This window comes from Bradyrhizobium sp. USDA 4452 (assembly GCF_054063575.1).
The window spans coordinates 5,367,801-5,478,769 of sequence record NZ_JBSSGK010000001.1 but is presented as its reverse complement, the minus strand read 5'-3'; the positions used below and the strand labels follow the sequence as shown (position 1 = coordinate 5,478,769).

109 protein-coding genes, 2 pseudogenes and 1 riboswitch (1 of these 112 only partly in view) are annotated in these 110,969 nt (G+C 65.0%); of the genes and pseudogenes, 43 read left to right on the top strand and 68 right to left on the bottom strand.

Translation table 11 applies throughout. The features are described 5' to 3' along the window. Positions 1–122 precede the first annotated feature (122 nt). On the top strand, positions 123–1,667 hold the full coding sequence (locus ACVISU_RS26170) for a cation:proton antiporter (protein WP_456708789.1): 1,545 nt from the start codon (positions 123–125) through the stop codon (positions 1,665–1,667). A 12-nt stretch (positions 1,668–1,679) separates the two neighbouring features. Here ACVISU_RS26170 and ACVISU_RS26165 read toward each other — a convergent pair whose 3' ends face one another. From ACVISU_RS26165 to ACVISU_RS26150, 4 genes are all read right to left on the bottom strand, one after another. Further along, complete coding sequence (locus tag ACVISU_RS26165; RefSeq protein WP_050405548.1) at positions 1,680–2,486, bottom strand: SDR family NAD(P)-dependent oxidoreductase; 807 nt, start codon at positions 2,484–2,486, stop codon at positions 1,680–1,682. 96 nt (positions 2,487–2,582) lie between these two features. Then, positions 2,583–2,960 carry a DUF1850 domain-containing protein gene (locus tag ACVISU_RS26160; protein ID WP_050405549.1) on the bottom strand — a complete coding sequence of 126 codons (378 nt, stop codon included), beginning with the start codon at positions 2,958–2,960 and terminating at the stop codon, positions 2,583–2,585. Next, the gene (locus ACVISU_RS26155) at positions 2,957–5,065 is read right to left on the bottom strand and encodes a TRAP transporter permease (RefSeq protein WP_456708788.1); all 2,109 of its coding nucleotides are present in this window, start codon (positions 5,063–5,065) and stop codon (positions 2,957–2,959) included. Before ACVISU_RS26155 ends, ACVISU_RS26160 begins: the two co-directional genes overlap by 4 nt. Before the next feature lie 177 nt (positions 5,066–5,242). Next, positions 5,243–6,190 (bottom strand): TAXI family TRAP transporter solute-binding subunit, encoded by a 948-nt coding sequence (locus tag ACVISU_RS26150; protein WP_050405572.1) that lies wholly within the window; start codon positions 6,188–6,190, stop codon positions 5,243–5,245. A gap of 687 nt (positions 6,191–6,877) precedes the next feature. Here ACVISU_RS26150 and ACVISU_RS26145 point away from each other — a divergent pair. Then, the gene (locus ACVISU_RS26145) at positions 6,878–8,092 is read left to right on the top strand and encodes an EAL domain-containing response regulator (RefSeq protein ID WP_456708787.1); all 1,215 of its coding nucleotides are present in this window, start codon (positions 6,878–6,880) and stop codon (positions 8,090–8,092) included. 64 nt (positions 8,093–8,156) lie between these two features. Here the strand turns inward: ACVISU_RS26145 and ACVISU_RS26140 are convergent, their stop codons facing one another. Next, entirely contained in the window at positions 8,157–8,636 is a 480-nt protein-coding gene (locus tag ACVISU_RS26140; RefSeq protein ID WP_050405552.1) for a hypothetical protein, read from the bottom strand. 209 nt (positions 8,637–8,845) lie between these two features. On the opposite strand from ACVISU_RS26140, the gene ACVISU_RS26135 reads away from it, so the two are divergent. Continuing rightward, positions 8,846–9,145 (top strand): hypothetical protein, encoded by a 300-nt coding sequence (locus tag ACVISU_RS26135; protein ID WP_050405553.1) that lies wholly within the window; start codon positions 8,846–8,848, stop codon positions 9,143–9,145. 15 nt (positions 9,146–9,160) lie between these two features. On the opposite strand, the gene ACVISU_RS26130 is transcribed toward ACVISU_RS26135, so the two are convergent. Beyond that, complete coding sequence (locus tag ACVISU_RS26130; RefSeq protein ID WP_456708786.1) at positions 9,161–10,357, bottom strand: hypothetical protein; 1,197 nt, start codon at positions 10,355–10,357, stop codon at positions 9,161–9,163. A gap of 41 nt (positions 10,358–10,398) precedes the next feature. Between ACVISU_RS26130 and ACVISU_RS26125 the strand changes: the two genes are divergently transcribed. Next, the gene (locus ACVISU_RS26125) at positions 10,399–10,725 is read left to right on the top strand and encodes a hypothetical protein (RefSeq protein ID WP_456708785.1); all 327 of its coding nucleotides are present in this window, start codon (positions 10,399–10,401) and stop codon (positions 10,723–10,725) included. Between the two features lie 15 nt (positions 10,726–10,740). On the opposite strand, the pseudogene ACVISU_RS26120 reads toward ACVISU_RS26125, so the two are convergent. Beyond that, positions 10,741–11,372: pseudogene (locus tag ACVISU_RS26120) on the bottom strand (NUDIX hydrolase). A gap of 92 nt (positions 11,373–11,464) precedes the next feature. Between ACVISU_RS26120 and ACVISU_RS26115 the strand changes: the two are divergent. From ACVISU_RS26115 to ACVISU_RS26105, 3 genes are all read left to right on the top strand, one after another. After that, positions 11,465–11,890 carry a PaaI family thioesterase gene (locus ACVISU_RS26115; protein WP_456708784.1) on the top strand — a complete coding sequence of 142 codons (426 nt, stop codon included), beginning with the start codon at positions 11,465–11,467 and terminating at the stop codon, positions 11,888–11,890. A 124-nt stretch (positions 11,891–12,014) separates the two neighbouring features. After that, on the top strand, positions 12,015–13,025 hold the full coding sequence (locus tag ACVISU_RS26110; protein WP_050405557.1) for an aldo/keto reductase: 1,011 nt from the start codon (positions 12,015–12,017) through the stop codon (positions 13,023–13,025). Between the two features lie 227 nt (positions 13,026–13,252). Then, complete coding sequence (locus ACVISU_RS26105; RefSeq protein ID WP_050405558.1) at positions 13,253–13,453, top strand: hypothetical protein; 201 nt, start codon at positions 13,253–13,255, stop codon at positions 13,451–13,453. A gap of 99 nt (positions 13,454–13,552) precedes the next feature. Here the strand turns inward: ACVISU_RS26105 and katG are convergent, their stop codons facing one another. Beyond that, positions 13,553–15,718: a catalase/peroxidase HPI gene (gene katG, locus ACVISU_RS26100; protein WP_456708783.1), complete on the bottom strand. Its 2,166-nt coding sequence runs from the start codon at positions 15,716–15,718 to the stop codon at positions 13,553–13,555. Between the two features lie 118 nt (positions 15,719–15,836). Between katG and ACVISU_RS26095 the strand changes: the two genes are divergently transcribed. After that, complete coding sequence (locus tag ACVISU_RS26095) at positions 15,837–16,790, top strand: LysR substrate-binding domain-containing protein (protein WP_456708782.1); 954 nt, start codon at positions 15,837–15,839, stop codon at positions 16,788–16,790. Between the two features lie 178 nt (positions 16,791–16,968). On the opposite strand, the gene galU is transcribed toward ACVISU_RS26095, so the two are convergent. Continuing rightward, positions 16,969–17,844: a UTP--glucose-1-phosphate uridylyltransferase GalU gene (gene galU, locus ACVISU_RS26090; RefSeq protein WP_063695278.1), complete on the bottom strand. Its 876-nt coding sequence runs from the start codon at positions 17,842–17,844 to the stop codon at positions 16,969–16,971. Positions 17,845–17,981: 137 nt separating this feature from the next. Continuing rightward, positions 17,982–19,280 (bottom strand): NADH:flavin oxidoreductase/NADH oxidase family protein, encoded by a 1,299-nt coding sequence (locus ACVISU_RS26085; protein WP_456708781.1) that lies wholly within the window; start codon positions 19,278–19,280, stop codon positions 17,982–17,984. A gap of 90 nt (positions 19,281–19,370) precedes the next feature. Between ACVISU_RS26085 and ACVISU_RS26080 the strand changes: the two genes are divergently transcribed. From ACVISU_RS26080 to ACVISU_RS26070, 3 genes are all read left to right on the top strand, one after another. After that, positions 19,371–19,790, top strand: coding sequence for a MerR family transcriptional regulator (locus tag ACVISU_RS26080; RefSeq protein ID WP_050405415.1), 420 nt, complete (start codon positions 19,371–19,373; stop codon positions 19,788–19,790). 179 nt (positions 19,791–19,969) lie between these two features. Continuing rightward, the gene (locus ACVISU_RS26075; protein ID WP_456708780.1) at positions 19,970–21,304 is read left to right on the top strand and encodes a lytic murein transglycosylase; all 1,335 of its coding nucleotides are present in this window, start codon (positions 19,970–19,972) and stop codon (positions 21,302–21,304) included. A 226-nt stretch (positions 21,305–21,530) separates the two neighbouring features. Next, on the top strand, positions 21,531–23,276 hold the full coding sequence (locus tag ACVISU_RS26070) for an SGNH/GDSL hydrolase family protein (RefSeq protein WP_456708779.1): 1,746 nt from the start codon (positions 21,531–21,533) through the stop codon (positions 23,274–23,276). Positions 23,277–23,422: 146 nt separating this feature from the next. Here ACVISU_RS26070 and ACVISU_RS26065 read toward each other — a convergent pair whose 3' ends face one another. Together ACVISU_RS26065 and ACVISU_RS26060 are read right to left on the bottom strand one after the other, a co-directional pair. Continuing rightward, complete coding sequence (locus ACVISU_RS26065; RefSeq protein WP_050405417.1) at positions 23,423–23,797, bottom strand: CsbD family protein; 375 nt, start codon at positions 23,795–23,797, stop codon at positions 23,423–23,425. A 55-nt stretch (positions 23,798–23,852) separates the two neighbouring features. Then, complete coding sequence (locus ACVISU_RS26060) at positions 23,853–24,587, bottom strand: SDR family NAD(P)-dependent oxidoreductase (protein ID WP_456708778.1); 735 nt, start codon at positions 24,585–24,587, stop codon at positions 23,853–23,855. A gap of 180 nt (positions 24,588–24,767) precedes the next feature. Between ACVISU_RS26060 and ACVISU_RS26055 the strand changes: the two genes are divergently transcribed. After that, the gene (locus ACVISU_RS26055; RefSeq protein ID WP_456708777.1) at positions 24,768–25,547 is read left to right on the top strand and encodes an SDR family NAD(P)-dependent oxidoreductase; all 780 of its coding nucleotides are present in this window, start codon (positions 24,768–24,770) and stop codon (positions 25,545–25,547) included. 101 nt (positions 25,548–25,648) lie between these two features. Then, positions 25,649–26,536: a TauD/TfdA dioxygenase family protein gene (locus tag ACVISU_RS26050; protein ID WP_050405376.1), complete on the top strand. Its 888-nt coding sequence runs from the start codon at positions 25,649–25,651 to the stop codon at positions 26,534–26,536. Between the two features lie 79 nt (positions 26,537–26,615). On the opposite strand, the gene ACVISU_RS26045 is transcribed toward ACVISU_RS26050, so the two are convergent. After that, entirely contained in the window at positions 26,616–27,275 is a 660-nt protein-coding gene (locus ACVISU_RS26045; RefSeq protein WP_456708776.1) for a YqgE/AlgH family protein, read from the bottom strand. A 136-nt stretch (positions 27,276–27,411) separates the two neighbouring features. Between ACVISU_RS26045 and ACVISU_RS26040 the strand changes: the two genes are divergently transcribed. Both ACVISU_RS26040 and ACVISU_RS26035 read left to right on the top strand, forming a co-directional pair. Beyond that, entirely contained in the window at positions 27,412–28,248 is an 837-nt protein-coding gene (locus ACVISU_RS26040) for a protein-disulfide reductase DsbD domain-containing protein (RefSeq protein ID WP_050405378.1), read from the top strand. Between the two features lie 238 nt (positions 28,249–28,486). After that, on the top strand, positions 28,487–29,869 hold the full coding sequence (locus ACVISU_RS26035; RefSeq protein WP_456710897.1) for a lipopolysaccharide biosynthesis protein: 1,383 nt from the start codon (positions 28,487–28,489) through the stop codon (positions 29,867–29,869). 114 nt (positions 29,870–29,983) lie between these two features. On the opposite strand, the gene ACVISU_RS26030 is transcribed toward ACVISU_RS26035, so the two are convergent. From ACVISU_RS26030 to cysG, 12 genes are all read right to left on the bottom strand, one after another. Continuing rightward, the gene (locus tag ACVISU_RS26030; RefSeq protein ID WP_021076374.1) at positions 29,984–30,772 is read right to left on the bottom strand and encodes a 3-hydroxybutyrate dehydrogenase; all 789 of its coding nucleotides are present in this window, start codon (positions 30,770–30,772) and stop codon (positions 29,984–29,986) included. A gap of 12 nt (positions 30,773–30,784) precedes the next feature. Then, a complete protein-coding gene (locus ACVISU_RS26025; RefSeq protein ID WP_050405381.1) occupies positions 30,785–31,954 on the bottom strand; it encodes a DUF3734 domain-containing protein in 1,170 nt (389 codons plus the stop codon). 106 nt (positions 31,955–32,060) lie between these two features. Continuing rightward, positions 32,061–32,558, bottom strand: coding sequence for a CAP domain-containing protein (locus ACVISU_RS26020; protein ID WP_050405382.1), 498 nt, complete (start codon positions 32,556–32,558; stop codon positions 32,061–32,063). A 146-nt stretch (positions 32,559–32,704) separates the two neighbouring features. Continuing rightward, positions 32,705–33,754 (bottom strand): sulfate/molybdate ABC transporter ATP-binding protein, encoded by a 1,050-nt coding sequence (locus tag ACVISU_RS26015; RefSeq protein WP_050405383.1) that lies wholly within the window; start codon positions 33,752–33,754, stop codon positions 32,705–32,707. Then, on the bottom strand, positions 33,744–34,706 hold the full coding sequence (gene cysW, locus ACVISU_RS26010; RefSeq protein WP_456708775.1) for a sulfate ABC transporter permease subunit CysW: 963 nt from the start codon (positions 34,704–34,706) through the stop codon (positions 33,744–33,746). The genes ACVISU_RS26015 and cysW overlap by 11 nt, the downstream gene beginning before the upstream one ends. 11 nt (positions 34,707–34,717) lie before the next feature. Then, complete coding sequence (gene cysT / locus ACVISU_RS26005; RefSeq protein ID WP_456710896.1) at positions 34,718–35,524, bottom strand: sulfate ABC transporter permease subunit CysT; 807 nt, start codon at positions 35,522–35,524, stop codon at positions 34,718–34,720. Between the two features lie 63 nt (positions 35,525–35,587). Beyond that, positions 35,588–36,577, bottom strand: coding sequence for a sulfate ABC transporter substrate-binding protein (locus tag ACVISU_RS26000; RefSeq protein ID WP_050405418.1), 990 nt, complete (start codon positions 36,575–36,577; stop codon positions 35,588–35,590). Positions 36,578–36,780: 203 nt separating this feature from the next. Further along, a complete protein-coding gene (locus tag ACVISU_RS25995; RefSeq protein WP_456708774.1) occupies positions 36,781–37,509 on the bottom strand; it encodes a phosphoadenylyl-sulfate reductase in 729 nt (242 codons plus the stop codon). After that, the gene (locus ACVISU_RS25990) at positions 37,506–38,021 is read right to left on the bottom strand and encodes a DUF934 domain-containing protein (protein WP_456708773.1); all 516 of its coding nucleotides are present in this window, start codon (positions 38,019–38,021) and stop codon (positions 37,506–37,508) included. The genes ACVISU_RS25995 and ACVISU_RS25990 overlap by 4 nt, the downstream gene beginning before the upstream one ends. After that, a complete protein-coding gene (locus tag ACVISU_RS25985) occupies positions 38,008–39,663 on the bottom strand; it encodes a nitrite/sulfite reductase (protein WP_050405388.1) in 1,656 nt (551 codons plus the stop codon). Before ACVISU_RS25985 ends, ACVISU_RS25990 begins: the two co-directional genes overlap by 14 nt. Positions 39,664–39,690: 27 nt before the next feature. Then, positions 39,691–40,008: a DUF2849 domain-containing protein gene (locus tag ACVISU_RS25980; protein WP_050405389.1), complete on the bottom strand. Its 318-nt coding sequence runs from the start codon at positions 40,006–40,008 to the stop codon at positions 39,691–39,693. After that, positions 40,005–41,456 carry a siroheme synthase CysG gene (gene cysG, locus ACVISU_RS25975; protein ID WP_456708772.1) on the bottom strand — a complete coding sequence of 484 codons (1,452 nt, stop codon included), beginning with the start codon at positions 41,454–41,456 and terminating at the stop codon, positions 40,005–40,007. Before cysG ends, ACVISU_RS25980 begins: the two co-directional genes overlap by 4 nt. A 247-nt stretch (positions 41,457–41,703) precedes the next feature. On the opposite strand from cysG, the gene cysD reads away from it, so the two are divergent. Together cysD and cysC are read left to right on the top strand one after the other, a co-directional pair. Then, a complete protein-coding gene (gene cysD, locus ACVISU_RS25970) occupies positions 41,704–42,498 on the top strand; it encodes a sulfate adenylyltransferase subunit CysD (protein WP_050405391.1) in 795 nt (264 codons plus the stop codon). Between the two features lie 24 nt (positions 42,499–42,522). Further along, a complete protein-coding gene (gene cysC / locus ACVISU_RS25965) occupies positions 42,523–44,442 on the top strand; it encodes an adenylyl-sulfate kinase (protein WP_456708771.1) in 1,920 nt (639 codons plus the stop codon). Positions 44,443–44,585: 143 nt separating this feature from the next. On the opposite strand, the gene ACVISU_RS25960 is transcribed toward cysC, so the two are convergent. Beyond that, the gene (locus ACVISU_RS25960; protein WP_456708770.1) at positions 44,586–45,587 is read right to left on the bottom strand and encodes an AraC family transcriptional regulator; all 1,002 of its coding nucleotides are present in this window, start codon (positions 45,585–45,587) and stop codon (positions 44,586–44,588) included. 80 nt (positions 45,588–45,667) lie between these two features. Between ACVISU_RS25960 and ACVISU_RS25955 the strand changes: the two genes are divergently transcribed. Together ACVISU_RS25955 and ACVISU_RS25950 are read left to right on the top strand one after the other, a co-directional pair. Next, positions 45,668–46,897, top strand: a complete 1,230-nt coding sequence (locus tag ACVISU_RS25955; RefSeq protein WP_456708769.1) for an MFS transporter — start codon at positions 45,668–45,670, stop codon at positions 46,895–46,897. 140 nt (positions 46,898–47,037) lie between these two features. After that, positions 47,038–49,200 carry a malate synthase G gene (locus ACVISU_RS25950; RefSeq protein WP_456708768.1) on the top strand — a complete coding sequence of 721 codons (2,163 nt, stop codon included), beginning with the start codon at positions 47,038–47,040 and terminating at the stop codon, positions 49,198–49,200. 419 nt (positions 49,201–49,619) lie between these two features. On the opposite strand, the gene ACVISU_RS25945 is transcribed toward ACVISU_RS25950, so the two are convergent. The 3 genes from ACVISU_RS25945 to ACVISU_RS25935 form a co-directional block, all read right to left on the bottom strand. Beyond that, the gene (locus tag ACVISU_RS25945; protein WP_021076357.1) at positions 49,620–49,775 is read right to left on the bottom strand and encodes a Thivi_2564 family membrane protein; all 156 of its coding nucleotides are present in this window, start codon (positions 49,773–49,775) and stop codon (positions 49,620–49,622) included. A 114-nt stretch (positions 49,776–49,889) separates the two neighbouring features. Then, entirely contained in the window at positions 49,890–50,519 is a 630-nt protein-coding gene (locus tag ACVISU_RS25940; RefSeq protein WP_456708767.1) for a DUF2865 domain-containing protein, read from the bottom strand. Between the two features lie 25 nt (positions 50,520–50,544). Next, positions 50,545–51,375 carry a L,D-transpeptidase gene (locus tag ACVISU_RS25935; protein ID WP_456708766.1) on the bottom strand — a complete coding sequence of 277 codons (831 nt, stop codon included), beginning with the start codon at positions 51,373–51,375 and terminating at the stop codon, positions 50,545–50,547. 209 nt (positions 51,376–51,584) lie between these two features. Here ACVISU_RS25935 and ACVISU_RS25930 point away from each other — a divergent pair, with 209 nt between their 5' ends. From ACVISU_RS25930 to ACVISU_RS25920, 3 genes are all read left to right on the top strand, one after another. After that, positions 51,585–52,697, top strand: coding sequence for an AI-2E family transporter (locus tag ACVISU_RS25930; RefSeq protein WP_456708765.1), 1,113 nt, complete (start codon positions 51,585–51,587; stop codon positions 52,695–52,697). A gap of 136 nt (positions 52,698–52,833) precedes the next feature. Continuing rightward, entirely contained in the window at positions 52,834–53,205 is a 372-nt protein-coding gene (locus ACVISU_RS25925; protein ID WP_050405397.1) for a DUF883 family protein, read from the top strand. 118 nt (positions 53,206–53,323) lie between these two features. After that, complete coding sequence (locus ACVISU_RS25920; protein ID WP_456708764.1) at positions 53,324–53,776, top strand: hypothetical protein; 453 nt, start codon at positions 53,324–53,326, stop codon at positions 53,774–53,776. 94 nt (positions 53,777–53,870) lie between these two features. Here the strand turns inward: ACVISU_RS25920 and ACVISU_RS25915 are convergent, their stop codons facing one another. The 6 genes from ACVISU_RS25915 to ACVISU_RS25890 all read right to left on the bottom strand — a co-directional run bounded on the left by ACVISU_RS25915 (position 53,871) and on the right by ACVISU_RS25890 (position 57,101). Then, entirely contained in the window at positions 53,871–54,263 is a 393-nt protein-coding gene (locus tag ACVISU_RS25915; protein WP_050405399.1) for a hypothetical protein, read from the bottom strand. Between the two features lie 316 nt (positions 54,264–54,579). Beyond that, positions 54,580–54,753: a hypothetical protein gene (locus ACVISU_RS25910; RefSeq protein WP_172803513.1), complete on the bottom strand. Its 174-nt coding sequence runs from the start codon at positions 54,751–54,753 to the stop codon at positions 54,580–54,582. 139 nt (positions 54,754–54,892) lie between these two features. Continuing rightward, positions 54,893–55,069 (bottom strand): hypothetical protein, encoded by a 177-nt coding sequence (locus ACVISU_RS25905; protein ID WP_456708763.1) that lies wholly within the window; start codon positions 55,067–55,069, stop codon positions 54,893–54,895. A gap of 81 nt (positions 55,070–55,150) precedes the next feature. Beyond that, positions 55,151–56,077, bottom strand: a complete 927-nt coding sequence (locus ACVISU_RS25900) for a DMT family transporter (RefSeq protein WP_456708762.1) — start codon at positions 56,075–56,077, stop codon at positions 55,151–55,153. A gap of 39 nt (positions 56,078–56,116) precedes the next feature. Continuing rightward, positions 56,117–56,797: a transglutaminase-like domain-containing protein gene (locus ACVISU_RS25895; protein WP_050405401.1), complete on the bottom strand. Its 681-nt coding sequence runs from the start codon at positions 56,795–56,797 to the stop codon at positions 56,117–56,119. An 82-nt stretch (positions 56,798–56,879) separates the two neighbouring features. Beyond that, a complete protein-coding gene (locus tag ACVISU_RS25890; RefSeq protein ID WP_050405402.1) occupies positions 56,880–57,101 on the bottom strand; it encodes a hypothetical protein in 222 nt (73 codons plus the stop codon). A 167-nt stretch (positions 57,102–57,268) separates the two neighbouring features. Here ACVISU_RS25890 and ACVISU_RS25885 point away from each other — a divergent pair, with 167 nt between their 5' ends. Then, complete coding sequence (locus tag ACVISU_RS25885) at positions 57,269–57,523, top strand: hypothetical protein (protein ID WP_456708761.1); 255 nt, start codon at positions 57,269–57,271, stop codon at positions 57,521–57,523. Positions 57,524–57,746: 223 nt separating this feature from the next. Next, positions 57,747–57,807: riboswitch (Fluoride riboswitch) on the bottom strand. 68 nt (positions 57,808–57,875) lie between these two features. On the opposite strand, the gene ACVISU_RS25880 is transcribed toward ACVISU_RS25885, so the two are convergent. Continuing rightward, the gene (locus ACVISU_RS25880; RefSeq protein WP_050405404.1) at positions 57,876–58,070 is read right to left on the bottom strand and encodes a hypothetical protein; all 195 of its coding nucleotides are present in this window, start codon (positions 58,068–58,070) and stop codon (positions 57,876–57,878) included. A 320-nt stretch (positions 58,071–58,390) separates the two neighbouring features. On the opposite strand from ACVISU_RS25880, the gene ACVISU_RS25875 reads away from it, so the two are divergent. Beyond that, entirely contained in the window at positions 58,391–58,630 is a 240-nt protein-coding gene (locus tag ACVISU_RS25875; RefSeq protein WP_050405405.1) for a hypothetical protein, read from the top strand. A gap of 25 nt (positions 58,631–58,655) precedes the next feature. Here the strand turns inward: ACVISU_RS25875 and ACVISU_RS25870 are convergent, their stop codons facing one another. The 3 genes from ACVISU_RS25870 to ACVISU_RS25860 form a co-directional block, all read right to left on the bottom strand. Beyond that, complete coding sequence (locus ACVISU_RS25870) at positions 58,656–58,796, bottom strand: hypothetical protein (protein ID WP_157113291.1); 141 nt, start codon at positions 58,794–58,796, stop codon at positions 58,656–58,658. Positions 58,797–58,856: 60 nt separating this feature from the next. Next, positions 58,857–59,738 carry a DMT family transporter gene (locus ACVISU_RS25865; RefSeq protein WP_050405406.1) on the bottom strand — a complete coding sequence of 294 codons (882 nt, stop codon included), beginning with the start codon at positions 59,736–59,738 and terminating at the stop codon, positions 58,857–58,859. Between the two features lie 63 nt (positions 59,739–59,801). Beyond that, the gene (locus ACVISU_RS25860; protein ID WP_050405407.1) at positions 59,802–60,527 is read right to left on the bottom strand and encodes a TetR/AcrR family transcriptional regulator; all 726 of its coding nucleotides are present in this window, start codon (positions 60,525–60,527) and stop codon (positions 59,802–59,804) included. Between the two features lie 126 nt (positions 60,528–60,653). Between ACVISU_RS25860 and ACVISU_RS25855 the strand changes: the two genes are divergently transcribed. Next, on the top strand, positions 60,654–61,865 hold the full coding sequence (locus tag ACVISU_RS25855; RefSeq protein WP_456708760.1) for a cytochrome P450: 1,212 nt from the start codon (positions 60,654–60,656) through the stop codon (positions 61,863–61,865). Between the two features lie 24 nt (positions 61,866–61,889). On the opposite strand, the gene ACVISU_RS25850 is transcribed toward ACVISU_RS25855, so the two are convergent. Both ACVISU_RS25850 and ACVISU_RS25845 read right to left on the bottom strand, forming a co-directional pair. After that, positions 61,890–65,987: an ATP-binding protein gene (locus tag ACVISU_RS25850; RefSeq protein ID WP_456708759.1), complete on the bottom strand. Its 4,098-nt coding sequence runs from the start codon at positions 65,985–65,987 to the stop codon at positions 61,890–61,892. A 171-nt stretch (positions 65,988–66,158) separates the two neighbouring features. After that, complete coding sequence (locus tag ACVISU_RS25845; protein WP_050405410.1) at positions 66,159–66,971, bottom strand: response regulator; 813 nt, start codon at positions 66,969–66,971, stop codon at positions 66,159–66,161. Between the two features lie 266 nt (positions 66,972–67,237). On the opposite strand from ACVISU_RS25845, the gene ACVISU_RS25840 reads away from it, so the two are divergent. Next, positions 67,238–67,441: a NepR family anti-sigma factor gene (locus tag ACVISU_RS25840; protein WP_018269610.1), complete on the top strand. Its 204-nt coding sequence runs from the start codon at positions 67,238–67,240 to the stop codon at positions 67,439–67,441. Continuing rightward, positions 67,441–67,989 carry a sigma-70 family RNA polymerase sigma factor gene (locus ACVISU_RS25835; protein WP_016847265.1) on the top strand — a complete coding sequence of 183 codons (549 nt, stop codon included), beginning with the start codon at positions 67,441–67,443 and terminating at the stop codon, positions 67,987–67,989. Before ACVISU_RS25840 ends, ACVISU_RS25835 begins: the two co-directional genes overlap by 1 nt. An 82-nt stretch (positions 67,990–68,071) precedes the next feature. Here ACVISU_RS25835 and ACVISU_RS25830 read toward each other — a convergent pair whose 3' ends face one another. Beyond that, positions 68,072–70,981: an EAL domain-containing protein gene (locus ACVISU_RS25830; RefSeq protein ID WP_456708758.1), complete on the bottom strand. Its 2,910-nt coding sequence runs from the start codon at positions 70,979–70,981 to the stop codon at positions 68,072–68,074. 214 nt (positions 70,982–71,195) lie between these two features. Between ACVISU_RS25830 and ACVISU_RS25825 the strand changes: the two genes are divergently transcribed. Continuing rightward, positions 71,196–71,561, top strand: a complete 366-nt coding sequence (locus tag ACVISU_RS25825; RefSeq protein WP_456708757.1) for a methylamine utilization protein — start codon at positions 71,196–71,198, stop codon at positions 71,559–71,561. Positions 71,562–71,581: 20 nt separating this feature from the next. Here the strand turns inward: ACVISU_RS25825 and ACVISU_RS25820 are convergent, their stop codons facing one another. Further along, positions 71,582–72,565 (bottom strand): hypothetical protein, encoded by a 984-nt coding sequence (locus tag ACVISU_RS25820; RefSeq protein WP_050405421.1) that lies wholly within the window; start codon positions 72,563–72,565, stop codon positions 71,582–71,584. 331 nt (positions 72,566–72,896) lie between these two features. Here ACVISU_RS25820 and ACVISU_RS25815 point away from each other — a divergent pair, with 331 nt between their 5' ends. After that, entirely contained in the window at positions 72,897–73,058 is a 162-nt protein-coding gene (locus ACVISU_RS25815) for a hypothetical protein (protein ID WP_456708756.1), read from the top strand. 31 nt (positions 73,059–73,089) lie between these two features. Here the strand turns inward: ACVISU_RS25815 and ACVISU_RS25810 are convergent, their stop codons facing one another. From ACVISU_RS25810 to urtA, 17 genes and pseudogenes are all read right to left on the bottom strand, one after another. Beyond that, entirely contained in the window at positions 73,090–74,118 is a 1,029-nt protein-coding gene (locus tag ACVISU_RS25810; protein WP_456708755.1) for a cytochrome-c peroxidase, read from the bottom strand. 187 nt (positions 74,119–74,305) lie between these two features. Further along, positions 74,306–75,961, bottom strand: coding sequence for a CHASE domain-containing protein (locus ACVISU_RS25805; RefSeq protein WP_050405413.1), 1,656 nt, complete (start codon positions 75,959–75,961; stop codon positions 74,306–74,308). Between the two features lie 308 nt (positions 75,962–76,269). Then, positions 76,270–76,908: an urease accessory protein UreG gene (gene ureG / locus ACVISU_RS25800; RefSeq protein ID WP_456708754.1), complete on the bottom strand. Its 639-nt coding sequence runs from the start codon at positions 76,906–76,908 to the stop codon at positions 76,270–76,272. Between the two features lie 174 nt (positions 76,909–77,082). Continuing rightward, positions 77,083–77,820 carry an urease accessory protein UreF gene (locus tag ACVISU_RS25795; protein WP_063695275.1) on the bottom strand — a complete coding sequence of 246 codons (738 nt, stop codon included), beginning with the start codon at positions 77,818–77,820 and terminating at the stop codon, positions 77,083–77,085. Next, entirely contained in the window at positions 77,801–78,406 is a 606-nt protein-coding gene (ureE, locus tag ACVISU_RS25790) for an urease accessory protein UreE (RefSeq protein ID WP_083991995.1), read from the bottom strand. Before ureE ends, ACVISU_RS25795 begins: the two co-directional genes overlap by 20 nt. Positions 78,407–78,414: 8 nt before the next feature. Next, a complete protein-coding gene (locus tag ACVISU_RS25785; protein ID WP_456708753.1) occupies positions 78,415–78,714 on the bottom strand; it encodes a putative quinol monooxygenase in 300 nt (99 codons plus the stop codon). A gap of 24 nt (positions 78,715–78,738) precedes the next feature. Next, on the bottom strand, positions 78,739–79,038 hold the full coding sequence (locus ACVISU_RS25780; protein ID WP_050405368.1) for a putative quinol monooxygenase: 300 nt from the start codon (positions 79,036–79,038) through the stop codon (positions 78,739–78,741). Positions 79,039–79,087: 49 nt separating this feature from the next. Next, positions 79,088–80,803, bottom strand: a complete 1,716-nt coding sequence (ureC, locus tag ACVISU_RS25775) for an urease subunit alpha (protein ID WP_456708752.1) — start codon at positions 80,801–80,803, stop codon at positions 79,088–79,090. A gap of 1 nt (position 80,804) precedes the next feature. After that, positions 80,805–81,359, bottom strand: a complete 555-nt coding sequence (locus ACVISU_RS25770) for an HD domain-containing protein (RefSeq protein ID WP_456708751.1) — start codon at positions 81,357–81,359, stop codon at positions 80,805–80,807. Between the two features lie 443 nt (positions 81,360–81,802). Continuing rightward, complete coding sequence (locus ACVISU_RS25765) at positions 81,803–82,108, bottom strand: urease subunit beta (protein ID WP_050405365.1); 306 nt, start codon at positions 82,106–82,108, stop codon at positions 81,803–81,805. A 9-nt stretch (positions 82,109–82,117) separates the two neighbouring features. Further along, positions 82,118–82,420 carry an urease subunit gamma gene (locus ACVISU_RS25760; protein WP_456708750.1) on the bottom strand — a complete coding sequence of 101 codons (303 nt, stop codon included), beginning with the start codon at positions 82,418–82,420 and terminating at the stop codon, positions 82,118–82,120. Between the two features lie 46 nt (positions 82,421–82,466). Further along, positions 82,467–83,303 carry an urease accessory protein UreD gene (locus tag ACVISU_RS25755; RefSeq protein WP_456708749.1) on the bottom strand — a complete coding sequence of 279 codons (837 nt, stop codon included), beginning with the start codon at positions 83,301–83,303 and terminating at the stop codon, positions 82,467–82,469. Positions 83,304–83,353: 50 nt separating this feature from the next. Further along, positions 83,354–84,049 (bottom strand): urea ABC transporter ATP-binding subunit UrtE, encoded by a 696-nt coding sequence (gene urtE, locus ACVISU_RS25750; RefSeq protein ID WP_021076835.1) that lies wholly within the window; start codon positions 84,047–84,049, stop codon positions 83,354–83,356. Positions 84,050–84,053: 4 nt separating this feature from the next. Beyond that, a complete protein-coding gene (gene urtD, locus ACVISU_RS25745) occupies positions 84,054–84,815 on the bottom strand; it encodes an urea ABC transporter ATP-binding protein UrtD (RefSeq protein ID WP_050405363.1) in 762 nt (253 codons plus the stop codon). Between the two features lie 4 nt (positions 84,816–84,819). Beyond that, complete coding sequence (gene urtC / locus ACVISU_RS25740; protein ID WP_050405362.1) at positions 84,820–85,989, bottom strand: urea ABC transporter permease subunit UrtC; 1,170 nt, start codon at positions 85,987–85,989, stop codon at positions 84,820–84,822. Further along, a pseudogene (gene urtB, locus ACVISU_RS25735) lies at positions 85,986–87,583 on the bottom strand (urea ABC transporter permease subunit UrtB). Before urtB ends, urtC begins: the two are co-directional and overlap by 4 nt. Before the next feature lie 115 nt (positions 87,584–87,698). Beyond that, positions 87,699–89,027, bottom strand: a complete 1,329-nt coding sequence (urtA, locus tag ACVISU_RS25730; protein WP_050405361.1) for an urea ABC transporter substrate-binding protein — start codon at positions 89,025–89,027, stop codon at positions 87,699–87,701. A 530-nt stretch (positions 89,028–89,557) separates the two neighbouring features. On the opposite strand from urtA, the gene ACVISU_RS25725 reads away from it, so the two are divergent. From ACVISU_RS25725 to ACVISU_RS25715, 3 genes are all read left to right on the top strand, one after another. Beyond that, complete coding sequence (locus ACVISU_RS25725) at positions 89,558–90,988, top strand: DEAD/DEAH box helicase (RefSeq protein ID WP_456708748.1); 1,431 nt, start codon at positions 89,558–89,560, stop codon at positions 90,986–90,988. A gap of 24 nt (positions 90,989–91,012) precedes the next feature. Then, positions 91,013–91,306 carry a translation initiation factor IF-1 gene (gene infA / locus ACVISU_RS25720; RefSeq protein ID WP_016842649.1) on the top strand — a complete coding sequence of 98 codons (294 nt, stop codon included), beginning with the start codon at positions 91,013–91,015 and terminating at the stop codon, positions 91,304–91,306. A gap of 268 nt (positions 91,307–91,574) precedes the next feature. Further along, the gene (locus ACVISU_RS25715; RefSeq protein WP_016842648.1) at positions 91,575–91,787 is read left to right on the top strand and encodes a cold-shock protein; all 213 of its coding nucleotides are present in this window, start codon (positions 91,575–91,577) and stop codon (positions 91,785–91,787) included. A 200-nt stretch (positions 91,788–91,987) separates the two neighbouring features. Here ACVISU_RS25715 and ACVISU_RS25710 read toward each other — a convergent pair whose 3' ends face one another. From ACVISU_RS25710 to ACVISU_RS25690, 5 genes are all read right to left on the bottom strand, one after another. Next, positions 91,988–92,617, bottom strand: coding sequence for a TadE/TadG family type IV pilus assembly protein (locus ACVISU_RS25710; RefSeq protein ID WP_244521940.1), 630 nt, complete (start codon positions 92,615–92,617; stop codon positions 91,988–91,990). Positions 92,618–92,625: 8 nt separating this feature from the next. After that, positions 92,626–93,177 (bottom strand): TadE family protein, encoded by a 552-nt coding sequence (locus ACVISU_RS25705; protein ID WP_456708747.1) that lies wholly within the window; start codon positions 93,175–93,177, stop codon positions 92,626–92,628. 172 nt (positions 93,178–93,349) lie between these two features. Beyond that, positions 93,350–93,853, bottom strand: coding sequence for a pilus assembly protein N-terminal domain-containing protein (locus ACVISU_RS25700; RefSeq protein WP_063270689.1), 504 nt, complete (start codon positions 93,851–93,853; stop codon positions 93,350–93,352). 231 nt (positions 93,854–94,084) lie between these two features. Beyond that, complete coding sequence (locus tag ACVISU_RS25695) at positions 94,085–95,530, bottom strand: hypothetical protein (RefSeq protein ID WP_456708746.1); 1,446 nt, start codon at positions 95,528–95,530, stop codon at positions 94,085–94,087. A 24-nt stretch (positions 95,531–95,554) separates the two neighbouring features. Continuing rightward, positions 95,555–96,385 (bottom strand): sterol desaturase family protein, encoded by an 831-nt coding sequence (locus ACVISU_RS25690; protein WP_050405356.1) that lies wholly within the window; start codon positions 96,383–96,385, stop codon positions 95,555–95,557. A 282-nt stretch (positions 96,386–96,667) separates the two neighbouring features. On the opposite strand from ACVISU_RS25690, the gene ACVISU_RS25685 reads away from it, so the two are divergent. The 9 genes from ACVISU_RS25685 (at position 96,668) to ACVISU_RS25645 (ending at position 105,423) form a co-directional block, all read left to right on the top strand. Further along, entirely contained in the window at positions 96,668–96,832 is a 165-nt protein-coding gene (locus ACVISU_RS25685) for a Flp family type IVb pilin (RefSeq protein ID WP_050405355.1), read from the top strand. Positions 96,833–97,002: 170 nt separating this feature from the next. Next, positions 97,003–97,527: an A24 family peptidase gene (locus ACVISU_RS25680; protein ID WP_050405354.1), complete on the top strand. Its 525-nt coding sequence runs from the start codon at positions 97,003–97,005 to the stop codon at positions 97,525–97,527. Between the two features lie 127 nt (positions 97,528–97,654). After that, positions 97,655–98,449: a Flp pilus assembly protein CpaB gene (gene cpaB / locus ACVISU_RS25675; protein WP_050405353.1), complete on the top strand. Its 795-nt coding sequence runs from the start codon at positions 97,655–97,657 to the stop codon at positions 98,447–98,449. A 2-nt stretch (positions 98,450–98,451) separates the two neighbouring features. After that, the gene (locus ACVISU_RS25670) at positions 98,452–99,936 is read left to right on the top strand and encodes a type II and III secretion system protein family protein (RefSeq protein ID WP_157113289.1); all 1,485 of its coding nucleotides are present in this window, start codon (positions 98,452–98,454) and stop codon (positions 99,934–99,936) included. Between the two features lie 8 nt (positions 99,937–99,944). After that, entirely contained in the window at positions 99,945–100,697 is a 753-nt protein-coding gene (locus ACVISU_RS25665; protein ID WP_050405351.1) for a CpaD family pilus assembly protein, read from the top strand. Next, positions 100,694–101,962, top strand: coding sequence for an AAA family ATPase (locus ACVISU_RS25660; protein ID WP_456708745.1), 1,269 nt, complete (start codon positions 100,694–100,696; stop codon positions 101,960–101,962). Before ACVISU_RS25665 ends, ACVISU_RS25660 begins: the two co-directional genes overlap by 4 nt. Positions 101,963–101,986: 24 nt before the next feature. Continuing rightward, positions 101,987–103,450 (top strand): CpaF family protein, encoded by a 1,464-nt coding sequence (locus ACVISU_RS25655; protein WP_063695273.1) that lies wholly within the window; start codon positions 101,987–101,989, stop codon positions 103,448–103,450. Between the two features lie 11 nt (positions 103,451–103,461). Beyond that, positions 103,462–104,439 (top strand): type II secretion system F family protein, encoded by a 978-nt coding sequence (locus ACVISU_RS25650; protein WP_050402164.1) that lies wholly within the window; start codon positions 103,462–103,464, stop codon positions 104,437–104,439. 9 nt (positions 104,440–104,448) lie between these two features. Beyond that, the gene (locus ACVISU_RS25645) at positions 104,449–105,423 is read left to right on the top strand and encodes a type II secretion system F family protein (protein WP_050402165.1); all 975 of its coding nucleotides are present in this window, start codon (positions 104,449–104,451) and stop codon (positions 105,421–105,423) included. Between the two features lie 229 nt (positions 105,424–105,652). On the opposite strand, the gene ACVISU_RS25640 is transcribed toward ACVISU_RS25645, so the two are convergent. After that, positions 105,653–106,450: a tetratricopeptide repeat protein gene (locus ACVISU_RS25640; RefSeq protein WP_050402166.1), complete on the bottom strand. Its 798-nt coding sequence runs from the start codon at positions 106,448–106,450 to the stop codon at positions 105,653–105,655. Between the two features lie 208 nt (positions 106,451–106,658). On the opposite strand from ACVISU_RS25640, the gene ACVISU_RS25635 reads away from it, so the two are divergent. Together ACVISU_RS25635 and ACVISU_RS25630 are read left to right on the top strand one after the other, a co-directional pair. Continuing rightward, positions 106,659–108,038, top strand: coding sequence for a leucyl aminopeptidase family protein (locus ACVISU_RS25635; protein WP_456708744.1), 1,380 nt, complete (start codon positions 106,659–106,661; stop codon positions 108,036–108,038). Next, positions 108,031–108,873, top strand: a complete 843-nt coding sequence (locus ACVISU_RS25630) for a C40 family peptidase (RefSeq protein ID WP_456708743.1) — start codon at positions 108,031–108,033, stop codon at positions 108,871–108,873. The genes ACVISU_RS25635 and ACVISU_RS25630 overlap by 8 nt, the downstream gene beginning before the upstream one ends. Before the next feature lie 116 nt (positions 108,874–108,989). On the opposite strand, the gene ACVISU_RS25625 is transcribed toward ACVISU_RS25630, so the two are convergent. Continuing rightward, positions 108,990–110,615 carry an ABC transporter ATP-binding protein gene (locus ACVISU_RS25625; RefSeq protein WP_456708742.1) on the bottom strand — a complete coding sequence of 542 codons (1,626 nt, stop codon included), beginning with the start codon at positions 110,613–110,615 and terminating at the stop codon, positions 108,990–108,992. A gap of 3 nt (positions 110,616–110,618) precedes the next feature. After that, positions 110,619–110,969 carry the 3' portion of an ABC transporter permease gene (locus tag ACVISU_RS25620; protein WP_456708741.1) on the bottom strand. The gene runs 834 nt beyond the window's last position, so 351 of the gene's 1,185 nt are visible here — the last part of the coding sequence; its start codon lies off the right edge, out of view; the stop codon is at positions 110,619–110,621.

Sequence of the window (110,969 nt, the reverse complement as noted above, 5' to 3'; positions counted from 1 at the left end):
CACCGGCCTCTGATGCCCGGCAGCGCGCCATTTGCCGCAAAACCACACGCTGGATTATACGTCAATTGCGACGATCGGCTGCACTTTGAGCCGCACGTCGGGCCGCACTTTGGGGGTTCGCGTTGCTGACATTCGAATGGATCATCGGCCTGTTGCTCGCGGCGGTGGCGCTGTCGACGCTGGCGCGGCGGATCAAGGTGCCCTACCCGACCTTTCTTGCGCTCGGCGGCGTGCTGCTGACCCTGCTGCCATGGGCCCCGACCTGGGCGCTGGAACCGAAACTGGCGCTGGCCCTGTTCGTGGCCCCGGTGCTGCTCGATGCCGCCTTCGACACCTCGCTGCGCGACCTCCGCAACAACTGGCTGCCGGTCTCGACACTGGTGGTGGTCGCGGTCGGCGTCACGACAATGGCGGTCGCCGTGGTCGCACGTTGGCTGCGCCCGGACATGCCCTGGGCGGTCGCGATCGCGCTCGGCGCCATCGTGGCGCCGCCCGACGCGGCCGCGGCCACCGCGATCTTGCGCCAGGTCAGTCTGCCCTACCGGATCCAGAAGATCCTCGAAGGCGAGAGCCTGCTCAACGATGCCACGTCGCTGTTGATCTATCGCGTCGCGGTTGGCCTCGCCGCCGCCGAGCACATGAAGATCCGCGAATTCGTGCCGTCGATCGCGGTTGCGCTGGTCGGCAGCCTTGCCGCCGGCTATCTGTTCGCGCAGGTCTGGATGATGATCACCCGCCGCATCACCGAGGCGCCGAGCGCGATCATCACGCAATTCTGCGGCACCTTCATGGTCTGGATCGTCGCCGAGCATCTCGGCCTGTCCGGCATCCTGACCATCATCGCCTATGCGATCACCATCGCCCGCACCGCGCCGGCGCGCACCTCCGCACGGCTGCGCGTGTCATCCTACGCGGTGTGGGAGACCGTCGTGCTGGTGCTCAACGTGCTCGCTTTCATGCTGATCGGCCTGCAACTGCGCCCGATCTGGTCCGAGCTCGACGCCGAGGTGCGCTGGAAATATTGCAGCTTTGCCGCCGCGATCCTCGCCGTGGTGATCCTCGCGCGCATCCTCTGGGTGATGCCATACGGCGCGTTGCTGCGCCTGCTGAAGCAACGCAACCTCCTGCCTGCCCATGTGGTGGATGCGGTGCCGACCTTGAAACGCGGCTTTATCGTATCCTGGTGCGGCATGCGCGGCATCGTCACATTGGCGGCTGCGTTTGCGCTGCCCGAATGGTTTCCGTATCGCGACCTGATCCTGTTGACGGCGTTTGCCGTGGTGTTCGGCACGCTCGTGCTCCAGGGCCTGACATTGCGGCCGCTGATCCTGGCATTGCAATTCGATGACGACGATCCGGTCGGCCGCGAGGCGGCCCGTGCCCGCGGCGTGGTGTTTCGCGCCGCGCTGGAAGAGATCGATGCCGACCCTTCGGAAGAGGCCGAGATCCTCCGGCTGGAATACCGCGCCGCGCTCATGCGCGCGGATAACGACCCCGACGGCGGCCTGACCTCGCGCGAGCTGCCATCGGATCCGCTGCGCCGCCGCGCCATCGCCGCCGCCCGTCAGGCGCTGCTCGATTTGCGCCGTACCGAGACGATCGGCGACGACGCATTCCATCTGGTCGAAGAAGAGCTCGACCGCGCCGAGCTCAGCGTGGAAGCGTAGTTCCTCCTGCAATCACGCGCCCGACTTCGAGGTGATGCCGCCATCGACCACGAGTTCGATGCCGGTGACGTATTTCGATTCGTCCGACGCCAGGAACAGTGCGGCGTTGGCGACGTCCCAGGCGTCGCCCATGTGCCCCATCGGCACCTGCGCGTCGCGCGCGCGCCACATCGCCTCGACATCGCCCTTGGCGTAGCTCTGCGCGAGGCCTGCCGAATGTTCGACCATCGGCGTCTTCATCAATCCCGGCAGGATCGCGTTGACGCGCACGTGCTTGGAGGCGAACTCGACCGCGGTCGAGCGCGTCATTTGGTTCATCGCCGCCTTGCTCGCATTGTAGCTGACATAGGAAATGCCGACATGGCGGATCGAGGCGATCGAGGAGATGTTGATGATCGAGCCGCCGCCCTGCTTGATCATGACCGGAATGACGTGCTTCATCGACAGATAGGCGCTCTTGAGGTTGACCGCGAAGACCCGATCCCACTCGGCTTCCGCAACGTCCACCACGCTGCCGACCTCGGCGATGCCGACATTGTTGTCGAGCACGTCGATGCGGCCATAGGTCTTGAGGCAGGCGGCGACCATCGCCTCGACCTCGTCGGCGCGCGAGACGTCGGCGGTGAATGCGGCCGCCTTGCCGCCCTCGCCGGTGATGATCTTGACCGTCTCCTCGGCCGCGGCGCCGTTGCGATCGACGCAGAACACGCTGGCGCCCTCGCGCGCAAAGGTGACGGCGGTCGCCTTGCCATTGCCCCAGCCGGGCCCGATCGAGCCCGCCCCGACCACCATCGCAACCTTGCCCTTGAGCCGATCCATCGCCTGTTCTCCCGTTTGTTGTTGTCATTGTAGCCCGGATGGAGCGAAGCAAAATCCGGGAACACGGGCCCCGGATTACGCTTCGCTCCATCCAGGCTACGGATCGCGACACACACTCATCGTCGTGACATTAGCACCGATCGGATGCCCGAAAATCTCCGATAGCGTCTGGCAGCGTCGCGCATGGCACAGGTGCCATTCGCCGGCGGCGCCGGAATTGCCGAGCACGACCTCGGACCTGGGCAACGGCGGCGGCGACCATTGAAACCAGCCGCCCGAGAGGCGCGCCTCCGGCGGCGGCTCCATGCCAGCGCCGGTGCCCTTGATGCGCGCCTCTTGCAGCGTGAGTCCGGCCGGCGTGACCTGCCAGTCTTCCTGCCAGGCGGTCTTCTCGATCGAATGCGTCCAGCTGAGCGTAAAGGCCGCAATCGACAGCGCCTTCACGACACCGGCGGACGCGAGACAGAGGCTCAAGTCGCCGCCACCGCGCTACGCGGACGCTGCCGCCATTGCCACAGCACGACCGCGGCGGCGAGCGTGAAGCCGGCCGTATCCGAGAACTGGAAGTCCCCGAGCAGGCAGAGCGCGGCGCCGAACGCGATCACGATCTCGATCAACGTCAGCCGCGTGAACAGGAAGCCGATCGCGACGATGCCGAACAGGGCGATCGCCACCAGCGCCTTGAAGGTCGCCAGCGCCACCGCGCCGTAGAAGCCGAGCTGGGCGGTCATCGGATCATTGCCTTGCAGCATCAACGCCGGCGAATAGACGAAGATGAAAGGAATGACGTAGCCGGCGAGCGCGATCCGCATCGCCTCCCAGCCGATCTTGTCCGGATTCTCCTTGGCGATCGGCGCCGCCGCCAATGCCGCGAGCGCCACCGGCGGCGAGAGGTCGGCCATGATGCCGTAGTAGAACGCGAACATGTGGCTTGCGATCAGCGGCACGCCGAGCTTGGCCAGCGCAGGCGCGGCAAGCGCCGCGGTGATAATGTAGGTCGGGATCGTCGGGATGCCGGTGCCGAGCAGGATCGACAGCAGCATGGTCATGATCAGCGCCAGGAACAGGCTCTTGGCGCCGAGCCCGATGATCCAGCTGCCGAAGATGGTGCCGACGCCGGTCTGCGTCATCATGCCGATGATGGTGCCAACGATGGCACAGGCCATGCCGACGGTCAGGGCCGACTTGGCGCTGTCGGCGAGCGAGTCGCGGCAGGCGCGGAGCGTGGCGCGGCCACCGCGTGTGATCGCAGCGATGACCATCAGACCAACGACGACGCTGGCCACCGGCACGATATCCAGCCCATGGCGCGACACCGCGGCAACCACCAGCGCGAGCCCGATCCAGAAGATGGTGCGCACGACGGTGTTGGAGAAGCCGAGCGTGATGCTGGCGCCGAGGATCAGCGCAACGGTCAGCGCGAGCCCCATGCTGCCGGCATAGAGCGGCGTGAAGCCTTCGAACAGCATGTAGACCAGCGCCGCGAGCGGCAACACCAGGTACCAGCGGGCGACCAGCGCCTTCCAGGCGCTCGGGATCTCCGAACGCTTCATGCCGACGAGGCCATGCTTGCCGGCTTCCAGATGCACCATCCAGAACGCCGAGGCGAAATACAGGATCGCCGGAATCACGGCGGCCTTGACGATCTCCGAATAGGGAACGCCAAGCGTCTCGGCCATGATGAAGGCGACCGCGCCCATCACCGGCGGCATGATCTGGCCGCCCATCGAGGCGGTGGCCTCGACGCCGGCGGCGAACGCGCGGCGATAGCCGAACTTGATCATCAAGGGAATCGTGAACTGGCCGACGGTGACGACGTTGGCGACGCCGGAACCCGAGATCGTGCCCATCATGCCGGAGGCAAACACGGCGACCTTGGCCGGGCCGCCGCGGGTGCGGCCGAACAGGCCGAGTGAGACGTCGGTGAACAGCTGGATCATCCCCGCGCGCTCTAGGAACGAGCCGAACAGGATGAACAGGAAGATGTAGGTCGCAGACACATAGATCGGCACGCCGTAGAAGCCTTCGGTGCCGAACGAGAGATGGGTGACGATCTGGTCGAAATCATAGCCGCGATGGTTGAACGGCGACGGCAGATATTGTCCGAAGAACCAGTAGAGCAGACAGGCGCCGCACATCAGCGGCAGCGCCGCCCCCATCAGCCGCCGCGTGCCCTCGAAAATCAGGATCGCGAGCAGCGTGCCGACCGCAAGGTCCATGTGGGTCGGATCGCCGTCGCGGGCGATCAAATCGGCATAGAAGATCCACTGATAAAGCCCGCAGAGGAAACCGGCCGCGCCGACGATCCAGCTCACCGCGCGGCCGAAATCGGTCTTGGCGGTGAAGTTGCCGATCAGGCCGAAGGTCAAGAGGATCAGGAAGCCGACATGGACGCCGCGCACCACCTGGCTCGGCAAATAATTGAAAGCCGCGACATAGAGCTGGAACACCGCGAAGGCGAGACCGACGGCATAGGCCAGATGCCCCCAGGCGCCCGGGCCGAAGCCCTCCGGAAAGCCATGCTCGAAATTGTCGAATTCAACCTTGATGGGCTGCTCGCCCGCAACCTGCTGCTGCATATGATCAGTCCCCCGCCGTGCCCGCGACGCTTATAGCCACCCGGCTTCTGTCCCGAAACCGGGAAAAAGCCGTGCCGCCGTCACTGCGAGCGAAGCGAAGCAATCCATCTCACAGCTTATTGAGAGATGGATTGCTTCGTCGCTCCGCTCCTCGCAATGACGGTGGTTAGTTCAGCCCTACTTGATCAGGCCCTTTTCCTTGTAATAGCGGATCGCGCCGGGATGCAGCGGCACCGGGCTGCCGGTCGCGGCGGCCTCGAGCTTGATCTCCTTGCCCGCGGCGTGGGCATTGGCGAGTTCCGGCAGCGATTCGTAGACCAGCTTGGTCATCTGATAGGCGAGGTCGTCCGACACCGCACTCGAGGTGACGAGATAGTTCACGACCGCCGCGGTCGGCACGTCCTTGTCCTGGCCGGTATAGGTGTTGGCCGGGATGATCACGGAGACGAAGGGAGGGCCGATCTTGTCGATGGTCTCCTTCGGCACGGCCACCACGGTGATCTCGCTGGAGGTCGAGAGGTCCTTCAGCGAGGCGACGCCGAGGCCGGCGGACTGCAGCGTGGCGGCGAGCTGGCGGTTCTTCATCAGGTCGACCGATTCGGCGAATGGCAGATACTCGACCTTGCCGAGATCCTTGTAGCTCATGCCGGCGGCCGCGAGGATCGCGCGCGAGTTGAGCTCGGTGCCGGACTTCGGCGCACCGACCGACAGGCTTTTGCCCTTGAGGTCGGCGAGCGTCCTGATGCCGCTTTCGGCGGTGGCGACGATCTGGATGTAGTTCGGATAGATCGCGCCGATGGTGCGCAGCTTGTCGAGCTTGTTCTTGAAGCCGGCTTCGGCGTCGCCTTCCCAGGCCGCCTTCAGCGAATCGCCGAGCGTGAAAGCGATCTCGCCTCGGCCCTGCTGCAGCAGCACCAGGTTCTCCACCGAGGCCTTGGTCGCCTGCACCTGGGTCTTCACGTCAGGGATCTTGTCGCCGTAGATCTTCCCGATCGCGACGCCGAGCGGATAGTAGACGCCCGAGGTGCCGCCGGTGAGCACGTTAATGAACTGCTGGGCCTGTGCGACAGGCGCAGACAAAACACCGGCGGCCACGATCGCGGCAGCCATCAATCTTGAATTCATGAGCATTATTCTCCCCTAAGCCGGCCGGAAATTGGCCGGACACCCCCGTCGGGTCAACCCATCCAAATGACGCATGCGCGGTCGAAATCCCTGATGGCAGCATCACCTTACCTGCGCGGGAAACTCTGCTCATGCGGGCAGGAGCCGCCGGTTCTGTGTTCGCACCGGCGATCGCCGGGGTGACCCATCCTGACCGGTGTCGATGCAACTGCGCGGCACCACCGCTGGGGTCGAGCGATCGGCTGCTGCGCGTTGATGCCGGAGATGCGACGAGCGGCATCGTTGACGTCACACACAACTTCATTGGCATCACAGAACCGATGACCCGCGATTCGCCACCAACGACTCGACACAGCGCTCGCGCGACGCGATCTGATGTCCGACAATGGTGCAACTTCACGCCGGCATCCACGCGACAACACAGTTATTAACGTCGTCTCTCGATGACACATCGCGCGCTGCGCTTCTGCTGCGTGCAAGGTCGCGCGCGATCACGCTCATGAACGTCAGATGACGCATTTGTTGCACGAGTAGCGGCGGTGAAACGCTGCGATTCCGGCATAATTTGATTCGAATTGAATCCTTTAAGGTTAGCGAGCCAATCAATGTATGAACCAGAAATTTCCATGATTGCCGCGGCTCAAGGATGTACGAGTCGAGCCGGGGTAATTACGGACAAGGCGGGGCATGAATCACATCAGCCACATCACACAGACACGGGCCGGCTGGTTCGGACATCGCAAGCTGACCCCGCGCGCATGCATTGCGGACAGCAAAAAACACCTTCGGACCTTCCTCGCCGAGGCACTGGACGACCTCGGCTTCATCACCAGTGAATGCGGCCAGGCTCTGGAACTCGACACCGTGCTGGACGCGGAACGGCCCGATCTTCTGGTGCTCGGCGTGTCCGTGGACGGCATCGAAGTCAGTAAAATTCTCGAGACTTTGGTGAGAAAGGACTACGGCGGCAAGGTCCTCGTCATCGGCCAGCCGGACTCGATCATCGTCAAGGCGGTCCGGCAGATCGGCGATGAGTACGGCATCGCCATGCTGCCGGCCCTCTCCACCCCGTTCAGCGCCGGAACCCTTCGTGACAGTCTTGCGTCACTGATGCCGCTCGAGCCGGCACCGAGCCCGGCAGTGGACGTGCCCGAAGCGCTGAAGGCCGGCTGGCTCGAGCTCTGGTATCAGCAGAAGATTCATCTCCGGACATTGGTTCCGAGCGGCGCCGAGGCGCTGATCCGGATGCGCCATCCCGCATGGGGCGTCGTACCGCCGGCCTATTTCATCCCCGACGAAAGCGACCCGCATTTTCATGCGCTGTCCGAGTTCGTGATCGAGCGCGCGATCGAGGACTGGCGCTCTCTCCTCGAACAGATCGGGCCGGTCGATCTCTCGATCAACCTGCCGATCTCGTTTCTCGCCGACGATGCTGCGGTGCGCGAGCTTTGCTACCGGATTCCGGATCATGCCGCATTCGCCGGCCTCTTGATCGAGATCGACAGCGCCGAGGTGATCGACAATCTCGATTTGGCGATCGATGTCGCCCGGCGCGTTCGCCTGCACAATATCGGCATCTCGATCGACAATGTCGGCGCGAACTGGCCATCCCTGCTGGGATTGCCGAACTTTCCGTTCGTCCAGCTCAAGGTCGACCATCAATACGTCACCGGTTGTGCGGATCAGCGCCTGAAGCAGACGGTGTGCCGGCGTATCGTCGAGCTCGCCCACGACGCGGGCGCGCAGGTTATTGCGCAGGGTGTCGAGACGCGCGCCGACTTTCTCGCCGCCCACGAGATGGATTTCGATCAGGTCCAGGGCTACCTGTTCGGCAAGCCGATGGGCGTCAAGAAGTTCGCCCGCTCGCGCATGCACTTCTCCGAGAAAGCGCCGGCCCCCTGAGGCATGCGGCCTCGGCGACACCACGACATCGGGAGCGCCGCACATCACGCGGGACGCACCGCCGTCACTGAAACGTCATGTCGAGGCATTTCGAGATGTCGGAGCCGAGACCGGACGAGATGGTGATGCAGCCGCGGATCTTCTGGGTGTTGGCATCGCTGGCCCAGATCGCATAGCCGCCCGTTCCGAAGAACGAATTGGTGTTCGGCGGCTCGGTCTCGGTGGCGTCGAACGTGTAATTGCCGTCGGTCTCGAAGATGCGCGGCTTCTTGGTGCAGCCGCCGTCGGCCTGCACGTTGATGACCTCCTTGTTGTCCCGCGTCAGCGCCAGCGAGACCTGGCAGCGGAAGTATTCGGAGGTCTTGGCGTTGAACAGATAGGCGTAGGACTTGCAGGTCGAGGTATTGAGCTTGCCGGCCGACAGGCCGCGGCTGCAGGAGATCCGCTGGTTGTTGGAAAGCTTGAACTCGTCCGCCTGCGCGACTGACGCCAGCGCGATGAACGACAGAGCGACACCGATACCGATCTTCATGACGTGGTTCATCGCGATCCCCCCAGGTAGTGTTTCCGCCAATCGAAGCGTTTGTAAACGGTAACGCGAAAATAGTCGCCAAGCTTGATGCGGGAAATCACAAAGTCGCTGGCGTGTGTGAGCGGTCGCGCCGATTGTCGTATTGACGCGCGATTGCTGTTCGTGATTTGTTCAAAAGCGTGGGGACACGCCGTTTTCTTTTTCTCGGCCGGAGGTGGATCATGACGCATTTCTTGACCAAGACCTTTATTGCGACTGCGGCGTTTGCCGCTCTGACGACGTGCGCATTCGCGCAGGAGGCTGCGCCCTGGGAGCTGAAGACCGACATGGGCTACGCCTACGACAAGGACGGCAAGACCTGGGCCTACAAGATGGGGACCAGCAATGCCAACACGTTGTTGAAGGGCGCCAAGAAGGTGCCGAAGGGGACGCTGTTCTTCATCGGCCACAACGGCCAGCTCTACATGCGCTCCGGGCCCTATCTCGAGGGCGACGGCAAGTTCATGTTCGGCTCGAACTAACCGCTTTGGCAAACCTCAGAACGCCGCGGCCAATTCCCTCGCGCCGGGCTTGTTGCTGTTGAAATCCATCCGCTCGTTGGTGATGGCGAGAAGCTTTGCCACGGTGTTGTGACGGATCGCGACCGGGTTGCGCTCATAGCCCGAGCGCTGGAAGAAATTCGTGGTCGGTACCTGCTCGCGCATCGCCTGCGGCATGGTCACCATGTCGAGCCCGGTGCCGTCGCCGGTCAGGTTCATCATCTCGAGCTCGGCCGCGGTCAGCGGCCGTGTGTAGCCCTTGTTGCGCGCGAAGATCACCGAGGTCAGCAGCTTGTGGGTCTGCAGCATCGGCCCGATATCGATATCGAGCACCATGGCGTGACAGGCCCAGCCCTGCGGCGTGTCGGCGAGGCGCTGATGCGCCGACCAGTCGTCGGGCACGGTCCGCGTGAATGCGACCATCTTCTTCAGCACCGCGAGCTTGTGCTCCATGGCCTTGCGCGCCGGCCCCTGCGTCGCCGCAACCCGCGCCGTCAGGTCCCGCACGAATTCATGGCCCTGTTCGGCGAGCAGTTCGACGGTGTTGGTGGTGAGCAACTGGTTGTAGCCCATCGCGGTGGAGATGGCGCGCTTGCCGCCATGCTCGATGCCGGCCTGCACGTCGTAATTGCCGGTGCCGCCGGTTTCGAACGAATAGACCCGCACCGCTTGCTCCGGGGTCAGCCCCGCGGCGCGCGCGTAGCGGGCATAAGCGCGCTTGAACTCGACCTCGCTCGTCGGCCGCTGCGGCGTGAACTGGAATTGTTCGGCCGCCGCCCGGATCAGATCCGACACCACTGGAATTGTCTTGGGCGGACGTGGCGGCTTGCCGCCCTCTTCTTCCGGCGCCGGATTGACCGGCCGCTTCGGGCCCTCGTAGACCGGCGGCTGCTGCAGCACGTAGTCATCCAACGTGATCTGCACGCGGTCGCGGCGCTTGGCGTTGCGGCCGCGCCGCTTGTCGGCGATCGCGCTCCAATAGGCGCCGGCATCCTGCTCGAAGGCGGCGCGCGCCTCCTCGTATTCCTGCAGCTTGCGGCGATACTCCATGATTGCCTGCGGCGAGGCCTGCGCCATCGCATTGGCAACCGCCGGCGGCAGCGCATCGGCCTCGCCGGCCGATACGGACGGCGCGCTGGCGGCAAGCGCGAGCACGACAAATCCAGGAACGAAGCGAATCAATTGCGGGCGCATGGCCTCGTTGTAGCAAGCACGGCTGCGAAGTCAGCCCGGAAATGTCCGATCGCAAGCGGCCGGATGCCGCGATCAAGTCCAGAATTTTCGCCACAATGCGGTGTTCTCCGAAGAAGGCGCTTCTCAGCAATGCCTTGGAGATTGCGATGAGGATGGCACTCTGGCTCGCCGCCGCCGGCGCGTTGACGCTTGCCGCACCTTTACGCGCCGAGCGTCCGGATTGCGGGTCGTTTCCGGATACGCGTTCACGGCTCTCTTGTTACGAGAATGTGTCGCGCGCGCCGCCGGAACCCGCGACCCCGACGCCTCCGCCTGCTGCGCAAGGCGAGGCAATGAAGATGAACGCCCGCAAGCGCCATCACAAATAGCCGCATCGCTAAAGCCTACTTCCACGCGAACACCGGCTGCTCCAGATCGGCGACGCGGGTGTTGCGGCCGGCGAGCACCTCGCGGAACTGATAGATCAGCGCGGCGGTCGGCGCATGAATCTGCTGGCCGCCGAGCCGGAAGCGGATCACGCGCCGCGCGCTCTCCGGGATCGTGACGAAGGTGAAAGCATCGTCGAGCTCGATCGCATCGAGGCCGATGCGATGGACGGAGGCGACCTCGTCCGGGTTCGGAATGATCGCCACATCCGCACCGGCCCAGACCACGACCGGCGTGATCAGATAGCCGGACCGCGTCGGATAGTCATCGAGCATGCCGAGCACGTCGCGCTCGGACAGCGCGAGCCCAAGCTCCTCGTGCAGTTCGCGCAGCGCGGCCTGGGGCTGCGTCTCGCCGGCATCGCAGCGCCCGCCCGGCAGCGCCCATTGCGCGCTGTGGGCGCGCAGGCGCGCGCTACGGCGGGTCAGCAGGAAGGCGGTGCTGCTGTCGTCATCGCCTTCGGTCAGCGCGATCGCGACTGCCGCGCGCTTCAGCGTCGGCGCCGCGTCTGCCGGGGCGCCAGGCGCGCGAATGCTGAGCAGAGCTCTGCGATATTCCGCCGGGTGGCATCGTCAAATGTGCGGGCCATTGAGCTTGACTACAACACAACAGCGTTTGATGAAATGAGCGCGACGACATGCCTCCTGCGATCAATCAGCTGCAAGCAAGGAATCCCTCCCCATGACGGCCAGGGCCGCGGACAAACTCAAATCCGACGGCTGGAAGATCGCCGACACCACGGGTTTCCTGACGCTGATCGGCCCGCTGTGGGAGCGGTTGAAGGACGGCGCGCTCGAGCTCGCGCTGATCACCGAGGACAAGCACCACAATCGCCGCGGCCTGGTGCAGGGCGGCGTCATCATGACCTTCGCCGACCGTGCCTGCGGCATGGCCGCGCGCTTCGTCTCGGGCAAGCCGACGCTTGCGACGGTGCAGCTCGACACCCATTTCGTCGAGGCCGGCAAGATCGGCGAGATCCTGACCACGAGGCCGCGCGTGGTGCGCTCGACCCGCAGCCTGATCTTCATCACGGCCGAGGTGACCGTCGACAAGCGCTGTGTCGCGATGGCCAACGGCGTGTTCAAGATCCTGAAGAACGAGAGTTGAACCTGTCATTCCGGGGCGATGCGCCAGCATTCGAACCCCAACGTGCAATCGCACATTGTGGAATCTCGAGATTCCGGGTTTGGTCTTTCGGACCATCCCGGAATGACATCCAGAGGAGGCCCCGATGCAATATCGCCAGCTCGGCCGCAGCGGCCTGAAGGTCTCGCCGATCTGCCTCGGCACCATGATGTTCGGCGGCCCGACCGACGAGGCGACATCGTCGCGGATCGTGGCGAAGGCGCGCGAGGCCGGCATCAACTTCATCGACAGCGCCGACGCCTATAATAGTGGCAAGTCCGAGGAGGTCGTGGGACGCGCGATCTCCAACAGAAGGTCGAGCTGGGTGCTCGCGACCAAGCTGGCCAACCCGATCGGCGACGATCCCAACCATGGCGGACTGTCGCGGCGCTGGGTGTTGCAGGCCGCCGACGAGAGTTTGAAGCGGCTCGGCACCGACTACATCGACGTCTACTATCTGCACAAGGAAGACCACGCGACGCCGCTCGACGAGACGGTGCGGGCGATGGGCGACCTGATCCGCGCCGGCAAGGTGCGCTATTTCGGCGTCTCCAACTACCGCGCCTGGCGCGTCGCCGAGATCTGCAACATCTGTGACCGGCTCGGCATCGATCGTCCCGTCGCCAGCCAGCCCTATTACAACGCGATGAACCGGATGCCCGAGGTCGAGCATTTCCCGGCCTGCGCCTATTACGGTCTCGGCATCGTGCCCTATAGCCCGCTGGCGCGCGGCGTGCTGACCGGCAAATACGCGCCCGATGCCGCACCGCCCGCGGATACCCGCGCCGGCCGCAACGACAAGCGCATGATGCAGACCGAGTGGCGGCCGGAATCGCTGCAGCTCGCGCAACAGATCAAGCGCCACGCCGAGAGCTGCGGCATCACCGCCGGGCAGTTCGCTGTCGCCTGGGTGCTGAACTCGTCGTTCGTCAGTGCAGTCATCGCGGGCCCGCGCACCGAAGCGCAATGGGACGATTACATCCGCGCGCTCGACTATCGTTTCACGGCAGAGGACGAAGCCCTGATCGACCGCCTCGTCGCGGCCGGCCATCCGTCGACGCCCGGATTCAACGATCCGGCCTATCCGATCGAAGGCCGCCGGGCGCGGACCGGATAGTCCCTCTAGCGCCGTCATTGCGAGGAGCGATAGCGACGAAGCAATCCACCTCTCCGCAAGCGGCGCGATGGATTGCTTCGCTTCGCTCGCAATGACGACAATTTGCGATGGCTTCGTCCGGACATCCCGCTCGGTTTTGCCGAAGTTACGTTTCGTAGCTTCCGAATTGCGCATGCGCTGTGCAGGCTGCAGCATCGGGGCATGGAAATGCTGATGCCGGCGCTGCAATGAAGGCAGCCAATGTACTCGACTGGATCGTTGCTCTCCTGGTGTGCTGGGCCAGCCTCACCGCAATTTTCGAGCCTTCGCGCGGAGCCGCGCAGTGCGATGCGCCGATCGCGGCGAGCAGCGCGCCGCAGTCGCGACCGGCAATCCCGACGCAGGCGGAGTTCGAGGAGATGATCCGCAACATGAAGCTGCACGACTGAGCGAGCCGCAAAACGGCATCGCCCTAGCAATGGCATCCCCGAAATGAAACAGGGCGACGCCAAAGCGCCGCCCTGTCCCTGATTGCCGTTGCCGGCCGCTTACTTCACGAGATCGAAGCGATCGGCGTTCATCACCTTGGCCCAGGCCGCGACGAAGTCGTTCACGAACTGCTCCTTGGCGTCCGACGAGCCGTAGACTTCGGCGAACGCGCGCAGCTGCGAGTGCGAGCCGAAGATCAGGTCGACGCGGGTGCCGGTCCACTTCACCGCCTTGGTCTTGCGGTCGCGTCCTTCGTAGACGCCCTGGCCGGCGTCGCTCCACACCGTGCCCATGTCGAGCAAGTTGAGGAAGAAGTCGTTGGTCAAGGTGCCCGGCTTGTCGGTGAAGACGCCGTGCTTCGACTTCTTGGCATTGGCGCCGAGCACGCGCAGGCCGCCGACCAGGACCGTCATTTCCGGTCCGGTCAGCCGCAGCAGCTGCGCACGGTCGACCAGCGCCTCCTCGGGCTGCATGAACTGATGCTTGCCGCTGATGTAGTTGCGGAAGCCGTCAGCCCGCGGCTCGAGCGGAGCGAACGATTCGACGTCGGTCTGGTCCTGCGTCGCATCGGTGCGGCCCGGCGTGAAGGGGACCTTCACATTGGTGCCGCCGTCCTTCGCCGCCTTCTCGATCGCAGCCGCGCCGCCGAGCACGATCAGATCGGCCAGCGAGACCTTCTTGCCGAAGTCCTTCTGGATGGTCTCGAGCTTGGCCAGCACGGTCTTGAGCTGGGCGGGCTCGTTGACTTCCCAGTCCTTCTGCGGAGCGAGGCGGATGCGCGCGCCGTTGGCGCCTCCGCGCTTGTCGGAGCCGCGGAACGTGGAGGCCGAGGCCCACGCGGTCGACACCAGTTCGGAGACCGAGAGACCCGAGGCGAGGATTTTCGCCTTGAGCGCCTCGATATCCTTGTCGTCGATCACGGCGTGATCGAGCGCCGGCAGCGGGTCCTGCCAGATCAGCGTCTCCTTCGGCACCAGCGGGCCGAGGTAGCGCTGGATCGGGCCCATGTCGCGGTGCGTGAGCTTGAACCAGGCGCGGGCGAAGGCGTCCGCGAACTGATCCGGATGCTCATAGAACCGGCGCGAAATTTTCTCATAGGCCGGGTCGAAGCGCAGCGACAGATCCGTGGTCAGCATGGTCGGAACATGCTTCTTCGACGGGTCGTACGCGTCCGGAATGTCGGCCGCCGCGCCCTTCGCCTTCCACTGCTTCGCACCCGCCGGACTCTTGGTCAGCTCCCATTCGTACTTGAACAGGTTGTCGAAGAAGTGGTTGCTCCACCTGGTCGGGGTCTGGGTCCAGGTGACCTCGGGACCGCCGGTGATCGCGTCCGCGCCGACGCCGGTGCCGAACTTGCTCTTCCAGCCGAGACCCTGATCCTCGATGGCGCCGCCTTCCGGCTCCGGCCCGATCAGCGAGGGATCGCCCGCGCCGTGGGTCTTGCCGAAGGTGTGGCCGCCGGCGATCAGCGCAACGGTCTCCTCGTCGTTCATCGCCATGCGGAAGAACGTCTCGCGGATGTCCTTCGCGGCGGCGACCGGGTCCGGATTGCCGTTCGGGCCTTCCGGATTGACGTAGATCAGGCCCATCTGCACCGCGCCGAGCGGCTCGGAGAGCTGGCGCTCGCCGCTATAGCGCTCGTCGCCGAGCCAGGTGCCTTCCGGACCCCAGTACAGCTCTTCCGGCTCCCACACGTCAGCGCGGCCACCGGCAAAACCGAACGTCTTGAAGCCCATCGATTCGAGCGCGACGTTGCCGGCGAGGACCATCAGGTCGGCCCAGGAGATCTTGCGGCCGTATTTCTGCTTGATCGGCCACAGCAGCCGGCGCGCCTTGTCGAGGTTGGCGTTGTCGGGCCAGCTGTTGAGCGGGGCGAACCGCTGCTGACCGGCACCGGCGCCGCCGCGGCCATCGGTGATGCGATAGGTGCCCGCCGAGTGCCAGGCCATGCGGATCATCAGGCCGCCGTAATGGCCGAAGTCGGCCGGCCACCATTCCTGCGACGTCGTCATCAGGGCCGTGAGGTCCTTGATCACGGCATTGAGATCGAGGCTCTTGAATTCCTTGGCGTAGTCGAAACCCTTGCCCATCGGGTCCGACAGGTTGGAGTTCCGATGCAGCACCTGAACGTCGAGCGTCTCCGGCCACCAGTCACGATTCGTGTGCCCGCGAGGCCCGCCCGTGAATGGGCATTTGCCCGCGCCTTCGTCGGTTTTTGCGTCCATGTTTCTTCTCCGAGGTGATGGATTCTGGAATGTGCTGGAGCTCTTCCAGGAACGATTCTACGCGCCCCAATCCATCAGGTGAAATTGACTTTAGTGATCGCGGCAATAAGATAATCTGATGATAAATGTCACACTCCGGCAACTGAGGTATTTCGATGCGCTGGCCCAGCACGGGCATTTCGGGCGCGCCGCGGATGCCTGCGCGGTGTCGCAGCCGGCACTGTCGATGCAGATCCGCGAGTTGGAACGCGCGGTCGGCGGCGTGCTGATCGAACGCAATGCCCGACAGGTTACCTTGACGACATTCGGCGAGGATGTTCTGCACCGTGTGCGCGACATCCTGCGCTCGGTCGACGAACTTGGCGACTTCGCCCGCGCCTCGCGCGACAAGCTCGCCGGCCGCCTGCGCGTCGGCATGATCCCGACCATTGCGCCATATCTGCTGCCGAGGGTGATCGAGACGCTGGCGCGGCTGCATCCCGAGCTCGACATTCATGTCCGCGAGACGCTGACGCCGAAGCTGATCAAGGAAGTCGCCGAGGGCCGGCTCGACACCGCGATCGTGGCGCTGCCGGTGCATGAACCGTCGCTGACCGAGGTCGCGCTGTTCTCCGAGAATTTCCTGCTGGTGCGACCGGGCGAGGACGCCAAGACGCCGGTGCCGAGCGCCGAGATGCTGCGCGAGATGCGACTTCTGCTGCTCGAGGAAGGCCACTGCTTCCGCGACCAGGCGCTGTCGTTCTGCAACATGCAGTCCTCGCCGCCGCGCGAGGTGCTGGATGCGAGCTCGCTGTCGACCCTGGTGCAGATGGTCGGCGCCGGCATCGGCGTCACCTTGATTCCCGAGATGGCGGTGACGGTGGAGACGCGCTCGGCGCCGGTCACGGTCTCGCGCTTCAAGAATCCGCAGCCCTCGCGCACCATCGGCATGGTCTGGCGCAAGACCTCACCGCTCGCTTCGCAGCTCCAGCAAATCGCCGAAGTGGTGAGCCTTGCCGCGCGGGAATTGCGTGCGCCGAAGGCGGCTGGGGTGAAGGACACGAAGCGCGCGTGGCGGCGGAACGTGGCGTGATTGCTTCGGTGGTGCGGCGGAGACGATGCCGTCCGCGCTTGACGCACTCGCCGCGCTACACTTGCAGCTGTGGTCCCTGCTGTCGCATCCTTCGCAGGGACAGACGACAGCGAATATGATGCACGGTCGTGCATCATCGTCCGGATTCTTGCGGCGAATGACGAGATGTGGCAGCGACCTACTGCCCCAGATACCTCTTCATCTCGGCAATCAATCCGTCGCGCAGCTCGGGGCGCTTGAGGCCGAAGGCGATGTTGGCGCGGAGGAAGCCGGGCTTGGAGCCGCAATCGTGGCGCTCGCCCTCGAACTCGACGCCGTAGAACTTCTGCGTCTTGGCGAGACCGATCATCGCGTCGGTGAGTTGGATCTCGCCGCCGGCGCCGCGCTCCTGCGTGGCCAGGATGTCGAAAATCTCCGGCTGCAGGATGTAGCGGCCGGTGATCGACAGGTTCGACGGCGCGGTGCCCTTCGGCGGCTTCTCGACCATGCCGTCGACCTCGAAGATGTTGCCGGTGCGCTTGCCGACGCCGCAGATGCCGTATTGATGAGTGAGCTCATCGGGCACCGCCTCTACCGCGAGCACGTTTGATTTCTCGCCGAGCTTGTTGGCGGCGTCGATCATCTGCTTCAGGCAGCCCGGCGTGTTCAGCACCAGTTCGTCCGGCAGCACCACCGCGAACGGTTCGTTGCCGACGATGTCGCGCGCGCACCACACCGCATGGCCGAGCCCGAGCGGCGATTGCTGCCGCGTGAAGCTCATCGCGCCGGCCTCCGGCTGGTTCTGCGCCAGGATCTCCTGCTCGGTCTTCTTGCCGCGTTGCGCGAGCGTGGTGTCGAGCTCGAACATGCGGTCGAAGTGATCCTCGATGACGCCCTTGTTGCGACCGGTGACGAACACGAAGTGCTCGATGCCGGCCTCGCGGGCCTCATCGACCACGTACTGGATCAACGGCTTGTCGACGATCGTCAGCATCTCCTTCGGCATCGCCTTGGTGGCGGGCAGCACGCGGGTGCCGAGACCGGCGACGGGAAATACGGCTTTGCGGATCTTCATGGGATTATCGGAAGCCTTGAAAACGGGTGGGACGGCGGCGCGAATTCTAATCGCTTCTTGGTACCCGTTTTGCAGCCGAGAACAAAGGCGGATGTGTGATGCGCACGAATCCGTCTTATTCCACCCATGCGTATGGTTTATCGCGGCATCCCGACGGCCCGCGCATTGGCGCGCAACGACGCCGACGTGCCGACAGACGCAGCCGCCGTGACAGGTGATGCGATCCAGCGGCGATATTTGCGGGTGAGCGACGCCGTGCGCAATTGCCCGAGAACCAACGCCTTCAGCGGCGAAACGTTCGGATTGGCCGTGCGGCCCCGGCTCAACCGCCGCAGCTGGAATTTCACGACTGCCATGGCGGCAAGCGACGCCATCGGCTTGCTCTTCCAGCGGATGGGCGCGACTTCTGGCCGCAGATCTTCGCCGCGGCGCCAGACATCCGGCAGATCCGGCCTGATCGCAAGCGCGGTGGCGATACCCGCAATGGCGACGCCGCTGTCGAGCACCTGCTGCACGACGCCGATGCGGCGAATGCCGCCGGTGACCATCACCGGCATCCTTGCGACCCCCGCGATATCGCGCGCGAAATCGAGGAAATAGGCCTCGCGCGCCAGCGTGCGGCCGTCGCGCGCATCGCCTTGCATCGCCGGCGCCTCATAGCTGCCGCCCGACAGTTCCACCAGATCGACCCGCAGCTCGTTCAGCATCTCGACGACGGTCCTCGCATCAGCTGCATCGAAGCCGCCGCGCTGGAAATCGGCCGAGTTCAGTTTGACCGCGATCGAGAAACCCGGCGACACCGCGGCGCGGACCGCCTTGACGGTCTCGATCAAAAGACGCGCCCGATTTTGCAACGAGCCGCCCCAGCGGTCGGTGCGCCGGTTGCTCAAGGGCGACAGGAACTGGCTGATCAGATAGCCGTGCGCGGCATGGATCTGCACGCCGGAGAAACCGGCCTGCTCGGCGAGTTTCGCTGATGTGACGAAGCGCGCGATCACCTCGTCGATGTCGTGCTCGGTCATCGCTTTGGGCATCGCAAACAGGTTCGAATGCTTGCCGAGATCGAGCGCCACCGCCGACGGCGCCAGGGTCGGCTGGCCCATGTTCTTCATCATCTGGCGGCCCGGATGGCTGAGCTGCAGCCAGATTTGCGCACCCCTGGCCCGGCCGATCTGCGCCCAGTTGCGGAACGCTTCGAGCGGCGTGCCGTCTTCCAGCACGACGCCGCCCGGTCCGGTCATGGCGCGGCGATCGATCATGACATTGCCCGTTATGATGAGGCCGGCGCCGCCGTCTGCCCAGGCCTGATAGAGGCGCAGCAGCTCGGCCGACGGGAGATGCGCGGCGTCAGCCATGTTCTCCTCCATCGCCGCCTTGGCGATGCGGTTGGGAACGCTGGTTCCGTTGGGCAAAGTCAGGGAATCGAACGGCGACATGAACAGGTTCCCTATTGAGTTCCTTGTTGATCCGGGGCGCACCCTAACCTTAAAGTGAACTTCAAGGTCAAGGCGGCAAGGAGCAGCGCAGTGAAGGTCGGGGAACTGGCTCGGGAGTCCGGTCTGGCGCCGTCGCGCATCCGCTTCTATGAGCGAGAGGGCCTGATCGGATCGATCGATCGCGGCCCGAATGGCTACCGGCAGTATTCGCGCGGAACCAGGCAGCTCCTCGAAATCATCGTGATGGCCCAGCAGGCCGGATTTTCGCTCGGCGAGATCCGAAACCTGCTGCCGCCGCACGGCAAGGGGGATTGGAGCAAGGACAAACTGGTGGCCGCGCTCAAGACCAAGGTGATCGAGGTTGCAGCCCTGCAGCGCCGGCTATCTGAAACCCAGGCCGGGCTCGAGGCCGTGATCGCCCGGATCGAAGCCAGGCCACCGGGCGGCGACTGCTTCGAGAACGCCGAAGCTGTTCTGGCCGACCTCAGGGATCAGGTGAAAGCGGGCTGATGCGCCGGACAATTTGTCCCCGTCAAAACCGTCGCGCGCGATTTCGCCACGCCCCAAATGCTGCGCTTTGTTAAGCTATTGGAAACCGTGACGGGGCCTTCTGAGCCGGCACGATTTTGACAGGCACACGACACATGCGCGCGTTGGGAACATCACGGACCAGGTTATTCGGCGCCAGCATGGTCGCGCTGGCCCTGCTGCTGCCGGGCAGCACGCAAGCCCAATCGGCCGGCAACGGCCTGACCAATTTGATCGACAGCATCTTCTCCCCGAACGCCGCGACGCCGCCGCAGGCCGCGACCGGACAGGACGGCGCAGCGCCGCCCTGGAGCGGCGAAGACGGCGCTTCCGGCCATCCCTTGATGACGGCAGCCGCGATCCGCCAGGCCGCATCCGACTTCCCGAACTGCGTCGCAGCGATGTGGCCGGATGCCGCGCGGCGCAACATCACCCAGCAGAATTTCGAGCGCTTCACCGCGGGCCTGCAGCCCGACCTGCGCATCATGGATCTGCTGGATTCGCAGCCGGAATTCACCAAGGCGATCTGGGACTATCTCGACATCCTCGTCAGCGACACCAGGCTCGCCAAGGGCCGCGAGATCCTTGCGAAGTACAAGCCGCAGTTCGACGCGACCGAGAAGGCCTATGGCGTCGATCGCTACATCATCGCGGCGATCTGGGGGATCGAGTCGAACTACTCGACCCAGATGGGTGATCGCAGCGTGGTGCAGTCGACCGCGACGCTCGCCTGCATCGGCCGCCGCCAGGCCTATTTCAAGGACGAATTCCTGTCGGCGCTGGAGATCCTCAACCGGGGCGATTTGCGGCCGGAACAGATGCGCGGCTCCTGGGCCGGCGCCTTCGGCCCGACCCAGTTCATGCCGACCGCGTTCAAGCGCTACGCCGTCGACGGCGATGGCGACGGCCGCCGCGATGTCGTCGACGATCCGAGCGATCTGATCGCCTCGACCGCCAACAATCTGAAGAAGGATGGCTGGCAGACCGGCGCGAGCTGGGGCTACGAGGTGGTGCTGCCGCAGGGCCTGAACTACATGCTGGCCGACCGGGCCAAGGCGATGCCGCTGTCGCAATGGGAGCAACTCGGCGTCAAGCGGCCCAATGGCCAGGCGTTCCCGCGGCCATCCGACAAGGCCTATCTGCTGGCGCCGGCCGGCGCCGAGGGTCCGGGCTTCCTTATGCTGCAGAATTTCCGGGTGATCATGAAGTACAACCCGGCCGAGGCCTACGCGCTCGCGATCGGCCATTTCGCCGATCGCCTGCGCGGCGGCCAGCCCTTCGTGCAGCCCTGGCCGCGCCAGGAACGGGTGCTGTCGCGCGCCGAACGGCTGGAACTGCAGCAGCTGCTCGCCCAGCGCGGCTTCTACAAGGGCACCCCCGACGGCCAGTTCGGCGGCCAGACGCGCGAAGCGCTGCGCGGCTTCCAGGTGTCCATCGGGGCGCCGGCCGATGGTTTTGCCACTGCAGAGGTGCTGGAGCGACTCCGCGGGCGATAGGGCTAAGGCCACAACCCCCGTTCTCCTCTCCCGCAAGCGCGAGAGAGGGTGTAGTTCCGTCGCCGCGACATTCGGGCCCCTCCCCCAAAACTAACCACGAAATCCGATATTTGCCGCTTGCCTTGACGGCGGCGGGAAGCACCCGATTTATGGTGGAAAAGCTGCCCGCTTGCGGCCCGATTCCGCTAATATGCTCACGTACTTCCTGATCATTGCGACGAACTCGATGGCGAAGCCGAGATCCTTTCTGCGCCTATTCACCGAAGCCGGCCCGCTGGTCGCGCTGACGGTGGCGCTCGCGCTGTTGATCGGCATTGCCGAGCCTGCCTCGGCGCAGTTCTTCGGTTTCCCCGGCTTCGGCGGCGGACCACCGCAACCGCAGCGCCGTGCGCCGCCGCAGCATGGCGGTGGTGGCGGCTGGTTCGGCGGCGATTTCTTCGCGCCGTTCCAACAGCAGCCGCAATCATCGCAGCCGCAGCGGCCGCGCGAGGATTTCTCCCGGGCGCCGCCGCCGGCCAAGCGCGAAGCCGCCGCCGAGCGCAACGTGCTGGTGATCGGCGACGCGATGGCCGACTGGCTCGCCTATGGCCTGGAAGATGCCTATTCCGACCAGCCCGACATGGGCGTGATCCGCAAGCACAAGACGGTCTCCGGCCTGATCCGCTATCAGCCCAAGGGCGACCCGGCGGATTGGGCTGCGGCCGCCAAGGGCATTCTCGCCACCGAGAACCCCGACGCCATCGTCGTGATGCTCGGCCTCAATGACCGCACCGCGATCCGCGAACCGGTCGCGGAGAAGAAGGTCGACAAGAAGGACGACAAAAAGGACGCGCGCGGCAAGCCCGACGCAAAGCCGGGCGACAAGCCCGATACCGCCGCCAAGATTGACGGCAAGACGGATGGCAAGACCGATAGCAAGGCCGACAACAAGCCGGCCGATGCCGAGCCGCCGGCCGACGACGCCGACACCGACTCGCAGGCCGCGCCGGAAAAGACCGCGCGCTCGCCCAACGGCCTCTATGATTTCCGCGACGACCGTTGGGTCGAGCTCTATGGCAAGAAAATCGAGGAGCTGATCAACGTGCTGAAGAGCAAGGGCGTACCGGTGCTGTGGGTCGGCCTGCCCGCGATCCGCGGCCAGAAGGGCACGTCGGACATGCTGTTCCTCGACGCGCTCTATCGCGATGGCGCCGGCAAGGCCGGCATCACCTATGTCGACGTCTGGGACGGCTTCGTCGACGAAGCCGGCCGCTTCATGCCGAAGGGCCCGGACTTCGAAGGCCAGCCGCGCAAGCTGCGCTCCGATGACGGCGTGTTCTTCACCAAGGCCGGCGCGCGCAAGCTCGCGCATTATGTCGAGCGCGAGGTGACCCGCCTGCTCGCGGTGCGCTCAGGCCCGATCGCGCTGCCGAGCGAACCGGCAACGCCCGAGACCAGCACCGAGCCCGGCAAGCCCGCGCCACGGCCGCTGGCCGGCCCCGTGCTGCCGCTGGTCGCCTCCACGGTCGGCACCGATCAATTGCTCGGCGGCCCCGGCTCGCGGCCCGCCGCGGTCGACGCGCTCGCCGCACGCACGCTGGTGAAGGGCGAGGCCCTGGCCCCGCCGGCCGGCCGCGCCGATGATTTCGCCTGGCCGCGCCGCGAGATCGGCCGCGAGCAGGCCAAGGGCGACGTGCCGGTTGCCGCGGCCACGCCCGCCGCGCCGGCGGCGGGGAGCCCTGCCAATCCGCCACCTTCGACCACGGCGATCGCGCCCGACGGCTCGATCATCACCGCGCCGAAGCCGCCACGGCGGGTGCTCCGTCCGGCCCAGGCCCAACCGCAGCAGCAACCGCAGACACAGCCCTGGCTGCGTGACTTCTTCGGCTTCGGCGCGCCGCAGCAGCGCCCGCTGGTCACCCCGCCGCGCCCGCCGCGGCCGCCCGGCAATATCGGACAGCGGGCCGCAGGGCCGGGGAATCCCTGGCAGTAGGGATTTCTGCCAAGCTCCGCCGAACGACGAAGCCCGCAGGATCCATCCACGTCATTGCGAGGAGCAAAGCGACGAAGCAATCCACCCATCCACGCGTGCGGGTCGATGGATTGCTTCGCTACGCTCGCAATGACGGTTGGTGAGACTCACCCGTAGTACCGCCAGCGTGACGGCGCGCGGCGCGGCTGGCGCGTCATCAACAGCGCCAGCGCAAAGCCGATGCCACCGGCGATCAAGAGCGATCCGAGCGGATTTTCTTGCACCGTTTGCGCCATTGCCTTCTGTCCGCTGCGAACGGTCTCGCCGCGATGTTCATAAGCATCCTTGGCATAGTTGACCGCGGTGTCGGCTGCGTCGCGCGCGGCATCCTTGGCCTGGCCGTAGAGATCCTGCACGGCGCCCGCGGCCTCGCGCGCGCGGCCCGAGGCTTGCGTCTGTGCATCGCCGGCCGCATCGCCGACGGCGCCTTCGGCCTTGCCTGCAAATTCCTTTGCCGTTCCGAAAATCCGATCCTTGTCCATCATGACTGCTCCCTGAAACTGTCAGGGAGCCAACCGCGGAACCTCGCGCGGGTTCCTAAAGGATCAACCCGCCATCGACGATGATGGTTTGTCCGACGACGTAGGACGCGAGCGGCGAGGCCAGGAAGAGCGCGGCGCCGGCCATGTCGGCGGGCGTGCCGAGACGCTTCAGCGGAATGCGCTCGAGCGCGCCTTCCAGCCGCTTTGGATTCGCCGTCGTCGCTTTGGTCATCTTGGTGTCGACAAGGCCTGGCGCGATGCCGTTGACGCGGATGCCGTTCTCGGCCCAGGCTTCGCCAAGCGTGCGGGTCAAGCCGACCGCGCCGGTCTTCGAAGCGTTGTAGGCCGGATTGCCCATCGTGGAATGATAGGCTGCGGTTGAGCTGACGATGATCAGCGATCCCCTGGCTGCGCTCAGCATCGGGTGGAATTTCGTGGCGCAGGCCATCAGGCTCATCAGATTGACTTCGATCACCCTGCGGAAGCCTTCCATCTGGAATTCCCCGCGGCGGTAAATCACCGCGCCCTGCGCCAGCACCAGCACGTCGAGCCGATCGAACGACGGCGTGAGGTTCTCGATCGCCTGCGGATCAGAGACATCGAGCTGCGCATAGGCAAGGCCGTCGAGATGCGAGCCCTCCGCGGAGGAATAGTCGCTCGCCTGCGCGCGGGTGCCGTACACGGCAACGTGCGCGCCCTTGGCGCGGAAGGCCTGCGCGATGCCGTTGCCGATGCCGCTGGAGCCGCCGACCACCAGGACCTGCTTGCCGCCGAAATCGAGTTCGTTCATCGCGTTCCTCTCTCGTGCTGTTTTCTTGATTGAGCATGATCCTTTTCGAAAAGCCAACGCAGAACTTGTGTTGACGCGCTGCACGCGTGCTGGATACGGATCAACGGTTTGACGTCTCTCTCGATCGGTGCCAGCGTCGTCGGTCTCGCAACACGCAAACAACAATAAGGGAGGTCCATAATGTCCGAATTCAAGCAGCTGAGCCGTTCGGTGAAGGGCCTCACCGTTCTCGTCACGGGAGCAGCCAGCGGCATGGGCCGCGCCACCGCGCGCGTGTTCGCCGATGAGGGCGCCAATGTCGCGGTCACCGACCTGACCGAAGACGGCACGCAGGCGGTGGCCAAGGAGATTTCCGCAAACGGCGGCTCGGCAAAGGCCTGGACGCTCGACGTCAGCGATCGCGACGCCATCACCCGTGTCGTCAACGATGTCGCCGCGCATTTCGGCGGGCTCGACATCATCGTCAACAATGCCGGCATCTCGGTGCGCGTGGCGATCGACGATCCTGGTTACGAGGACGCCTGGGCCAGGGGCATCGCCGTCATGCTGACGGCGCATCCGCGCATCATCCGCGCTGCACTGCCATACCTGCGCAAGTCGCGCTCGCCGCGCATCGTCAACATCGCCTCCACGGAAGCTCTGGGTGCAACAGGCCTGCACAGCCCCTACTCCGCGGCAAAGGGCGGCGTCACCAGCCTGACCCGCTCGCTCGCGGTGGAACTGGGGCGCGAAGGCATTACCGTGAACTGCATCTGCCCGGGCCCGATCCGCACAGGGATCACCGACCGCATCTCCGAGGAGCACAAGACGATCTACGCCAAGCGCCGTACCGCGCTCGGCCGCTATGGTGATCCCGAAGAGGTCGCGCACATGACGCTGAGCCTGTGCCTGCCCGCCGCATCGTTCCTGACCGGCGCCGTGATTCCCGTCGACGGCGGGTTGATGGCGCGGAATGCCTGACCCGCGTCCGGCCTCGAAGCGTTGACAGGCTGCGTCTCCGGAGTAGCCTTCGCGTCAAACGAAGCGGGACAACCGCCCGCGAGATACGGGGAGATACGCCAATGACTGTCCTGATCCGGCAGCTTCACAAGCACTTCGTCGGCGAGGTCTCCGGCGTCGATCTGCGCAAGCCGCTGACGAAGCAGGAAGCCATCGACATCGAGGCCGGCATGGACAAATACGCCGTGCTCGTCTTCCACGGCCAGGACATCACTGACGAGCAGCAGATGGCGTTCGCGCTGAACTTCGGCGAGCGCGAGAACGCGCGCGGCGGCACGGTGACCAAGAAGGAGGACTACCGCCTCTCCTCCGGGCTCAACGATGTCTCCAATCTCGGCAAGGACGGCAAGCCGCTGCCGAAGGATCACCGCACCCACCTGTTCAATCTCGGCAACTGCCTGTGGCACTCCGACAGTTCGTTCCGGCCGATCCCGGCGAAATTCTCGCTGCTGTCGGCACGCGTGGTCAACCCGAAAGGCGGCAACACCGAGTTCGCCGACATGCGCGCCGCCTACGACGCGCTCGACGACGAGACCAAGGCCGAGATCGAGGACATGATCTGCGAGCACTCGCTGATGTATTCGCGCGGCTCGCTCGGCTTCCTCGACTACACCGACGAGGAGAAAGAGATGTTCAAGCCGGTGCTGCAGCGCCTGGTGCGCACCCATCCGGCGCACGGCCGCAAGTCGCTGTACCTGTCCTCGCATGCCGGCGCCATCAGGGGGATGAGCATGCCGGAGGCGCGGCTCTTACTGCGCGATCTCACCGAGCATGCCACGCAGCCGGAATTCGTCTATGTGCACAAATGGACGGTGCATGACCTCGTGATGTGGGACAATCGCCAGACCGTGCACCGCGTCCGCCGCTACGACCAGTCGCAGCCCCGCGACATGCGCCGCGCCACGGTCGCCGGCACCCAGCCGACCGTGGCTCAGGAAGCGGCGGAGTAGCGCGGACACAATAGTAGCTGTCGTCCCGGCGAAGGCCTTGCGAAAGCAGGGACGACGTTTGGGAAGACGGCGTCGCGCGCTACGCGTGGCCGGCGTCGTTGGACAGCATGCCGGCCTCGATGCCGATCTTGCGCAGGGCGCGCGCGTATTTCTCGTCGACATCGGCGCCGAAAATCAGTTCCGGGTCGGCATCGCAATGCAGCCAGCCATTGTGCTGGATCTCGTTCTCGAGCTGGCCCGGCGCCCAGCCGGCATAGCCCAGCGCGAGGATCGCGTGCTTGGGACCGGCGCCCTTGGCGATCGCCTTCAAAATATCGACGGTCGCGGTGAGCGAGATGCCGTCGTCGATGTTCAGCGTCGCATCCTGAATGTAGAAGTCGCTCGAATGCAGCACGAAGCCGCGGCCGGTGTCGACCGGGCCGCCCTTCATCACCTTCATCATCTCGGCGTTTTCCGGCAGCTGGATCTGGTCCGACTTCTGGATGATGTCGAGTTGCACCAGCAGGCCGGGGAAATCGATGCTGCCGGCCGGGCGGTTGACGATGATGCCCATCGCCCCCTCGGAGGAATGCGCGCACATGTAGATCACGGAGCGTTCGAAGCGCGGGTCGTTCATGACAGGCATCGCGATCAGCATCTGGCCATCGAGATAGCCATCTTCGGTGGCATGGGGACCGACGGCCGCGCTTCCGCCGGCGGCGGTCTTGCGAGTCTTGCCTGTTTTGCCTTCAGGGCGCATCCACAAAGGCCTTTCCTGCTGATTTGGCATCCTGATATTGGGTCGCCGTTCTGTCAATCAACCTTCGGCCGCAGTGCGGCGATGCATCACAAGCAATTCAATGGTTTGCAACGAAAGTTGCAGGTAAAGACGTCTCATGACCGTCACAGTTCCCGTGCGTGCCGCATTTGCCGTTGCCGCCATGTTTTCCGTCGCATCCGTGGCAGCGGAGGCCCGCGCCGACGACGCCTCGCCGTGGCAGCAGGACACGCACTCGGCGGTCAGGCTGCTGGCGGGATCGCGCAGCGGCGCGGTGCTGCTCGGCGGCATCGCCTTCCAGTTGCAGGACGGCTGGAAAACCTACTGGCGCACGCCGGGCGATTCCGGTGTGCCGCCACGATTCGATTTCTCCAAGTCGGACAATGTCGATGCGGTCACGGTGATGTGGCCGGCACCGCGCCAGTTCGACGACGGCGCCGGCGGCACCTCGCTCGGCTACAAGCATCAGGTGGTGCTGCCGCTGCGCATCGTCGCCAAGAATCCCGACAAACCGCTGGTGCTGCGCGCCGACATCAACTACGCGGTGTGCGAGAAGCTGTGCGTGCCGGTGGAGGCGAAGGCCGAGCTCGCATTCGCTAGCGTCGCCTCGACCGAGGACGCCGCGCTGTCCGAAGCGCTCAACGCGGTGCCGAAGCCTGCCAATATCGGTGATCCCATCCCGTTCACGATCCGCGACGTCAAGCGCGACGGCAACAACGTGCTGGTCGATGTCACCGCGCCCGAGTCGAAAGACCTCAGCCTGTTCGTCGAGGGACCGACGCCCGACTGGGCGCTGCCCGTGCCGAAGCTCGTCGAGCACGCGCCGCCGGGTGTGAAGCGCTTCTCGTTCGAGCTCGACGGCCTGCCGCCGGGCGCCAAAGCGGACGGCGCCGCGCTGAAACTGACGTTGGTCGGCGGCGACAAAAGCTACGAATTCAACATCAATTTGAACTGACGCTGGCCTCTCCGATCGTCGTGCTGGCGAAAAGCCAGGACCCATACTCCGCGGCGGCTATTTGAGGCAGGCTGGCTAGGGACACAGCGTGCTCCCAAACAGACTTTTGTGGTTATGGGCCCAGGCTTTCGCCAGGACGAAGGGAACATCCGTCACCCAACCCAATCTTAACGTTTCGTTGATAGATCGGGGCCATTGCCGCCTTGCGGCGCTTTAGGAATTTTCCGCCTTGGCTGTGATGGAAACACAACCCGCAACCTCTGCGCCATCGGACCCGGCCGCACGCTTGCGCGACCTTGCCGCGCGCCTGCTCGGCGGCACCAAGGAGGCGTCGGTCACCAAGCGCCTCGCTGGCATGATCTTCGTCATCCGCGTCGTCAGCGCCGCCATCGCCTATCTCGCGCAGATCCTGCTGGCGCGCTGGATGAGCGGCTCGGACTACGGCATCTATGTCTATGTCTGGACCTGGGTATTGCTGCTCGGCAGCACGATGGACTTCGGCATCGCGCCGTCCTCCCAGAAGATCATTCCGGAATATCGTGCGCGCGGCGACCTCGCCGCGCTGCGCGGCTTCCTCTCCGGCGGCCGCTGGGTGGTGCTTGCCGCCTCCAGCACGGTGGCGTTGCTGCTCGCCGGCGTGATCCATTTCGCCTCGCCCTGGATCGATCCCAACGCGGTCGTGCCGCTCTATATCGGCTGCCTGACATTGCCGCCCTTCGTGGTCGCCAACACCCAGGACGGCATCTCGCGCGCGCATGACTGGATGCAGCTCGGCCTGATGCCGCAGTTCATCGTGCGGCAGGGGCTGATCATCGCGCTCACCGCCGGCGCGCTGGCGCTCGGCCTCAATCTCGGGGCGACGGCTGCGATGATCGCGAGTGCCGCAGCCGTGTACATCGCGGCGATCGGCCAGATGATCGTGCTGAACCGCCGCCTCAAGGCCCATCTCGGCGCGGGCGAGAAGACCTACGACGTCAGGGGCTGGTTCGCGATCTCGCTGCCGATCATGCTGGTCGAGAGCTTCTATCTCTTGCTTGGCTACACCGACGTGCTGATGTTGCAGCAATTCCGCTCCTCCGAGGAGGTCGGCATCTATTTCGCCGTGGTGAAGACGCTGGCGCTGGTGTCGTTCGTGCACTACGCGATGTCGGCGACGACGGCGCATCGGTTCGCCGAATACAACGCGCTCGGCGACAAGGAGCGGCTGTCGGCCTATGTCGCACACGCCATCAGCTGGACGTTCTGGCCCTCGCTGCTCGCGACCATCGCCCTGCTCGCATTCGGCAAGCCGCTGCTGTGGCTGTTCGGCCCGAAATTCGTCGACGGCTACGGTATCATGTTCGTTGCCGCGATCGGACTCGTGGTGCGCTCGGCGATCGGGCCGGTGGAGCGGCTGCTGAACATGCTCGGCCATCAGAGCATCTGCGCCACCGCCTATGCGGTGTCGTTTTTCATGAATGTCGGGCTCTGCATCGCGCTGGTGCCACGCTATGGCGGCATGGGCGCAGCCGCCTCGACCTCGCTGTCGCTGACCTTCGAGACCATCCTGCTGTTCGTCGTGGTGCGCTCGCGGCTCGGGCTGCACGTGCTGGCGTTCGGGAAACGGCGGTCGGCGCCGTAGCATTGCCGGGCCGGATGCCTGACCGCCCGCGGCGATCATCAGGTCGAAAGAAAAAGCCGGCCCTGATCCAATCAGGGCCGGCTTGTTCTTGGGCCGACAAATCCCGCCGGAAAACTACTCCGCGGTCCAGCCGCCGTCGATCGAGAGGTTGGCGCCGGTGATCTGCGCGGCATCGTCGCCGCACAGGAACAGCGCGAGGGCTGCGACCTGCTCGGAGGTGACGAACTCCTTGGTGGGTTGGGCGGCGAGCAGCACGTCCTTGATGACCTGCTCCTTGGTCATGTTGCGCGCCTTCATGGTCTCCGGAATCTGGTGCTCGACCAGCGGCGTCCAGACATAGCCAGGCGAGATGCAATTGCAGGTGATCTTGAACTGCGCGAGCTCGAGCGCCGCGGTCTTGGTAAGGCCGGCGATGCCGTGCTTGGCCGAGACATAGGCCGACTTGAACGGCGAGGCGACCAGCGAGTGCGCCGAGGCGGTGTTGATGATGCGGCCCCAGCCGCGCTTCTTCATGCCGGGCACCGCAGCGCGGATGCCGTAGAACGCCGACGACAGGTTGATCGCGATGATCGCTTCCCACTTCTCCGGCGGGAATTCCTCGATCGGCGACACGAACTGGATGCCGGCATTGTTGACGAGGATGTCGACCGAACCGAAGGTCTTCTCGCCGAGCGCGATCATGTCGGCGATCTCGGCCGGCTTGGTCATGTCGGCCGGCGAATGCACGGCCTTGACCTTGAAGTCGGTCTCGATGCCGGAACGCTCCTTCTCGATGTCCGCCGGCACGCCCATGCCGTTGAGCACGATATTGGCGCCGGCGCCGGCGAAGGCGCGCGCATACGCCAATCCGATGCCGCTGGTCGAGCCGGTCACAACGGCGGTCTTGCCTGTCAACGTACCCATTGTTCTTCGCTCCTATTTGCTTGCGGGGGGTGTGGGTTCATCCCCCGTGAGATCGTAAGTCACCATGGTTTCCCCGGACTGCGGGCGTTCTAGCCATTCTTTGTGACGCATCGACAAATGCACGTCGCGAACGCCCGCGCCCCAATGCTCGACCATCGCAACATGGGAGAAGTCGTAGTCCTTCGACGAGGACTCGTAATTCTTGCTCTTGTAGATCAGGTGAACCACCGTGACGGTGTTCTCCTTGGACGCCTTGCGCAGCAGTTCGACCGACGGATCGTTCTTCAGGTAATCGGGCAGCTTGCCGATCAGGTCGCGCACCGCCATGCGGGCGTTGTGGATCTGCCTGTTCTTGTCGGTGTTCATCCGCGTCCGGCTGGAATAGCGGATGTCCTTTTCGCGCTCGGCGGCCTCCAGCAGCGTCTCGGGCAACGGCCCGCGCGCGCTGAACAGGTCGACCTGGAAGATCAGGAGATCGCGGCTGGTCTCCTCATCGAGCACGAAGTCGAGCGGCGTGTTGGAGGCGATGCCGCCGTCCCAGTAATGCTCGCCCTCGATCACGACGGCGGGAAAGCCCGGCGGCAGCGCGCCCGATGCCATGATGTGTTCGGGGCCGATCCTCTTGCCGAGCTTCTTGAACTCGTAATTGTCGAAATAGCGGAAGTTGCCCGAGGTGACGCCGACCGCGCCGACCGACAGCCGCGTCTTCAGATCGTTGATGCGATCGAAGTCGACGAGACGCTCCAGCGTCTTCTTCAGCGGCGCGGTGTCGTAATAGCTCAGCGACTGCGAGCTGCCGGGCGGCCACAGCGGCGCCGGCGGAATCCGCGGCGTGAAAAACCCGGGCACGCCGAAGGTCGCGATGATGGCGGCAGAGGTCTCGTTGAACAGCGAGCGGGCGCGCTCATGTTTGGAGACCGGATTCCACGGCACCGGCGCCGACACCATCTCCCAGAATTCCTTCAGCCGCGGCACGCGCTGGTCCGGCTCGTTGCCGGCGATGATCGCGGCATTGATGGCGCCGATCGAGATGCCGGCGATCCATTCCGGCTCGAAGCCTGCATGGCAGAGCGCCTGGAAGGCGCCGGCCTGATAGGAGCCGAGCGCACCGCCGCCCTGGAGAACCAGCACCCGCTGCGCTTGCGCCGGCGTCGAGCCGGGCGCGGAATCCGAAGTATCCATTCGTAACCGTTCGGTTCAAATGACTTGAGGCCGCACCGTGGCGGCTGTTCGCAGCGGCGTCAATCAACGAGAAGCGGAAGGGAGTTCACGCGGAATTTATCGCGGGTCAGGTTGCCGCCAAAATGAGCGTCCAGAACACCTTGTATTTGGTATTCGGAGCATAGACGGCCGCGATGCCCATTTTTGTGACACCGCTCTTCAGCATATTGGCCTTGTGCGGCGGTGAATCGCGCCAGCCCGAAAAGGCTTCCGCCAGGGTGTGATAGCCGGCCGAGATGTTTTCGACCGCGACGGTTGCCGGGTAGCCCCCGGCCTCCAGCCGCTTGCCGAGCGGGGCCTTCACATCATGGTCCATCTTGTTGCGGGCCGCCATCGCCTGCGATTGCTGCTCGGCGAGCCTGGTCAGATCGGGATCGACCACGACGGTGCCGAGGCCATTGTTCTGGCGGTACTGCGAGAACATGATCGCAGCCGCCTGGCTGTCCAGCACGGCGCCGGGCTGCGCCATGTTGAGATACATGGCCGGTTCTTCCGGGATTTTGGTCTCTGTGCCGCAGCCGGCAAGCACCAGAAGCCCGAACAGGGCGACCGTCGTCCGTTTCACTACTGAAAACCCCCAAAAGTTGGCCCGCCGTTGTTGCATACCAACCGTGGCTGAATGGTGAACAGGGGCTAACTTTTGGCCATCAATAGCCACCGATCCCCAGGCTACGAGACTTTCAGGGGGGTGTTTGAAGCAGCGGTTGGGCGTTACCCCTGGGCGGCAAATATCCGGTAGCGGCGGGGCTGCAGCGAGACGATTTCGCCGGCCTGCAACTCGCGGTCGCGAGGGGCGTCGATCTCGATCACAGTCTTGCCCTCGCTGCCGGCGAGGGCCACCTCGGCGCGCTGGATCGGACCGAACGAGCGGACATGCCGGATGGCGCCTTCCAGGGCCCCGGTTCCCGCCGGACCGACCGCCATGTCGTGGCGGCGGACGAACAGCTTGGCCGCGCCGGACGCGGCGCCCAAGGCGGGAATGTTCAAGGGACGGCCGTCCAGCCGCACCGCGTCGCCGGCCACGTCGACCGGCAGCACGATGGATTCGCCGATGAAGCCGTGCACGAAGGCGGTCGCCGGATTGTCATAGACCTCGCCGGGCGAGCCGATCTGCTCGATCTTTCCCTTGTCCATCACCACGACGCGGTTGGCGACTTCGAGCGCCTCCTCCTGGTCGTGGGTGACGAAGATCGAGGTGACGTGGATCTCGTTGTGCAGCGAGCGCAGCCATTGCCGGAGCTCCTTGCGCACCTTGGCGTCGAGCGCGCCGAACGGCTCGTCGAGCAGCAGGATCCGCGGCTCGATCGCGAGCGCACGCGCCAGCGCGATGCGCTGCCGCTGGCCGCCGGACAATTGGCTGGGATAGCGGTTGGCGAGCCAATCGAGCTGCACCAGATCGAGCAGGTTCTTGACGCGGGCGCGGATCGTCGCCTCGTCCTTGCGGATCGCGCGCGGCTGCACGCGCAGGCCGAAGGCGACGTTCTCGAACACCGTCATGTGGCGGAACAAAGCATAGTGCTGAAACACGAATCCGACCTGGCGCTCGCTGGCGCCGCGCGAGAGCGCGTTCTCGCCGTCGATCGCGACCTCGCCGGCGTCGGGCCAGTCGAGCCCTGCGATGATCCGCAGCAGCGTCGTCTTGCCGGAGCCGGACGGGCCGAGCAGCGCCAACAGCTCGCCATCGGCGACCTTGAGATCGACATTGTCGAGCGCGGCGAAGCTGCCGAACCGCTTTACGATATTCTTGACTTCAATCGCCATCGGGCACCTCTGCCTCGTCGAGCCGCCGCTCGAGAACGGTCTTCGCCACCAGCGTGATCAGCGCCAGCATCGCCAGCAGCGATGCGATCGCGAACGACGCCACGAACTGATATTCGTTGTAGAGAATCTCGACCAGGAGCGGCATCGTGTTGGTCTCGCCGCGGATGTGGCCGGAGACGACGGACACCGCGCCGAACTCGCCCATCGCGCGCGCGTTGCAGAGCAGGACGCCGTAGAGCAGGCCCCATTTGATGTTGGGCAGCGTGACGCGGAAGAAGGTCTGCAGGCCGGAGGCGCCGAGCGAGATCGCCGCCTCCTCCTCCTGGGTGCCCTGCTCCTGCATCAGGGGGATCAGCGCGCGCGCCACGAACGGGAAAGTGACGAAGATCGTCGCCAGCGCGATACCGGGCACCGCGAACAGGATGTGGACGTTGTGCGCCTGCAGCCATGGACCGAAATAGCCCTGCGCGCCGAACAGCAGCACGAACACCAGGCCCGAGATCACCGGCGAGACCGAGAACGGCAGGTCGATCAGCGTGATCAGGAAGGTCTTGCCGGTGAATTCGAATTTCGAGATCGCCCAGGCCGCTACCACGCCGAACACCAGGTTGAGCATGACCGAGATCGCGGCGATCAAGAGCGTCAGCTTGATCGCCGCGAGCGCCTCGGGCTCGGCCAGCGCCGCGAAATAGGCGACGACGCCCTTCGATAACGCCGAGGCAAATACGACGACCAGCGGCAGCACCACGAAGACGCTGAGGAAGGCGATCGCGAGCGCGATGATGATGAGGCGGATCGGACCCGGCTCGGTGCGCGGATTGCGCCGCGCGGTGACCGGCTCGGCACGCGCGATATCGAGCCGCGGCGCAGGCGCTGCGACGCTGACATCGGTCGCGGGCGCGTAGGTCCTCAGCTGTGTGGTCGAGGTCGCCAATCCGGTCTGCATCGACATATCCTGAGACCTCAATGCACGGGGATGCGGGCTTGCGCCCAGCGCTGCAGGCGGTTGATCAGGAAGATGATCAGGAATGAGGCGACCAGCATCACGACTGCGATCGCGGTGGCATCGGCATAGCGGAATTCGGACAGCCGGATCACGATCAGGAGCGGCGCGATCTCGGACACGTTCGGCAGATTGCCGGCGATGAAGATCACGGAGCCGTATTCACCGATGGCGCGGGCGAAGGCGAGCGCAAATCCGGTGAGCAGCGCCGGGATCAGGCTCGGCAGGATGACGCGAAACACGGTGTGCCAGCGATTGGCCCCAAGGCTCGCCGCCGCCTCCTCGATCTCGGGATCGAGATCGATCAGCACCGGCTGCACCGTGCGCACCACGAAGGGAATGCCGATGAAGATCATCGCAATGAAGATGCCGATCGGCGTGAACGCGACCTTGATACCGAGCTCGGCAAGCGGCGCGCCGAGCCAGCCCTTCTGGGCGAACAGCTGCGTCAGCGCGACGCCGGCGACCGCCGTCGGGAGCGCGAACGGAATATCGACGATCGCATCGAACAGCCGCCGGCCCGGAAAGCGGTAGCGCACGAGCGCCCAGACGATGATGGTGCCCATCACCAGATTGACGCAGGCGGCCGCAAACGAAAGCCCAAACGAAATCTTCAGCGCGTTCAGGGTGCGGCGGCTGGTGACGATGCTCCAGAACTGATCGAGACTGAGCTCGAAGGTCTTGAGGAACAGCGCAGCCAGCGGAATCAGGATGATGACGGAGAGCCATGTCAGGGTCAGTCCCATGGTGAGACCGAACCCCGGCAGGGTGCTGCGCCTTGCAACCGCTGTGCTCACATATCCCCCTGTTCGACCCGGGCTAGATCACGCTCAGTTCTTGTAGATCTGATCGAAGATGCCGCCCTCGGCGAAGTGCTCCTTCTGCGCCTTGGTCCAACCACCGAAAACGTCGTCGATCGTGAAAAGTTCAACCTTGGCGAAGGATTTTTCGTACTCCTTGGCGATCTCCGGATCGCGTGGCCGGTAAGAATTGCGCGCGGCGATCTCCTGGCCTTCCTTGGTGTACCAGTATTTCAGATAAGCCTCGGCGACGGCGCGGGTACCCTTTTGATCGGCAACCTTATCGACGACGGCGACCGGCGGTTCGGCGAGGATCGACTGCGGCGGCGCCACGATCTCGAACTTGTCCGCGCCGAATTCGCGCAGCGCCAGGAAAGCTTCGTTCTCCCAGGCGAGCAGCACGTCGCCGACGCCGCGCTCGACGAAGGTCACGGTCGAGCCGCGCGCGCCGGTGTCGAGCACCGGGACGTTCTGGTAGAGGTCGGCGACGAACTTCTTCGCCTTGTCGGTCGAACCGAACTTCTTCTGCGCGTAGCCCCAGGCAGCCAGATAGTTCCAGCGCGCGCCACCCGAGGTCTTCGGGTTCGGCGTGATCACGGCAACGCCGGGCTTGATCAAATCATCCCAATCCTTGATCCCCTTGGGATTGCCCTTCCGGACCAGGAAGACGATGGTCGACGTGTAGGGCGAGGCGTTCAGCGGCAGCCGCTTCTGCCAATCAGCGGCGATCAGGCCCTTGGCTGCAATCGCGTCGATGTCGTAGGCCAGCGCCAGGGTGACGACATCGGCCTGCAAGCCGTCGATCACGCTGCGCGAGGACGCACCCGATCCGTTATGCGACTGTTTGATCTCGACGCTCTTGCCGGTTTCCTTCTGGTAGGCCGCGGCGAACGCCTTGTTGAAGTCGACATAGAGTTCGCGCGTCGGGTCGTAGGACACGTTCAGCAGCGAATAGTCGGCCGCAAAGGCCGAGCTCGCCCACAATAATCCCGCGACCAGCGGCAGCAAACGACGGATCATTTCGGTCTCCATTCAACCTGAGAATGTCAGGGAACAAACAAGACATAACTCACGGCGAAGTGGCTTTAAGTCAACGAAACCGGTTTTCTTTGTTTTCGGCGGCGCAGCGCGCTTGTGCTACGAAGCCGCTGCGCTGCGAAGGCTTTGTCGCGTCGCTCGATTGCGATGGATGATCATCGCGATCGAGCCCCTAGCGTCATGCCCTACGACATCTTCATTGTATGGATGCCGCATTCGGTCTTGGCGCGGCCGCGCCAGCGGCCGTCGCGCGCATCCTCGCCGGCTGCGGACCGGCTCGAGCAAGGCATACACCCGACCGACTGATATCCCGATGCGACAAGTGGATGCGACGGCAGTCCGCCGAGCGCGTAGATCGCCTCGATCTCCTCGCGCGAGACGTTGGCAAACGGATTGAATTTCAGCCTGACGCCGTCGTCCTCGACGACCGGAATATCGGCACGGGCACCGCCCTGGAAGCGCTTGCGGCCGTTGATCCAGCCGGCGAACGGCTTCAACGCGCGCGCCAAGGGCTCCACCTTGCGGATGCGGCAGCAGGCGTCGGGATCGCTGAACCACAGCTCGCGGTCCGGATCGAGACGCGACAGCGCCTCTTCGTCGGGCTTGATCGAGCGCACGTCGGTGAGGCCAAGCGTCTTGATCAGCGTGTCGCGATAGGCCAGCGTCTCCTCGAACAGCCAGCCGGTGTCGAGGAACACCACCGGGATCGCCGGATCGACATCCGCCATCACCTTGAGCAGCGCGGCGGACTCGGTGCCGAATGACGACACCAGCGCCAGCTTGTCGCGGCCGACCGTCTTCAATGCGGCGGCGATTATCTCGGCGGGCGATGCCTTGCGCAGCGCGCGATCGAGCGCATCGGCCGCTGGCAATGCGGCCGGCGCCACTGCGAGCTCTGGTGCAAGTGTGTTCACTGGCCGGCGCTCTCCGAGTGACGCAGCTGCATGCGGCGGTTGAGTGCGGTGACGCGGCCGTCGCCGGTCGGCTGGTAGAACACCGAATAGCGCTTCATGGTCGCGGCGAACGCATCGGCGTCGGCGTCCTTCTTCACCTCGAAGGCGTCGAAGCCGGCGCGCGTCATGAACACGAACTGGTCGCGCAGGATCTGCCCGGTGGCGCGCAGCTCGCCATCATAGCCATGGCGCTCGCGCAGCAGGCGCGTCTGGCTGTAGGCACGGCCGTCGCGGAAGGTCGGGAACACCAGCGCGACCGAGGCCAAACGATCGAGATGCGGCACCAGTTCGTCGAGGCTCCGGTTGTTCGGCCAGATCACGCCGACCTTGCCGGTGCGGCGCAGCAGCGCCTCGGGATCGGCGAGAAAGCGCTCGGCCGTCACCAGCACCGCGCCGTCGCCGGGCAGTTCGGCGCCGTCGGCGACGTGGACGAACAGGTCGGTCGTGATTCTTCCCTGCTTAACGAGTGGCATAGACCCGCTCCCTGATAGGCTCGACGCCCAGACGCTTCACCGTATCGACGAACAATTCCTCGGGACGGTCGCGCAGCGCGAGATAGGCTTCGACAATGTCTTCGATCACGTCGGCGACTTCCGCATAGGGAACGGCCGGGCCGATCAAGGTGCCCAACTGCGCGTTCTCGTCGGCGCGGCCGCCGATCGTGATCTGGTAGAACTCCTCGCCGTTCTTCTCGACGCCGAGAATGCCGATGTGGCCGACATGGTGATGGCCGCAGGCATTGATGCAGCCGGAGATGTTGATGTGCAGCCGACCGATCAGATCGGCGGTGTCGTGGTTGGCGAACCGGCGCGTCAGCTCCTGCGCGATCGGGATCGAGCGCGCATTGGCCAGCGAGCAGTAGTCCAGCCCCGGGCAGGCGATGATGTCGGTGACGAGGTTGACGTTCGGCGTCGCGAGGCCGAGGCGGTCGAGCGCCTTGAACAGGGCCGGCAGGTCGCGCTTGGCGACGTGCGGCAGCGCCAGGTTCTGCTCGTGACCGACGCGGATCTCGCCGAACGAATATTTGTCGGCGAGGTCGGCGACCGCATCCATCTGCTCGGCGGTGGCATCGCCGGGCGGACCGCCGACCGGCTTCAGCGACAGCGTCACGATCGAATAGCCCTGCACCTTGTGCGGCGACACCGAGTTCTTGCGCCAGCGCTCGAACAGCTTGTCATGCGCGGCCTGCTTCAGCTCGTCCGGCATGTGCGGCAGCTTTTCGTAAGCCGGATAGGAGAACCGCGAGCGCACCTCCTCGATGGCGGCGTGATCGAGCGTCAGCCCGACATCGCCCATCGCCTTCCACTCCTCCTCGACCTCCTTGGCGAACTTCTCGATGCCGAGCTCGTGCACCAGGATCTTGATACGTGCCTTGTAGATGTTGTCGCGGCGGCCGTACTGGTTGTAGACGCGCAGAATCGCCTCGATGTAGCTCAGGATATCGCGGCCGGGGACGAACGGCTTGATGGTTTTGGCGATGAACGGGGTGCGGCCGAGGCCGCCGCCGACCAGCACCTCGAAGCCGGTCTCGCCGTCGGCGTTCTTGTGCAGGCGAAGCCCGATGTCGTGGATCTTGATCGCGGCGCGGTCGTGCTCGGCAGCGGTGATCGCGATCTTGAACTTGCGCGGCAGGAACGAGAATTCCGGATGCAGCGTGGTGTGCTGGCGGATCAGCTCCGACCAGATCCGCGGATCCTCGATCTCGCCCGGCGCGACGCCGGCCCACTGGTCCGAGGTGACGTTGCGCATGTTGTTGCCGGAGGTCTGCATCGCGTGAATGCCGACCTCGGCGAGATCGGCCAGCGCATCCGGCAGCTCGGCGAGCTTGATCCAGTTGAACTGAATGTTCTGCCGCGTGGTGAAGTGGCCATAGCCGCGATCGTAGCGGCGCGCGACATGGGCGAGCCGGCGCAGCTGCTTCGACGACAGCGTGCCGTAGGGGATCGCGACGCGGAACATGTAGGCGTGCAGCTGCAAGTACACGCCGTTCTGCAGGCGCAGGATCTTGAATTCGTCCTCGGTGAGCTCGCCGGAGAGGCGGCGCTTCACCTGGTCGCGGAATTCCGAAACACGCTCGTTGATCAGCGTGCGGTCGAGTTCGTCATAAGCATACATGTTCGATAAGCCTTACGCCGGCGCGCCTTACGCGGGAACCTGGAGATCGATGGTGACGCCCTTGGCGCGGATGTGTTCGCGGAGGTTGCCCGGCTTGACCTTGCCGCCATCCTTGAGCTCGACCGGTGCGATATAGGGCCCGACCGCGCCGAGGTCGTCGGCGGTGGCCTCGGCCAAAAGCGCGCGGGCCTCGTCAGACGTCGTCACGATCGCGGAGTCGGAGAGTTCGGTGGACCAGCCGTGCTTGGCGGTTCGGTACACGACGGCACCATCCCAGGTCCGGTTGGCGGTCACCACCGAGGGGCCGGTGATCCTGATTTTCTTCTGTTCGAGCGGAGAGGTCATTCGGCAGCTTTCAGCAGTTCGGAGAACATCTGGTTGGAGAACAATTGGGTGACGTTGGATCGGCTCCACGGCGCGGAATGCGCGACCACGTCGCCGATGATGAGAACGGCGGGACCGCCATCGACCTGTTTGACCAGCTCGGGCAGCCGCGCCAGCGTGCCGACCGCCGCCTTGGCGTCCGGCCGCGTCACGCGCGCGAACACGCCGACCGGCGTCTCCGGCGAGCGGCCCGCGGCCAGCATGCCTTCACGGATCGCGGGCGCCGCCGTCATGCCCATGTAAACGACGACGGTCATCTTCTTGTCTGTCAGCACCGACCAGTCGACGACTTCGGCATCGCGCGCCTTGTGCGCGGTGAGGAAGGTGATGCGCAGGGCCTCGTGCCGGAAGGTCAGCGGCACCTCGAATTGCGCGGCCGCGCCGAGGCCGGCGGAGACGCCGGGAATGATGGAGTAGGCGACGCCGGCGTCGCGCAGCGCCTCGATTTCCTCGCCGCCGCGGCCAAAGATGAAGGGATCGCCGCCCTTCAGCCGCACCGCACGCTGACCCGACTGCGCGGCCTCGATCATCAGGCGGTTGATCGCGTCCTGGCCGATGCCGGGCTTGCCGACACGGCGGCCGACCGGAATCCGCGTCGCATCGCGCCGGATGCGGTCGAGAATTTCAGGTGACACCAATTCGTCATGGAACACGACGTCGGCGTCCTGCAGCGCGCGAAGCGCCTTCACGGTGAGCAGATCCGGGTCGCCGGGACCGGCGCCGACCAAGGTCACATGACCAACGGCCTTGCCTTCACGATCAGCGCCAGCGAATGCGGCGGGATCGCCGATCGCATTCAGGGCCTGCTCGGCCTCGTCCCTGCGGCCGGCCAGCACCAGCGCACCGACGGGGCCGTCGACGATGCGCTCCCAGAAGCGGCGGCGCAGCGGAAACTCTTCGATCCGCGCATGCATCGATTTGCGGAAGCGGCCGATGAAGCCGGCGAGATCGCCGATCCGCGCCGGCAGCACCGCCTCGATCTTCTCGCGGATGCGCCGCGCCACCACCGGCGACGTGCCGCCGGTGCCGACCGCGACCACGACATCGCCGCGATCGACGATCGCGGGCATGATGAAGGTGGAATGTACGAGGTCGTCCATCACGTTGACCGGCAGGCCGATCGCCTTGGCGCGCACCGACATCGCGATACCGATGTCGCCTGCGCCGGCGCAGAGCACGGCGATGACATCAGAGAGATCGGCTGTGAGCGGATCGCCCTCGGCGTGCTCGATGCGCGCGGCGTCCTCCGCCGCGATGCCCGCGAGTTCATGATTGCCGTCGGTGGCGTACCAGCGAACCGCGGCACCGGCAGCTGCGAGCAGCCGCAGCTTGGCGCGCACGAGCTCGCCCGCTCCAACGAGCAGCACCTTGCCGCTTTGCAGATCCAGAAACACCGGCAGATATCGCATCAGACACTCGCTTCCCCAATTTGGGGGTTGACTGAAATTATTTTCTATTTATCTCTCGATCAAGCCCGACAAAGAGAAAATTATTTCTTCTCTATTGCGGCGCAACTTTAGAATTTTCAACTCCACAGGCCAAGGCCAAGAGATGCATCTTCTCGACAACGAATCCGTCGCTGCCGGAACGCGGTCCGCAGCCCTTAGCAGTGCATCTTCCGTGCCGGGGATTCCCGCCCATCAGGCGCCCCCGTCCATGGATCATCTCGATGAGCTGGAGGCCCAGAGCATCTACATTCTGCGCGAGGCGTTCGCCCGGCTGAAGAAGCTCGCGCTGCTGTGGTCGCTCGGCAAAGACTCCAATGTCATGATCTGGCTGGCGCGCAAGGCGTTCTTCGGCCGCGTCCCGTTCCCGGCCATGCATGTCGACACCGGCAAGAAGTTTCCGGAAATGTATGAGTTCCGCGATCGCTTCGGCAAGGAATGGGATCTCGACCTGCGCGTCGAGCCCTGCCCGCCGATCGACAGCGTCGACCCGACCCTGCCGCCGGCGGCGCGCTCCGCGGCGCGCAAGACCGAGGGGCTGAAGCTCGCACTCAACAAGTATGGCTTTGACGGATTGATCGCCGGCATCCGCCGCGACGAGGAGGCGACGCGTGCCAAGGAGCGCGTGTTCTCACCGCGCGGCCTCGAAGGCGAATGGGACGTGCGCGACCAGCCGCCGGAATTCTGGGATCACTTCAACGCCTCGCCGCCGCAAGGCGCGCATCTGCGTATCCATCCGATCCTGCATTGGACCGAGGCCGACATCTGGGCCTACACCAAGCGCGAAGGCATTCCGATCATTCCGCTCTATCTCGCCAAGGACGGCAAGCGCTATCGCTCGCTGGGGGATCAGGACATCACCAATCCGGTGGCGTCGACCGCATCGAGCATCGACGAAATCCTGGCTGAACTCGAGAACACCAGGATTCCGGAGCGCGCCGGCCGCGCGCTCGACCACGAAACCGAGGATGCGTTCGAGCGGCTGCGTGTCGCCGGCTATCTCTGATCCCAGTCTGGCGTGAGTGCTCTGATGAATATGATTCTCCCCACCGCCTCGATCTCGGCAACTCCCAACGGCACCACGCGTCCCCAGGTGCGCATCGTCATCGTCGGCCATGTCGACCACGGCAAGTCCACCTTGGTGGGCCGCCTGCTGCATGAGACCGGCAGTCTGCCGGACGGCAAGCTGGAAATGCTGAAAGCGGTCAGCGCGCGGCGCGGCATGCCGTTCGAATGGTCGTTCCTGCTCGACGCGCTGCAGACCGAGCGCGACCAGGGCATCACCATCGACACCACGCAGATCCGTTTCCGCACCCGCTCGCGCGACGTCGTGCTGATCGACGCGCCCGGCCACGCGGAGTTTTTGCGCAACATGATCACAGGCGCTTCGCAGGCCGACGGCGCGGTGCTGATCATCGACGCGCTCGAAGGCGTCCGCTCGCAGACGCGCCGGCACGGCTACCTCCTGCATCTGCTCGGCGTGAAGCAGGTCGCGGTCGTCGTCAACAAGATGGACCGGGTCGATTTCAGCGCCGACCGTTTCAAGGAGATCAGCGCCGAGATTTCGTCGCATCTGATCGGTCTCGGCGTGACGCCGACCGCCGTGGTCCCGATTTCCGCGCGTGACGGTGACGGCGTTGCCGAACACACGCCGCGGATCGGATGGTACAAGGGACCGACCGTGGTCGAGGCGCTCGACGCGCTCGAGCCGGCAAGGCCGCTGGCGGAACTGCCGCTGCGTCTGCCGGTGCAGGCGATCTACAAGTTCGACGACCGCCGCATCGTGGCGGGCCGCGTCGAGTCCGGCAGCTTGAAGGCCGGCGACGAGATCGTCATCATGCCCACGGGCAAGATCGCCAGGATCAAGACGGTCGAGAGCTGGCCGGTGACACCGGTCGACGGCCCCCAGGGCGCCGGGCGCTCGATCGGCATCACGCTCGACCGCGAGCTGTTCCTCGAGCGCGGCGACATCATCGGACATAGCGGGCAAAGCCCGCGCGACACCCGCCGCATCCGCGCGCGGATCTTCTGGCTGCACGACAAGCCGCTGACCAGGGGCGAGCAGATCCTGATCCGGCTCGGCACCAAGGAAACCCGCGCCACCGTGGTCGCGATCGAAAAGGCGATCGATCCCGGCGCACTGTCCAACGAAGAGAACACCGCGATCGCGCGCAACCATGTCGGCGAGATCGACATCTCGCTGGCACAGCCGGTTGCGACCGATCCCTATACCGATAATCCACGCACTGGGCGCCTCGTGATCGAGGTCAACGGCCGCATCGCCGGCGGCGGCCTCGTGCTGTCGGTCGACGCCGGCCGGCCTGCGGTGCCGATCGACATCGTGCCGGTGGAATCCGCGCTGCGGCCGGACGAGCGCTCGGCGCGCTATCATCACAATGGCGCGGTGGTCTGGCTGACCGGCCTGCCCGGCTCGGGCAAGTCGACCCTGGCGCGGGCGCTGGAGCGGCGGCTGTTCAGCAATGGCGGCTCGCCCATTCTGCTCGACGGCGATACGCTGCGCGCGGGCCTCAACAATGATCTCGGGTTCTCGCCGCAGGATCGCAGCGAAAACATCCGCCGCCTCGCCGAGGTCGCGACCCATCTGGCGCGCAACGGCCATATCGCGATCGTCGCCGCGGTCTCGCCCTCGACCGCCGACCGCGCGGCGGCGCGCCGCATCGCCGACAGCGCGTTCCGCGAAATCTATGTCGCGACGCCTGCCGAGATCTGCGAGACCCGCGATCCCAAGGGTCATTACGCCAAGGCGCGCTCCGGCGGATTGCCGTCCTTCACCGGCATCACCAACGACTACCAGCCGCCGACCGGCAATGAACTGACCATCGACACCTCGAACCGCTCGGTCAGCGACGCCACCGACGAGATCGAGCGGATGCTGGCAGAGACCGGCATCCTGTTCGACGAAGTGTCCGACCTCGCGGCGAATATCTAACCTTGTTCAACTGTCGTCGTCCGGCTCGACCGGACGACCGAGTATTCCATAGACGCCGGTGCTCAAGCGGAAAGGCCGCGGCGCACTGGATGCCCCGCTTGAAGCGGGCATGACGGCGGTGTCAAAGGAATCGGTTCGGTTGCCTATTCCGCCGCGCGGCGGCTCCCGCCCGCGTTCCGCACCATCCCCGGCGATTGCCCGGTGATACGCTTGAACGCGCGGCTGAAGGCCGCCTGCGATGCATAGCCGAGCCGCTGCGCGATCACATCGATCGGCTGGCGCTCATGCTCGATCCATTGCGTCGCTAGGCGCATGCGCAGTTCGGCAAGGTAGCGCAGTGGCGATTGCCCGGTCATCGACTGGAAGCGTTCGGCGAACAGCGAGCGCGAGCAGCCCGCCTCCGCCGCCAGTTCAGCGACAGTCCAGTTGCGGCCGGGCGCGCGGTGCAGCGCGCCGATCGCGCGGCCGAGCCGTGGATCGCGCAAGGCCTCGAACCAGCCCATCGCGGTGTCGCCGCCGCATTCGACCCAGCCACGCACGATCGACGCGGCAAGAACGTCGGCGAGACGCGCCATCACGCCGACCGAGCCGGCCCGCGGCGTGCAGGTCTCGCGTTCCATCGCCTTCAGCATCGGTTCGATTTCCGGCTGGCGCACAAGCAACGTGTCGGCCCGCATCACCTCCGGCATCAGCGCGATCAGCGGGCGCATGCCGCCGAGATCGAAATTCATGCAGGCGCTGAAGACCAGGACCTGATCGTCCTGCGGGCATCCTTCCGGGCAGGCCGACGTCACATCGACATTGCCGCACAGCGTCTTGGTCTCGAAACTCTCGACGTCGCAACTCGGCTCATCCGGCCCCGAGACAAGATCATGCGCGCCGCCGCGTGGCAGGAAGATCGCATCACCGCAACCGAGCGGAAGCAACGTCGCGTCGGCGTAGCGCAGCAGTGCCGTGCCATGGGCAACGAAGTGGAATTGCGCCCGCCCGTACGGGGTTTCGAAGCGAAACCCGAACGGCGCTCGCGTCTCGACCCGACGATAGTGAACGCCCTCAAGCCGCATACCGAGCAGCAATTCGCTGACCAGGTCGATGGCGGCGTCAGTCGTATCGGCGGCGGACGATCTGGACGAACGATCAAACATTCGGGTGTTTATGGCATAGCTTGTCCAAAACCTCCAGCCTATGTCTGCGGCGGTGCAACATAGGATGGAAGTTTCGGTCAATGGATCAAGAAGTGGACCCCGCCCTGGCGCAGGCCGATGCCGTTGCGCTGATGCCGGGCGACGTCGCGCTCGGGGTTGCTGACAAGCCCGCCTGGGGCGCCGTCGTTGCCATGATGCTTGGAGTCACGGCACTGCTGACGGCGGAGTTCCTGCCGTCCGGCGTGCTGACGCCGATGGCGAGGGACCTCGGTGTCAGTCCGGGCCTTGCCGGCCAGGCGGTGACCGCGACCTCGCTCGCCGGTCTGGTCGGCGCGCTGTTCACGCCGAGACTGACGCGCAGCTTCAATCGCAAGCCGGTGCTGCTGAGCTTCTCGATTCTCCTCGTCATCTCCAACCTGCTGGTGGCGCTGGCGCCGAACATCACGTTCCTGCTGGCCGCGCGCATCGTACTCGGCCTCGCCATCGGCGGCTTCTGGGCGATGGCGGCGGCGACAACAATCCGGCTGGTGCCGCCATCGCTGGTTGCACGGGCGTTGTCGATCGTGATGAGCGGCATTCCCGCTGCGATGATCATCGCCGTTCCGCTCGGCAGCTATCTCGGCGAGGTCGCGAGCTGGCGCATCGTGTTCCTGCTCGCGACGGCATTGGGCGCAGCAGTGTTCGTCGTGCAGGCGCTTGCGTTGCCGCGTCTGGCGCCGAAGGGAGAAGCCGGGCTCGACACCCTGGTCGACATCCTGACACGGCCGGGGATCGGTGCCGGCATCCTGGCGGCAACCTTGGTGTTCACTGGACACTTCGGTTACTTCGGCTATATCCGGCCCTTCCTTGAAAGCGTGACCGGACTTGGCGCGGCCGGCGTCGCGGCAACGTTGCTGGCTTTCGGCGTCGCCAACTATGTCGGCTCCTTCGCCAGCGGGCTGATGGCCGAGCGCAATCTCAAGCTCACGCTGATCGCGATGCCGCTGGCGATCAGCGCGCTCGGCCTGCTGCTCTCGGTCTACGGCAAGGACGTCATTCCGGCGCTCGCGCTGGTCGCGCTGTGGGGCTTCGCCTTCAGCGGCGTGCCGGTCGCGACCACGACCTGGATCACCCGCATGGTGCCCGATGAAACCGAAAGCGGCACTGGACTGACCGTGGCCTCGATCTTTCTCGGCATCACCATGGGCGCAGCGGGCGGCGGCCTTGTGCTTGATGTGATGGGCGCGGCCGCCGTGTTCGTGGCGGGTGCCATTCCCTTGGTGCTCGCCGCATTGCTGATCGCCAGCAAGGTGCGGACCAGGGCGCCCTGAGCGGCACTCGGGGAAAGGGGCCTTCTCAGAGCCGTGGCTTTAAGGCTAAAAGGGCCGTGAACGCGGCCCTTTGGCGCGTTTTTTGCTGATTTCGCTCGAAAGCAGCGCCTAAACGCCCCATTTCTTTGAGAAAGCCCATCATGACTCGTGTCGATGCCCATGGATTGAAGATCGCCCCTGTCCTGTTCGATTTCATCGCCAAGGAGGCGACGCCGAAAACCGGGATCGCGCCGGACGCGTTCTGGGCAGGACTCGCCGCCATCATCCAGAAGCTCGGCCCGAAGAACCGCGAGCTGCTCGCGGTCCGCGACACCTTGCAGGCCAAGATCGACGACTGGCATCGCGCCAACAAGGGCAAGGCCTTCGACATCAACGCCTACACCGCGTTCCTCAAGGACATCGGCTACCTGCTGCCCGAGCCCGCGACCCACAAGGTCGAGACCGCCAATGTCGACGAGGAAATCGGCAAGATCTGCGGCCCGCAGCTCGTGGTGCCGCTGACCAACGCCCGCTACGCGCTGAACGCCGCCAACGCGCGCTGGGGTTCGCTGTACGACGCCTTCTACGGCACCGATGCGATCCCGCATGATCCGAGCGAGACTGGCCGTGGCTACAGCAAGGCTCGCGGCGACAAGGTGATCGCGAAGGCCAAGGCGTTCCTCGACGCCGCCGTGCCGCTCGCGACCGGAAGCCACACCGACGTGACCTCCTATGCCGTGATCGCGGGCCAGCTCTCGGTCAAGCTGAAGAGCGGCAATTCGACCGCGCTGAAGAACGCCGCCCAGTTCGCCGGCTATCTGGGCGATGCCGCCCAGCCCACCGCGATCCTGCTCGTCAACAACGGCATGCATGTCGAGGTCAAGATCGACCGCAGCCACGTCATCGGCAAGGACGATCCGGCCGGCGTCGCCGACATGATCCTGGAATCGGCGGTCTCCACCATTCTCGACATGGAGGACTCGGTCGCCGCGGTCGACGCCGAGGACAAGGTGCTGGTCTATCGCAACACGCTCGGCCTGATGAACGGCACGCTGTCGGCCGATTTCGAGAAGGGCGGCAAGACGCTGACCCGTTCGCTCAATCCCGACCGCGTCTACAAGAAGCCCGACGGCAGCGAGCTGAAGCTGCACGGCCGCAGCCTGCTGCTGATGCGCAATGTCGGCCACCACATGTTCACCGACGCGGTGCTCGACGCCAAGGGCGAGGAGATTCCCGAAGGTCTGCTCGACGCCGCGGTCGCCGGCCTGCTCGCGATCCACGACCTCAAGGGCAATTCCAAGGTCAGGAACAGCCGCACCGGCTCGGCCTATATCGTCAAGCCGAAGATGCACGGTCCCGACGAAGTGACGCTGACCTGCGACCTGTTCGCCGAAGTCGAGAAGATGCTCTCTCTGCCGGAGAACACGCTAAAGGTCGGCATCATGGACGAGGAGCGCCGCACCACGGTCAACCTCAAGGCCTGCATCCAGCGCGCCTCCAAGCGCATCATGTTCATCAACACCGGCTTCCTCGACCGCACCGGCGACGAGATCCACACCTCGATGGAAGCGGGTCCGATGATCCGCAAGAACGACATGAAGGCGCAGCCCTGGATCAAGGCCTATGAGGACTGGAACGTCGACAACGGCCTGATCGACGGCCTGCCCGGCCATGCCCAGATCGGCAAGGGCATGTGGGCCGCGCCCGACAAGATGGCCGACATGTTGGCGCAGAAGATCGGCCATCCGCAGGCCGGCGCCACCACCGCTTGGGTGCCGTCGCCGACCGCAGCCACGCTGCACGCCCTGCACTATCACCAGGTCAACGTGATCGCCCGCCAGCAGGAGCTCGCCAAAGGCGGGCCGCGCGCCAAGCTCGAAGACATCCTCACCATTCCGGTGTCGCAGTCGAACTGGGCGCCCGACGATGTGAAGCAGGAGATCGACAACAACTGCCAGGGCATCCTCGGCTACGTCGTGCGCTGGATCGACCAGGGTGTCGGCTGCTCCAAGGTGCCCGACATCCACGATGTCGGCCTGATGGAAGACCGCGCCACGCTGCGCATCTCGAGCCAGCATCTGGCGAACTGGCTGCATCAGGGCGTCATCACCCGGGATCAGGTGATGGAATCGCTGAAGCGCATGGCCGTCGTCGTCGACAAGCAGAACGCCGGCGATGCGCTCTACAAGCCGATGGCGCCTTCATTCGACGGCGTGGCCTTCAAGGCGGCCTGCGACCTGATCTTCGAGGGGCGCACCCAGCCAAACGGCTACACCGAATACATCCTCACCGCGCGCCGCCGCGAGGCCAAGGCTGCGGGTTGATCCGCGAGCGATCGCAACGATTGAGCAAAGCCCCGGCGCGAGCCGGGGCTTTTTTTGGCGCCGCGCCCGCCGTCGCAGGGGGCGGCCAACCAAAATATCGAAAACAACCCCATGCACAGTAGCCGGCGGGCCCGGCAACCTGCCTCGTCGAGCATATCAGCGGTAACATTATACTATTCCGAAATTGTGCAGCCTGTACGCGGGATGCGCCATTGGCGGCTCCGGGGGTGACGGCGTGATTGCTTTGCTTGCTCAGTGTCATCACCCGCGCAGGCGGGTGACCCAGTATTCCAAAGGCCGCAGTGCTTGAGCCGAAACGCCGCGGCTTACCGGATCGCCCGGTCCATGTGCGCAATTGCGTACAGGCCGGGCGATGACGGCGGTGCATCCACGTCATTGCGAGGAGCGAAGCGACGAAGCTAGAAAACCGCCAAATACTTCAGCAGCGAGACGATGCCGATGATGATGACCACGACGCGCGCGATCTGCTTGGCGCGGCCGTCGAGCGGCAACATGTTGATGAGATAAAGAACCAGAATAATGACAAGGAAAGTGACGAGTACGCCGACGAGCATGCGGGGCCCCCTGATGGCATCGGTGAATGTGCTGTTCGCAGTTTGCTAACGTGCGAAGGGAAGGTCGGTTCCTGATGACGGAACCGAGGCTGGCCGCCACTTGCGCAAGCGAGGCTATTCGCGCGCCAGCACAGGCGCGCGCTCATACCTGGCGCGGATGCGATCCGGCGCCGGCGTGAAGTTGAGCGACGCACCGCGGCGGTCGGGGCGGCCGACCGACATCAACCCGTCCTTGCCGGCGACGATGTCACCCTTGCGCAAGGTCGGATCGTCCTCGATTTTGACCGCGGCGAGCCCGACGGGGTCCTTGCCGTTGCAGGTGCAGCCCGAGACGATCTCGTCGCGATAACGGAATGCGTTCGGCAGCTCGGAATACGGCTTGCCGTCCTCGGTCGCGGCGTTGTCGATGTTGCCGCCATAGACCACTTCGGTCGCGCTCGCCGGGCAGAAGCTGTTGCAGCTCTCCGCCTTGCTCTGGTTGCCGGTCGCAGCCAGCGGGAAATAACGGCCGTCGCAGGTGCGCACGCAATAGGCCTGGCCGCCGTCATAGCGCGCGCGGCGTTCGGTCCGCGGCACCGGCGCCGGGCCATCATCGAACGGCACCCGGATGACCGGCGGGCGGCCCTGCATGAAGCCGCCGAACAATTGCGAGAAGAAATCCTGGGCTTGCGCCGCGGGCGCCAGCGAAAGTCCGAGCAATGCCGCCGCCCCGAACGCCAACCGCCTGGAATGTCGTTTCACCATCACCGACCTCGCGCCACAACACTCCTCAGTACAACGAGGCACCGGTCGGAATGTTCATCGCCTGACGACCGGACGGCAGCGTCATCACGGCGGGGCGCGGCTGCATCGGCGCGGGGCGGACAGAGATCTGCGTCGTACTCGGACCGAGCTCGCGGGCGGCGAGATGCGGCCCGTTCTTCGGCAGCACCACGACCTTGGTGCCGACATTGACGCGATTGAACAGGTCGGTGACGTCCTCATTGGTCAGGCGGATGCAGCCCGAGGAGACGAACTTGCCGATGGTCGAGGGATCGTTGGTGCCGTGGATGCGGTACTCGCTGGAGCCGAGATACATCGCGCGGGCGCCGAGCGGATTGCCCGGGCCGCCGGCCATGAAGCGCGGCAGATAGGGCTGGCGCTTGATCATCTCGGCCGGCGGATGCCAGTCCGGCCATTCCGCCTTGTTGCTGATGGTCTGGGTGCCAGCCCAGGTGAAGCCCTCGCGGCCGACGCCGACGCCGTAGCGGATCGCCCGGCCACCGCCGAGCACATAATAGAGCGCGGTGTTGCCGGTATCGATGATGATGGTGCCGGGCGCCTCCGACGTGTTGAGCGCGACGGTGGTGCGGCGCAGCCGCTCCGGCAGCGCGCCGTCCTCGGTGGCCGCGGCCGAAGGATCACTCATCACCTCGTCGGAGGGAAATCCGCCCGTCTGGGTCGACGCATAGCCCAGCGCGGAAGAGCGGACCTGGGCGCTGGCCGAATTGGCGACCATGAACGGCGTCGCCAAGAGGATGCTGGTGAAGGCAAGATTACGAGCAACGGTGCGCGCGGCGCGCGACGCAAGCCGGCGGCTGGAGAGAGACTGCTGTGTCATGTGCTGCCCCTGGACGGGATGCGCATCATGGTGATGCGATGCCAGACCAACGCACGTGACCGTCAGACAGTTCCGCTGCGAATCGTCGCGAAGTCGCGATTGTCAACCCGCCGGCCCTCACGAGAGCGCGATGGAACCATTGCCGGGGCGACGCCGTTGTCGTGCGCAGTTTGACGCAAATTCATTTGTCCCCATTCGGGAGGAGTCTTGTGCGCGCCTTTCCGGGTGAACGTAGGCTTGGCAACGCGCCCGAAGGCACGCCCCTCCCCGACAGCAAAGCCGAACTGCCGCCGGTGATCAGCCGCGCCGAGGTCACAGCCTTCGCGCTGGTCGCGCTGCTGGTGATCGTCGTGGTGGCGGTGCTTTATTTGGCGCGCGCGGTCTTCCTGCCGATCACCATGGCCTTCATCGTCGGCACCATGCTGTCGCCGGCGGCGAGCCTGCTCGAGCGCTACCGGATTCCGCGTGCGCTCGGCGCCGTGCTGATCGTGATTGCGGTCGGCGCCGCCGTCAGCTTCATGGTCGGGCTGATCGCCTCGCCGGTGATGCAATGGAGCTCGCGGCTGCCCGAACTCGGCGCGATTCTGAAGCAGAAGCTGCATGTGTTCGACCGGCCGCTCGCGCTGTGGCAGGAACTGCAGAGCATGGTCGGCGGCTCCGATACGCTGGCCGCGCTGCAGATGCCGAAATTCGAATGGGTGCAGCCGACGCTGGAATTCGTCTCACCGACCTTCGCCGAATTCCTGCTGTTCATCGCCACTCTGATCCTGTTCATCGCGAGCTGGACGGATCTGCGCCGCGCGCTGGTGATGACCTTCAGCGATCGCGCGGCGCGGCTGCGCACGCTGCGCATGCTCAACGAGATCGAGGTCCATCTCGGCAGTTATCTGCTGACGGTGACCATGATCAATGCCGGCGTCGGCATCGTCACCGGCGTGATCTGCGCGGCGACCGGCACGCCCAATCCGGCCGGGCTCGGCGCGCTCGCCGCGACGCTGAACTTCATTCCGATCATCGGTCCGATCGCGATGTTCGTGGTCCTGGTCGCGGTCGGCATCATTTCCGCGCCGACCATCGGCGCGGGGCTGATCGCACCGGCCTGCTTTGCGGTCGTGACCTTCATGGAAGGGCATTTCGTGACGCCGACGATCGTCGGCCGCCGGCTGTCGCTGAATGCGCTCGCGGTGTTTCTCGCGCTCGCATTCTGGACCTGGCTGTGGGGCCCGATGGGCGCCTTCCTGTCGTCGCCGCTGCTGATCGTGGCGCTGATCGTTAAAGAGCATTTGATACCTGTCAATTCGCCGCAGCTGCCTGAAGGCTAACAAAGCGTTTTCAAGCGAAGTGGGCACCGGTTCGCGTGAAGAAAACGCGTCGAACCACAAAGCCGGTTTCGTACCTGGAACCTTGAGCGGTGCGAAGCGTTTTTCTCCGAACACACACGTTTTCCGGGAGCTTTCGATGTCGAGCACGGACAGCACATTTGGGATCAAGAACATGACGGACAAAGCGACCTACGAACGCCTCGAAAAGGATGTCACTGCCGTGAAGAACGATATCGCAGCTCTCACCGAACAGATCACCGACGCGCTCAATTCGTTCGCCAACAACGCCGGCAAGCAGGCCCGCCGCCGCTACAAGGACGCGCGCGCCAACGCGGAAGAGGCGCTCGACGACGTGACCGAGCGCGGCAGCGCGATGATGGGCGCGGCACAGGAGGCTGCATCGTCGATCGAGGAAACGCTGGAAGAGGTGATCACGCAGCGGCCGCTGGCGACCGTCGGCCTGGCGCTCGGCCTCGGCTTTCTGATCGGTGTCACCTGGCGGCGCTAGGTCATGCGCAAACCACCGTTCCGGACGCGATGGCAGCGCTGGCACGCCGCCACCGCGTTCGTCGATGCGCTTTTCAGGGCAAGGTTCAAAGCAGGACTTTTCAGGGCAAGGTTGGTCAATGCTTCAGCGGCTGATCGATGACGTCAAGCAATCCATCGGCAGCGCGTTGCGGCTGACGTCGCTTGCGGCCGCCGCCGCGGTCGCGCTGCTCATCACCATCGCCTTCCTGTGCGCGGCCGCCTTCGTCTATGTGCTGCAGCACTACGGTGCGGTGGAAGCATGCCTGTCCGGCGCCGCGGTGTTCCTCGTCGTCACGCTGATCGTCATTGTCGTTTACACGGTGCGCAAGCGCGAGATGCAGAGGCGTGCCGAGAAGGCGGCCAAGGCCGCCAAATCCGCCGCGGCGACGATGCTCGCCAACCCCGCATTGATCGCCACCGGCCTGCAGATCGCCCGCGCCATCGGCGGCAAGCGGCTGATCCCGATCCTCGCGGTCGGCGGCCTCGCGCTCGGCCTGATGGCAAGCCGCAGCGCCGCCCGCGGCAGCGAGGAGGCGGAGGAAGAGGAATAGGAATAGCGTTTCTCCCTCGGGACGCGAAGCCAGCACCGCCCAACCGTCATCATCGCCCGGTTCAAGCCGGGCGACGACGTCGTGCAAGGGGTTCTCAGGTCACGCAGCGGCCGGGCTGCAGCAGCTTGGCCACTTCGGTCAGGACGCTGACCACCGGCTCGCAGGCCACCTTGCGAGTGTCGCCGGGCCGCGCCCGGGCGGGCGCTGCGGGACGATTGCGGGCTTCTTCCCGCGCCACGGGAACGCGGACCAGGACCGAAGTATCGGGAAGCCGATCGAGCTTAAGCGCGACGGTCCGGCTCGGCAGGGCGGCAATCGGAGCCACGGCACGATCCGTTTTGGCGGCGCGATTGACCGCGCTCTCCGGCGCCAATGCGGTGGTGACCTGCTGTCCGCCGATGAGATCGTGGCCGGACGCCAACTGAACCGCGCCAAGCGTCAGTGAAGCCGCCAACGCAGCGAAAATTCCTTTTTGAATCTTTGACATGGCAATGTCCCTCGCCCCACGGAAATTCCCTTTGGCGATCACGGACACAACGCGAACGAAACCTGTGGGGTTCTCGCGTCCAGCCATCACTTAACCGTGTACGAAAAAATTTTGGTTCGCACGGAACGAGTCGTGGGTCTGCGAGTCGTTACAACAGCCGGTTATTCCCCCTGCCCCATTGACCGGCGACGTAGGGCGCGACCGTGGTGATGCCGGTCGCGCCCTGCTCTTTTTCTGAGCGCCGCGAACGATGCGTCAGGCGGACTGTCCATCCTTCGCAAATTGAAGCTAGGCGTTGCAGGACCGCGGTCCGACCTCAGGCATCATCGCCCGATGGTGTGTCCTGGGATCGAACAACCGTCACTTCACGGCATGACGGGCAACGGCCGACGTGAAACTTGATTCCGGTTGTCTGGTCGTCGACGAGCATCAATTCGCTCAAGGCCTCGCCGCATTTGCAAGTGACCGTTTTCTTATCGGCAAAATACATCTGACGTCCTCCATAAGCCTGGAGATTTCATCTCGTCATTGGGGCGAACCCGCTTGCGCCGTGCTCGCCCCCTTAGCTTCCGCTCCTTCTCGGCATGTCGAACCCGGACAATCCGGATGATGGTCGTGGTGTCCGGCGCTTATCTCGAACCGGTCTTCCGCGGCTCCCCGGCTTCGCGCGCCTGCCGCTCGGCCTTGAGACGCTGGAAGTTGTCGTAGAACGCCTTCTCGTTGGCGCGATGCTCCTTCATCGCCTGCGACGCCTCTTGCTGACGCTGTGCGTCACGGACCTTGCGCTGCTCGGGAGTGAGATTCATGCGACCTCCAACTAAGTTCTTGAATCAACGTTGGATTCAATGCGCGAGGCCGGAAAAGGTTGCAGCGGGAAGGCCGGGTATCTATTTGCGCAGGCTCGCCCAGACGCCGCCGAGGATCAGCAAACCGCCAACCAGATGGATCAGCCTCGGCGGCTCGCCGAGGATGATCCAGGCCAACAGGGCGCTCGCGATCGGCGCGACATAAAGCACGAGCGACGTCCGCACCGAGCCGAACCTTGCGCCGAGCCAGGCGAAGCCGGCATAGGCGAGCAGGCCCGGAACGATGCCGGCGAAGACATAGGCCTCAAGCGCCCGGACGTTGAAAACCGCAGCCGGCGTCGCCCACATCTCCTGAAGTGCCGGCGGCAGCGAGCACAGCGCGCCGGCCGCCGCGAACAGGCTGACCCGCGCCAGCAGCGAGGCGCGCGGCGCGACGCGTGATTGCACGATCGTATAGCCGGACCAGCCGAGCATCGCGCACACCACCAAGAGGTCGCCCCAGGCCGCGCTCGACTGCGCCAGCGTTTCCAGATGGCCGCCGGAGACGATCAGCAGCGCGCCTGCAAGCGCCAACGCGGTGCCGAGCCATTGCAGCGGACCGATATGCTCGATGCCGAGCGCCGCCGAAATCAGCAGCACCATGATCGGCGACAGCGCGAAGATCAGCGCGATGTGGATCGCTGATGTGGTGATGCCGGCGATGTAGACCGGGCCGCCGCACAGGAACATGCCGAGGAAGCCTGCGGCGAGGATCGGCCAGAAATTCCGCGCCAGCGGGATCTTGCCGTCCCGGACTGCAGCGATCGCAAACGGCGCGAGGCCGATGGCGATGATGCTCCAGCGGAACAAGGCCAGCGAGAACGGCGGCACCGAGCCGGCAAGGCCGCGCGCCAGCACCTGGTTCGAGGCCTGCCCGACCGCGACCAGGATGAATCCGGTCAGCGCGACCGCGTCCTCCCAGCCTGAGGCCGGACGGCTGACGGGCGCCTTCGGCAACTCCGCATCCATGACACCGCCCCCTCAGCCGGTGCGCAGGGCACGCGCCCGCTATCGCTGCGCCGCCTCGCGCTCCATGTCGCGGCCGGTCATGTCCTCGCCCTGCATGTTGGCGTATTCGCGCGCCATCTCGCGCATCAGGAATTTGGCGGGGACGTCGTGATAGCTGCCGTGGTCGTTGACATACTGCATGTAGGCTCGCCCGGCGCCATCGAAGGGATGCAGCAGCGCGTCGGAATGGCCGTCGAAATCGAGCGGCTTGACGCCAAGCTTGGCGCACAGCGTGTCGTTGAAGGTCGGGGTCGCCTTGCGCCAGGCGCCGTCGACGAACACTTCGGTGAAGCCGTGCCAGCTGAACAGGTCGGAGCCCATGCTCTGGCGCAGCTTCTCGGTGGTGAGATGGTTGCGGACATCGGCGAAGCCGACCCGCGCCGGGATGCCGTGGACCCGGCAGGCCGCCGCATAAAGCGCCGCCTTGCCGACGCAATAGCCGTTGCCGGCGGCGAGCACGCTGGAGGCCCGGTAGCTCTCCGCCGAGCGCATGCTGACATAGGGGTTGTAGCGGATGCCGTCGCGCACCGCGGTGTAGAGCCGGCTCGCGATCTCGCGCGCACTGGCGCCGGCCGGGACGGCGGCGCGGGCGAACGCTTCGACGGCCGGATGATCGCTGTCGACATATTCGCCCGGGTCGGTGTAGAGGCGGCTGATCGTATCGGGGAGATGCTCGGTCATGGCGCAAGCTTAGCAAGCCATGGACGCAGTTCAATGCAGCACGTGCAGCCGCATTGCAGAGCTGCCGTTCCGTTCTCGCCGTTCAGTTCTTGAAGCGTTCGTCCAGTTGCGGCGGCCGGTAGCTGCGCCGCTTCGCCTTGAAATATTCGCGCGCGAAATGGATGCCGATCCCGATCAGGAACGGCGGGGCAAGCGCGGCAGCGATCATGAACACCGTGATCGACTTCGGCGTCAGGATGTCCAGCACCATCGACGCCAGCAGCCACAGCGTGGCAGCAATCACCGCGACGTCGACATGCTTCATTTCTCCGGTCTTCCCTTGGTCCCTGACCTCGCTCCGGGTTCCATCCTACCGGCTGCCCCCGCGCACGCCAAGGATTCCCGCAGTAAACGATACCTGCGCCCTTCACTTTTTGGAACGGCGCTCGCGCTGGCCACGTTGGTCGGAAGTGACCAGGCGAGGAGGCCGCGATGGGCAATTCCAGTGACATCCACAACGGCGCCGATCATCCCGCCAGCCAACACGGCGTCAATGACCCGGTCGGCGGGCTCGACGTGAAGCGGACGTTCGACGACAACCAGACGCCGCACGAGCGCGCGCAATGGGCCGCCGATGTCCGCGCCGAAGCCTTGCCCAGGCGTGGCGAGGCGTTTCTTCCCGAAGCGCTGCGGCGGCCGCCGACCGCACCGCTGAATCCGCGCACCGGCCGCCACCCCACCGATTAGCGTCTGGCGAGATGGTGTATCCGTTTGTCTGTTGACCAGTCATCCTCGCGCGGAGGCGAAGCCTTTGCCCGGGATGACGAAAAGCGGAGGCGCGTCGTTGACCATCGGGCCGCGGACGCCCGCCGAACAGGGAAGACCGGGAAGCTCCGCCATTCTGCGCCCTTCTCGTTCGCAGGGTCACGCAGCGGATCGGCAGTGGCGCATGCTCCTGCGGACGCTGTCGCGCCCGGTACGAGTCATCAGCCACGTGGCGGTTATCGGAGGACTCGATCCCCATCAGCATCCCCATCAACGCGGGGAAGGGGACGAGCGGCGCGACGGGCAAGGAGTCCCCGCGGCGCCGCTGTCGTCGTCACTCGCGCGTCGACAGCATCGCGTTCAGCTCGACCGCTGTGCGCAGCTGCTCGATCCGCGCGGCGATCTGATCGCGCTCGGCGCCGCTCGGCAACTCCGCGAGCTGGCTCTCGAGCCGCACCCGGTGCTCTTCGAGACGCTGTTCGAAGGTGTGGGGTTCAGACCGTTTCCGCTTTCGAATCGTCTTCTCCATCACTCGTCCTTGGCGGTTGCAGACCGGGACTATTGGCCCAGCGGTCCAGTTGGTCGATGACCCGTGCGTGGCTCGGACGCCGCGGCTTTGGGGCTTCCGGTTCCTCCGACAGCTTGCGGGGCAGCTTGACGTGGTTGGTCATGGCAGCACTCCCGCCAGACAACGGGATGGGCGCCGGATCGTTCCTCAATATTTTACGTAAGACATTGATATTGCTTGATAAATATACTCAATCGGCGTCTTTTTACAGGTTTGGGGAACCCGCTGCCACTTGGTTTGTTTAGCAAACTGCTCAACTAACTAATTCTTGGCGGTTTGCGATGAATGAGCTTCGCGCTGAACGTCTTCAAGTGATGCTTTCTCCCGACGAATTATCGGCCCTCGACGATTTCCGCTTCAAGCACCGCATGCCGACCCGCGCCGCGGCGGTCCGCGAACTGCTCAAGCTCGGTCTCGCTGGCACCGGTATCGATGCCGCAGCCGGAGTGAAATCCAGCGAGTACGGGGTGTTCGATCGAGGGCCCGAAGGGCACACACAGGAGGACGCGCCGAGCAAGTGACGGCGCGTTGCGCTGGTCCGACGGTTCAACCGGCGACGAACAGGTCCACGACCGCTTTCAGGGTGCAGACCACGAGTGCCGAGGTGAACATCGCCGTGCCGAGATCTACGAGATAAAGCAGCTGCGCCTTCTGCTCCGCATCAAGCCGCGCGATCGCCTTGCGCATGGCCAAGCTCCCTTTTCAGAAGAACGCGTCGCGTGAACGTCGGTTCCTTCGACCGGCAATTCACGCCCGCTGCAGCGCCAGCGTCACGCCGCCGAGTGTCAGCGCCATCGCGCCGATCTCACGCAGGCCGAGCGGCTCGCCGAGGATGATCGCGGCCGAAATCACCCCGATGACCGGCACCAACAGCATCCCCGTCGACGCCGATGTCGGCGGCAGCCGGCGCAGCGTCTCGAACCAGGTGAGATAGCAAATGCCCATCGGCATCAGCGTCATGTAGGCAAGACAGCCGAGGCCGAACGGCGTGATCGCGGCATAGTTCGGATGTTCGAACAGAACGCCGAGCAGCAGCATCACCAGACAGCCGATGCCGACCTGCCAGGCCACCACCGCAAGCGGCGGCATCGGCAGCGGCTTGCGGTTCAGCACGTTGCCGAGCGCAAACAGGGTGGCGCAGGCGAGCGCCAGCGCGATGCCGGTGAGCTTGTCGGCGCCGAACGCAAAACCGCCTCCGCCGAGCAGGAGCGCGACGCCGGCGACGCCGAGCACCAGCGCCGCCAGGTCCCGCAGCGTCGGGCGGCTGTGCAGTACCGGCCAGGCGAACAGCATCGCCCAGATCGGCATGGTGTAGGCGAGCAACGCCCCCTCGCCGACCGTGACGAATTTCATCGCGATGGTGCCAAAACCCATCCAGGCGAAGACATTGGTGAAGGAGGCGAACAGCAGCCGCGGGACCGCCTCGCACGGCACCGCGAGCGACTGGCCGCGCGCCAGCGCCAGCGTGGCGAGGATCACCGCGGCGCAGGTGCCGGCGAGTCCGCGGGCGAACAGCGGCGGCCATTGCTGCAGCAGCAGCTTCATCAGCGGCCAGTTCAGGGCCCAGCCGAAGGCCGTCGCCACCAGGCAGAGAAAGCCGATCGTTCGGTCGCGTTGCGTCGTATCCATCGGCCGCGCTTAACAGGGGGAGGCGCGCAATGCCACATCGCATCGCGCATGCGGACCACCCTCTCAGGCAAAGGTCCCGATCGCGATCTTCGGCCAGCCGTCGCTTTTCCGTGCGACGGCAAGTCTGCTGGTCCAGGCATCGATCAGGCTTGCGATCAAGAGGCGCCCGGTCCCGCGCATGTCGGGCAGTTTCATGGTCGGCGTGCCCAGCGTCAGCGCGACCACGCCATGGGTCGCCGCGAGCAGCGCGGTCGCCAGCCGCTGCGGCAGGCCCGGCGCAGGCTCGGCGCCATGCGCCGCCAGATATTCCCGCACCGAGATCACGAACAGCTCGAAGCTGCGGCGCGCGATCTCGGTCTCCCCGAAATAGACGCCGTCGGGAAAGCGGCGGTCCTCGACCGTCCCCGACATCGAGAACAGCGAACGGAAATGATCGGGGTTGTCGGCCCAGTAATCGAGATAGGTCTCCATCACGCGCCGCAGCCGCTGCTCGCTGTCGGCGGTCTGCGCGCGGACCCGTTCGAGGCGCTCGGCCACCGCCTCGAGATTCTGCTGCTTCACCGCGAGCAGCAACAGCAGCTTGGTTGGATAATATTTGAGGACGGTGCCCTTGGAGTAGCCGATCGCGTCGGCGATCTTCTGGATCGAGACGGTCTCGAGCGTGCCGGCGGCGAACTCCTTGCGCGCGGTCGCGAGGATCAACGCCTTCAGCGCCTCCTTGTCGGCATCCTGGCGCGCCCTGCGCTGAAAGCGCCGCGCACCCTTGCTGGCTTGCTCCTCGATCGACATTGCCGTCTCCTGGCCATGTCCTAGAGGCTTTTCCGTCCCGATGGAATCGAAACGAGGCTCGCTCTTGCCATACCTCAGTTAATTGACTATGGTCAATTAACTGATCGCACAACACGGGAGGATGCAATGAGCGCGCATGCGAGTCCCCTTGCCGCCGATATCGTCCGCAGCGATTTCGATCCGTTCAGTCCGGCGACGCGGGCCGATCCCTACGGCATTTATGCGGAGCTGCGCGCTACGGCGCCGGTGGTTCGCCTGACCAAGTACGATATCTGGGCGGTGCCGCGCTTTGCCGAGGTCAAGGCGATCTTCGGCGACCATGTCAAATTCAGCAACGCGGGCGGCGCCGGGCTTGCCAACCACTTCAAGGAGAAGCCGTGGCGGCCGCCGAGCATCATCCTGGAGGCAGATCCGCCGCTGCACACAAGGACCCGCGCCGTGCTGGCGCGGATCCTCTCGCCCGGCGCGATGCATCGGCTCGCGGATGATTTCAAGGCGAAGGCCGCAACGCTGGTCGACGGGTTGGTGGCACGCAGCTCGTTCGATGCGATCAAGGACGTCGCGGAGGTGTTTCCGGTCAGCGTGTTTCCCGACGCGCTCGGCATCGACCGGGAAGGCCGCGAGAACTTCCTGACCTATGGCGCGATGGTGTTTGCGGGCTTCGGGCCGGAGAACGATTACTTCCGCGGCCTGATGAAAGAGGCGCCGCGCGTGCTGCCGTGGGTCGCGGCGCGCTGTCAGCGCGAGGCGCTGCGCCCTGGCAGCTTCGGCGCGCAGGTTTATGAGGCGGCCGACGCCGGCGAGATCAGCGCGGAAGAAGCGCAGCTGCTGGTGCGTTCGCTGCTCTCGGCCGGGCTCGACACCACGATCAGCGCGATCGGCATGGCGCTGTACACGCTGGCGCGCCATCCAGGGCAATGGGCACTGCTTGCAGCCGATCCGTCGCTGTCGCGCGCCGCCTTCGACGAGACCCTGCGCTTCGACTCGCCGGCGCCGTTCGTGTTCCGCACCACGCCGCATGACACCGAGATCGCCGGCGTTGCGATCGGGAAGCATGAAAAGGTGCTGCTGCTGCTTGCTTCCGCCAACCGCGACGAGACGCGGTGGGAGCATGCCGAGCGGTTCGATGTCAGGCGGCGCCTCTCCGGGCACATGGGCTTCGGTGTCGGCATTCACGGCTGTGTCGGGCAGATGGTGGCGCGGCTGGAGGCGGAAGCCGTGATTGCAGCGCTCGCCGCCCGCGTCAGGCAGTTCGAGATTGCCGGTCCGGTCGCGTTCCGCGGCAGCTCGGGCCTGCGGGCGCTCAGCACGATGCCGGTCCACGTCACGCCCAAATAGGCCGCGAAAGCGGCGGATCCGCCGCTAGATCCCGTCCAGGACCTCGCGCACCTTGGTCGCCAGTTCGTCGATCGAAAACGGCTTCGGCAGCAGATTGGTGCCGGGGTCGAGGATGCCGTTGTGGACGATGGCGTTGCGGGTGTAGCCGGTGGTGTAAAGCACCTTAAGGCCCGGGATGCGCTCACGCGCCCGTACCGCGAGATCGTGGCCCGACATGCTGGGCATCACCACGTCGGTGAACAGCAACGCCACCGAAAGCCCGCCATCGAGGAGTTGCAGGGCTTCGTGCGGATTGGCGGCACTGACCACGGTGTAGCCGAGCTCCCGCAGCGCCTCGACGGAAACGCCACGCACGCGGTCCTCGTCCTCGACCACCAGGACCACCTCGTTGTTGTGGCCGCGATACGAAGCGATCGGCGCACGCCTGACAAGGTCCGGGCCCGCTTCACCGCGGTACCGCGGCAGATAGATCTTGACGGTCGTACCGACGCCGATTTCCGAATAGATCTTCACATGGCCACCGGACTGGCGCACGAAGCCATAGACCTGGCTGAGGCCGAGTCCGGTCCCCTTGCCGACCCCCTTGGTGGTGAAGAACGGATCGAACGCCTTGGCGATGACCCCTTCGGTCATGCCGCTGCCGTTGTCCGCCACGGCGATCATGACGTACTGGCCGGGCGGAATCGAATATGCCTTCGCCGCGACCTCGTCGACATAGCTGTTGGCGGTCTCCAGCGTGAGCTTGCCGCCACCCGGCATCGCATCGCGGGCGTTGACGCAGAGATTGAGGATGGCGTTTTCGAGTTGGCCGGAATCGGCGCGAACCCGCCACAGGCCCGCGGCCAGCACGGTTTCAAGACCGATGGTCTCGCCAAGCGTGCGTGCCAGCAGCTCGGCCATGCCCGAGATCATCTTGTTGCCGTCAAGCGTCACCGGCGCGAGCGGCTGCTGACGCGAGAACGCAAGCAGGCGCTGGGTGAGGCCCGCGGCGCGCTGCGCGCCGTCGACGGCGGCCTCCACGAAACGCTCGACATCGTTTTCGCCCTTCGCAAGCTTGCGCTGGATCAGATTGAGGCCGGCGATGATCACCGCCAGCATGTTGTTGAAGTCGTGAGCGATGCCACCGGTCAACTGGCCGACGGCCTCCATCTTCTGGATCTGTCGCAGTTGCTCCTCGGCCTTGGTCCGCTCCTGGACTTCTTCCACGACCCGCTGCTCCAGCGTCGTGTTGAGGGCCTGCAACGCGGCTTCGGCGCGGCGCCGCTCGGCGACCTCGCGCTCAGCGGCCTGGAATAGCCGCGCGGTGTCGATCGCGGTCGCCGCCTGCGCGGCGATACCGGCGATCAGCTGCTCGGCACGATCGCCGAAGACGCCCGGCTCGGGATGGCCGAAGAACAGCCCACCCAGCACCTCGCCGGAGCGCGACACGACGGGCGCCGCAAGATAGCTACGCACCGGCAGATGCCCTTTCGGCATCCCGTAATGCGGATCGTTCTTGCCGTAGCGGGGATCCTTCAGGATGTCGTCGGATCGCACGATCGCGTCGCCATTGAAGGTCGGCGCGAACACCGCCGTGTTGCGCGGCATCGGAAACCGCGAGAACGCCTCGCGCGGCACGCCGGACAGGGTGTAAAGCATGTAGCTCTCACCCGTGTCGTTGATCACGTTGTAAAAGAACGAGCCGAAGGCAGCGCCCGTCAACTCGGTCGCCGCATCGGTGACGATCTGGACAGCACGATCGAGATTGAGTTCGCCCGCCACCGCACTGCCGACCTTGTTCAAGAGCTCGAGGACGTGCGCCTCCTCTTCAAGCCGCACGGCACGCTCCGCCCGTGAGCCGGACAGTTCGAGGTTGGCGGCAACGCGCGCCAGCAGCTCCCTCGCGCTGAATGGCTTGACGAGATAATCGTCGGCGCCGATCTGCAGGCCCTCGACCTTCGCCTCCTCACCTGCGCGTGCCGACAGGAAGATGACCGGCAGCCCTTTCAGGTCCCGGTCGGAGCGCAGCGCATTCAAGAGGCTGATGCCATCCAGGCGCGGCATCATGATGTCGCTCAATACGAGGTCGGGCCGCTGCCGCCAGACCGCCTCCAGCGCGGCCTGCCCATCTTCAACCGCCTCAACGTCATAGAGCGGCGCGAGCAGGCGGCGCACATATTGGCGCATGTCGGAATTGTCGTCGGCGAGCAGGATGCGTTGCCGCCGTCCAGCGACCGCAGGCGCTGCGAAACCGAGATCCTCCGATGAGGATGGATCAGGTCGATCGCCGGGGTCACCGCCAGCCAGCCATCCCATCGCCTCATCGAGATAGGCCTGTGCGCGAACACTGCTCGAGGCGGCCGCATTGCCCGCACTGATCTGCTCGGCCGGAAGATGCGCCGTTCCGAACGGCAGCGCGATGGTGAAAGCGGTCCCGCGATCGATCTCGCTGTCGACCCGGATCTGCCCGCCATGCTGCTTCACCAGTTCCCGTACCAGCGCAAGGCCGATACCACTTCCTTCGAAAGAGCGGCCGCGCGCGCCCTCGACGCGCTGAAACCGATCGAATATGTGCGGCAGCGCTGACGCCGGAATGCCGGTCCCCGTGTCACTCACGACGACCTCGGCCGCAGTACCGTCGGGCGAGGTCATGATGGAGACCGCAATCTCTCCATCGAATGTGAACTTGAACGCGTTCGAGAGCAGGTTGAGGACGATCTTCTCCCACATGTCACGGTCGACATAGACGGGCTCCGGGAGTGCCTCGGTCTCGATCAGAAGACTCAACCCGGCCTTCTCGACAGTCGAACGAAAACTCGACGCGAGGTCGGACGTCAGCGCAACAAGGTCGACCGGCTCGTATGTGGCGGAACTCCGACCCGCCTCGATGCGCGCGAAATCCAGCAGCGTGTTGACCAGCTTCAGCAGACGCTGACCGTTGCGGTGTGCGATGTCGAGCAGCGAACGCTGCTCTGGCGGTAGATGCTCGTCCGCCTTGGATATCAGCTCTTCGAGCGGGCTCAGCATCAAGGTGAGCGGCGTACGGAATTCGTGGCTGACATTGGAGAAGAAAGTGGTCTTGGCGCGATCGATCTCGGCCAGCGCCTCGGCGCGGCGGCGCTCCTCCTCATAGGCCTGTGCATGGTTGATTGCAGCGGTGATCTGCGCCGATACCAACCCGAGGAAGCTCGTGTAGCGTTCATCGTAGACGCGGAATGGATTGAGCCCCGCGATCAGGAAGCCGGCGACCGCATCACCGGCAGCAAGCACCGGCAGCACGACGGCTTGGTCCGGCGCCTGGCGCCAGCCGCCGGAAGGGAAATCGAGACCGAACAGGCTTTTCAGGTCCTGCACCAGCACGCCGTCACGGCTCGCCTGCACGTCGGCGACCGGCCACGCTTCGCTGCCGTCGAGCGCTAGCTGCGGCTTCACCCCGACATGATGCCGGTCCATGCCGCTGGTCGCGGCCAGCCGCGCAACCTGCTCCTGCTGATCGATCAGATAGATCATCGCGAAAGGCAAGTCCTGAGGATCGGTCGCCAGTGCCGCGGCACTGCGCTCGCAAGCCTGGCCGACGCTTCGCGCCTCGGCCGCGCGGCTGGCAAGCTCGCGCAGAAGCGAGAGCTGCCGCTCGCTGATCACGCGCTGCGTATCGTCGGTATTGGCGCAGAAGATTCCGGCAGGCAGACCGTCGGCATCGGGAATCGGGCTGTAGGAGAACGTGTAGTAGGTCTCTTCGGGGAAGCCGTTGCGCTCCATGATCAGCAATTGGGCCTCGACATAGGTGCCCTCGCTCCCGCTCATCGCCTTGGTGAGCAGCGGCGCAATGTCATCCCAGATCTCGCGCCACACCACGCGGGTCGGCTCGCCTAGGGCGCGCGGATGCTTGCCGCCGATGATCGATTTGTAGGGATCGTTGTAGAGGAAGGTCAGCTCCTTGCCCCAGCCGATCCAGATCGGCTGCTGCGAGGTGAGCATGATGCGCACCGCAGTCTTGAGGCTTTCCGGCCACACCTCGGGCGGCCCCAGCGATGTGCCTGCCCAATCCCGATTCCTGAGGAGGCCAGCGAGCTCGCTGCTACCGATGAAGAGATGTTCGCTGGTCACGCCACGCAATGTCGCCGGGGTTGGTAATCTCGACACAACGGCTCCCGCCAAGCCCAAACAATGAAAAGCAAACTCTTGCTGACAATGTCAGTTCCTAAGCGCTCTACCGGCCGCCCGACGCCTGGCAGCAATCCGGGCTAGCAAAGAAAAAGCCGGCGTACCTTTCGGTACGCCGGCCGTATTTTTCCCGCTTTGCGTAAATTCAGATCATGCCGACGCGGCGCGCGGCGTGCGGTTGCGCGAGTTGCGCTGGAAGAACAGCGCCTGGCTCGCCACCGCCGATACCATTGCCGGCTGGAACGGTTTTGAGATCAGGAAGGCCGGCTCCGGCCGCTCGCCGGTCAGGAAGCGCTCCGGATACGCGGTGATGAACACCACCGGCACCTCGAAGGTCCGCAGCAGCTCGTTGACCGCATCGAGGCCGGACGAGCCGTCGGCGAGCTGGATGTCGGCGAGGATCAGGCCGGGCTTCTTGTTCTTGGCGAGCGCCACCGCATCGGAATGTGTGCGCGCAACGCCGATGACGTTGTGGCCGAGATTCTTCACCAGGCTCTCGAGGTCCATCGCGATGAAGGTCTCGTCCTCGATGATCAGGACATCGGTGGCGATCTCGGCGGCCATCTCGCGGCCGGCGGCATCGGTCAGCTTGCGCGTTTCGGCAACGTCGGTGCCAAGAATGTAGCCGACCTCCTCCTCCGAGAAGCCTTCCAGCGACAGCAGCAGGAAGGCCTGCCGCGGCAGCGGCGTGATGTTGGAGAGCCGGCGCTCCGGCGGCAGCGAGAGCGTCGCCACGTCTTCATTGTCGTTGTTGTTCACCGATACCGAATTCCAGATCTGGGTGAACAGCCGAAACAGGCCGGCGCGCGGGCCGTGCGTCTGGTCCAGCAATGATCCGTCCTGCAACAGGGCCTCGAGCATGGCCCCGACATAGGCGTCCCCGGACGCCTGGTTTCCGGTCAGTGCGCGCGCATAGCGGCGCAACAGCGGAAGGTGTTCGGCAACGATCTGCGATCGGGACATTCCCACTCCATCCTTGTTCGTGAGGCCAACCGGCCTGCGACCCGTGCTCTGGGGCGGCGTACCATTTTGGGGCGACCCCGGTTCCCCTGCATGCCCAACTACGCGCGAGCGCCGGAAAAGTTCCACGAAATAGTTCCAGGCTTCCGGAACTTTATGCGCAACTTCGCATTAGCTCCTGACCGACGAGGCAACGCGGCCAGCCTCTTTTTTCGAGGAAACATCTTGGAAATCAGAGACTTAACTCCCGGGGAAGCGTGGATCAGATCATGAAGGAAGTGAAGAAGCAGGGCGGTCTCAACGCCGAGATTCAATCGAGAATCGGCCACCAGCTGCGTGCCATGTACGACGACGTCGTGCGGCAGGGGGTGCCCGACCGCTTTGCGGAGCTGATCCGCAAACTCGACGGACCCGAGGCTGCCGCGGCGGCCGTGGCCGGGGGCGATACCGACAAGAACAATGGAGGGGACTAATGCCTCTCACGAATGAACTTCGCGACGACATCCTGGCGTCGGTCCCGAGCCTGCGCGCGTTCGCGATCTCGCTGTCCGGCAATGGCGACCGCGCCGACGATCTGGTGCAGGAGACGCTGCTGCGGGCAATCGCCAATATCGATTCATTCCAGCCCGGCTCGAACCTGCCCGCGTGGTTGTTCACCATCCTGCGCAACCTGTTTCGCTCCGACTACCGCAAGCGGCGGCGCGAGGTGGAAGACGCCGAGGGCAACTATGCCAAGACGCTGAAGAGCCAGCCGTCGCAGGCCGCGCATCTGGAGTTCGAGGAATTCCGCGCGGCGCTCGAAAAGCTGCCGCAGGACCAGCGTGAAGCGTTGATCCTGGTTGGTGCCTCCGGCTTCTCCTACGAGGATGCCGCGGCGATCTGCGGCTGCGCGGTCGGCACCATCAAGAGCCGCGTCAACCGTGCGCGATCGAAGCTCTCCGCGCTGCTCTATGTCGACAGCGCCGAGGATTTCGGTCCGGACAACACCGTGCGCGCCGTGATCGGCGGCAACGGTGGATAGGCACCACGACGGGCGGTGGATACGAAGAGGCGGTCCATGAGGGCCGCCTTTTTTATTGACCTGAACAGCCCGGCCGGCGCGCTTAGCCCGCCATCGCCTGCTTGACGGCGGCCGGCTTGAAGCCGTTCCTCAATTCGAGGATCTTGGCCGCGATCTCGGTCACCGGGACCGGATGACTGAACAGGAAGCCCTGGGCCTCGTTGCAGCCTTCGGCTCGCATGTGGTCCAGCTGTTCGACGGTCTCGATGCCTTCGGCGATCGTGGTCATGCCGAGGCTTCTGCCGAGGCTGATGACGGCGCGCACGATCGACTTCGATCCATGCGTCGCGGTCGCGTCGCGCACGAAGGATTTGTCGATCTTGAGCTTGTCGAACGGGAAACTGCGCAGATAGCTCAGCGACGAATAGCCGGTGCCGAAATCGTCCAGCGCGATGCGCACCCCTTGTGCTTTCAGCTTGTGCAGCGTCGCAAGCGTCTCGCTGCTGTTGGCGAGGAAGACGGATTCGGTGATTTCGAGCTCCAGCCGGCGCGGCGACAATTTCGACGCCGCCAACGCGTTGACGACGACGTCGATGAAGGCGGGATCGCGAAATTGGACCGCGGAGACGTTGACCGCGAGCTTCATCTCCGTGGGCCAGGTGACGGCCTGCTCGCAGGCGCGATTGAGCACCCATTCTCCGAGCGGGCCGATCAGGCCGATCTCTTCGGCGATCGGGATGAACTGGTCCGGCGGCACCAGTCCGCGCTTCGGATGATGCCAACGCAGCAGCGCCTCGAAGCCGCAGATGCGATCGAGATGCAGATCGTAGAGCGGCTGGTAGTACAGCGAGAACTCGTCCTTGGCCATCGCCTCGCGCAGGTCGAGCTCGATCGCCCGGCGCCGCTGCAGGCTGGCGTCCATCGCAGGCTCGAAAAAGCGCCAGGTGCCCCGGCCTTCCATCTTGGCGCGATACAGCGCGACGTCGGCGTTCTTCAGCAGCTTCTCGCCGGTGGTGCCGTCGCCCGGCGACATCGAGATGCCGACGCTGCATCCGACCACGACGCGATGCCCATTCAGCTCATAGGGAGCGCCGACGCATTCCACGATGCGGCGAGCGAGCCGTTCGGCCTCCTCGCCGCCCTGGACGCCGCACTGGATGACCGCGAACTCGTCGCCGCCCAGACGCGCGACGGTGTCGACCTCGCGGACGCAGGCGTTGAGCCGGTCCGCGACCGCGCACAGCAATTCGTCCCCGACCGGATGCCCGAGCGTATCGTTGACCTGCTTGAAATTGTCGAGATCGAGGCAGAACACCGCGAAGCCGGATCCGCGGCCGACCTGGGCGACCGCGAGCTCGATCCGTTCCGCCAGCAGCGTCCGGTTCGGCAGCCTGGTCAGGGCATCGTGCCGGGCCATGAACGCGATCTGCGATTCGGCGCGCTGCTGTTCGGTGACGTCCTCGCAGGTCACGAGCCAGCCGCCGTCGGATGTCGGCCGCTGCGCGATGGCGATGATCCGTCCATCGCTGAGATGCTGCAGATAGTTGCCCTCGTGCTGGGCCATCGATCGCTCGCGTTCCGCCAGCAGGTCGGCGACGCTCCGCTCACCGTGACTGCCGGCGGCGACGCTGAGGCCGAGCACGTCCTCCATGGTCATTCCGGGAACGACGAGCTCCGGCGAAATATCGAAGATCTCGCAGAACCGGCGGTTGGCGACCTGCAGCCGCGCCTCGCTGTTGTACAGGCACAGCCCTTGCGACATGTGCGTGAGCGCCGCATCGAGCCGCAGATTGGTTTCATGCAGCTCGGCCTTCTGCTGCTTCAACGCGGAGATGTCGCTGTAGACGAGAACGACGCCGCCCTCCTGCGTCTCGCTGCGGCTGACCCGCAGCCAGCGCCCGTCGGCAAGCTGCGCCTCGCTCGCGAATCCATCGAAGTCACCGTCGGCCGGCGCCAGGCTGGGCGCGTCGAGCCGATCCGACTGTAGAAGCTGCGGCGAGAGGCGGATGAATTCGCTGGCGCGCGAGTTAGCCAGCGCGATCTGGCCGTCCGCATCGAGCAGCACGACGCCTTCGTGCGACGTTTCGAGCGCATCGGAGAGCCGCGCCTGGGCGGAGCGGCGTTGCGACACCTCTTGATCGACCATCCGCCTGATGTTGTCGCGCATGGTTTCCATGGCGGTCAGCAGCGTGCCGAGCTCGTCGGTGCCGCCCTTGGGGACGGTCGCATCGAGGTCGCCGCCGGCGATGCTTCGCGCGGCCCGCGATGCAATGGCGACCGGCCCGATGATCCGGCGCGCCAGCAACCACGAGAACAGCGCCGACAGGAACAGCGCGACGGTCAGCCCTGCGACGTTGAGCTGCAGATCCCGCTTGATGGTCGACAGCGCCTTTTGCCGGAACAGGAAGCCGTCACCGGCCGTATAGTTGACCAGCAGCTCGACCTGCTGGCTGACGATCTTGGAGTAGCGATCGACATCGCCGACCGTCGTCCCCGATACTTGCGGATCAGCCGCCGCATTTCCCTCGACCGAGGATCCGATCGCACGGCGATGCACTGCCATCCAGGCGTCGGCGGCTTCCTGAACCTTGGCCGCGGCTTGCGCGGCGCGCGAGGACTGCGAGCGATCGGCGGCGATCGTCAGGTCTTCGGAGAGCGTCTTGGCGAGCTTTTCGATCTGGCTGTCGAGGCTGGCCCGGATTTCCGGATCCGTGGTCAAGAGACGCTGCGACGAGGCGACCCGCATCGAGGCGAAGTCCGCACCGGCGGCGCGGGCGTAATTGATCGACATCAGGGATTCGTCGAATGTCTTGGCTACCAGATCGCCGGCATGGCGGATGCCGAGGATGGAATATCCGCCGAGCGCGACCGCAACGGCGCTCATCGCGAGGCAGAAAATCAGGATCTGGGTGCGGATCGAACCCGTGGTCAGGGCAATGCGCGACAGGCCGCCGGTTGCGAGCCGGAAGGCTGCACCGATCTTTACCTTGAGGTTGCCCAACAGGCTATCCATACCCGCGTTTCGCCGTAGTGCTCGATGTTCAAGCTACGCAGAAACGCGCAGCGCTTGCGGAAAAATGACTGTCTGCTCAAAATTGCTTTAGTAGTGACTGCAACTCATGCTGAAATCGTTAAGATCAGCTAGCGATAATCACCCTTACAGGTAATCCGGGACGCTTCATTTGCACGCTCGAGTAGCCGGGGTTGGAATTCCAAGCGGGGGTCTCATGCAGTCAGGCTTGTTGCGCATCCGGCGCCTCGGCCGGTCCGGCCGCGTGCCTTTGATGGCCGCGATTGTCACGGGAGCGCTAGCCGGCGCCGCTCTGGGTGCCAGTCCCTATGTCATTTCGCAGAAGGATCGTGAATTCAAGCCCGCAGAGATCTCGATCAAGCGCGGCGAGGTTTTACGATTCATTAACGATGACGGCGAGCTGCTTCATCACGCTTATTTGAGCAGCGATACGTTCAGTTTCGACTCCGGCGACCAGCAGCCGGGCAGCAAGTTCGACGTCACCTTTTCGGTGCCAGGCGACTACACCGTGTTGTGCGGCATTCATCCGAAGATGAAGCTTGCCGTCCATGTCGCCAAATAGTCCCCCACAGCCATCACGATCTACAGGATCGAGGTCTTGAAGATCGCGGCGTGGCCGAAATAGTAGACGAACAGCGTCAGCGACAGCGCGGCGCAGAGCGCGACCGGGGCAAGCCATGCCGCGCGACGATCGCGCGGCAGCACCTTGTTGTCGGCGACAATCGCAAACAGCACGGCGATGATCGCCGAGTGTCCGATGGTGTCGATCTTGCCGAATTCGAAGCACGCGCTGATGAACATCCCCACCAGCACGGCGGCGGCGCAGCGCCGGATCAGCGGCGTCCAGATCAGGGCGAAAGCGAGCGTGAACTCCACCATGCCGGCAGCGCGCATGTAGAATTCATTGTCGAAGCCGAGGGTCATCCCGGCATGCTCGATCAGGAGCGGGAAGCTCCATTCCGGATAGGCCCATTTTTCGATCGAAGCCCACATCAGCGTCACCGCCGCGGCGTACCGCATGACGTCGATCGGGCGGATGCCGAACAGGTCCTTGTTCAGCCCGATCAGTGCAAAATAGGCGGCAACGCCTAGAAAAATCGGGTAGTCGGCGAGATGGAAGACGCCGTAGTCGCGGATACCGATCCCGAACAGGATCGCCATTCCCACGGCCGAGAGCGGCAGCGTGCGCCGAGACAGCATTCCGGCGGCGATGGCGAGTTGCAATGCGCCCACCAGCGGTGACGACGTCTTCAACTCGGGCGTCAGCAGGATCCCGCCGACGGCCCAGATCGAGATGAAGAAGAAGGCGCAGACCGCGCGCATCATCGTCTCGGTGTGCAGCCGCAGACCTTCGGTAATGCGGTCCAGCACGCGAATGGTCGCATCGCCGAGCGATGTCGGTTCGATCAGGCAGCCCGCAAACAGCCAGAACACGGCGACGCCGAGCAACAGTTCAAAATCGAGGCAAAGGACATTCTCGAGTCCGCGCGGCTGACCGGCGACATCGTAGGCGCAAAACCATTTGACATGTGCCTCGGCACTGCGCGCGGCTGTGACACAAAACAAAACCGCTGCAAGGCACGTGGCGAAAAAGGAGCGCACAGCCGACGCGGCATCTCGCTCCCGCCCACTAAACATTGAACCAACCGCCCACACACAGATACGCTTAAGGACTTGCACGCTTAAGGACTTGTTTAACTTATATCAAATTTTACGCATTGCGCCTGCCCAGACATCCGCTGGTTGCATTGTGGTTAATTGCGGCAGCCAGGTCCCAGCCCGTCCTTCAGTGCGTCTTTTCCGGCCGGTTCCATCGAATTTTAGCTAATTCCGGCACGGGGGCTCAATTCAACTGTCGTAGTGAAACCCGGACAAATCGGATCGGGAGGCCGGTTAAATGTTCGGAGTGATGAGCGTCGTGAGTATCGGGGTGGGGTCAGCCCTCGCCTATGTGACAAAATCGTCCCCGTCGCGCACGGCGGCCCTCGAGACCTGCGCCGGCGCATTCCTGGTCGTCGGGCTTGGCCTGCTCGGGGCTGCGCTGCCGCACCTCGCCTGACAAGCCCCCGTTCAAAGTCCTCCTGCTGCGCTCAGCGCGGCAGTTTGGGGATCCCCGCCACCGGCGGGGCCGTGGCGGTCAGGGTTTGCAGGAAGGCGATGAGGTCCTTCTTCTCGCCTGCCGTCAGGGACAATGGCTTGATGTCGGGTGACCGGCTCGGCCGCTCGATCCCGCCCTTGTTGTAGAGCTCGAGGACATCTTCCAGCGTTGCGACCGATCCGTCGTGCATGTAGGGCGCACGCCGCGCGACATCGCGCAATGTCGGGGTCTTGAACGCATATTTCAGCTTCGCCGAGGTCGGAAAGTAACGTCCGCGCCCGATGTCGTGGCCCCTGGCAGTGCCGATATCCTGGAAGGACCCGTCGGAGAAGGATGGGCCGCTGTGGCAGGACGAACAGCGTCCCTTGCCGTTGAAAAGCTCAAAGCCGCGCTGGGCCGATGCGCCGATCGCGCTCTCGTCGCCCTTGATCCAGCGGTCGAACGGCGCCTCGCCCGCAACGATGGAGCGCTCGAAAGTCGCCAGCGACTGCTCGATCCTCGGCCGCGTGATCGCGCCGTCTCCGAACGCGTGAGCGAACGCATCGACATAGCCGGGGATCGCCGCGAGCCGCGCGATCAATTCCGGCTCGGTCATGTTCAGGTTCATCGGGCTCAGGATCGGCCCGAATGCAACGGATTCGAGATCCCTGAACTTGCCGTCCCATCCCAGCGGCTCGAAGAACGCCACGTCGATCAGCGTCGGCGAGCGGATCGGCAGGCCCTTCGGATCCTCACCGATGGCGCGCGGCAGGCCGTCGGCCCATGACAGGCTCGGCTTGTGGCAGCTCGCGCAGGAATGCGTCTTGGACCGCGACAGGAGCGGATCGAAGAACAGCATCTGCCCAAGCGCGGATTTCGCCTCCGAATAGGGATTGCTGCTCGGGAAGGGAACGACGTCGGGCCGGCGATAGCTGGCGCGTATTGTCGCAGGGTCGCTCGGCGCCGCCCCCGGGGTCAAGGCAAGCGACAGCCCGACAGGCAAAACTGCCGCGAGCAAGGTCAGGCTGACCCAAAGCCTCATCGGGGTCCTCAGACGGTATCCTGCTCGGTATATGCCCAAGCATGTTCAACGAAGTTTTAACGCTCGGTTGCGGGCTATTACGGATGCCGGATTTCGACACGGATTGGCATGAGCGTCGTCCGACGCGCCTTATTTCGATCAATCCGGGCAGCGACAGAGTTGCACAACCTGGGGCGGCGACACCGCTCTACTTCTTGACCGGACGGACCGGCGCGGAGAACTGCTCGGTGCGGTCGCGCTCGGTCATGTCGACCACGGTGTCCATCGGCGCGGTGAGCTCATAGACATAGGAGACGTCGGTGAAGTAGCGCTTCGCGGTGCCGCCGAGCGCCTCCGGCGCGACGCGGTCGAGCAGGATCAAGCCGAAATCGCTGTCGGCGCGCCGCGTCGCCTGGCTGGTGTTGAACTCCTCCCAGCGGAAGTGGAAGACCGCATCCTCGCCGGCGACTTCCCAGTTCGCGACGATGTGCGGATGCTTGCCGACCAGCGACAGCCCTTCGTCGGAATGCGAGGCGAGCTCGAAGAACAGCAGCGACAGCGATTGCGCGGCGCGGGCGCTGACGGTGATATCAGGACCGTTCACCGCGATCCGATCGGCATGCGGAATCGCGCGCGCTTCGAAAAGGCCCTTCAGCTTGACGCCCTGCCACTGGCTCTCGCTGAGCAGCGTGACGACATTCGACATCGCGTGGATGCGCCCGATCAACAGTTCGCGTGCGACGTCGATGTCGGCGCCGTGCCGCAGCGTGCGGGTCACGATCGACTGGATCACCGCGAGGATGTTCTTGACCCGATGGTTGAGCTCGTCGATCACAGCAGTCAGCCGGCGCTCGAAGCCGATCCGGACCTCGATCTCGCGGCTGAGGCGAAGGTTGTTGTAGGCGACATAGCCGAACAGGCCGCAGACGATGCCGGTCAGCGCGAGGCCGATCGCAGCGACGATGGTCGCGGTCTGCTGCGCGCGCACCGTGGCGTTGCTCTTCGCATAATAGTCGAGCGACCAGTCCCGGCCGCCGAACGTCACCGTGCGGACCATCGACGGCACCGGGCCGTCCTGGCGCACCGCGCGCGAGGTGACGATGCCCTGTTCGTTGGCGGTGAACTCGTCGTTGGAATCCCGCGGGTCCTTCAACGCCACCGCGAACAGCGAGGAATCGTCGTTGGTCAGCATCAGCGACGATAGCTCGTAGGAAAAGGTGATGAAGCCGGCCGGCTCGGAGGCGCCCTCCTGGAACACCGGCGCTGCGAGCACGACCCCGACCGGGCCGTTCTGCCGCAGCAGCGGCACCGGGTCCGAGGCCACGGGCTTGGCGCTCTCCATCGCCTTGGCCAGCATCGGGCCGACCACCGAGTGGCGGTCGAAGGCACGGCCCGGGATGCTCAGGGTCTCCGGATTGCGCGGCTCGACGTCCATCAACACGTTGATCGGCTTGTCGAGCGCCTTGATGTCGAGCGCCTGGTCGTCGAAATCGCGGATCGAGGGATTGGTGAAGCCGGCGGCCTTCAGCTCCGCCTCGGCCGCGGTCAATTCGTTCGGCTTGAGCCGCGCGATCCAGGCGGCGACGACGAAATCGGTCTTGAAGGCGTAGATCGCCGAGCGCAGCGGCTGCAGCATGTTGGCCTTCACCATCGACGGTGTCCGGAACAGCCCCGAGGCCACCCGCGCCAGCAGCTCGCGCTCGGTCAGGCGGTCCTGCACCAGGCTGGCGTGGACGTCGATCGCACGCGCCAGTGCGATACCGTCGATTGCGAGCTCCTGATCGTGCACCCGATAGGCCGCAAGACCGGAGAGCAGAACTCCGATCAGCGCAATCAATGCAACGATGAAGCCCAGTCGAACCACACGCTTACTCGGCAATCAGGGGGTGGCGAAAGGGTACGGTAGGCATCTGGCTTCTGCGGGGGCGGCGAAAAATCAGGATGCGATGAACGCCAGGCGCAAAGGAATATGGAACGGCGATCATCGGTACGCAACAGCAGCCGGTCGGCAACATTAACGACGACGCCACCCGGCGGTCTTTGGCGGCGCCAAAGGTTGGTAATCGTCAAAGTTGGCAATTGTTCCGGCGATTGCGCAGCTTTTTTGCGGCGGGGTTGGTCGGCCAAGGGATCAGCGGTGCATTTGGCGGCTCCGCCACAATGATTAACGCGCTACCTCGCCTTGCCTGCCGCCTGCGGCCGAAGGCCGCCCTTGGTCTCGATGAAGCTGATGATGCGGTCGAGGCCCTCGCTCTTCTTCAGATTGGTCATCACGAAGGGCCGCTGGCCGCGCATCCGCCTCGCGTCGGTGTCCATCTTCTCCAGCGACGCACCGACGTGGGGCGCGAGGTCGATCTTGTTGATCACCAGCAGGTCGGACCGCGTGATGCCGGGGCCGCCCTTGGAGGGAATCTTGTCGCCGGCCGCAACGTCGATGACGTAGATCGTGAGGTCGGCCAATTCCGGCGAGAAGGTTGCGGCCAGATTGTCGCCGCCGGACTCGATCAGCACCAGGTCGAGGTCGGGAAATTTGGCCCGCATGTCGGCGACCGCGGCGAGGTTCATCGAGGCGTCCTCGCGGATCGCGGTGTGCGGACAGCCGCCGGTCTCGACGCCGGCGATGCGGTCCGGCGTCAGCGAGCCGGAACGCACCAGGAATTCGGCATCCCATTTGGTGTAGATGTCGTTGGTGATCGCGGCGATGTCGTAGCGCTCGCGCATCGACTTGCAGAGCAGATCCATCAGCGCGGTCTTGCCGGAGCCGACCGGACCGCCGACGCCGACCCGCAACGGACCATGAGAAGTGGGCATGAGGCGCTCTCTCCGTTATCCTCGTCCCGGCCTAGCACGCAATTGCGCACGGGGGCCCGGACCCATTACCACCGAATTGAATTGTTGCGATGCGCTGGGGCCGCAGCCCTGCACAACCACCAAAGCCGGTGGTTATGGGTCGCGGCCTTCGCCGGGACGACGGCGGATTACCCATCATGACCGAAACAGCCTCGTGTATTGCGTCTCGTGGCGCAGGCTGGCGAGGTCGGCCCGGAAGGTCGCGCTGCCGAGATCGTCGAGCGAGGCTGCGTCGGCCCGCGCAGCGGTGGCGGCAACGACCGGCTCGAGATCGGCCAACACGCGCTGGCTGTCGGTCTGCCCGAGCGGAATCAGCCGGCTGCCGGCGGAAATCCAGTTGGAGAGCACGGCATGCAGGAAGGCGTGCAGCGACGGCGCAAGCCGGATGCCGTGCGCAGCGCTGACGACGCCGACCGCAACCGGGTAGACAATGGGCCCGTCGCAGGCCGCGATCATCGCGTCGAGACGGGGCGAATTCCAGGCCGCGCGCGCGATCTCGATGAAGGCGCGCCCCTGCGTCGTGGTCTCGAGTTGCCGCTCGCGCGACGGCACCAAGGCGGCAGCAAGCTCGGCGATCTCCTGCAGCCCGGCGTGGCCGGGCTCCGACGCCGCGCGATGGCCTTGTGCAAGGAAGACGGCGTCGCAGAAGCCGCTGCCGTCGGTGAGCATCGCCGCGAGCCAGCCGCGGAGCGATGCGGCATCGGTGATGTCGCCGGCCTCGACCGCCCATTCGATACCGCTGGAATAGGCGAACGCGCCCACCGGAAAGGACGGCGACAGCCACGTCATCAGCCGGTACAGCGCGGCCGCCTCGTCCTCCGCCATCCCGCCGCGCACCGCGGCGGGATCAGGCTCATTTGTGGTCATGAGCATGGGAGTGGTCGTGGTGATGATGGGCGTGATCGCAATGCTCATCATGATGATGGTGGTGGTCATGCCCGTGATGATGGTGGTGGCCATGATCGTGCGCATGGCCATGGGCGTGATCGTGCCCGGTATGACCATGCGCGTGCTCGTCGGCATGCGCATGCTCGGCATAGGCGCCGCCTTCGGGGTCGAACGGTGCTTCGATCTCGATGACCCGGGCGCCAAGCCCCTTCACCATCGCCTCGATCACGTGATCGCGCCGAATGCGCAGGCCCTTCGGCATGATCTGCGTCGGCAGATGGCGGTTGCCGAGATGCCAGGCGACCCGGATCAGGTGATGCGGATCGCTGCCGCGGATTTCCGCGAGCGGCTCGGGAGCTGCGATCACCTCGACGAGGCGGCCGTCCTCCAGCACCAGCGCGTCGCCGCCGCGCAGCGCGACGGCACTTTCCAGATCGAGCAGGAATTCGAGCCCGCGCGTCCCGGTCATCGCCATCCGCCGCCGGTGCCGGTCGTCGAAATCGAGCACGACGGTGTCGGCTGCCGCTTCCGTCCAGCGATGCTGTCCCAGGACCTTGGTTGCGCGGATCATCGAATGCCTCAGAGCTTCTGAACCTTGGCGTCGCTGATGATCTCGATCACCGTCGGGCCCGTCTTCATCTCGGCGGAATATTCGCGCCACACCTTCATGTGCGGCGCCTTGCTGTGCGCGGTCAGGTCGTCGCGGGTTTCCCAGCGCTCGACCACCACATACAGATTGGGATCGTTGACGCTGACATGGCCCTCATAGGAGAGACAGCCCTTCTCCTTGTGGGTCTCGGCGATGCACGCCTTGTGTCCCCTAATGAAGTCGTCCTTGCTGTCCGGCTTCATCGGCGTGGTGGCGATGACATAGATCATGGATGATCTCCCTTCTTTTTCTTGTCAGCGGACGTCGACCTTCTCGGGCGTGATCACCTCGATCTTCGGCGGCGCGGCCATGCACTTCACCGCGACCCGGCCGAACGTCTTCATGTGCTCGGCGGTGCGATGCGGCACCAGCGCCTCGGCGTTCTCCCACTGCTCGACGAACACCATCTTGCTTTGGTCGGTGACGCTCTCGTGCAGGTCGTAGGCGATGTTGCCGGGCTCCTTGCGGGTTTCCTTGATGCAGGCGGTTGCCGCAGCGATGAATTCGGCGCGGGTCTCGGGCTTGATGGTCAGCGTGGCAACGACGTAAATCACGGAAATTCCTCCCGGTTTTCTGTTTTGGCTTTGGATACCGGGATGGGTTTTAGAACATAAAATAGCGCTGTGCCATGGGCAGCACCTCGGCCGGCGCGCAGGTCAGCAGCTCGCCGTCTGCGCGTACCTCATAGGTCTCGGGATCGACCTCGATCTTGGGCGTCGCATCGTTGTGGATCATGCTTTTCTTGGAGATCTTGCCGCGGGTGTTCTGCACCGGGTAGAGCTTCTTCGAGATGCCGAGCTTGCGGGCGAGGCCGCCGGTGACGGCAGCCTTCGAGGTGAACACGACCGAGGATGCCGTCAGCGACTTGCCGAAGGCGGCGAACATCGGCTGGTAATGCACCGGCTGCGGCGTTGGGATCGAGGCGTTGGGATCGCCCATCGGCGCCGCCACGATCGAGCCGCCCTTGATGATACAGTCCGGCTTGACGCCGAAGAACGCCGGCGACCACAGCACCAGATCGGCCATCTTGCCCTTCTCCACCGAACCGATCAGCTTCGACACGCCATGCGCGATCGCCGGGTTGATGGTGTATTTGGCGATGTAGCGCTTGACGCGGAAATTGTCGTTGTCGTTGCCCTTGTCCTGCGGCAGCGCTCCGCGCTGTTTCTTCATCTTGTCGGCAGTCTGCCAGGTGCGGATGATGACCTCCCCGAGCCGGCCCATCGCCTGCGAATCCGACGACAGCATCGAGAGCGCGCCGAGATCGTGCAGGATGTCCTCGGCAGCGATGGTCTCCTTGCGGATCCGGCTTTCGGCGAAAGCGAGATCTTCGGCGATCGACGGATCGAGGTGATGGCACACCATCAGCATATCCAGATGCTCGTCGATGGTGTTGCGGGTGAATGGCCGCGTCGGATTGGTCGAGGACGGTAACACGTTCTTCAGGCCGGCAACCTTGATGATGTCGGGCGCATGGCCGCCGCCGGCACCTTCAGTGTGGAAGGCGTGGATGGTGCGGCCCTTGAAGGCCTTGATGGTGTCTTCCACGAAGCCGGATTCGTTCAGCGTGTCCGAGTGCAGCATCACCTGGACGTCGTAATCGTCCGCCACCGAGAGGCAGGTGTCGATCGCCGACGGCGTGGTGCCCCAATCCTCATGCAGCTTCAGCGCGCAGGCGCCGGCCTTGATCATCTCGACCAGCGCCGCCGGCCGCGACGCATTGCCCTTGCCCGAGATGCCGAGGTTGACCGGAAAGGCGTCGAACGACTGGATCATCCGCCCCATGTGCCACGGGCCGGGCGTGCAGGTGGTGGCAAACGTGCCATGCGAGGGACCGGTGCCGCCCCCGAGCATCGAGGTGACGCCAGACATCAGCGCGTGCTCGATCTGCTGCGGACAGATGAAATGGATGTGGCTGTCGAATCCGCCCGCGGTGAGGATCTTGCCTTCGCCCGCGATCACGTCGGTGCCGGGCCCGATGATGATGGTGACGTTGGGCTGGATGTCAGGATTGCCCGCCTTGCCGATCGCGGCGATCATGCCCTCCTTGATCGCAACGTCGGCCTTCACGATGCCCCAGTGATCGACGATCAGCGCGTTGGTGATCACGGTGTCGGCCGCGCCTTGCGCGTTGGTCACCTGCGACTGCCCCATGCCGTCGCGGATCACCTTGCCGCCGCCGAACTTCACCTCCTCGCCATAGGTGGTGAGGTCCTTCTCGACCTCGATGATCAGATCGGTGTCGGCGAGCCGCACCTTGTCGCCGGTGGTCGGCCCGAACATGTCGGCATAGACGGAACGCTTGATCTTCACGGACATATCAGCCCCCAGTTTCAGCCAGCGCGGCCCTGGCACGCGCCATGGTGTCGTCGAAAATGCGGTCGAGCCGCGGATTGATGCCCCGGCAGCCGGCGACGACCTGGTCGGCCCAGGCCGCATAGTCGGCGAGATCGTCGCGCTCGTCCTGGCTCGGATGCGGCACGATCCGGGCGCCGATATTGCTGACCTTGTCGGCGGTCTTGATCAGCTTTGCGCCGGGCGATTTGCGCGGAGCGTCTTCGATCTGCTTCTGCCGGCGGACCGCTTTCGGCAGGCTCATGTCATCGGTGCATTCGACCACCAGCGCGGCGACGCGTGCGCTGAATCTTTGCGCGAGCTCCTCGCGCGTCGTCTCGGTGTCTTCGATGGTGTCGTGCAGCCAGCCCGCCGCCACCAGCTCGGCATCGGCGCCATCAGTCACCTCCGCCAGCAGGTTCGCGACCTCGGCGAGATGGTTGATGTACGGCTCATTCCCCCGCCCCTTGCGCGCCATGCCGCTGTGACGGCGTGCGGCAAGCTCGGCTGCTTCGGAGATCAGGCGAACTGGAGGGAGCATGCGGCTACAGCGCTCCTCTGCAGAGGCGCGCGTTGCGGAGCCGCGTTGCACCGGCTTCCCGAATCTGTTTGGCCAGAGCCCGCGGCTCACCCCTCTCCCCAGCCCTCCCCCGCAAGGGGGGAGGGAGCCTGACCAACGTGCTCACCTTACTTGGTGCTGAAGCTTCTCCGCGCAGCATCACAGCTTCTCCATTCCATCGGCATCAGATGTAAGGAAGCCTCCGACGGCAGGGTTCCCTCCCCCCTTGCGGGGGAGGGTTAGGGAGAGGGGTGCCGCTTGCTCAGCTGGATAACGTGACGCAACAACCACGCTAGCGACATTCGAACTGCCGAGCCGGATTGCGCGCGCTCGCAGGATATCATCGGTCAGCGGCTTACCCCTCTCCCCAACCCTTCCCCGCAAGGGGGGAGGGAGCCCTACCGATGTGCTCACCTCACGAAGGATCACAGCTTCCCCTTCACCTCGGCGCGGAAGCCGTGGATCACGCGCTTGCCGGCGAGCGCCACCAGTTGCACGTCGCGGGTCTGGCCGGGCTCGAAGCGGACGGCGGTGCCGGCAGCGATGTCGAGGCGCATGCCGCGGGCGCGTCTGCGATCGAATTTCAGCGCCGGGTTGGTCTCGAAGAAATGGTAGTGCGAGCCGACCTGGATCGGGCGGTCACCGGTGTTGGCGACCGACAGCGTCACGGTCTTGCGACCGGCATTGAGCTCGATCTCGCCGTCCTTGATGAAGAGTTCGCCGGGGATCATGTCGCGCTCCTATCGGATCGGCTCGTGCACGGTGACGAGCTTGGTGCCGTCGGGGAATGTCGCCTCGACCTGGATGTCGTGGATCATCTCCGCGATGCCGTCCATCACCTGCGCGCGGGTCAGCACCTTGGCGCCGGCCTGCATCAGCTCGGCGACGGTGCGGCCGTCGCGCGCGCCCTCGACGATGTAATCGGTAATCAGCGCCACCGCTTCGGGATGGTTCAGCTTCACGCCACGCTCAAGCCGGCGGCGCGCCACCATCGCGGCCATCGAAACCAGGAGCTTGTCCTTTTCGCGGGGAGACAAATTCATGCGAGCACTCTGATGATCTTGAAAGGATTGGTTGAGCCACAGGCATTTAGTTGAGCCAGAGTCTTGGCAGCGGGACCAAGGAGGCGCGGCCGAGCACCGCTATCATGTCGGCGCGCAGCCGGGCGGCATCTTGGGCACAGAAGCGCGCCATTGCAAAGCCATTCCACGCGGAGATGCCGACCTCGCCGCCGAAGCCGTCCGACGCCTCGCGGATGCGCGCGACCAGCGCCTCGTCGCCCGGCACGATCAGCGCGGTGCCGATCGCGCAGCCGCCCCTTGCCACCGCGGGCCTTGCCAGCTTCTCGCCGATCTCGCCGTCGAGGCGGATGGTCTCGGCAAACACCAGCCGGCCGCCGCGGCGCATCCGCCAGCGGTCGACGAACTCGCCATGGCGCATGGTCTCGCCCATCGCGGCGCGGCCGAACACCACGCTCTCGCACAGCAGGAGCGAGGCCCCCTCGGCAAGGTCGATGTCGAAGCGGCGATGGATCCGGGCGCGGTCGAACAGGATGGTCTCCTGCGGCAGCCAGGACAGATGCGCGCCATCAGCGACCTTCAGCGCGATGTCGAGCCGCGCCGCGGCGCCGGGGGCGCGGTAGACCTTTTCGGCGGCTGCTGTGGTCAGCGTCAGCCGGGCTCCCTCGCCGGCTGCGATCGCTATCTCGAAACGGTCCCCGCCGGCAATGCCGCCGGCAGTGTTGACAAACATCGCCGACAGACCGTCATCCTCGGGCGATGGAAAGCGGACGCGCAGCGAGCCTGACTCATGCAAGTCGCCGCGGCGGGTGGTCCCGTCCTTGCGATGTACGCCGAACCTGACCGCGCCCTGGGCGCGGTTTGCCGCAAACGTCGCCGCTTCCGCGCTTGCGATCCCGGTCCGCATTCTCCGACGCTCCCTCAACCCACGCCACAAAGGGCGGCGTCACATCCTGTTCACAGCGCCATCTGGCGGCTGATCTCGGCGGGATCGAGGCTTGCGCGATCGCAGGCATATTTCACCGCGCCCCGGTCCATCACGGCAAAACTGTCGCCGAGTTCGCAGGCAAAGTCGAGATATTGTTCGACCAGCACGATTGCGATGTTGCCGAGATTGCGCAGATAGGAGATGGCGCGGCCGATGTCCTTGATGATCGAGGGCTGGATGCCTTCGGTCGGCTCGTCTAGCAGCAGGAGCTTTGGCCGCATCACCAGCGCGCGGCCGATCGCGAGCTGCTGCTGCTGGCCGCCGGAGAGGTCGCCGCCGCGGCGGCCCAGCATGGTCTGCAGCACCGGAAACAGCGAGAATACGTCATCGGGGATGTTGCGGTCCTCGCGCTTCAGCGGACCGAAGCCAGTCTTGAGGTTCTCCTCCACCGTCAGCAGCGGGAAGATCTCGCGGCCCTGCGGCACGAAGCCGATGCCGCGCCGCGCCCGCTCATAGGGCTTCAGCGCGGTGATGTCCTTGCCGTCGAAATTGATCGCGCCGGAGGCGATCGGATACTGGCCGACCATGGCGCGCAGCAGCGAGGTCTTGCCGACGCCGTTGCGGCCGAGCACGCACGTGACCTTGCCGGGCTCGGCGGTCAGCGACACCCCGCGCAAGGCCTGCGCCGCGCCGTAATAGAGGTTGATGTTGTCGACCTTCAGCATCGCCCTAGCGCCCCAGATACACTTCGACCACCCGTTCGTTCGACGACACCTGGTCGATCGAACCTTCGGCGAGCACCGTGCCTTCGTGCAGGCAGGTGACCTTGACGCCGAGCTCGCGCACGAAGGTCATGTCGTGCTCGACCACCATGATGGTGTGGTTCTTGTTGATCTCCTTCAGCAGCTCCGCGGTGAGATGGGTCTCGACGTCGGTCATCCCGGCGACCGGCTCGTCGACCAGCAGCACCTTGGGGTCCTGCGCCAGCAGCATGCCGATCTCAAGCCACTGCTTCTGGCCATGCGACAGGCTGCCGGCGAGGCGGTTGCGCGCATCGGTCAGGCGGATGGTCTCGAGCACCTTGTCGATGCGCTCGGACTCCGCCTTGCTGCCGCGCCAGAACAGCGTGCCGCGCACGGAATGATCGACATTGAGCGCGAGCAGCAGATTGTCCTGCACGGTCTGGCTCTCGAACACCGTCGGCTTCTGGAATTTGCGGCCGATGCCGAGCTCGGCGATGCGGGTCTCGTCGAGCCGGGTCAGGTCGACGGTGCCGTCGAACAGCACGGTGCCCTCATCCGGCTTGGTCTTGCCGGTGATGATGTCCATCATCGTGGTCTTGCCGGCGCCGTTCGGGCCGATGATCGCGCGCATCTCGCCGGGCGCGAGCGTCAGCGACAGATTGTTGATGGCGTGAAAGCCGTCGAACGAGACGTGCACGCCGTCGAGGTAGAGCATGGCCGAAGTGGCGCGGGTATCCATGACGTTCATCTGCCTACTCCGCCGGGTTCGGCGCGCCGACGCCGTCTTCGCGCGCCGCACTCTCCGCATCGGGCGAGTTGCGCCTTGCCCTGATCGGCTCCCACCAGCTGTTGAAGGTGCCGACGATGCCCTTGGGCAACAGCAGAGTGACCAGGATGAACAGCGCGCCCAGCATGAACAGCCAGTACGGCGCCAGCGGCCCGGAGGTGAAGAACGTCTTGGCGTAGTTGACCACGACGGCGCCGAGCGCGGCGCCGACCAGCGTGCCGCGGCCGCCGACAGCGACCCAGATCACCGCCTCGATCGAATTGCCGGGCGCGAACTCGCTCGGGTTGATGATGCCGACCTGCGGCACATAGAGCGCGCCGGCAACACCGGCCATGCAGGCCGACAGCGTGAACACGAACAGCTTGTAGGATTCGACGCGATAGCCGAGGAAGCGGGTACGGCTTTCGGCGTCGCGCACCGCGATCAGGACCTTGCCGAGCTTCGAGGTCACGATCGCGCGGCAGATCAGGAAGGCGACGATCAGCGCCAGGCAGCTCAGCAGGAACAGCACGGCACGGGTGCCTTCGGCCTGCACGTTGAAGCCGAGGATGTCCTTGAAATCGGTCAGGCCGTTGTTGCCGCCGAAGCCGAAATCGTTGCGGAAGAAGCCGAGCAGCAGCGCATAGGTCATGGCCTGCGTGATGATCGACAGATACACGCCGGTGACGCGCGAACGGAAGGCGAGCCAGCCGAAGCAGAAGGCGAGCAGGCCCGGCACCAGCAGCACCATCAAGGCAGCAAACCAGAATTTATCGAAGCCGTACCAGTACCAGGGCAGCTTGTCCCAGTTCAGGAACACCATGAAGTCGGGCAGAACAGGGTTGCCGTAGACGCCACGGCTGCCGATCTGCCGCATCAGGTACATGCCCATGGCGTAGCCGCCGAGCGCGAAGAACGCGCCATGGCCGAGCGAAAGGATGCCGCAATAGCCCCAGATCAGATCGATCGCGAGCGCGAGGATGGCGTAGCAGACATATTTGCCCCACAGCGCCACCAGATAGGTAGGCACCTGGAACATCGATCCCTGCGGCAGCAGCAGGTTCGACAGCGGGATCAGCACGCCGACCGCGGCGACGATCAGGACGAACGCGGTCGCGGCGCGATCGAGCGAACGGGTCAGGATATGCGGCGTCATGCTTCCACCGCCCGGCCCTTGAGCGCGAACAGGCCGCGCGGCCGCTTCTGGATGAACAGGATGATCAGCACCAGGATCGCGATCTTGCCGAGCACGGCGCCCGCCGCCGGCTCGAGGAACTTGTTGGCGATGCCGAGCGTGAACGCGCCAACCAGCGTGCCCCAGAGATTGCCGACGCCGCCGAACACCACGACCATGAAACTGTCGATGATGTAGCTCTGGCCGAGATTCGGACTGACATTGTCGATCTGCGACAACGCCACGCCGGCGATGCCCGCGATCCCCGAGCCGAGGCCGAAGGTCAGCGCGCGTCCACGCGCGAGGTGGCGATCCCCATCGAGGCCGCCATGCGGCGATTCTGCGTCACCGCGCGCATCTCGAGCCCGAGCGCGGTGTAGCGCAGCATCGCCAGCAGGATGGCGAACACCGCGAGCGTGAAGCAGAGAATCCAGAGCCGGTTATAGGTGATGGTGATCTGGCCGAGCTCGAAGGCGCCGCTCATCCAGGACGGATTGCCGACCTCGCGGTTGGTCGGGCCGAACGCGGTGCGCACGGCCTGCTGCAGCACCAGCGACAGGCCCCAGGTCGCGAGCAGCGTCTCCAGCGGACGGCCGTAGAGGAAGCGGATGATGGTGCGCTCAATCAGGACGCCGATGAACCCCGCGACCAGGAAGGCGAGCGGCACCGCGATCAGCAGCGAATAGTCGAACAGCGCGGGATAACGGGTGCGGATCACCTCCTGCACCACGAAGGTGGTGTAGGCGCCTAGCATCACCATCTCGCCATGCGCCATGTTGATGACGCCCATCACGCCGAAGGTGATGGCAAGTCCGATCGCGGCGAGCAGCAGCACCGAGCCGAGCGACAGGCCGTACCAGGCGTTCTGCACCATCGACCACATCGCGAGATTGCTCTGGATCGATGTCACCGCGGCTGCCGCGGCCTTCGCAACTACCGGCGGCTGGTCGCCGAGCCCGGTGAGCAGCGCCAGCGCCTCCTGGTCGCCGCGCGCCTTGACCACGGCGACGGCGTCGAGCTTGTCACTCTCCGATGCATCCGACTTGAACAGGATGATGGCGGCGCGCGCCTCGGCGAAGGCCTGCTTGATCGACTTGACGCTCTCCTTGGCGAGCGCGCCCTCCACGGTCGGCAGCAGATTCTCCTCGTGGCTCTTGAACACCGATTGCGCCGCGGCGAGGCGCTTGGCCGGATCCGGCGACAGCAGCGTCAGGCCGCCGAGCGCGGCCTCCACGGTGCGGCGCAGGCGGTTGTTGAGACGAACCGCGGCGGCATTGTCGGGCAGCTTGTCGACGGCCGCGCCGGTTGCGGCGTCGACGATCTTGCCATCGGCCTGGGTGATGAAGACCTTCTTGCTGTCGGGATCGGCCGACAACCGGCCGTCCTGCAGCGCGCTGATGATGGGCGAGGCGAGCGCATTGCCCGATGCAGCAACCTCGCCGATCGCAGCCTCCGTGTCGGAGAACTCGTCATTGGCGAATTTGGCGACCGAATCCTCGAACGGGCCGGCCAGCGCCGGCACAGCAACGCAGCTCAGCAGCAGGATCGAGAGAAACAGAGTGCGAAAGCGATCAATACAAATAGCAAACACGTCAGTACCCCGGCAGGAGTGGAGGAGAAGGCGGCGAGCATGCCGCCTTCTCCGGTGTTGGAAGGTTGTGTTGTGTCGTTGTTGAGTCAGGCGCGCCCCATCAGGAGCCCTGGCCGCCGCACTTGTTGGTCTTGGTGTTGTAGTTGCCGCACTTCTTGCCGACCCAATCGCCGATCAGGTCCTTGGAGCCCTCGAGCTCCTTCGACCAGGCGTCGCCGGCCACCAGGCCCGGGGTCTTCCAGACCACGTCGAACTGGCCGTTGCCCTTGATCTCGCCGATGAACACCGGCTTGGTGATGTGGTGGTTCGGCAGCATCTTCGAGGTGCCGCCGGTCAGGTTCGGCGCCTCGGTGCCCGGAAGCGCGTCGATCACCTTGTCCGGATCGGTCGACTTCACCTTCTCGACAGCCTTCACCCACATGTTGAAGCCGATGTAGTGCGCTTCCATCGGATCGTTGGTCACGCGCTTCGGATTCTTGGTGTAGGCCTGCCACTCCTTGATGAACTTCTCGTTCGCCGGGGTCTTGATCGATTCGAAGTAGTTCCAGGCGGCGAGATGGCCGAGCAGCGGCTTAGTGTCGATGCCGGCGAGCTCTTCTTCGCCGACCGAGAACGCGACCACCGGAATATCGGTCGCCTTGATGCCCTGGTTGCCGAGCTCCTTGTAGAACGGAACGTTGGCGTCGCCATTGATCGTGGAGACCACGGCGGTCTTCTTGCCAGCGGAGCCGAACTTCTTGATGTCGGCCACGATCGTCTGCCAGTCGGAGTGACCGAACGGCGTGTAGTTGATCATGATGTCGTCCTGGGCGACGCCCTTCGACTTCAGATAGGCTTCCAGGATCTTGTTGGTGGTGCGCGGATAGACGTAGTCGGTGCCGGCCAGCACCCAGCGCTTCACCTTCTCTTCCTTCATCAGATAGTCGACGGCGGGGATCGCCTGTTGGTTCGGCGCTGCGCCCGTGTAGAACACGTTGCGCTCGGACTCCTCGCCCTCATACTGCACCGGATAGAACAGGATGTTGTTGAGCTCCTTGAACACCGGCAGCACGGACTTGCGCGACACCGAGGTCCAGCAGCCGAACACGACCGCAACCTTGTCCTTGGTGATCAGCTCGCGGGCCTTTTCGGCGAACAGCGGCCAGTTCGATGCGGGGTCGACGACGACGGCCTCGAGCTTCTTGCCGAGCACGCCGCCCTTCTTGTTCTGCTCGTCGATCAGGAAAAGGATTGTGTCCTTCAGCGTGGTCTCGCTGATGGCCATGGTGCCCGACAGCGAGTGCAGGATGCCAACCTTGATGGTGTCATCGGCCGCTTGTGCGGGCGCGAACGGCGAGGACGCAGCCAGGCCCAAAACCAGGCCGGCCGTCGCCGCGAGCGCGCGGCGGCGGGTCATCGTCGTTATTTTGTGAGTAAGCTGAGTAAGCATGAAATGTCGTCTCCCTGACGCAGGCGTGAACGCTGCGAACGGCCGCTTGGCCGCCTGCGGTTAAGGGAATCGCAAGAACTATGCCACGGTGCGTGGGCACCGTAAGCCGATGAACGGGCTGGATAATTTCGCAGGTTCCGGGCAAATACGGAGGGCGACCGCCCAATCATTGAGCCATCAACTTGACCGCCGAAAGAGCAATCAGGTTATTTTATAGGCAAAATTGGCCTCTTGGCTAAATTTCCGGCAGCGATTTGTGACAGTTTGCGCGATGGTTCGGCGCATTCGGCGCACCAAACTCGGCGATATCATCTTGAAACCGCCCAGTTCCTGGTCCATATCCTCGGCATGCCCGCGACATCGCGGTGCCTTCGCGAGCTGCGTGTTCAAGCTGCCCCAAGCGGCTTCTGGCTCGCCTTTCAGCTAACCAAGCTCGACGCCCCAGACACGCGGGTGTCCCCGAATGCCTTCATGCGATTCCGGCCGAGATGGGCCGGGACGATGACGGCTTTTATGGAAAGAACCACCTTTTGACCTCCTTTCAGGATTTCGGCCTCGCCGATCCCATCGCCCGCGCGCTTCGAGAAGAAAATTATCTCACGCCGACCCCCATCCAAGCCCAGACCATCCCGCTCGCACTCGCCGGCCGCGACGTCGTCGGCATTGCCCAGACCGGAACCGGCAAGACCGCGTCCTTCGCGCTGCCGATCCTGCACCGTCTGCTCGAGAACCGCGTCCGCCCGCAGCCCAAGAGCTGCCGGGTGCTGGTGCTGTCGCCGACCCGCGAACTGTCCGGGCAGATCCTCGACAGCTTCAACACCTATGGCCGCCACATCCGGCTGTCCTCGACGCTCGCCATCGGCGGCGTGCCGATGGGCCGCCAGGTCCGTTCGCTGATGCAGGGCGTCGAGGTGCTGGTCGCCACGCCCGGCCGCTTACTCGATCTCGTGCAGAGCAACGGGCTGAAGCTCAACCAGGTCGAGTTCCTGGTGCTCGATGAAGCCGACCGCATGCTCGACATGGGCTTCATCAACGACATCCGCAAAATCGTCGCCAAGCTGCCGATCCGCCGGCAGACGCTGTTCTTCTCGGCCACCATGCCCAAGGACATCGCCGAGCTCGCCGAGGCGATGCTGCGCGACCCGGCCCGCGTGGCGGTGACGCCGGTGGCCTCGACGGTGGATCGCATCGCCCAGCGCGCGATCCAGGTCGATTTCGCGGCCAAGCCGGCGGTTCTCGCCCAGCTTCTGAAACAGGAGCCGGTCAATCGTGCCCTGGTGTTTACCCGCACCAAACACGGCGCCGACAAGGTGGTGAAGAGCCTTGCCAAGGCGGGCATCGAGGCCAATGCGATCCACGGCAACAAGTCGCAGAACCACCGCGAGCGGACATTGGCGGCATTCCGTTCCGGCGAGATCCGCACGCTGGTGGCGACCGATATCGCCGCCCGTGGCATCGACGTCGACGGCGTCAGCCACGTCGTGAACTTTGACCTGCCCAACATCCCGGAAACCTACGTCCACCGCATCGGCCGCACCGCGCGTGCCGGCGCCGACGGGGTCGCGATCTCGCTGATCGCGGGTGCCGAGGAGATGGGCTATCTGCGCGATATCGAGCGGCTGATCCGGATTACCGTGCCGCGGGAAGACCGCCGCACACAAGGCGGCTCCGCCGGCAGCCGCGAGGCCGCGGCGCCCGCATCGGCGACCCACCCCCACCGGGGCGGCCGCTCTGCGCCACGCGCGCATAATGTCCGTGGGAATGAGGCCGCTCCAGGTGCAAAAGGGCCTCGCCGCCGCCGCCGTCGGGGTGGTAATAATGGCGCGCCGCAGACGAGCCGGGGCGAGTCGCCGCGTCCGTCGCAGGCCGGAAACAGCGAAGGCATCCAGGGCGTCGCCTTCTTGCATCGCGAGAGCCGGCCGAATCCGCAACACAACCGCAACAACCGACCGAAGCACTAGCCGTCGCTCGATCTGGAGAACCATATGGCTAAGGAAGAGCTGATCCAGTTCGAAGGACTGGTGACCGAAATCCTCCCCGACGCTCGTTACCGGGTGCAACTCGATGCCGGACACGAGATCGTCGCCTACACCGCCGGCAAGATGAAGAAAAACCGCATCAAGACGCTGGCCGGCGACCGTGTCACGATCGAAATGTCGCCCTACGATCTCGAAAAAGGCCGCCTGATTTTTCGGCACAAGGACGAACGTCCGAGTGGCGCACCCGGCGGTCCGCCGCGGGGCGGTGCGCAGCGCGGCGGCCAGTTCCGTCGCCGATAGGCTGGACATTGCAACCGTCGCGCGCATGACGTCCCGATGTCCTGCGCAACAGTTGGCCGGCGGCTGCGCCGGCCAAAAAATCGCGCACGTCAGGATTGTTTTGAGCCCTTCTATCGAATAATATCCTACCCATCGATTTTCGGCCGGACGACATTAGCCAATACCGGTACAGCCGGTTCAGACGCTGACGACCCTTCCAAAAATTCGATCTCACCACCCCGCCGACCAGCGGGTCTTGAACTTGTATATCTGAGAAGGGACTACCCACGTGAGCATGGGAACCGTGAAGTGGTTTAACGCGACCAAGGGCTACGGCTTCATCCAGCCGGATGAAGGCGGGAACGACGTGTTCGTGCACATCAGTGCAGTCGAGCGCGCCGGCCTTGGCACTCTGCGTGAGGGCCAGAAGATCTCCTACGAGATCGTTGCTGACCGCCGTTCCGGCAAATCCTCGGCCGACAATCTGCGCGCCGCTGGATAAGCCGATTTCCCGGAGCGCGAAGCTCCAGGAAATTGTCGTCAAAGCATCAAGGGCCGCACCTTCGGGTGCGGCCCTTTTTGTCTGGATCGCGCTCTGTGATCCTAAAGCGCGATGAGATCAGGTTGAAGCACCTTCGCGCTTGAGCTCCTTGTTTGAGCGATCTTTTCGGAAAACCGCTTCGCACTTTTCCGGATCATGCCTTAGTAGGTCGAACAGGTCGTCGGCATGGTGGCGGAGGTCGGCGCGTAGAACACGCAAACCGACTGCCGCGGCCGCGTGAAGGCAACGTCGCTGAGATTAATGCCGGCCTTGGCCATCACATAGCCGACCGTCGGAACGTATTTGTAGCTGACTTCGCTGAAGATCAGATAGGTGCCCGAAACCAGCAGCGCCGACGGAACGATGCTTGTCACGATGTCGCCCTGACTGCGGCTTGAGGCTACCACGGTAGCCTGCGTGGCGCCCGCGCTCATCACCCCCGCCTTGCTCCACTGGATCCGCGCGATGTTGGATTTGTCGACGTAGATTTCCGACAACGTGACCCTGGTCGGCGACGGATCGTAGGGCGTCATGATGCCGACGCTGGCGCTGAAGAAGTTCTGGAGGTCGGCATCCACCACCTGCGTCGCCTGCGATGTCAGGTCCGACGCGGCGCGCGCCATCAGCGTAACCTTGCGATCGACCGCGACACCGGATGAGAACTCCACGGTGCCGAAGAACAGCACCAGCATCAGCGGCATGATGAAAGCGAACTCGACGGCGGCGAGGCCCCGGCGATCACGCCCGAGAGCGACGACAAAGCGCAGCAACGCCGCGGGCGGGGTTTTCATGACTTTGCTCATGAGCATGTCGTGCCGGCGGTTCCGGAGGGCTCGTTCTTGAACGTTGCGGTCGCGATCAGCAGCCGCTTGCCGTTGGCGAGGGCGGTAGAGCTGAAGAGCTTAGTGACGAACAGCGGCCACTGATAGAACAGCCGGACCACGACGACGTCACCGTCCTTGCCGGGACACCATTTCACCTGGGTGGGGTCGATGATGGGCACCAGGTTGACGGTCGAAAAACTCGTCGCAGGATAACTCCGCACGTCGACGTAGATGCCGTTGTTGCAATCGAACAACGCCTGGCTGACCGCGCCACAGACGAATTTCTTGAAATCCTGCTGGCTGTAATTCGCGCCCTGCGCCTGACCGGTCATGACCATCCGCGCGGAATCCTGCGTCGCCGTCTCAAGCACCTGGCTGGCGAAGAAGATCATTGCCACTTCGATGATCGCAAAAAGCAGCGCGAAAAACAGCGGCGCGACCATCGCGAATTCGACCACGGTCGCACCGCGGCGGTCTCGGCGAAAGCGACGGAGCAGGCGTGCAAGAGGATGAGCGGGCAGCAGCATCAACGACCCCGGATCAATGTGACGGCAACAACTACCGAAGAGTCATTGTTGAAGTATTTCGCCGAATCGAGACAGAGCGACCCAATCCGGTAGGCCTTTGTTAAGCACGTCGGGCGAGCGGCCTGCGATCGGCCAGGACGGCGGCGTGTGAGGCGCCCGGAGCGGACGCGCGTCAGTTCTGCGGCTTCGCGCCGCCCGAGCCGGAGGCCTGATTGTTGAGCGTACCGGCCTGATCCATGGTCGCCTTGAAATAGGTGTCGCCGTCGCCGAGCGTGATGCGACGCTGACAAACCGGCATGCAGCTATAGGTCTCGCGATCGATGCCGCGATAGACGGTGACGAGCTGATCGCTCGGACCTTCGACCTGGATCTGGCGATCCACCAGCACCTGGCCGGAGCGGTCGAGTGCGATGAAATTGGTCGCGCCATAACCCTTGCCGGTCACCACGACAACCCCGCCATTCTGCAGGGTGACGTCGGCGATCAGGGGATTGCCGACCACGATCGTGGCAATGCCGCCGGGCAGCTTGACGAGCTTGGCCTGATCGACATTGACCGCGATCCGGTCGGGATCCGGCGCTGCCGTTGCGAGTGCAGGCCCCAGCAGCAAGGCTGCGGCCATCGAGATGAAACCAATGCGCATGACGGCGCGAATACGCTGGGACTGAAACGACATACTCTACCCCGGGACGTTAACAGGCCGGCAAAGGCGATACGCTGCGGACCGGCGCCCGACGCTGGCAAATCTGACGGCAATTCATTTAGGAAGAGCAAAGATCAATCGCCGAATTGCGCGGATGTCGCGACTTCCCGAGCCGATCGGCTAACCCTCCGATGCCTCGCGCGGGACCATCCGGCCGCCGTTTCCCGTCGTCCAGCCACTGGGTGGCGAGCGCCTGCGGCGGTTTCAGCCGGCGGCGCGGACGTGGACGACCACGCGGTCATCGGCGTAGAGGCGCTGCCATCCTGCGATGTGATCCAGCAATTTGGACGCCGGCGTGGTTGGATCGAGCATCACCGCATCGATATCATGTGTTGCGAGCAGACTGAGGAAGCCGTTGACGTCCTTGAGCTGAACCGCGCGAACCAAGCTCATGCCGAACGCCTCGCCGTAGAGTTCGGCACGCCCGTCGATGAACACCGGCATCTGACGCCAGATCAGGTAGCCGCCGAACTGCAGATCGTTGAGCACGCGCTTGACGTCGTGCGCCTTCATCGCGTCAACGGCGGCGGCCGGCGAATAGATCGGCGGTGGCGATATGACCTGACGCGCGGCAACGACTGCGGTCCACGCGCAAAGCCCGACGACAAGGATTGCGGCCGGAGCAACCCTCGGGCGGACCGCGCTGGCGGCGCGCAGCCCGAACTGGGTGGCGACCGGCGTCAGCACGGCCAGCGGCAGCAGCAGGGCAAGCAGCTCGAGATTTCTGACATGGGACAGCGCCATGTGCAGCAAGCCCAGCACCAGGATGATTCGCGGCAGCGGCAACCTCGCCCCGTAATAGAGCGCAGCGCCGAGCAGGCCCAGGATCGATAGTCCGAACGGCTCGATCTCGCCGAATGTCGCCGGCTTCCACTCTGTGATCAGGTGCAACAATTCGCCGAGGCCGAGAATCCTGAGCGAGGCGAGGATCGAGCCCCAGCCATAGGGGGTCGCGCAGCACGCAGCGAGCGCGCCGATGCCGAACGCCGCCCAGCGCAGCGCCAGCGCCGGCTTCTGGGCCGGCAAGGCATTCCACATCGCATCGAGCGCGAATGCGCCGGCCAGTACCACGCCAAATAGAAAGCCGCCGTGCAGATTGGCCCACAGCGCGATCAGCGGCAGCAGCCAGAATGAAGGCGCCTCGCGGCGTTCGCTGGCGGTCATCAGGCCGTTCGCCCAGACGACCATGATGGGCATCGCCAGCACATGCGGACGGGCCAGCAGGTGCCCGCAGATCAGAACCAGCGCCGCTAGCGCAATCAGGCTCGCGTAGACCGTCGGTAGCGCGCGGCTGAGGATGGCGGTGAGCAGCGCGAAGCTGGCAGCGGCGCAGGCGGCGGCCAGCGCCACCGGGCCGGTCCATCCGGCGAGGTCATAGGCCTTCGCGAACAGAACCTGCGCCAACCAGGACGACGACACCCACGGCTCACCGGCCTTGGTGAACGAATAGATGTCGATAGACGGCAGCGTGCGATGGTCGAGGATCCAGCGGCCGACGGCAATCTGCCAGTAGGTGTCGGAATCGGCGAGCAGCCTGTTGCCGACGAACAGCAGCAGCGCATAGACGCCGCACGCCATCCAGAACCAGGCCGGGAGCTCGGCGAAAGCGGAGACTTTCGCGCGCGGGAAGGTCGCCGTCTCAGCGCTCATGATGGCACCGGCCGGCTGGCGGCGTCATTGCCGGAACGGATAGGCCAACTGTCCGCCGATCTCGGACGGCACGCCCTGTTCGGCATCGACGCCATAATCTTCCGGAAGCTTGCCTTCGGGCATCCGGAACGTACCGAACAGAATATCCCAGAGCGGAAACGTGCCTGCGAAATTGGTGTCGCCGCCTTCCTCGAGCCCGGTGTGATGCCAGCGGTGAAACACCGGTGTCGCGATCACGTATTTGAACGGGCCGAGCGTCCAGTTCAGGTTGGCGTGCACGAATGCCGAGTGGAATGTGGTGAACGGCCCCACCCACAGCATGATGTTCGGCGAGATGCCCGCCATCAGCAGGATCACATCGACGGTGATCGTGCCGATCAGAAGATTGACCGGATGGAAGCGTGCCGCCGAGATCCATTCAAGATCCTCGGAGGAGTGATGAATGGCGTGATATTTCCAGAAGCCGCCGCCATGGAACATCCGATGCAGCCAGTACAGCATGAAATCGGAGGCGACCAGGAAGATGATGGACTGCAGCCAGAGCGGAAGCTGCGCCAGCGGGCCGTGTCCGTTCTCGTAGAATGCGATCAGATCGTCGGCTTCGTGAACGTTGAACACCACGGCTGCGCCAACCACCAGGAGCCCGATCCGCAGCACGCGGGCGAATGCCGGCACGAAGAACCAGTAGCAGATGTCGGTGACCAGCTCACGCTTTTGCCACCATGGCTTGCCGGGATTGCAGGCCCAGAAATGAGTGAGCACCGTGAAGAACAGCGCCAGCGCGATGGTGATCGGCACCACCTTCATCATCGTCTGGCCGATCATCTCGATGACTTCAAAGGGAAGGGTGGGCATGACGGCCTCGTTTTGACGGAAGCCCCATGCGTATAGATGTGCGCTTAAGGACCCGTGAACGGGTGCCGATAGCAGCGGGCCCCTGCAACAATCTGCAATCTTAACGGGCCGCTTAAGGCCAAATTTACTGTGCTCAACAACTGCGGGTTCCCGCTGTGTTTATGCGATCAAATTAACTGCGCCGAAATTGTCGAACCGTAGGGTGCCGCAATGGTCACGGTGCTGAGAACGCCGGCGAGACCAAACCTAGTTCGACCAGCCACGTGTACACAGGAGTTACTTATGAAGAACCTCGTCTCGCGCTTCGTGAAGGATGAGTCGGGCGCGACTGCCATCGAATACGGCCTGATCGCCACCGGTATCGCCATCGCGATCATCGCGGCTGTCAACGGCGTCGGCTCCAAGCTCTCGACCACCTTCAACACGGTCTCCAACTCGCTGAAGTAAGCCGGTTCGAACGAACTCGCATCAAAGGTCCCGGCAGCCCCGGGACCTTTGCTATTTGGCGGACAGGCGGTCGGCGCCTTGATGGCGGCCGCGGCGGCTTTTCCCGATTGTTCACCATTGGCCGCTAGCGTCGGGTCTCGACCGCAGCTCCAGCTTGACGGCATGAATCCATGATCCTCGACATCGCACGCTTGATGCTGTTCCCGGCCCTGATGGCCTTTGCGGCGGCGAGCGATCTCTTGACCATGACGATCCCGAACCGGATCTCGCTGGCGCTGGTGGCCGGGTTCTTCATCCTGGCGCCGCTGACCGGGATGGGCATCCACGAGATGCTCGACCATGCCGGCGCGGGCGCGCTGGTTCTGGCGGTGGCATTCGGCATGTTTGCGATGGGCTGGGTCGGCGGCGGAGATGCCAAGGTCGCCGCCGCGGCCGGCCTGTGGTTCGGTTTCGAGCATCTGCTCCCCTATCTGGTCTTCGCGTCGCTGTTCGGCGGCGCGCTGACGCTGCTGCTGCTGCAGCTCCGGCAATGGCCGCTGCCCTATGCGCTCGCGAACCAGGCCTGGCTCAGCCGCCTGCACGACAAGCAGACCGGAATTCCCTACGGCATCGCACTCGCCCTCGGCGCCCTGCTGATCTATCCCGAGACGGACTGGATCAAGACGATCGATCTCGCGCACCTGGCGATGCGCTGACAAAGCAGCGGTAACCGCCCGTTAAGGCGATTTAGATACGCCTCATTAACCATGCTTTGACGAATAGCTGGTCAACTCCCATCACGGCGGCGGCAGCGTCGCGGCGTCATGTGGAAAGTGAAGCGTAATGGATAAGGCCCGCATTCTGGTCCTCGCAATCGCAGGCTGCGCCGGCCTCGCGGCGCTCTATTTGGCGAGCGGAAGCGACGACAGGCCGGCGCCGCCCCCACCTGTCGCGCAGCTGCCCACCGTCGACATCCTGGTCGCGAAGACCGACATCGGCCTCGGCCAGGCCGTGAAGCCCGAAGACTTGCAATGGCAGACCTGGCCGGCGGCAACCGCCAGCGCCAGCTTCATGCGCAGGGACAGCAACGCCGAAGCGATCAAGGACGTGACCGGTTCGATTGCGCGCGCCCCGTTCATCCAGGGCGAACCGATTCGCGAGCAGAAGCTCGTCAAGGCCGACGGCAGCGGCTTCATGGCCGCGATCCTGCCGACCGGCATGCGGGCGGTATCGACCGAAATCTCACCCGAGACTGGCGCCGGCGGCTTCATCCTGCCGAATGACCGGGTCGACGTCCTGCTGTCGAAGCGGGACAAGAATCCGGATCGCAACGGCGCCGACATCGTCAACTCCGAAGTGATCCTGACCAACATCCGCGTGCTCGCGATCGACCAGGCACCGAAGGAAAAGGACGGCACCAACGCACTGATCGGCAAGACGGTGACGCTGGAGCTGAAGCCCGAACAGACCGAGACGCTGGCGCGCGCGCGCCAGAGCGGCGTCCTGTCGCTGGCGCTGCGCAGCATCGCCGACAACAACGCGCCCGAAACCAAGATCGACGACAGCCGCCAGAGGCGCGGTGACACGATCAACGTCATCCGCTTTGGCGTTGCCAACCAGGCGACGATGCAGAAGTGACCATGAGGACACACGTGATGAAGGGCGGGGCAACTCAACGGACGATGCGGGCCTTCATGGTCCGCGCATTGTCGTTCTCGGCCGTCGCGGCGCTCACGCTCAACCCGGCGCTGACACCGGTGGTGGCGAGCGATTATCGCGCCGCGCCTGCCGCTGCCGCATCGGCCGATGGCGGCCAGATGAATGCCCGGTTCCTCTCGCTCGGCGTCGGCAAGTCGATCGTGATCGATCTGCCCCGGGACATCAAGGACGTGTTGGTCGCCGATCCCAAAATCGCCAACGCCGTGGTGCGCTCGGCGCAACGCGCCTACATCATCGGCGCGACGGTCGGCCAGACCAACATCGTGTTCTTCGACGCCGCCGGCCAGCAGATCGCGGCCTATGACATCGCGGTCAAGCGCGATCTCAACGGCGTGCGCGCCGCGCTGCGTGCGGCACTGCCGAATTCCGATATCCAGATCGAGGGCGTCGGCGACGGCGTGATGCTGAGCGGGAGCGCTGCGAGCCCGATCGAAGCACAGCAGGCCGGCGATATCGCCACGCGGCTGGTCGGCAGCCCCGACAAGGTCGTGAACTCGATCACGGTTCGCGGCCGCGACCAGGTGATGCTGAAGGTCACGGTTGCCGAAGTCGCGCGCAGCCTGATCAAGCAGCTCGGCATCGACCTCACCGCGAACCTCAACTACGGCACGACCGTGGTGAAATTCGCCAACAGCAACCCGTTCACCGCGAACAGCTCGCCGCTGGTGTCCGGCAACAATCTGACCACGTCGTTCGGATCGTCAGTGTCGGCAACGATCCGCGCCATGGAAAGCGCCGGTGTCGTGCGGACCCTCGCCGAACCGAACCTGACCGCAATCTCGGGCGAATCGGCCACCTTCATCTCGGGCGGCGAGTTTCCAATTCCGACCGGCGTGACCTGCCAGACCTCGACGACGGGCGCGATCGGGAATTGCGTCCAGACCGTCAGCTTCAAGAAATTCGGCATTTCGCTCAACTTCACGCCGGTGGTGCTGACCGAAGGGCGCATCAGCCTGCGCGTGATGACGGAAGTGTCGGAAGTCTCGACCGAGAACGCGCTGACCGGCGGCGCGGGTGGAACGACGATCCCTTCGATCAAGACCCGCCGCGCCGAGACCACGCTGGAAATTCCTTCGGGCGGCTCGATGGCCATGGCCGGCCTGATCCAGGATCAGACCAAGCAGGCGATCAACGGCCTTCCCGGGCTGGCGTCCCTGCCGGTGCTCGGCACGCTGTTCCGCAGCCGCGACTTCGTCAACAACCAGACCGAACTGATGGTTCTGGTGACGCCCTATGTGGTTCGCGCCGTGGCGCAAAAGGATTTGTCGCGCCCGGATGACGGCTTCGCCAACGCATCCGACCCACAGGCCGACCTGCTCGGCAGCCTCAATCGCATTTACGGCGTGCCCGGCCGCACCGAGCCGGCGCGGAATTACCGCGGCACCTACGGCTTCATTACCGACTGAGGCGGACGATGACACAGACCACACCCAGACCATCCGCCGATTACAAGCGCACCGCCGGTGTCGCCGGCGTGCTCGTCGTTCTTGCCATGGCGCTCGGCGCCTGCCAGCACGCCGCCGACAACAGTTTCGCGATGGTGGACTCGCCGGCCGACTATCGCCTGCGTCACCCGATCGCGGTGACCGAGGCCGATCGCTCGATCGTGGTCTTCGTCGGCCGCAGCCGCGGCGGCCTGACCGCGGAGCAGCGCGCCGAGGTGATGGGAATGGCGCAGGACTGGATGCGCGAGGGCACCGGCGCCGTTACCATCGACGTTCCCGCCGACACGCCGAATGCCCGGCCCGCGCAGGAATCGCTGCGCGAGATCCAGGCGACCTTCGCCGCCGCCGGCGTGCCGCCGCGCGGGATCCTCGTGCGCAAATACCATCCCGAGAATCCGCGCCTGATGCCTGCGATCCGCGTGAACTATCCAAAGATGAAAGCGGAGGCCGGGCCGTGCGGCCTCTGGCCGGAGGATCTCGGCCCGTCGATGCACAACGGATCCTACATCCAGAACAAGCAATACTACAATTTCGGCTGCGCCAATCAGCGCAACCTCGCAGCCATGGTCGAAGACCCGACTGACCTCGTGCAGCCGCGCGCGGAGACCCCTGCCTACACGTCGCGCCGCAACATCGCCTTCGACAAGTATCGCAAGGGCAGCACCACCGCCACGACGTATCCCGAGTCCGACAGGGCCAAGCTAAGCGACACAGGAAAATGATCACCTACGCGCAGCAAAACTCCGAAGAGCAGACGGACGTCCCGCCGCAGGCCGTGGACGACCATATTGCTCCGGCGCCACGGGTCTCGGTCCAGGCGTTCTGCGAGACGGTCGAGACCGCTGCCGCCGTACAGTCGGCGGGCGAGGATCGCCGGTTGGCCAAGGCCCACCTCAAGATCCAGATGGGCGGCATGGCGGCTGCCATCGAGGCCTACCGCTCGGCGCCGACGCCCAACGTCATCATCCTCGAGACCGAGGGCCGCAGCGACATTCTGGGCGGGCTCGACCAGCTCGCCACGGTATGCGACGCCGGCACCCGGGTGGTCGTGATCGGCCGGGTCAACGACGTCACGCTGTATCGCGAGCTGGTGCGGCGCGGCGTCAGCGACTACGTGATCGCGCCGGCACATGCGATCGACGTGGTGCGCGCGGTCTGCAACCTGTTCTCGGCGCCGGAAGCCAAGGCGGTCGGCCGCGTCGTCGCCGTCGTCGGCGCGAAGGGCGGCGTCGGCGCCTCGACGATCGCCCACAATGTTGCCTGGGCGATCGCCCGCGATCTGGCGCTCGATTCCGTGGTCGCCGATCTCGATCTTGCATTCGGCACGGCCGGCCTCGACTACAACCAGGATCCGGCGCAAGGCATTGCGGATGCGGTGTTCTCGCCGGACCGCGTCGATACCGCCTTCGTCGACCGCCTGCTGTCGAAATGCACCGACCATCTGAGCCTGCTGGCGGCACCGGCGACGCTCGACAAGGTCTACGATTTCGGCGCCGAAGCGTTCGATGCGATCTTCGACACGTTGCGCACCACGATGCCGTGCATCGTGCTCGACGTACCGCACCAGTGGTCCGGCTGGACCAAGCGCGCGCTGATCGCGGCCGACGACATCCTGATCGTGGCGGCGCCCGACCTCGCCAATCTGCGCAACGCCAAGAACATGTTCGACCTCTTGAAGGCGTCGCGGCCGAACGACCGCGCGCCGCTGTACTGCCTGAACCAGGTCGGCGTGCCGAAGCGTCCGGAGATCGCGGCGGGCGAATTCGCCAAGGCGATCGAAAGCCAGCCGATCGCCGCCATTCCGTTCGATCCGCAGATCTTCGGTTCGGCTGCCAACAACGGCCAGATGATCGCCGAAATCTCCGCCAATCACCGCGCAGTCGAGATGTTTCTACAGATGGCGCAGCGGCTGACAGGCCGCGGCGAGACCAAGAAGCCGAGGGGGTCTTTCCTGTCGCCCCTGCTCGAAAAGCTGCGGTCCAAATAGTGGTCCGCGTGGAGTCAAGACGTCGTGTTTGGTAAGCGTAGCGGAAACGAGGGGGACCTGCGGGCACCTAAGCCTGCCTTTCAGACGCCGGAGCCTGCCGGCTCGTCGCCGATGGCGCGCGAGTCCGCCGCCCCGACGATCTCGTCGCCGCCGCTGGCGCCGGCCAAGCCGCCGCCTGCTCCCGTGGTCGAAGCCCGCCGCTCGGACAACTACTACCAGGTCAAGGCGACGATCTTCGGCGCCCTGATCGAGGCGATCGACCTTGCCCAGCTCGCCAAGCTGGACAGCGAGTCGGCGCGCGAGGAAATCCGCGACATTGTCAACGAGATCATCGCGATCAAGAACATCGTGATGTCGATCGCCGAGCAGGAAGAGTTGCTCGACGACATCTGCAACGACGTGCTCGGCTACGGACCGCTGGAGCCGCTATTGTCGCGCGACGACATCGCCGACATCATGGTCAACGGCGCGGGCACCGTGTTCATCGAAGTCGCCGGCAAGATCCAGCGCACCGGCATCCGCTTTCGCGACAACCAGCAGCTGCTCAACATCTGCCAGCGCATCGTCAGCCAGGTCGGCCGGCGCGTCGACGAATCCTCGCCGATCTGCGACGCCCGCCTCGCCGACGGCTCGCGCGTCAACGCCATCGTGCCGCCGCTGGCGATCGACGGGCCCGCGCTCACCATCCGCAAATTCAAGAAGGACAAGCTGACGCTGGAGCAGCTCGTCAAGTTCGGCGCGATCACGCCGGAAGGGGCGACCATCCTGCAGATCATCGGCCGTGTCCGCTGCAACGTGATCATCTCGGGCGGCACCGGCTCGGGCAAAACCACGCTGCTGAACTGCCTGACCAACTATATCGAGCACGACGAGCGCATCATCACCTGCGAAGACGCCGCCGAACTTCAGCTGCAGCAGCCGCATGTGGTGCGGCTGGAAACCCGGCCGCCGAACATCGAGGGCGAGGGCCAGGTCACGATGCGCGAACTGGTCCGCAACTGCCTGCGTATGCGTCCGGAGCGCATCATCGTCGGCGAAGTCCGCGGCCCCGAGGCGTTCGACCTGTTGCAGGCGATGAACACCGGCCACGACGGCTCGATGGGCACGCTGCACGCCAACAATCCCCGCGAAGCGCTGTCGCGCTGCGAATCCATGATCACCATGGGCGGCTTCTCGCTTCCCTCGCGCACCATTCGCGAGATGATCTGCGCCTCGGTCGACATCATCGTGCAGGCCGCCCGCCTGCGCGACGGTTCGCGCCGCATCACCCACATCACCGAGGTGATGGGCATGGAAGGTGACACCATCATCACCCAGGATATCTTCCTCTACGACGTGATCGGGGAAGATGCCAACGGCAAGATCATCGGCAAGCACCGCTCGACCGGCATCGGCCGGCCGCGCTTCTGGGAGCGCGCGCGCTATTACAATGAAGAGAAGCGGCTTGCGGCGGCGCTGGACGCCTCCGACTCGCCGGCGCCGGTCTAGAGGAACGCAGGATGCAGACGCAAACCCTTGCCCTCGCCTTCCTCGCCGCCACCACCGTGGGCGGCATCGCCTGGGTCTTCCTCTATCCCTACCTTTCGGGGGAAAAGAAGGCCGAGTCGCGCCGCGCATCGGTGGCGCGCAGCGAACCGTCGACCACGCGAACCACCGAACGCACCCAGCGCTCCCGCCGCGAGCAGGTCGAAGGATCGCTGAAGGAGCTCGAGGCGCGTCGGCAGAAGGACAAGAAAATCCCGCTCGGCATGCGCATCTCGCAGGCCGGACTGGAGTGGTCCGAGCAGAAGTTCTGGATGATCTCCGGCGCCCTCGGCCTGTTCGGGTTCGGCGCGGCCTTCATGGCCGGCGGAGGACTGCTGGGCGCCGCGGGCATCGGCTTTGCCATGGGCCTCGGCCTGCCGCGCTGGCTGCTCGGCTTCCTGAAGAAGCGGCGGGAAAAGGCCTTTCTGAAGGCGCTGCCCGACGCCGTCGACGTCATCGTCCGCGGCATCAAGGCCGGCCTGCCGCTGTTCGAGTCGCTCAAGGCCGTCGTCAACGATGCGCCTGAGCCGCTGCGCAGCGAGTTTCTTGCGATCATCGAGACCCAGGCAATCGGCATGCCGCTCGGCGAGGCCTGCGCCCGGCTGTACGAACGCATGCCGCTGCCGGAGGCGAACTTCTTCGGTATTGTGATCGCGATCCAGCAGAAGTCCGGCGGCAATCTGTCGGAAGCTCTCGGCAACCTGTCGCGGGTGCTGCGCGACCGCAAGAAGATGGCCGAGAAGATCCAGGCGATGTCGATGGAAGCGAAGGCTTCCGCCGCCATCATCGGCTCGCTGCCGCCGATCGTGATGATCCTCGTGTTCCTCACGACGCCGGACTACATCGCCCTGCTGTGGACCAACTCGATGGGCCAGCTCATGCTGGTCGGCTGCGCCCTCTGGATGACCTGCGGCGTGCTGGTGATGAAGAAGATGATCAACTTCGATTTCTGACGGTGCAGCATGATTGATATTCTGGTCGCCAAGCTCCACGACGTCAGGTTCATGACCATGCTGCTTGCCTTCATCGCGGCAAGCGCGACGGTCTACACGCTGGTGATGCCGTTGCTCGCCGGCGGCGATCTCAACAAGCGCATGAAGGCCGTCGCCAGCGAGCGCGAGCGTCTGCGGCAGCGTGAGCGCGATCGTCTCGCCAAGACGGAGAAGGTCGCGCTGCGGCAGACCCCGAAGCAGGTCGTCTCCCGGGTGGTGGACGATCTCAACCTCACGAAATGGCTCGCGCAGGAAGCGGCGCTCGAGAAGCTCGTGATGGCGGGCTATCGCGGCCACGCCCCCTACGTCACCTTCCTGTTCGCCCGCGCGGTGACCCCGATCGTGCTGCTGCTCGGCGCCATCGTCTATACGTTCTTCATCGCGGGCGCGGCCTGGTCGCTCACGCTCAAGATCGGCATTTGCGTCGGCGCGGCCTATGCCGGCCTCCAGGCGCCGATGCTGTTCCTGAAGAACGCGATCTCCAAGCGCCAGCTCCAGATCAAGCGCGCCTTTCCCGATTCGCTCGACCTGCTGCTGATCTGCATCGAGTCGGGCATGTCGGTGGAGGTTGCGTTCCGAAAGGTTGCCAACGAGATCGCCGGACAGTCGATCGCGCTGTCGGAGGAGTTCGCGCTGACGACCGCGGAGCTGTCCTATTTGCAGGACCGCAAGTCCGCCTACGAGAACCTGGCGCGCCGCACCGGACTCGAAGGCGTGAAATCGGTGTGCATGGCGTTGCAGCAATCCGAACGCTACGGCACGCCGCTCGGCCAGAGCCTGCGCGTGATGGCGCAGGAGAATCGCGACATGCGCATGAACGAAGCCGAGAAAAAGGCGGCGGCGCTGCCGCCCAAGCTGACCGTGCCGATGATCCTGTTCTTCCTGCCCTGCCTGTTCATCGTGATCCTCGGACCGTCCTACATCAAGATCGCCACGATGCATTGAGCCGCGCCGGCTGCCTTCTCCTTCCCCTTGAAAGTCCGCAGCCCGGATGAAGCGTAAATCCGGGACAGGACGATCCGCGGTTACGGCGCCCCGGATTGCGCTGCGCCGGGCTACGGTTCTTCCCCTTCCCTCTGCAGGGCTGCTCGCGGAGGGAGATGATCGCCCGCTTTGCTCCACGAGCAAAGCGACCTCCCCTTTTCAAGGGACGTTGGTAAGTTGCCGTGTTGGCTTAATCGTCCTTGGCGACAACCGGTGCGGCGCGCGAGGAAATCCGCGGACCGTCCTTGCGGTTCAGCATGTCGCGGAGATAGGCGACATTGGCCGCCGCCTCGTCCGCCGGCAGGTCGGCCTTGACGATGGTCTCGGCCTCCGCGAAGCGGCCCTGCAGGCCGACGACGAGCGCAAGGTTCTGCCGGATGCGGGTGTCGGCGCGGGCGCTGGCATAGGCCTGGCGCAGCGTCTCTTCCGCCTTCGGCAATTCCTTGGTCAGCATGTAGGACAGGCCGAGATTGGACAGCACCGACGGCTCGTCCGGGGCCAGTCGAAGGGCGCTGGCGTAATAGCGCCGCGCTTCCTCGTGCCGATTCAGCTTGTCGAGCGTGGTGCCTTGTACCGACAGGATCCGCCAGTCTGGATTGTCCGGACTGTGCGCGCGGCTGAGCACGTCGAATGCGGCCTGCGAATTGCCATTGTCGGCGAGCGCGCGGCCATAGGCGGCGAGCAGCGGCTTGTTGCCGGGGGTGGCGAGCGTGGCCTGCTCCAGCACGGCGCAGGCCTGCGAACGCTGTCCGGTCATGCGCAACGCCTGGCCGTAAGCGATCGCGGCGTCGACATCCTTGGGATTCTTGCGATAGCGCTCGCCATAGACTTCGAGATTGCGGCGCGGATCGTCGGACGCCGGGTCGGACCGGGACGCGATCGATCCGGTGACGTCGGACATGGTCTGGCAACCGCCAAGCCCGGCGGCGAGAACCGCCACGAGGGCTGCGGAAGCGAGATGCCGGGTCAAAATGGACTGTCGACGCATGGCACTGTGACTCACGAAATCGGGCAAATGGATCGAGCCGAGCGCGCCAGCAATAGACTGTTAACCCTAACGTCTGGTTAACTGGCGGCCGTCGCAACCGGCGCGCCGGTTCCAATCGCCGCAGGCCGCGTCAACCGCGGGCGCGCTACCATCGACTGCGAAAGCCGTGTTAGTCACCAGCAACGACGCCAAAACAGCCGAGAGCCGCATGCCATCCGTGTTCGAGACCGCACCCACGACCGCCGTCACGCCGATCACCTTCGTCAGCAAGGCAACATGGGATGCGATCCGCAGCGAGTTGCCGGCGCCGGCGCGCCAGTTCGCCGAGGCCAGTGACTTTGCCGCCAAGCCCGGCAAGGCCCTCGCTTTGCCGGCAGCCGATGGCGGCATCGCGCAGGTGCTGTTCGGCCTCGAGGACGCCGACCACAAGGCGCGCGATCCGTTCCGGCCCGGCGTCTTGCCTGGCCTGCTGCCGCCGGGCGTCTACCGCTTTGGCAATGCGCCGCATGACACGCGGCTTGCCGCGCTCGCCTTCGCGCTCGGCTGCTACCGCTTCGGCCGCTATCGCAAGAACAAGAGCCCCGAGGTCCGCCTCGTGCCACCCGATGGCGTCGACACGGCCGAGATCGCGCGGATGGCGGACGCCGCGGCGCTGGCGCGCGACCTCATCAACACGCCGTCCAACGACATGGGCCCGGCCGAGCTCGCCGAGGTGGCGCGCGACCTCGCAGCGCGGTTCGGCGCCGCCTTCAATTGCATCGATGGCGACGAGCTCGCGCAGAATTTCCCGCTGATCCACGCCGTCGGCATGGCCTCGACCCGCGCACCGCGGCTGATCGATCTGAGCTGGGGCGATCCGGCCCATCCGAAGGTGACGCTGGTCGGCAAAGGCGTCTGCTTCGACACCGGCGGGCTCGACCTTAAGCCGTCGAGCGGCATGCTGCTGATGAAGAAGGACATGGGCGGCGCAGCCAACGTGCTGGCGCTGGCCCAGATGGTGATGGACGCGAAGCTCAAGGTGCGGCTGCGCGTGCTGATCCCGGCGGTCGAGAACGCGGTTGCCGGCAACGCGTTCCGCCCGCTCGACATCTTCAAGTCGCGCAAGGGCATCACCGTCGAGATCGGCAACACCGACGCCGAGGGGCGGCTGGTGCTCGCCGACGCGCTGGCGCTGGCCGACGAGGAGACGCCCGACCTGCTGGTCGATCTGGGCACGCTGACCGGCGCGGCGCGCGTGGCGCTGGGCCCGGATCTGCCGCCGTTTTATACCAATGACGAGACGCTCGCCGGCGACGTCGCAGCTTGCGCGAAAAGCGAGAACGATCCGTTGTGGCGGATGCCGCTGTGGCCGGCCTACGATGCCTGGCTCGATTCCAAGACCGCCGACATCACCAACGCACCGTCAGGCGGTTTCGCCGGCTCGATCACCTGCGCGCTGTTCCTGCAGCGCTTCGTCGAGCACGCGCGGAGCTGGCTGCATGTCGATATCTATGGCTGGACGCCGTCGGCAAAGCCCGGCCGTCCCGAAGGCGGCGAATGCCAGGCTGCACGCGCGATCTACAAACTGCTGAGCCAGCGCTATGCATGATGCCAGACTGACGCCGGCCCGCGCCGACCTCGCCGCGAAATATCTCGAGGGCAAGGTCAAGGCTGCGCGCTTCGTCGACGGCGAGGCGCGCGAGGTCGGCGACGCGATCGCGCCGCTACGGCGGGCGCCGGCGGCCGATGCCGAACAGATGACGCAGGCCCTCAGGGGTGAACGCGTCACCGTGTACGACCGCAACGGCGAAGGCTGGGCCTGGGGCCAGCTCGCCGATGACGGCTATGTCGGCTGGATTGCCGAGGCGGCGCTGACGGCGCCTGGCGCTGCCCCGACGCACAAGGTGACGGCGCTGCGCGCGCTGGCGTTTCCGGGACCGTCGATCAAGCTGCCGCCGGTCGAGGCGCTGGCGATGGGGACCAGGCTGGCAATCGCCCGCGAGGACGGCGCCTTCGCGGTGACCCGCGAGGGCTGGCATCTGCCGCGCCAGCATCTCGCGCCGCTCGACGCAATGGCGCCGGATTTCGTCGCGATCGCCGAGCGGTTCGTCGGCACGCCCTATCTCTGGGGCGGCAAGTCGAGCCTCGGCATCGACTGCTCCGGCCTGGTGCAGATCGCGCTGACCGCCGCCGGCACCGGCTGCCCGCGCGACAGCGACATGCAGCAGGACGGGCTCGGCCGCGAACTGACGACAGCGGAATCCAGGCATCTGCAGCGCGGCGACTTGATCTTCTGGAAGGGCCATGTCGCCATCGTGCGTGATACGGCGACGATCGTGCACGCCAATGCGCATCACATGGCGACGGTAGTGGAGAACACGCAGGCTGCGATCGCGCGGATCAAGGCCGCCGGCAACGAGGTCGCCGCAATCAAGCGGCTTTGACCGCGTCATTCCGGAGCGACGCGGAGCGTCGAGCCCGGAATCCATCGAGCCTCCCGCTCCGTGGATGAATGGATCCCGGGCTCTCGCTGCGCGAGCCCCGGATTGACGACAGAGAGCTACGTCGCCACAGCCCCGTCGCCGGCCGCTTCGATGCGGAACGCGGCGGCGAACAGCGCGCGGGTGTAGTTGCTCTTCGGATTCCTGAACAGCTCGGAGGCCGGCCCCTCCTCCTCGACCTTGCCGGACTTCATCACGATGAGATGGCTCGCGAGCGAGGCCACCACGCGCAGATCGTGCGAGATGAACATGTAGGTGAGGTCGCGCTTGCGCTGCAGGTCGCGCAGCAGATCGACCATCTGGGCCTGCAGCAGCATGTCGAGCGCACTGGTCGGCTCGTCCAGCACCACGAAGTTCGGCTCCAGCACGACTGCGCGCGCGATCGAGATGCGCTGGCGCTGGCCACCGGAGAACTCGTGCGGATAGCGGAAGCGCCAGTCGGGATCGAGGCCGACATCCTTCAATGCCTTGATCACCCGCGCCTCGCGCTCCTCGCGCGAGAGCTGCTTCTGATGCACTTCGAGGCCCTCGGCGATGATGTCGGCCACCGACATTCGCGGGCTGAGCGAGCCGAACGGATCCTGGAACACGATCTGCATGTCGCGGCGGAACGGCAGCATCTGCTTGAAGCGCAGGCCCTGAATGTCCTTGCCGAGGAACACGATCGGGCCGTCGGACGAAATCAGCCGGAGCAGCGCGAGCCCGAGCGTGGTCTTGCCGGAGCCGGACTCGCCGACCACGCCGAGCGTTTCGCCCTTGCGCACCGCGACGCTGACGCCATCGACCGCCTTGATGTGGCCGACGGTCGAACGCAGCAACCCGCGCTTGATCGGGAACCAGACCTTGAGATTGTCCGCCGACATCACGACCGGCGCACCCGGCTGCGGCGGCGCCGGATCGGGCTTCGGCTCGGCCGCCAGCAGCGCCTTCGTATAGGCGTGTTTCGGCGCGGTGAAGACCTGCTCGACCGGGCCCTGCTCGACGATCTTGCCGTTGTTCATCACGCAGACCGTGTCGGCGATGCGGCGGACGATGCCGAGGTCGTGGGTGATGAACAGCAGGCTCATGCCGAGTCGGGCGCGGATCTCGGCCAGCAAGGCCAGTATCTGCGCCTGCACGGTGACGTCGAGCGCGGTGGTCGGCTCGTCCGCGATCAAGAGATCGGGCTCGTTGGCGAGCGCCATCGCGATCATCACGCGCTGGCGCTGGCCGCCGGATAGTTGATGCGGATAGCTGTTGAGCCGCGTCTCCGGTTCGGGGATGCCGACCTGGCCTAGCAACTCCAGCGTCCGGGCCCGCGCTGCTGCGCCGCTGATGCCGCTGTGCAGCGACAGGATCTCGCCGATCTGGGCTTCGATGGTGTGGAGCGGATTGAGCGAGGTCATCGGCTCCTGGAAGATGATCGAGATGTCGTTGCCACGAATCCCGCGCATCTCGCTTTCCGACGATCCCAGGAGATCGCGGCCCTTGAATCGGATCGCGCCGGAGGGATGCGAGGCCGCTGGATAGGGCAGCAGCCTCAGTACCGACAGCGCGCTGACTGATTTTCCCGAACCGGACTCGCCGACCAGCGCGGTGCATTCGCCGCGCTTGATCGAGAAGGAAACGCGATCGACCGCGAGCGAGCGGCCGAAGGCGACCGAGAGGTCGCTGACGTCGAGCAGAGGCTGGTTGGTCGCGTCCATGCGTCAGCCCTTCGCGAACGTCTTGCGCGGATCGAAGGCGTCGCGCGCAGCTTCGCCGATGAAGATCAGGAGCGACAGCATGATCGCGACCGAGAAGAAGCCGGTCAGGCCGAGCCATGGCGCCTGCACATTGGCCTTGCCCTGCGACAGCAATTCACCGAGCGAGGGTGAGCCGGGCGGCAGGCCGAAGCCGAGGAAATCCAGCGCCGTCAGCGTCATCACCGAGGACGAGACGATGAAGGGCAGGAACGTCATGGTCGCGACCATGGCGTTCGGCAGCAGATGGCGGAACATGATCTTGCCGTTGGAGACGCCGAGCGCGCGCGCCGCCTGGATGTATTCGAAGTTGCGGCC

What these genes read in the sequence shown, in the direction of transcription:
- ACVISU_RS25865 (WP_050405406.1), bottom strand. Translation starts at nt 59,738, where the DNA reads ATGGATACGACGCAACGCGACCGAACGATCGGCTTTCTCTGCCTGGTG.
- ACVISU_RS25855 (WP_456708760.1), top strand. Translation starts at nt 60,654, where the DNA reads ATGAGCGCGCATGCGAGTCCCCTTGCCGCCGATATCGTCCGCAGCGAT.
- ACVISU_RS25760 (WP_456708750.1), bottom strand. Translation starts at nt 82,420, where the DNA reads ATGAATTTGTCTCCCCGCGAAAAGGACAAGCTCCTGGTTTCGATGGCC.
- ACVISU_RS26000 (WP_050405418.1), bottom strand. Translation starts at nt 36,577, where the DNA reads ATGATCCGTCGTTTGCTGCCGCTGGTCGCGGGATTATTGTGGGCGAGC.
- ACVISU_RS25985 (WP_050405388.1), bottom strand. Translation starts at nt 39,663, where the DNA reads ATGTATGCTTATGACGAACTCGACCGCACGCTGATCAACGAGCGTGTT.
- ACVISU_RS25830 (WP_456708758.1), bottom strand. Translation starts at nt 70,981, where the DNA reads ATGGATAGCCTGTTGGGCAACCTCAAGGTAAAGATCGGTGCAGCCTTC.
- ureG (WP_456708754.1), bottom strand. Translation starts at nt 76,908, where the DNA reads ATGCCCACTTCTCATGGTCCGTTGCGGGTCGGCGTCGGCGGTCCGGTC.
- ACVISU_RS25840 (WP_018269610.1), top strand. Translation starts at nt 67,238, where the DNA reads ATGAAGGAAGTGAAGAAGCAGGGCGGTCTCAACGCCGAGATTCAATCG.
- ACVISU_RS26050 (WP_050405376.1), top strand. Translation starts at nt 25,649, where the DNA reads ATGACTGTCCTGATCCGGCAGCTTCACAAGCACTTCGTCGGCGAGGTC.
- ACVISU_RS26165 (WP_050405548.1), bottom strand. Translation starts at nt 2,486, where the DNA reads ATGGATCGGCTCAAGGGCAAGGTTGCGATGGTGGTCGGGGCGGGCTCG.
- ACVISU_RS25680 (WP_050405354.1), top strand. Translation starts at nt 97,003, where the DNA reads ATGATCCTCGACATCGCACGCTTGATGCTGTTCCCGGCCCTGATGGCC.
- ACVISU_RS25670 (WP_157113289.1), top strand. Translation starts at nt 98,452, where the DNA reads ATGAGGACACACGTGATGAAGGGCGGGGCAACTCAACGGACGATGCGG.
- ureE (WP_083991995.1), bottom strand. Translation starts at nt 78,406, where the DNA reads ATGATCCGCGCAACCAAGGTCCTGGGACAGCATCGCTGGACGGAAGCG.
- ACVISU_RS25835 (WP_016847265.1), top strand. Translation starts at nt 67,441, where the DNA reads ATGCCTCTCACGAATGAACTTCGCGACGACATCCTGGCGTCGGTCCCG.
- ACVISU_RS26150 (WP_050405572.1), bottom strand. Translation starts at nt 6,190, where the DNA reads ATGAATTCAAGATTGATGGCTGCCGCGATCGTGGCCGCCGGTGTTTTG.
- ACVISU_RS26045 (WP_456708776.1), bottom strand. Translation starts at nt 27,275, where the DNA reads ATGCGCCCTGAAGGCAAAACAGGCAAGACTCGCAAGACCGCCGCCGGC.
- ACVISU_RS25815 (WP_456708756.1), top strand. Translation starts at nt 72,897, where the DNA reads ATGTTCGGAGTGATGAGCGTCGTGAGTATCGGGGTGGGGTCAGCCCTC.
- urtD (WP_050405363.1), bottom strand. Translation starts at nt 84,815, where the DNA reads ATGAACGTCATGGATACCCGCGCCACTTCGGCCATGCTCTACCTCGAC.
- ACVISU_RS26075 (WP_456708780.1), top strand. Translation starts at nt 19,970, where the DNA reads ATGGTCGCGCTGGCCCTGCTGCTGCCGGGCAGCACGCAAGCCCAATCG.
- ACVISU_RS25880 (WP_050405404.1), bottom strand. Translation starts at nt 58,070, where the DNA reads ATGGAGAAGACGATTCGAAAGCGGAAACGGTCTGAACCCCACACCTTC.
- ACVISU_RS26015 (WP_050405383.1), bottom strand. Translation starts at nt 33,754, where the DNA reads ATGGCGATTGAAGTCAAGAATATCGTAAAGCGGTTCGGCAGCTTCGCC.
- ACVISU_RS25710 (WP_244521940.1), bottom strand. Translation starts at nt 92,617, where the DNA reads ATGAAAACCCCGCCCGCGGCGTTGCTGCGCTTTGTCGTCGCTCTCGGG.
- ACVISU_RS25870 (WP_157113291.1), bottom strand. Translation starts at nt 58,796, where the DNA reads ATGCGCAAGGCGATCGCGCGGCTTGATGCGGAGCAGAAGGCGCAGCTG.
- urtA (WP_050405361.1), bottom strand. Translation starts at nt 89,027, where the DNA reads ATGCTTACTCAGCTTACTCACAAAATAACGACGATGACCCGCCGCCGC.
- cpaB (WP_050405353.1), top strand. Translation starts at nt 97,655, where the DNA reads ATGGATAAGGCCCGCATTCTGGTCCTCGCAATCGCAGGCTGCGCCGGC.
- ACVISU_RS26030 (WP_021076374.1), bottom strand. Translation starts at nt 30,772, where the DNA reads ATGGGTACGTTGACAGGCAAGACCGCCGTTGTGACCGGCTCGACCAGC.
- ACVISU_RS25685 (WP_050405355.1), top strand. Translation starts at nt 96,668, where the DNA reads ATGAAGAACCTCGTCTCGCGCTTCGTGAAGGATGAGTCGGGCGCGACT.
- katG (WP_456708783.1), bottom strand. Translation starts at nt 15,718, where the DNA reads ATGGACGCAAAAACCGACGAAGGCGCGGGCAAATGCCCATTCACGGGC.
- ACVISU_RS25955 (WP_456708769.1), top strand. Translation starts at nt 45,668, where the DNA reads ATGGATCAAGAAGTGGACCCCGCCCTGGCGCAGGCCGATGCCGTTGCG.
- ACVISU_RS25770 (WP_456708751.1), bottom strand. Translation starts at nt 81,359, where the DNA reads ATGCTCCCTCCAGTTCGCCTGATCTCCGAAGCAGCCGAGCTTGCCGCA.
- ACVISU_RS26145 (WP_456708787.1), top strand. Translation starts at nt 6,878, where the DNA reads ATGAATCACATCAGCCACATCACACAGACACGGGCCGGCTGGTTCGGA.
- ACVISU_RS26040 (WP_050405378.1), top strand. Translation starts at nt 27,412, where the DNA reads ATGACCGTCACAGTTCCCGTGCGTGCCGCATTTGCCGTTGCCGCCATG.
- ACVISU_RS26105 (WP_050405558.1), top strand. Translation starts at nt 13,253, where the DNA reads ATGAAGGCAGCCAATGTACTCGACTGGATCGTTGCTCTCCTGGTGTGC.
- ACVISU_RS26025 (WP_050405381.1), bottom strand. Translation starts at nt 31,954, where the DNA reads ATGGATACTTCGGATTCCGCGCCCGGCTCGACGCCGGCGCAAGCGCAG.
- ACVISU_RS26060 (WP_456708778.1), bottom strand. Translation starts at nt 24,587, where the DNA reads ATGAACGAACTCGATTTCGGCGGCAAGCAGGTCCTGGTGGTCGGCGGC.
- ACVISU_RS26065 (WP_050405417.1), bottom strand. Translation starts at nt 23,797, where the DNA reads ATGGACAAGGATCGGATTTTCGGAACGGCAAAGGAATTTGCAGGCAAG.
- ACVISU_RS25950 (WP_456708768.1), top strand. Translation starts at nt 47,038, where the DNA reads ATGACTCGTGTCGATGCCCATGGATTGAAGATCGCCCCTGTCCTGTTC.
- ACVISU_RS25900 (WP_456708762.1), bottom strand. Translation starts at nt 56,077, where the DNA reads ATGGATGCGGAGTTGCCGAAGGCGCCCGTCAGCCGTCCGGCCTCAGGC.
- ACVISU_RS25990 (WP_456708773.1), bottom strand. Translation starts at nt 38,021, where the DNA reads ATGCCACTCGTTAAGCAGGGAAGAATCACGACCGACCTGTTCGTCCAC.
- ACVISU_RS26070 (WP_456708779.1), top strand. Translation starts at nt 21,531, where the DNA reads ATGGCGAAGCCGAGATCCTTTCTGCGCCTATTCACCGAAGCCGGCCCG.
- ACVISU_RS25640 (WP_050402166.1), bottom strand. Translation starts at nt 106,450, where the DNA reads ATGCGTCGACAGTCCATTTTGACCCGGCATCTCGCTTCCGCAGCCCTC.
- cysC (WP_456708771.1), top strand. Translation starts at nt 42,523, where the DNA reads ATGAATATGATTCTCCCCACCGCCTCGATCTCGGCAACTCCCAACGGC.
- ACVISU_RS26155 (WP_456708788.1), bottom strand. Translation starts at nt 5,065, where the DNA reads ATGCAGCAGCAGGTTGCGGGCGAGCAGCCCATCAAGGTTGAATTCGAC.
- ACVISU_RS26130 (WP_456708786.1), bottom strand. Translation starts at nt 10,357, where the DNA reads ATGCGCCCGCAATTGATTCGCTTCGTTCCTGGATTTGTCGTGCTCGCG.
- ACVISU_RS25895 (WP_050405401.1), bottom strand. Translation starts at nt 56,797, where the DNA reads ATGACCGAGCATCTCCCCGATACGATCAGCCGCCTCTACACCGACCCG.
- cysD (WP_050405391.1), top strand. Translation starts at nt 41,704, where the DNA reads ATGGATCATCTCGATGAGCTGGAGGCCCAGAGCATCTACATTCTGCGC.
- ACVISU_RS25945 (WP_021076357.1), bottom strand. Translation starts at nt 49,775, where the DNA reads ATGCTCGTCGGCGTACTCGTCACTTTCCTTGTCATTATTCTGGTTCTT.
- ACVISU_RS25645 (WP_050402165.1), top strand. Translation starts at nt 104,449, where the DNA reads ATGATTGATATTCTGGTCGCCAAGCTCCACGACGTCAGGTTCATGACC.
- ureC (WP_456708752.1), bottom strand. Translation starts at nt 80,803, where the DNA reads ATGTCCGTGAAGATCAAGCGTTCCGTCTATGCCGACATGTTCGGGCCG.
- urtC (WP_050405362.1), bottom strand. Translation starts at nt 85,989, where the DNA reads ATGACGCCGCATATCCTGACCCGTTCGCTCGATCGCGCCGCGACCGCG.
- ACVISU_RS25630 (WP_456708743.1), top strand. Translation starts at nt 108,031, where the DNA reads ATGCATGATGCCAGACTGACGCCGGCCCGCGCCGACCTCGCCGCGAAA.
- ACVISU_RS25915 (WP_050405399.1), bottom strand. Translation starts at nt 54,263, where the DNA reads ATGTCAAAGATTCAAAAAGGAATTTTCGCTGCGTTGGCGGCTTCACTG.
- ACVISU_RS25925 (WP_050405397.1), top strand. Translation starts at nt 52,834, where the DNA reads ATGTCGAGCACGGACAGCACATTTGGGATCAAGAACATGACGGACAAA.
- galU (WP_063695278.1), bottom strand. Translation starts at nt 17,844, where the DNA reads ATGAAGATCCGCAAAGCCGTATTTCCCGTCGCCGGTCTCGGCACCCGC.
- ACVISU_RS25875 (WP_050405405.1), top strand. Translation starts at nt 58,391, where the DNA reads ATGAATGAGCTTCGCGCTGAACGTCTTCAAGTGATGCTTTCTCCCGAC.
- ACVISU_RS25890 (WP_050405402.1), bottom strand. Translation starts at nt 57,101, where the DNA reads ATGAAGCATGTCGACGTCGCGGTGATTGCTGCCACGCTGTGGCTGCTG.
- ACVISU_RS26110 (WP_050405557.1), top strand. Translation starts at nt 12,015, where the DNA reads ATGCAATATCGCCAGCTCGGCCGCAGCGGCCTGAAGGTCTCGCCGATC.
- ACVISU_RS25660 (WP_456708745.1), top strand. Translation starts at nt 100,694, where the DNA reads ATGATCACCTACGCGCAGCAAAACTCCGAAGAGCAGACGGACGTCCCG.
- ACVISU_RS25650 (WP_050402164.1), top strand. Translation starts at nt 103,462, where the DNA reads ATGCAGACGCAAACCCTTGCCCTCGCCTTCCTCGCCGCCACCACCGTG.
- ACVISU_RS25700 (WP_063270689.1), bottom strand. Translation starts at nt 93,853, where the DNA reads ATGTCGTTTCAGTCCCAGCGTATTCGCGCCGTCATGCGCATTGGTTTC.
- ACVISU_RS26135 (WP_050405553.1), top strand. Translation starts at nt 8,846, where the DNA reads ATGACGCATTTCTTGACCAAGACCTTTATTGCGACTGCGGCGTTTGCC.
- ACVISU_RS25625 (WP_456708742.1), bottom strand. Translation starts at nt 110,615, where the DNA reads ATGGACGCGACCAACCAGCCTCTGCTCGACGTCAGCGACCTCTCGGTC.
- ACVISU_RS25935 (WP_456708766.1), bottom strand. Translation starts at nt 51,375, where the DNA reads ATGACACAGCAGTCTCTCTCCAGCCGCCGGCTTGCGTCGCGCGCCGCG.
- ACVISU_RS25690 (WP_050405356.1), bottom strand. Translation starts at nt 96,385, where the DNA reads ATGCCCACCCTTCCCTTTGAAGTCATCGAGATGATCGGCCAGACGATG.
- ACVISU_RS25905 (WP_456708763.1), bottom strand. Translation starts at nt 55,069, where the DNA reads ATGAATCTCACTCCCGAGCAGCGCAAGGTCCGTGACGCACAGCGTCAG.
- ACVISU_RS25980 (WP_050405389.1), bottom strand. Translation starts at nt 40,008, where the DNA reads ATGACCTCTCCGCTCGAACAGAAGAAAATCAGGATCACCGGCCCCTCG.
- ACVISU_RS25795 (WP_063695275.1), bottom strand. Translation starts at nt 77,820, where the DNA reads ATGCTCATGACCACAAATGAGCCTGATCCCGCCGCGGTGCGCGGCGGG.
- ACVISU_RS25695 (WP_456708746.1), bottom strand. Translation starts at nt 95,530, where the DNA reads ATGAGCGCTGAGACGGCGACCTTCCCGCGCGCGAAAGTCTCCGCTTTC.
- ACVISU_RS25755 (WP_456708749.1), bottom strand. Translation starts at nt 83,303, where the DNA reads ATGCGGACCGGGATCGCAAGCGCGGAAGCGGCGACGTTTGCGGCAAAC.
- infA (WP_016842649.1), top strand. Translation starts at nt 91,013, where the DNA reads ATGGCTAAGGAAGAGCTGATCCAGTTCGAAGGACTGGTGACCGAAATC.
- cysW (WP_456708775.1), bottom strand. Translation starts at nt 34,706, where the DNA reads ATGTCGATGCAGACCGGATTGGCGACCTCGACCACACAGCTGAGGACC.
- ACVISU_RS26095 (WP_456708782.1), top strand. Translation starts at nt 15,837, where the DNA reads ATGATAAATGTCACACTCCGGCAACTGAGGTATTTCGATGCGCTGGCC.
- ACVISU_RS25860 (WP_050405407.1), bottom strand. Translation starts at nt 60,527, where the DNA reads ATGTCGATCGAGGAGCAAGCCAGCAAGGGTGCGCGGCGCTTTCAGCGC.
- ACVISU_RS26115 (WP_456708784.1), top strand. Translation starts at nt 11,465, where the DNA reads ATGACGGCCAGGGCCGCGGACAAACTCAAATCCGACGGCTGGAAGATC.
- urtE (WP_021076835.1), bottom strand. Translation starts at nt 84,049, where the DNA reads ATGCTGAAGGTCGACAACATCAACCTCTATTACGGCGCGGCGCAGGCC.
- ACVISU_RS26035 (WP_456710897.1), top strand. Translation starts at nt 28,487, where the DNA reads ATGGAAACACAACCCGCAACCTCTGCGCCATCGGACCCGGCCGCACGC.
- ACVISU_RS26085 (WP_456708781.1), bottom strand. Translation starts at nt 19,280, where the DNA reads ATGTCGCCGTTCGATTCCCTGACTTTGCCCAACGGAACCAGCGTTCCC.
- ACVISU_RS26055 (WP_456708777.1), top strand. Translation starts at nt 24,768, where the DNA reads ATGTCCGAATTCAAGCAGCTGAGCCGTTCGGTGAAGGGCCTCACCGTT.
- ACVISU_RS25705 (WP_456708747.1), bottom strand. Translation starts at nt 93,177, where the DNA reads ATGCTGCTGCCCGCTCATCCTCTTGCACGCCTGCTCCGTCGCTTTCGC.
- ACVISU_RS25920 (WP_456708764.1), top strand. Translation starts at nt 53,324, where the DNA reads ATGCTTCAGCGGCTGATCGATGACGTCAAGCAATCCATCGGCAGCGCG.
- ACVISU_RS25785 (WP_456708753.1), bottom strand. Translation starts at nt 78,714, where the DNA reads ATGATCTATGTCATCGCCACCACGCCGATGAAGCCGGACAGCAAGGAC.
- cysG (WP_456708772.1), bottom strand. Translation starts at nt 41,456, where the DNA reads ATGCGATATCTGCCGGTGTTTCTGGATCTGCAAAGCGGCAAGGTGCTG.
- ACVISU_RS25810 (WP_456708755.1), bottom strand. Translation starts at nt 74,118, where the DNA reads ATGAGGCTTTGGGTCAGCCTGACCTTGCTCGCGGCAGTTTTGCCTGTC.
- ACVISU_RS25665 (WP_050405351.1), top strand. Translation starts at nt 99,945, where the DNA reads ATGACACAGACCACACCCAGACCATCCGCCGATTACAAGCGCACCGCC.
- ACVISU_RS25910 (WP_172803513.1), bottom strand. Translation starts at nt 54,753, where the DNA reads ATGTATTTTGCCGATAAGAAAACGGTCACTTGCAAATGCGGCGAGGCC.
- ACVISU_RS25765 (WP_050405365.1), bottom strand. Translation starts at nt 82,108, where the DNA reads ATGATCCCCGGCGAACTCTTCATCAAGGACGGCGAGATCGAGCTCAAT.
- ACVISU_RS25960 (WP_456708770.1), bottom strand. Translation starts at nt 45,587, where the DNA reads ATGTTTGATCGTTCGTCCAGATCGTCCGCCGCCGATACGACTGACGCC.
- ACVISU_RS26125 (WP_456708785.1), top strand. Translation starts at nt 10,399, where the DNA reads ATGTCCGATCGCAAGCGGCCGGATGCCGCGATCAAGTCCAGAATTTTC.
- ACVISU_RS25940 (WP_456708767.1), bottom strand. Translation starts at nt 50,519, where the DNA reads ATGGTGAAACGACATTCCAGGCGGTTGGCGTTCGGGGCGGCGGCATTG.
- ACVISU_RS25635 (WP_456708744.1), top strand. Translation starts at nt 106,659, where the DNA reads ATGCCATCCGTGTTCGAGACCGCACCCACGACCGCCGTCACGCCGATC.
- ACVISU_RS25845 (WP_050405410.1), bottom strand. Translation starts at nt 66,971, where the DNA reads ATGTCCCGATCGCAGATCGTTGCCGAACACCTTCCGCTGTTGCGCCGC.
- ACVISU_RS25885 (WP_456708761.1), top strand. Translation starts at nt 57,269, where the DNA reads ATGGGCAATTCCAGTGACATCCACAACGGCGCCGATCATCCCGCCAGC.
- ACVISU_RS25825 (WP_456708757.1), top strand. Translation starts at nt 71,196, where the DNA reads ATGCAGTCAGGCTTGTTGCGCATCCGGCGCCTCGGCCGGTCCGGCCGC.
- ACVISU_RS26140 (WP_050405552.1), bottom strand. Translation starts at nt 8,636, where the DNA reads ATGAACCACGTCATGAAGATCGGTATCGGTGTCGCTCTGTCGTTCATC.